This is a genomic window from Leptotrichia sp. HMT-225, from assembly GCF_030644325.1.
Taxonomy (GTDB): Bacteria; Fusobacteriota; Fusobacteriia; order Fusobacteriales; family Leptotrichiaceae; genus Leptotrichia; species Leptotrichia massiliensis.
The window spans coordinates 57,672-173,014 of record NZ_CP130323.1 but is presented as its reverse complement, the minus strand read 5'-3'; the positions used below and the strand labels follow the sequence as shown (position 1 = coordinate 173,014).

The following is a 115,343-nucleotide window of genomic DNA, read 5'->3' as shown; positions in this document are numbered from 1 at the left end:
TTGCGTTAACTACAAGAATTACTGGTATATCAAGTATTCTTGATACATGAGCTGTACTAAAATTATCCTTTTCATGCCCAATTCCATCATAAAGCCCCATAACTCCCTCAACTATAGCGATATTGCTTCCTTTCGCTCCTGTTTCAAATATATGCCTTAACGTACTTTCATCAAACATAAAAGCATCTAAATTACGAGATTTATTTCCCGTGAACAACTCATGATAGCCAGGGTCGATGTAGTCTGGACCAACTTTAAAAGGTGCCACATTTTCAAAAGCTGACATCAATATGCTGCTTACTGTAGTCTTTCCACCACCACTCATTGCTCCCGATATAAGTATTTTTTTCATAGCAAGTTTTTTTCCTCCAAAAATTTATAATAATCATTTTCATCAAGATTTTTATACTTGAGATAACTTTTTATTTTCAGTACATTTGGAATATTCAAATTTAATTTCTTCAAAAATTCAAAATCCTCAAAAACCTCGTCCCTGCTCCCTTGCCGTACAATTCTCCCTTTTTCAAGGACATAGATATAGTCAGCAAATTCATAGGCAAAATCTGTATCGTGCGTTGATACCACCATTGTTTTTCCTGCTTTGGAAAAATTATCTAGAATTTCTGATACTCTTTTTGTATTTTTAGAATCAAGCCATGCAGTTGGCTCATCTAGAATAAGAAGTTCTGGCTCCATTGCCGTAATTGCAGCTATTGAGACTCTTTTTTTCTGTCCATAGCTCAGATGATGACAAGGTCTATCTTTTAAATCTGTTATATTGATTTCTTTCATTGCCCTGTTTACATTTTTTTCTACTTCCTCTTTAGAATATCCAAGATTTTCAGGTCCGTAAGCTACTTCCTGAAATACTAAAGGTGCAAAAATCTGTATTTCAGGATCCTGAAAAATTATCCCGACTTTTTTTCTCAATTCTTCGAGATTTTTCTTTTTATGCTCTATTTTTTTCTCTTCAAAATAAATATTTCCCTTTTGTGCTTTCAAAAGTCCATTCATTATTAAAAATAATGTTGATTTTCCTGAGCCATTTTCCCCAAGAAATAATGTTTTTTTCCCTTTTTCAATATTCAAAGTCACATCTTTTAGAGCCTCTGTTTCTTCGTCGTATGAAAAAGTTATATTTTCAAGTCTAAGCATTGTATTTTACCACCAAATATAAATTTATTATAACTATTATTATTACGAATATTATTTCAAACCCAATTTTTTTATATTTTCTATGAGAAAAAATAAATTCCTTTCCCATTCTTGATTCCACAGCCTTTATAGAATTCAGATTATAGTAGTATGTTTTTTTTAATATAGCAACTACTAGCATTGGAAATGATTTCATCCCATTTTTAAAACTGCTGTATCCTAGTCTTACTTCCTGTGCATTATGTAATTTTTCCTTATTTTCAAATAATAAAAATATATATCTGTAAATTAGTAAAAACATTTCCCTAAATATTTTAGGAAATTTCAGCTTTGCAAATATATAGTCCAAATCTATAATTGGAGTAGAACAAATAAGGAAATAAACTACAGCTATCGAGGAAAATGAACGTAGCAAAAATGTCCATATATCCGCTTTTATAAACAGCAAGGAAATTACAGTTGTTAAAATAAATAAAGCCGGAATAAAGTTCAGCTTTAACAAGTCACCTATTTTCACTTTTACGACAAACAAAAGAAGTAAATTAAACAGTATAAAATTAAAAACAAATACTATTTTACTTCCAGTATAAAGTAAAAATACTAATGTCGTCATTGACAATATAAACTTTACTCCGGGGTTTATATTTTTTATGGGATTTGTGTAAGATACCTTATCTATTAGCATTTTTTCTTTCACCTTTGAAATAGCCTAATACATACCCTACAATTCCTGCACCTAATGCCGCCTGTAATGCAAACAGCAGACTTTCAGTTTCATCTCCTGGTAATTCTATTAAATTTTTAGCCCATGGCTCATAATCAGGTTTTATAGTTTTTATTACTTCTTCTCCCTTGTCATCAGATCCTCCAAATTCAGATTTTACGAGAAGCAAAGGAATAACACCTATTAAAATTATTGCAATTATTAAAATAATATTCTTTTTAAATACACTTTTGTTTTTATTTTCCGACATTAAGCTTCCACCTCTTTTACGCTATATTTTTCAAGTATATTCATCACCACGTTTGTAAGTAGCCCTTCGATAACTGCAAGAGGAACCTGAGTTACTGCAAATACCGCTCCAAATTTGATAAATGAAGCAACTACTCCACCTTGTGGAGATGGATATGCAAGTGCAAGCTGAATTGATGTTACCACATAAGTCGCAAGATCTCCTAACGCTGCTGCCAAAAATACCGCTAACGCCTTATTCTTTTTCTCAAATCCTTTATACACTAAATATGATACAATTGGTCCTGCAATTGCCATTGAAACAGCGTTTGCTCCCAAAGTTGTAAATCCTCCGTGTGCAAGCAATCCTGCTTGAAATATTAATACGATTGTTCCAAGAATGGAAGTTACAAAAGGTCCGTATAATATAGTAGATAGCCCTACTCCTGTAGGATGTGACGAACTTCCTGTAACTGATGGAATTTTTAGTGCAGACAATACAAATATAAATGCACCTGCTAATGCAAGCGTCATTTTTTCCCGCACGCTCCCTTTAGAAACAGATTGAAGCTTCTTTATTCCTATTATCCAAAACGGAATACACACTGCAAACCATACTATAACCCAATTTAAAGGTAAAAAACCTTCCATAATGTGCATTGAGTAACCATTTACACCTATTAACAGCATGCTGGTTAAAACCAAAAACAATAATGTTCTCTTTTTCATTTTCTCTCCTTCTCCAAATTTAATTTAACCTTCGGCAAGTTCCAAAAAAAAATCAGCCAAAGCTGAAGCCAATACACGTCAAAACTTCCACAACAATAACTATATCATCATCGCATAGTATATTTATGGAACAAATCACCGTTGATTTATTTTTACATTGATGTATATTAAATCTTCCCTTCCCAGAAAATTTTATATAAAAAATTATTAGGCAAGTCTCCTGACTAACTTCATCCTACTCATACCCTTCCCAAAATATCCAAAATATTTCAGTGGTTTTGTGTACTTTCGTCAGCTTCACAGTAGTGGGGGCTGTATCGGATTCTAACCGATTTCCTTATTAAGTTTGTAAAACACCTATAATTCTTTACTATTATTATACTCTCTTTCTTATATTTGTCAACCCTGTATAAAAAATTTTATTTTAATAATTTTTCCTGTATATTAAGTATATAAATATTCGTGTTTCAATATTATCTATTGATATATCTCGTTTATATTCCAAACATTGAAATTTATCAAACTTTATATTTTTAGGAATTAATAAATTATTATTTTTCTATTGAATCATATAATTTTATTCCTTTGGACTTGTATTTCATATTTCTACTTTTTCTGAAAAATTTTTTGTTACTATGTATTCACTTCCATTTGAAAATTACCCTCTCTTTTTTATTAATTCTTGCTTTCAGTCGTCTTCACAGTTTTTTCAATTTGCTCCTTCGCTTTCAAAAGCCTTGCTGTATTTTCTTCGCTATAAAAATAACTATTACTATCTGACTTAATTTTAATTGGTTCTCCACGTACAGGAAAAATTGCACTCAATAACGATTTCGTATATGGATGTTTTGCTTTTTCAGAAATTTGTCCACCCTCTATCGTTTCCACTACGTCTCCGTGATACATTACTACGATTCCATGTGCAAAAGATTCTATTAGTGCTATGTCGTGGCATATAAAAATCATTGTTATGTTTTTTTCTTTTTGCAGCTTTACAAGAAGTTCCACTATATTTTTTTGAATGGAAACATCAAGTGCGGAAGTTGCCTCGTCGCATATAAGTATCTCTGGCTCAAGCGAAATTGCTCTTGCGATTCCAAGCCTTTGTCTTTGCCCACCGCTCATATTTTGTGGATACTTTGTTACAAATTCTTCGTGCAAGTCAACCATTTTAAGAAGTTCTATAGCTTTTTGCTTTCTTTCTGATCTTTTTAATCTCCCGTAGTTCATTAATGGCTCTGTGAGGATTTGCATAACATTCATTTTTGGATTAAAAGCTGACCATGGATCTTGAAAGACTATCTGAATATTTTGTCGATTTTCCCAAACTTCCTGTTTTGTAAACTTGCTTATATCCCTTCCGTGATACAAAATCTCTCCAGAGGTTGGCTTTTCCAAGTCCATAAGCATATTTACAAGTGTTGTTTTTCCTGATCCTGATTCCCCAACAATTCCCAAAGTTTTTCCTTTATGAATTTTTAAATTCACTTTATTACAAGCCACTACTTTTTTATCATTTGATTTTTCATAAATTTTTGTAAGATTTTTTGTTTCAAGAATTACGTCATTAATATTAGACAAGCCTTTCACCTCCAATTTCAGGCACAGCTTCTAGCAATTTTTTAGTATATTCACTTTTTGGATTTTCTATAACTTCGTTTTTATTACCTGCATCAACAATTTTTCCATTTTGCATAACAATTATTTTATCTGAAATATATGCGGCAACTCCCAGATTGTGGGTTACCATTATGATAGAAGTGTCAAATTTTTTTCTGAGGTCCATTATTTCCTTCACTATTTGAGCCTGTGTTATAACATCTAATGCACTTGTAGGCTCATCTGCCAGAATAATTTTTGGATGGAAAGTTAGTGCCATTGCTATTCCTACACGCTGTTTCATTCCACCTGACAGTTGATGCGGATAGCTTTTCATAATGATTTCAGGATCTGGCAAGTTTACTTTGGAAAACATGTCTTTCGCTTTTTCTTCAGCTTCTTTTGTTGACATTTTGGAATGTGTCTGAATGTATTCGACAAATTGTTTTCCTATTTTTCTTATTGGATTAAGAGTTCCTCCTGAATCCTGTGAAATCATTGTTATTTCAGTTCCTCGCAGTTCCCTCCATTGATTAAGGCTTTTACTGAGCATTGAGTCTCCATTATAAATTATATCGCCTGAAATTATTTTCCCTCCATTTGGCAATAGTCCTAAAATAGAAGAAAGAACGGTAGATTTTCCACTACCGCTTTCCCCCACAATTGTTATTATTTCACCTTTTTTCAATGAAAGAGAAAAATTTTCAACTACTGGAGGTTTGTCTCCATACTGAATTGTCAAATCTTTTATCTCCAACATAAATTCTCCTTAATTAGCTTTTGCTACATCTTTTGTTATCCAGTAGTAATCCATTGGATACATTTTAAGCCCTGTTACCACTTTGTTACTGTAAAGGAATGTAGTTTCATATCCAAAGAATAATGTCGCCGCATCGTTCATTATTAGCTGCTGTATTTTTACAACAAGATCTTTTCTCTTAGCTTTGTCAAATTCTTTTGATAATTCATCAAGCATTTTGTCAACTTCAGGGTTTGAATAACCTGTTTTGTTTGTTTCTGCTTTGCTGTACCAGTTTTCATGCAAGTATTTTTCAGGATCTCCAGTATTTGCGGCAAGTACGTTCCAAATTAACATATCAAAGTTTGAATCATCTCTCATGCTCAAAACTGTTTCATAGCTTACAGGTTTTAACGTAACTTTTATACCAATTTCTTTCATGTCAGTTTGAAATGCCTGAGCATAAATTTGCAATTCTTCTCTACTTGTATAAATTACAAAGTTCAAGTCAATTTTTGATCCATCAGGACGTTCTACAAACCCATCTCCATCCACATCTTTATATCCTGCATCTGCTAATATTTTCTTAGCACTTTCACGGTTATAGGCATTTTCATCTTTTAATTCATTAAATCCGTAGTCCAATGTTGGAGGAACTGGTGCTTTTCCTGGAGTTGCTCCACCTTGTAATAAGTTTTGTGTATAGTTTTCTCTATTTGCACCTCTTATTATTGCTTCTCTCAATGCTTTGTCTTTCAATCCTTTTGTTTGATTCATAAACGCATAAGTTGATCTTAATGATTTCAATTCGTTTATTACAATATTTTTATCTCCTTCAAAATCAGCTTTATTAGTAACTTTCAAGTTGTATGCCACATCAATTTCTCCTGATTTTAGAGATAATGCTCTTGTATTTTGATCATTTATATCTTTAAATGTTACTTTTGCCAATTTTGCTTTTCCATTCCAGTAATTTTCATTTCTTACAACAACTGTCTGTTCACCAGGCTTAAATTCTTGTACAACAAATGGTCCTGTTGATATTGGCCCTTTTTGAGCAAATTCATCTGTATTAACTGACGTATCAACTATTAAGAACAACGGATCTGCCAATGATTCAGGCAATATTGCTACAGGCTCTTTTGTTTTTATTTTCAATTCTTGTCCACTAGCTTCTATTGAAGCATATTTAAAGAATGATTCTGCTCTTTTATTTTTAGCAAATACTCTTTCTATTGATTTTTTTACTGCCTCTGCTGTCAATGGATGTCCATTTGAGAAAGTTACTCCATCTCTTATCTTGAAAGTCCATTCTAATTTATCATCACTTAATTTCCAGTTTTCAGCAAGCAATGGCTGCAAGTTACCTTTTTCATCAAAAATTGTCAAGTTCTCTCCAACACCATAACGAGTTACAACCCAGCTAAAATACTGATCTGTAGGCTCAAGCGTATCTGCAAACGAAGTTACTCCAACTACAAGTTCATCTGGATTAGTTTTACTTTTTCCAGAACCACCTTTTCCACCACATGCTACAAGCAGCATCAACACTGCCAAAATTAAAATTAAAAATTTACTTTTACGATTTTTCAACATTCTTTTCTCCCTATTATATTTTATTTTTTGTTACTTTTTTATTTTTTTAAATTATTCACTTTTTACATCAACCAAATCTCTTACTGAATCTCCCAGCATATTGAATATAATTACAACAATTACTATTGCTAGCCCTGGATACATCATCATCCAAGGAGCTCTGCTAAGTGTTGTTCTACCTTCATTAAGCATTGCTCCCCATTCTGGTGTTGGAGGCTGTGCTCCAAATCCTAAGAATGAAAGTGCTGCTATTTCCAGCATTAATGTTCCCATATCTGAAACCGCTGTTACTATCATCGTTGTAATCATATTTGGAATTATATATTTAAATATTATTGAGTAATCCCTGCTTCCTGTTATTTTTGCTGCTTCTACATACAGTTCCTGTTTTATTTTGAGAACCATACTTCTTGCAAGCCTTGCATATTTTGTCCAAGTAACTGCCGCTATTGCTATAATTGAATTTTTCACGCTCGGATTCAAAAGCCCAGCTATCGCTATGGCAAGAATTAATCCTGGAAATGCAATCATCATATCTCCAAGTCTCATTATCACGGTATCAACAATTCCTCCAAAATATCCTGCAAGCACTCCCAGTATAGTTCCTACAGAAAAAATTATGAACATCAAAGTCAAAGTCATGAATATTGAGTATCTTGAACCATATATAACTCTTGAGAATAAATCCCTTCCAAGCTGATCCGTTCCAAAAATATACTGTTTTGATGGACGTTGCAAACTTGGTGCTAATTGTTTAAAAGGATCATTTGGCACTATAAATGGTGCAAAAATTGCAATTAGTACCACAATAATCGCAAGTGCCAGAAATATTTTCAGTTGTGTATTTTTTCCCATAAATTTCAATTTGTTCAAGTTTAAATTACCTCCTCAACTCTTGCATCTAGATATTTATACGAAATATCAACTGCGATATTTACGATCAGGTACAAGAACGCGATTATTAGCACATAAGACTGAATTAGCGGATAATCCTGAGCTGATATTGCTTTTACTGCCATTCTTCCCATTCCTGGCCAGTTATAAACTATCTCTACAACTGCAGTTCCTCCCAGAAGGCTTCCTAATGAAAGTCCTAGAAGCGTTATTATAGGCAGCATCGCATTAGGCAGTACATGTTTCCACAAAATATCACGTTCTTTTATTCCCCTCATTCTAGCCCCTGTCACATAACTTTTTCCAAGTTCTTCAAGAAATATGTGTCTTATTTGACGTATGTACTTAGCAGACATTGCTATCGCTATTGTTAGTGCAGGTAAGATCATTGAGCCAAAATCAGCATTTCCGCCTGAAACTGATACAAGTCCCAGCTGTACTCCAAATATGCTCAAAAATACTAGTCCTAACCAAAAACTTGGCACAGACATTCCCATGAATGTCAACATTCTTATTAAATAATCCTGCCATTTATTTTCTTTTACAGCCGCAAGTATTCCAGTCGGTATCGAAATTACACACATTAAAAACAGTGCCATAAATGAAAGTGACAATGTTGGAATAAATGCCTGTGCTATCTTTTGAATTACTGGAATTCTTAACGAATAGGACTTCCCAAAATTACCTTGCAGAACTCCAAACAGCCATTTCCAGTATTGGATATAAAAAGGCTTATCAAGTCCAAGTTCAGCTCTTGTCTGTGCTAAAAGCTCTGGTGTTGGAAGATGTCCACATTCTGTAAGCATAACTTGGGCAGGATCTCCTGGCGAAATATACATTAGACAGAATGTAAAAAAGCTTATTCCAAAAAGTACAACTAATATCTGTATAATGTATTTTATTATTTTTTTATTCTTTGCCATTACTTTATAAAATTTCCTCCCTTACAAAATTTATATTTTATACAAATTAAAAAATCCAACTCAGAAAGTTGAATCAAATTTTATATATTAAAACAGATGAAAAGTATCTATGTAAATTTCCAGCAGTCTTTATATATTAAATTTTTCCCTTCCCGAAAAATGTAACTTTATTATATAGGCAAGTCTCCTGACTAACTTCATCCTACTCGTACCCTTCCCAAAATATAATGATATTTTAGTGGTTTTCATACTTTCGTCAGTATCACAGTAGAGGTGGCTGTACCAGATTCCAACTGGTTTCCTTATTAAGTTTATGCAACACCTATAAAACTATAAATTTAAAATTATTCTTTTGCTATCTTAATAAACTTCTTCTAATTTATCCATAAACATTTTACGTATAAACTCGTATTCGCCCATTCCTTTTAATAAAGGCGTTACTTCATATCCTTCATTTTGAAGAATTGTTTTCCACGAATCTTCCTCATCAGAAGCCATATCATTTTTAGCGTGATCTCCAGCTACTATCATAAATGGCTTTAACAATATTTTGCTAAATCCTCTTCCTTTTAATTTTTGAATAACATCTTCAATTGTCACTTGCCCTTCAACAGTAGCTATGAAAATATTATCTTTCCCAGCTTTCAGATATTCCTCTTGAAGCCGTTGATATGTACTGTCTGCTGCACTTTCGGAACCATGTCCCATAAACACAATGGCATCATTGCCTTCTGTACTGTTAAACTCTTCGTCGTTTACAACTTTTTCAAAATCTTCATCATTTACTAAAAGTGGTTTTGAAATTTTTCCATATTTATCATTAAGTTTAGCATACTCAATTCCATCAAGAATATGCAATGACATAGTTATAATTTCATCATAACCTTTATTTTTCAAAGCTTCCAGTCCTTCATTCTGATCAAATATGTGAATTCCTTCCTTTCTTTCCACTATTCGTCTTATAACTCCCGATGTATAGGCTCTTTCCACTTTTTCGCTTCCATATTTAGCTCTTACTTCATTTTCAATCAAATCAAGGCATTTTTCTCTCGTATCCTTGTGTGATGTTCCAAAACTCGTTACTAAAACTGCTTTTTCCATAGACACTTCCTTTCATTCTTAAAGTTATAGATTTTTTACCTTCAATTTTCCATTTTATCTAAAACTAAATTTTTACCTCCTTTCTACAATATTATAACAATCCTACTAACCTACTAATGCTTCAATCTCTCAATTCTTTTGAACCCCATTAAGATTGACTAAATCCTAAAACTAATATAGTTGTATTAGTTTAAGTTTGGCAATCAAACTATTTCATCTTCATACCTACATTATAATAATTATTTGTTTTTTTTGCAACTGTTTTTTTACAGTCTTTTAATATTTTTAGATTTAGATATATAAATATAAATTTTTTAAATATCCCCTATTTATCAATAATATTGCTTTTTAATCTTTGTTTTTCATATTTTTATAATAAATTTATAATTAATAATTTTAAAATAACAATTATAAACACTATCTTGTAAATAATCTAATAACAAAGTATAATGTAAATATTATTGTATTTCTTAATCTGAAGGGAGAAAAATGGAGAAAAAATATGTGATTTTTTTGAATGGGGAATATAAATATTCGCAGGAATTTATGGATAAGTTAGTTTCGGAAAATGCAGTTTGCTTTTGTGCGGATGGTGGAGCAAATTTTGCTTTTAAATATGGGAAAATACCAGAAATGATTATTGGGGATCTGGATTCGATTGAGAAAAAAGTTTTGGAATATTATAAAAGTAAAAATATTTTAGTAAAAAAATTTCCAAAAGACAAGGATTTTACAGATTTTGAGCTGATTTTGAAAGAAATTAATAAAATTTCAGAAAATAAGAATTCTGTTGAGAAAATATTTGTTGTTGGTGGACTTGGGAAACGGATTGACATGACTTTGAGCAACCTATTCATAATGGAAAAATATAAAAATCTCGTTTTTTTGCAGGAAAATGAAGAAATTTTTTATACAGAAAAATCTTTTGTCCTAAAAAATAAAAAAGAATATGAATTTTCAATCATTCCAATTAGTGAAAAAGTTGAAAAATTAACCTTAAAGGGCTTTAAATTTGAAACAGATAAAATTGATGTGAAAAGGGAAAGTTCCAGACTTGTGAGCAATGTTATTCTTGAAAATGAGGCTAGCGTAGAATTTGAAAACGGGAAACTGATAATTATTTTGAAAAATAATAATAAAATATTTAATAATAGATTTATTTAGCAACTTATTTTTATTAATAAATATTTTTTCTATAATTAATATGTTTTTTTTACAGGATTGCTCATTGCCGCAAATCCTGTACCTATGGCTAGACTCCGACTTTTATTTGCTCAACTCCGAAACTCCTCCTTCCAGTCGTCAAACAGTCGTAGTTGAACAAATAAAAGCTCCGTCGGTTTATTAAAACGATAGATTGTATAATAAAATACAACAAATTTAAAATATAAGTTTAAAAAACGGTTTATCTAGATGATTAAAGTAAGAATTAAATATTTTAGAGCTTATTAAAAAAGCTAGATTATCAAATAATAATAAAAAATAAAAAAGGATGTGTATAAATAATGAAAAAATTTAGGATAGAAAAGGAACACCAGAGGATGAAAATCTCGCAGTATTTGCGGGAAGTGCAGAATTATTCGGGGAGAAGTTTGAGAAATGTAGAAGTTTTTTTGAATGGAAAGCAGGTAAGATTAACTAAGAAATTGCCGTCACACGGAAACTTGAGAGTTGTTGAGAAGAAAAAGGGGACGGACATTAAGCCTATTAAACTGCCACTTGATATTATTTTTGAAGATGAAGATATTTTGATTGTGAATAAAGAGCCATTTTTACTGACACATCCGACACAGAAAAAAGCTGATTTTACACTTGCAAACGGAATTGTAAATCATTTTTTGGAAAAATATGGTGAAGTTCGAGTGCCACGATTTTACAATAGGCTCGATATGAATACATCTGGGCTGATTATTATTGCCAAAAACAGTTTTGCACAGGCATTTTTACAAAATTTTTCGATTTTTGAGAAAAAATATCTGGCGATTGTGAATGGAATTATTGACGATAAGGAAATTACCAGAATCAATGAAGAACTTGCAAAAGATGGGGAAAAACATAAGATTCAGGATTTGGAAAAGGAAAATTTAAAGCCTGAAATTGAAAAAGTTAATTTTGGAGAAATGAAAAAATACGATGAAATGGAGAAAATAGAAAACAATTTAACTATTAAAAACGAAGATAGTAAAATTGGCAAAAGTGCAGATTTTGGAAACGAAAGTAAAGAAAATAATTTAAATTTAGAGAATCAAAGTAGTTTTGGAAAGGAAAGTCTGAAAGAAGACGAAAAGAAAATAGTTATTGAAAGACGGATTTTTCGGGATGGAGATAATTTGGAAAGAATAATTGATAAGCGGGGACAATACGCAAAAACAGCTATAAAAGTCTTAAAAACTTACCCTAAAAAAAATGCAACATTAGTAGAATGTGAACTGTTTACTGGGCGGACTCATCAAATTCGAGTTCACCTAAAATCCATCGGACACACAATCGTAGGAGACGAACTTTACGGAAATGGCTTAAACAAAGAACTTGGAATAAATAGACAATTTTTGCACGCTTATAAGGTAAAATTTACACATCCTGCAAGCAAAAAGGAAGTTGAACTGGAAATATCAATTTTTTCGGATATGAAGGAATTTTTGGAAAAATAGAAAAATTATATTTTTTCCAAAAAACTATTTTTAAAATAAGAATAAAAAACTTATGATTTAAAAAGCAAAAAGAAAGGACAGAAAATGAAAAAATTTAATTTTTCGGTTGATTTGATAAATGATAGTATTTTGAAGTCGCTTCTGATTTTTTCGATACCAATACTTGTGTCGAATATTTTTCAGCAGCTTTACAATATGGCGGATATTGCTATTGTGGGGCATACTTTGGGAGATAACTCGCTTGCGGCTATTGGGGCTTCGGCGGCTATTTTTGAACTGATTTTTGGATTTGCGTTAGGAATTGGAAATGGGCTTAGTATGGTTACGGCTAGAAATTATGGGGCAAATAACAAGAATCTTTTGAAAAAGTCTGTGGCTGGCTCGATTGTTATTGGAATTTGGATTACTGTGGGAGTAATGATTTTATCACGATTTATTCTTATGCCACTGCTAAAAATCTTGCATACACCTGAAAATATTATAAATGAAGCATTTGAATATATAAACATAATAACAATGTTTATTGGCGTAACTTTTTCCTATAACTTGTCATCAGGACTTTTACGTGCAATTGGAAACAGCTTTATGTCGCTCGTATTTTTGGTAATTGCCTCAATTTTAAACATTTTCCTTGATATTTATTTCATAACTTCCCTTAAAATGGGAATTGGAGGAGCTGCGGTTGCAACAGTTATTGCACAGGCAATTTCAGTTATCTTAAGTATTATCTACATTTACGTAAAAGAGCCGATTTTAATCCCTAGAAAAAAACATTTCAGATTTGATAAAAAATTGTACAAGGAACTACTTGGACAGGGACTTTCTATGGGATTTATGATTGCGATTGTTCTTATGGGAACGCTGATTTTACAGTATGCGATAAATGGGTTTGGATATTTGATTATCGCTGGACATACTTCGGCAAGAAAACTTATGGGATTTTGTAACATTCCGCTAACTACAATAGCACTCGCACTTGCAACTTTCGTTTCCCAAAATAAAGGTGCAAACAAAGTAGATAGAATCCGAAAGGGCGTATTTTACGCCAATATGATGGATATAATTTTTGCAATCGGAATCACAATTTTTGTATATTTATTTTCCAAAAACATGATTCACCTGATGTCAGGCTCCGAATCTGAAATCGTCCTCCACAACGGCTCAACCTACCTAAAAATCGCCTCCCCGTTTTTCACAATACTAGGAATCCTCTTTAACTTGCGATACACTTTACAGGCTCTTGGAGAGAAATTAATCCCTCTTGTTTCAAGTATAATCGAATTTTTTGGAAAAATAATCTTTGTAATTTTTGTCGTGCCAAAATTGGGTTATTTTGGAGTAATGATTTGCGAGCCGCTGATTTGGATTGTGATGGTGGGACAACTGGGAATTGCGTTTTATGGGAATGGGTATGTGAAAAATAATAGTAATAAAAAATAATATAATAAGATAGGAGTTATTTATGAAATTAAAAAAATTAATTATAAAAAATTTTAGGAATTTTAAAAATATAGAAATAGAGTTATCTAATAAAAATGTAATTTTTGGAATGAATGATACAGGAAAAACAAATTTACTTTATGCTTTACGATTTTTATTAGATAGAGATATACGAAAAAATGGATTCTTGAATACAGATTTTTATAAAAATGATACTAGTAAAAAAATAGAGATAATACTAGAAATTGATATTAGTGATAGAAATTTAGATGATGAAAGTAGTTTTTCAAAAAATTCAAAATTCTTAATTTCTAAAATAAAAGGAGCAAGAAATTCAGATGAAAATTTAGATAGTTTTTTTATAAAATTAGAAGCGAATTATGATGATAACAGTTTATTTGGAAATCCCGATATGTATTGGGGTTCAATTTTAGAAAATTTACAAAATATACCAAGAATTGGTGAAACGTATGAAATTGACAGGATTTTTAAAATGATGTATGTTAATCCAAATACAGATGATTTACAAAAAATATTTAAAAGAAATCGGAAATTGTTATTTGATGATAAAAATGATAATGAAAATGATATGGAATTAGAAAAAAGAATTGAAAGAAGTATTTCTGAAATAAACGAGAATGTAAGTCAATTAAGTACTATAAAAAATATTCAAAATTTATTAACAGAAAATTATAAAAAATATAAGTTAGAAGAGCTTTCGATAGAATTAAAATCAGAAATTGTAGTCAATGGATTTATGGATAATTTGGTACCTTATATAAAATGGAATGATGATGAAAATTATTATCCGACAAGTGGTGATGGAAGAAAAAAAATATTATCATATGCTTTAAATAAAATAATAACAGAAAAAAATTATGAAAATCAAATTGTAATTTATTTGATAGAAGAACCTGAAAATAGTTTACATAATTCAATGCAAATGATGCTTTCACAACAATTATTTTCACAGCCTGTTTATGATTATTTTTTTCTTACAACTCATTCTCCAAAAATATTATATGAAATGGATGAAACACAGTTAATTAGAATTACTGATAACTCTAATTCCAAGAGTTTTTCATATTTATATAAAGTACCTAAAGAATACAAAATATTAAAGAAAAAATTGAATAAAGGATTATCAGAATCACTATTTTATAATGAGGTACTTTTGGTTGAAGGACCTTCAGAATATGTACTTTTTGAAGCTGTTTTGGCAGAAGTTAATCCTAATTATGAAACATTAGGAAAATTTTTGTTACAAGTAGGTGGAATAAATTTTAAACCTTATACAGAACTTTATGAAAAATTACAAATAAAGTATTTTATAAAAACTGATAATGATTTGAAGAAAAAAAGAAAATCAAAGGAAAATAATCCAAATAAATATGATTTAATAGGTTTTAATAGATGTATTGATGTAATAAAAGAAAAGAAATTAAAAAGTATAGAGTTTACAGGAAATGAAGAAGAATTAAAAAATAAAAAAATAGAGATTTATGAAGAAAATACAGAATTAATAGATAAATTTATAGAAAATAATATTTATTTATCAAAAATTGATTTAGAAAATGATTTATATGGCATAATTCCAGAAGAATTAGATAAGCATACTGGAAAAAAAGATTCAGTAAAATGGTTACAAGAACATAAATTATATAATATGGTTGAATTTATAGAAAGTTGTATGAATGAAGGTTTAGCAAAAAAAATCAAGGAAAATACCCAAGTATTAAAGGAGTTTGTAGATAATGGAAGATAAAGAGATAAATCCAATTGATAAGGAAGAACGCGATAAAATTATAAAAACAGAAGGAAATATTTGTGTATTAGCAAGTGCAGGTTCTGGAAAAACCTCTATATTAGTAAAAAAATTAGAATTTGATATAGAAAAAGAAAAAAATCACTATAACTTTGTTGCAATAACTTTTACAAATAAAGCAGCTACAGAATTAAGAGATAAAATAGTGAAAAAAGAAAGAGTATTTATTGGAACAATTGATAGTTTTTTAGAAAAAGAAATAATAGATATTTTTATTAAAAGCATTGAAGATAATATTCCAGAAAAATTTTATTATTCTTATCAAAAAAAAGATAAATTTTGTAATTATAACGATGGCTTAAAAAAATTAAAAGAGTACAAAATTTTTGGAACATATGATAATGATATACAAAAATTAGGGAAGAATTTTAAATGCGAATTGGCATTAAAATTACTAAAAAAATCTGTAAGAGTACAAGAATATTTAAAATATAAGTACAAAAAGATTTTTATAGATGAATATCAAGATTCGGATCAAGGAATGCATGAGTTATTTTGCTATTTTGCTAAAGAATTAGGAATAAAATTGTTTATTGTAGGAGATGACAAACAATCAATTTATGGATGGAGAGGAGCTAAGGTTCAAAATTTTAAAAATATAGTAGAAAATAATATAGAAAAAATTAGTTTTAATATTTTTAGATTACATCATAATTTTAGAAGTCATATAAATATTACTTTATTTTCTCAAATATTATCAGAAAAAAATATAGAAAAAATTGAAAAAACAAATGAAAAAGTGATTTTCTATAAAAAAAGTACTGGAAATAAAAAAGAAGATATACAAGATATAATAAAAAGACAAAAGATAGATTTAAAAAAAAGTATATTAGTATTAATAGGAAATAATGAGGATATAAAAAGTATTTCATCTGAATTAATAGAAATAGACAGTGATTTTAAAGTAATAAAAAGAGATATTTTAAATGATTGTCCAAATTTCTTTTTATTGGAACAAATAGCAAAATATTATTTTGATAAAGATTATTCGGAATATGACTTTATGAATACTTTCTTATTTAGAGAATATACCCAAAAAGAAGTTTCAGAAATAGGAGAAAAATTAAGAAAATTATCTGAAAAATTAGATTTACAAATAATTCAAGAGATTTTTGAATATTTTGATATTGAAATACAAACAGTGGAAAACAATAAAAAAATTGTAAAAGAAAATGAAATTTTATTAGAAGTCTTATCAAATGATTCAAATAAAATATTTTATATTAAAGAATCCAAAAAACCAAAACATATAATGACAACACATTCATCTAAAGGATTAGAATATGATCAAGTTATAATATTTTGTGATTACTATATTAATCGCTATTCTAAAAAGTTAAAAATAGAAGAAAACTATGTTGGCATAACAAGAGCTAAAGAAAAATTATTCTTAATTGAAGAAGATAAAGCTAATACATATAAAAATATAGTAGAAAAAAAAATGCAAGAAAAAGAATATAAATTTGAAGATTTCATAGAATGTTTATAAAAATTTCAAACCTACAAAGAATCTACAATTAAAGCTGAAATCAAAAAAAGAAAGATTTTAGAAGTGCAAATTCAAAAGATAATGGAGTTTTTTGAAACTAATGATGAACTTACACGATCGGAATTAGAAAAACTTTTGAATATAAAAGAAAGCCGTGCGAGAGATTTGTTAAGATATTTGGTGAAAAATGATACATTACAAAAAATAGGGGCAACTAGAAATATCAGATATATAAAAACCGTCGGAAACAATGATATAAATAAATTACTTCAAATACTTAAAGATAGCGATTTTTGAGAAAATATTATTAAATTCGATTTGTAAAAAAACCGTCGGAAAAAACCAATCGTAAAACCGTCGGAAAAAAATTAAGCAACGAAAATCACTAAGAAATCGTTGCTTAAAAATTATTGATTATTTTTGTATTTGTGATAATTTAATTTATTGAAAGGTTACAAATTTTTTTGTTATCTGAAATACGGTTTATAGACATTTTAGGTCTATTTTTCTTGTCAAATGAATACGCTAACTTGTAATTAGAAAAAATTTTGGTTTTTTCATTCAAATTTGTAAAATAGATGGCGTTTTCATCTTCTTTTACTTCAAAATTTAATTCTGAAAGTTCAAGGGTAACTTTTCCTGTTTTTAAAGCTGCACGAGAATCTATTTGGCTAAAAGCAATATAAGGTTCATTTTCTTTAGTTAAGAATTTGACATAGATAAGTCCTCTAAGTGTATTGTCAAGACTGGAACAGTTCCAGACTTTGGAAGATAATATATTAATATCAGAATTAGAAAAACTTAAACTAAAAGTCAGTAAAAACAATGCAAATATAATTTTTTTCATAAAATCACTCCTAAATAATAAATTTTGCATATATTTTATAATATTTTTTTAGGAAAATCAATAATAAAAACTAATATTTAAAATTTCACATTATTTTTAGAACTAAATGCATTTTGAAAAAATCCATCAGATAAGTCAAATTCAAAAGTTTCACGGCTGATGTAACCGACAGTTTTGTCGCTTTCGTAAAGTTGAATGAGAAAATTTGCCATTTCTTCGGATGTATGATAGTTTGGATAAGATTTATCATAATCAAAATTAGTTTTACCAGTTGCGATATTTCCAAAGTTAGTTTTGGTTGCGGCGGGTGCTAGGACTTTTGCTTTTAATTGTGCGTTGTTTTGCTTTAATTCTAGTGCAAGTCCTTCTGTGAAGGCGTTTACGTAGAATTTTGTGGCACAGTAGACAATTGCGTTTGGGACGATTGTGTAGCCTCCTGCTGAGGAGATATAGATTAATTGAGAGCCTTTTTCGTTGTGGTAATCTTGGACGTATAAAGAAGATAGCAAAGTTAATGCTTCTACATTGAGATGAAGCATATCTGAAATTTTATTTAAAGACTGCTCTTTTACATCACCATACATTCCAAAACCAGCATTGTTTATGAATGTTTCAATGTGATAATTTTTTAATTTTGAATATAGTTCAGGGATTTTACCGACATCAGTTAAGTCAAAATCTATTACAAGAATGTCCAAATTAGGATTTTTCTTTAAAATTTCGCTTTTTAAGTCTTCTAGTGAATTCTTTCTTCGTGCAATCAGAATAAGATTTTTGTTTAATTCTGCAAATTTTAGAGCCACAGCTTTACCTATTCCCGAACTTGCTCCTGTTATAACAGTATATTTGGTTTTCATAGTTATTACCTCCATAAATTTGATAAATAAAGGATAGCAGTTAGAGTATAGTATAAGTCAATAACTTTTTTGAAAGGAGAAAATAAAATGAAAAAGAATGAACAAAAAATAATGCAAATAAAGGAATTTTCAGAAAAAACAGGCTTAACTCCATACACAATAAGGTTTTATGAAAAAAAGGAACTATTTCGTGTCAAAAGAGATGAGAAAAATAGAAGAATATACGATGAAACTGATATTGAATGGATAAAAATGTTAAAAAGATTAAAAGACATGGGAATGAAATTGAGTGAAATTAAGAAATATTCAGATTTACGATATGAAGGAAACGGAACGATAAAAGAAAGAATAAAAATTTTGACAAATCATAAAAAATATGTAAACATAGAAATTGAAAAGTGGCAAAAATATTTACAAAATCTTGATGATAAACTTGAGATTTATGAGAGTTTTTTAAAAAGTAATAGAGATTAGAAGGAGAAAAAAGATGGAAAAAAATGAAAATAAATTTATGTCAAAAGCAAAAAGCTTTTTAGCATTAGTTTTATTTACAGTGATTTACTTTTTCTTTCAGAAAACAATATATCCAGCATTGGCATTTTTGTTTTGGTTAATTTTTGGAATTTCGTTTAGTGCAATACTTTTTAATAGTTTGACACTTTTAAATCTTCCAGAATGGCTTACGATTTTTTTTAATATAAGTTTTTCTGTAATTGCTTTAATAATAGTACTTGGATTTATATTTTATTTAGGATATTTCTTATGTAGTGAATTTTTGAAAAAAATGAATAAAGCTGTATTAGGCAGTGTAATGATAGCAATTTTAATCTTTTTTTTGTATAAAATTTTTACAGAACCTAATGAAGATACAACAATGTTTGCACCAACACAGCGTCAAATCTATATTTTCTGTACAGCATCACATATTTTTTATACAATCGGAGTATTTTTTAGTGATAAAGTCAAAAAAATATTAGATAGAATAAAATTTAAAAGAAAAAATAAATAAAAGAAGGAGAAAAAATAAATGAAAAAAAATACAAATAAACTTGTGAGAAAACCGAATAATTTTTTAGGATTAATTTTATTTACGATAATTTATTTTTTAGTTCAGAATGTGATATATCCGCTATTAGGATTTTTATTCTGGTTTTCTTTCACGCTGATTTTTGGAGGAATAGCAGATGCTTTGGGAATTTTAAAAATAAAAGAAATTCAAGTTATTTTAACTTATCTATTTTATTGTGTTTGTTTGGTAATATTATCTGGATTTATGTGTTATTTAGGATATTTATGTAAAGATTTTTTAGGAAAAATGAATAAAATAGGATTAAATACCGCAATGATTGTAATATTGATTTATTTTTTGTACAAAGCTGCTGTTGGAGATCAAAATTCAATAATTGATGCTTTAGTAGATGAGAAAAAGTATATATTTTGTACTATATTTCATATTTCGTATATAATGGGAGCATTTCATAGCGATAAAGTAAAGAAAATATTAGACAGAATAAAATTCAAAAGAAAAAAATAAAAGAAGGAGAAGAAAAATGAAAAAAAATACAGACAAACTTATGACGAAACAGAATAATCCTTTAGGATTAATTTTATTTACAATAATTTATTTTTTAGTTCAGTCAGCAATATATCCAGTGTTGGCATATTTGTTTTGGTTTATTTTTACATTATTTTCTACTGGGGTTTTGTTGGAAGCTCCAGAGCAGATTTTGAAGATTTTTGTAATTGTATTTTCGTTGTTTTGCTTGATAATAATATTGGGAATTATGTACTTCTTAGGATATTTGTGCAAAAGATTTCTAAAAAAAATGAATAAAAAAGCATTAATTTTGGTGATGCTTGTAATATTTATTTATTTTGTGTTTAGGGCTATTTTTGAAGATGAATATAGTTCGATAATGTCTAGTTTGACAAATGGGAGAAAATATATATTTTGTATATTATCGCATGTTTCATTTATAATTGGAGTATTTTATAGCGATAAAGTCAAGAAAATATTAGACAAAATAAAATTCAAAAGAAAATAAATTTTTTTACAAATCCAATTTGCTTATGGCATTTTTATCTGTTATAATTATTTTAATGGGAATAAATAAATTTTTTAGATAAATTTAAAATAGGAGCAGAATTTATGGGAAGAAAACATAAAAATATAATGTTGCTGGGGACAGGTTCTAATGTGGGAAAAAGCATAATCAATGCAGGTTTCTGCAGAATATTTTATCAAGATGGATATAGTGTAGTGCCGTTTAAGTCACAGAATATGGCTTTAAATTCGTTTATTACGAAGGATGGAAAAGAGATGGGGAGAGCTCAGGTGGTGCAGGCTGAAGCGGCTAATATCGAGCCTCAGGCATTTATGAATCCGATATTATTAAAGCCTACAACAGACAGAAAATCACAGATTATTGTGAATGGGAAAGTTTATAAAAACATGGATGCAAGGGAATATTTTGCCTATAAGCATAATTTAAAAAAGGATATAATGGCAGCGTACAATCACATAAGGGATAACTTTGATATTTGCGTGCTGGAAGGGGCAGGAAGCCCTGCGGAAATTAACTTGAAGGAAGACGACATTGTAAATACAGGAATGGCGGAAATGGCTGATTCGCCTGTTATTTTGGTTGCTGATATTGACAGAGGCGGTGTTTTTGCGGCAATTTACGGGACAATTATGCTGCTTGAGGAAAGTGAGAAAAAACGTATAAAAGGTGTAATTATAAATAAATTTAGAGGAGATAAGAGCCTTTTGACTCCTGGAATTGAGATGATTGAAGAGTTGACAAATGTGCCTGTTCTGGGAGTAGTGCCGTTTGTGCCACTAGGAATTGAGGAAGAGGACAGTCTGGGAATCGACAAGTATAATGTGAAAAAAGAAGGGAAAATTCGGATTTCGGTTATTAAACTAAAACATATATCGAATTTTACAGACATTGATGCACTTAGCCATTATAACGATGTTTCCTTGAAATACGTTACAAAAAGCTCTGAACTTGGAGATGAGGACATTATTATTATTCCTGGCTCTAAAAATACTGTGGAAGACATGAAGGACTTGATTGATAAAAATATAAGCAGGGAAATTATAAGGCTTGCAAAAAGAGGAACGATAGTATTTGGAATTTGTGGCGGTTTTCAAATAATGGGACAAAAAATAATGGATCCTCAAAATATTGAGTCTAATCTAAAAGAAATTTCAGGCTTAGATTTATTAGACATAGAAACAGTTATGGAAACGGCAAAAACAACAACACAGTATGAAAATAAAATAAAAAAGGCAGATGGAATACTTGCTGGAATGGAAGGCATTGAAATAAAAGGCTATGAAATACATCAAGGCTACAGTTATCCTGTAAATGAGGAAAAAACCGAGATAAAATGTATCTTTGACGATGAAAAGCTAAAAGGTGCTGTAAAAGGCAATGTTGTCGGAACCTATATTCACGGAATATTTGACAATTCTGAATTTACAAATCATTTTCTGAACGAAGTAAGAAAACTTAAAGGGCTAGACAAAGTCGATGAAGATTTTAGTTTCAAAGAATATAAAAACAGGGAATACGATAAATTAGCACAAATTTTGCGAGAAAATGTGGATATTGATAAGGTTTATGAAATAATGGGGTAGGACAAGAAATCAAATAGATTAAAATGAAAACGTAATTTAACATTTATAGGAAAAGTTTGTAATGAATTCATTATCAAAATAGAGTTTAGTATAAATTCTCTTAATAAAAAAACTGCACCTCTTATATTATATATAATTTTGGGGGTGCAGTCTAGTCAATCTATGAATTAAATAATATCTTTTTTTATCTTAATTACGATAATATCCTTCTCCATCATATCCCATTACATCTGGCGTTGAACAACTGATTAAAGTCAATCCTAGTAAGCCTATAATTAATATTTTAAATATTTTGTTCATAAAAATCTCTCCTAACTATTATTTGGGGTAATTGTTTAATAATCTTCGTACGTACAGATTCTTCCCATTCCCCACATACCTGTATTTGATCCGCTACAACCTGTAAATCTTTTGTTTTCATAAGGTGTTTTACGGCACTCTTTCTTACGTCCATTGCTATCTAAAAGACAATGAGGTCTCTCAATTGTGGTTTCTCCTGTTCTGGTATCGTAATATCTACCTGTCAGAGTGTCGTCTTTTTTAAGTTCTGCCCACTCTCTTGGATCAAACAATTCACAGCTTGTAACTGTTAATGCTAGTAAAATTAAAGCTAAAATTTTAAATACTACTTTCATAGACATTCAACTCCTTTAATTTAATTTTTTTATTATTGTACTCTATGTTCTAAATATTGTGATTTAATTCTCATTTGTTTTTTCTGTTTTTTTTTTTTTTTTTGAACATAGTTTAATTTTAAAATTAAACGAATTGATACTATTTCCCATTAAAACAATGGAGTTTTTATAATTCCGTTTAGCAAGGGGTCAAGACCCCTTGTCAGAAAGTAAATAGGAAATCTCTTTTCTTTTTTTCAAATGGGGTTTAGTATGAGTCAGAATCTATAATCAAACACTTTATATCTTACCTATTAAAAAAATAAAATTACAATAAGTTTTTATATTTTTTAGTTTGTCGCAATATATTAGATGTGTTCGATAACCTAAGTTTTTTTATTTTCACAAGGGGTCAAGACCCCTTGCTTTAGAATATTTGTTTTATTAAATTCTAAATATATATATAATTATCGAACAGGTCTATTATACAATCTATGAACTAAACAAAAAAAATTATAAATATTTAAATATATATTTGATTTTAAAAGATTTTTAATGTAAAATAAGATGAGAGATTGTATAAAGACAATTTTCTTGAAATGGAGGGAGAAATGGATTTTCATGGTGGAAATATTTACAAAATATTTAGGGAAAAAAATATAACAGAAATACTGGATTACAGCTCAAATATCAATCCTTACGGAGTGCCAGAGAGTTTAAAGCAGAAGATTATCGAAAATATTGGGATTCTTGAGAGGTATCCTGACCCTGATTATGTGGAATTGCGTGAAAAATTGGCTCAACTGAATAAAGTTGAGCTGGAAAATATTGTGCTGGGGAATGGTGCAACAGAAGCTATATTTTTGTTCATAAAAGTAATAAAGCCCGAAAAAGTGCTGATTTTATCGCCTACTTTTGGGGAATATGAAAGGGCAGTAAGAGCGTGTAAAAATTCTGAAAGTCAAAAAATTGAAATTGAATATTTTGAACTGGAAGAAAAAGATGAGTTTAGGCTTAGTATTGGGAAATTAAAAAAGGAACTTGAGAAAAAATATGATTTGGTAATAATTTGCAATCCGAATAATCCAACTGGAAAATTTTTAAAAATGGCTGAAACAGAGGAAATTTTAAGAGAATGCAATAGATATGATACAAAGTTATTTATTGATGAGGCATTTATCGAATTTTTAGAGGATGGACTAAAGGAAAGTATTGTAAATAGTGGAGAAAATAAGAAAAATTTGTTTGTAACTCGTGCATTTACAAAATTTTTTGCTATTCCAGGATTACGATTGGGATATGGAATTTATTTTGTCAAAAATTTGGAAAAGAAAATCGCTGAAAAAAAAGAGCCGTGGAGTGTGAACAATATCGCTGAAATGGCTGGAATAACAGTGCTTGATGATACAGAATACATAGAAAAGACATTAAACTGGATAACAGAAGAAAAAAGATACATGTATAAAAGACTGAATGAAATTTCAGGAATAAAGCCTTATAAGAGCGAAGTAAACTTTATTTGCGTAAAAATAAAAGATGAGCTGATTTCTAAAGGACTGAATGTGAAAAAATTGCGGGAAAAAATGATGGAAGAAGGAATTTTGATAAGGGATGCGTCCAATTTCAAATTTTTAGATGAAAGATTTTTTAGGCTGGCAATTAAGGATAGAAAGAGCAATGATAGGGTTGTTAGGGCTTTGAGAGAAATTTTAGAATAAAAAATTTGAACTTATAGGATTTGATAATGATTCATATAGAAGAAATTCTGGCAACGAGGAAGAATTTGGTAGTAAAAGTTATAATTGGTGGAAATATGTTTATTAGTATTTTAAATGGGGATTCTTATGATTTATAAGATATTCCCTATTATTTTATACTAAACTTCATTTAAATAACGAATTTATTAAAAATTTTTCTAATTAAAGGATAAAATTTAATATTTTCAAATGGATTAAAACATAATTTTTATTTTTTAAACAGATTTTAGTATAAATTAATCCGTCGGAGCATTTTTCTGTGCTGACAAAACTGTCTGAGCATAGCGAGTTTTTTGGCAGTGCAGAAAAATGTCGTAGACTAGCCATAGGTTATTGCGTAGCAATCTTGCCACAATTTTAATTATTAGGACAAACCTTTACTGCAAGATTAGGTTTTGTGGCAATGAGCAATCCTACGAAAATAAAAAAGAAAAAACATAGTAATATGAAAAAATATTTATTAATAAAATATTCAAAAAATAATAAAAAATAATTTAGTTGAATGATTATGAATTAATTATCAAACAACTCTATTATAAAAATTTATTCCTATTTTAAAAAGGAGTTTAGTATTATAGTAAAACTGCTTTAAAACTAAACTCAAAAGGCTATGACTATTTTATTCAAAACCTAAATCTATAAATTTTTAGTAGTTTAATTTTAAATAGGTTTGAGTTATTATTATAAATTAAATTGACAAAAAATGGAAAAATTAATAGAATATAGGAAGAGAAAGAGTAAAAATAAAAAAAGTAAAATACTAAAATTTATACATCATTTCATATAACAAATAAATTTAGTAATATTTATTTTAGAGATAGAAATTAAAAGAAATTATTTTAAAAAATGATAAAATTATATAAAAAAGCGGAGAGAAAAAAATGAAGGAAAATTTAGTAAAAAATTTTTATATTCTAAGTTTTAGTTATAAAAATTTGAGTTTGGAGGAAAGGGAAAAGTTTGTAAAAGAGGGATATAGACATGTTTTGAGGGAGTATTTGGAAAAAAGGATTATAAAGGGGTATGTGGCTGTTGAAACTTGCCTTAGGATAGAGCTTTATTTGGATGTTAGCAAGGAATTTGAAATTGAGAGGTTAAAGAGAGATTTTAGGATTGAGAAGATGAAGGACTATAAAGGGGCTGAAGCCGTGAATTATTTGTTGCGGGTAATTTGTGGGCTGGATTCGATAATAAAGGGAGAAGATCAGATTCTTGTGCAGCTTAAAAAGGCATATTTTGACGCTCTTGACAAAAATGTTACGTCTTCATTTTTGAATATAATGTTTAATCAGGCGATAGAAACTGGGAAAAGATTTAGGGCGGAAAGCAAGATAAATGAAAAAAATATTTCACTTGATTCGATAGCTGTAAAATTTATAAGAACAAAATTTGAGAGCCTTGAAAATAAAAAAATATTTGTAATTGGAGTGGGAGATTTGAGCCAGTCGATTCTTGCACTTTTTCACAAAATGAACAATTGCCATTTGACAATGACAAATAGAAGTTTACGAAAGTCGATTGAATTGCAGAAAGTGTATCCAGACGTTCAGACAGCAGAATTTAATGAGAAATATAATGTTATAAAAAATATGGATATTGTAATAAGTGCCACTTCTGCACCACATTTGATTCTTGAAACAGCGAAAATTCAAAATATTTTGAATGATGGAAAAAAACGGTTTTTCCTTGATTTAGCAGTTCCGAGAGATATTGAAACAAGTATTGGGGAGTTTGAAAATGCTTCGCTTTATCATTTGGAGGATATTTGGGATGAATATAATAAAAATGTGGAAAAACGGGATGAAATTGTAGAAAAATATTCTTACATTATTGAGGAGCAGTTGAAAAAAATAGCAGAGAAACTTGAAAAAAGAAGAAAATATACAAATCAGAAAAATATTGAGATAGGTGAAAATGGATGAAATCGAATAAAATAATTATTGGAACGAGAGGAAGCATTTTGGCACTTGCACAAGCGGAAAAAGTGAAGGAAATGCTTATTAACAAATATGATGAATTAAGAGAGAATGAGAATTTTTGCGAAATTGAAGGGTTTGAGAAAAAAAATTCGCTGGAAATAGAACTGAAAGTTATAGTTACAAAGGGAGATAAAGACCTAAGGGACTTTACAAAAATAAAGGGAACTACGCAAAAGGACTTGTTTGTGAAAGAAATTGAAAAGGAAATGCTGGAAAATAAAATAGATTTGGCGGTACATTCGTTAAAGGATATGCCACAGAACACTCCAGAAGGACTTTTAAACGCATGCTTTCCAATGAGGGAAGATAACCGTGATGTGCTTGTTTCAAAAAACGGGAAAAAATTAAAAGAACTTGATGAAAATTCTGTAATTGGCACAGGAAGCATAAGACGGGAAAAGGAGCTTCTAAATTTGCGAAATGATGTAAAGATAAAAGCAATTCGTGGAAATATTCACACAAGGTTAAAAAAACTTGATGATGGGGAATATGATGCGATTGTGCTGGCTGCAGCTGGATTAAAAAGAGTTGGATTAGAAAACAGAATTACTGAATATTTTGATACAGATTCATTTATGCCAGCACCAGGACAAGGGATTTTGTGTATTCAATGCAGGGAAAATGATAATAAAATACGACACCTTCTGAAAATTATAAATGATGATGAAGTTACGATAATGTGCAAAGCTGAAAGAGAATTTTCAAAAATTTTTGATGGAGGATGCCATACTCCGATAGGCTGTTCATCGGTTATTGAAGGAAATACATTAAAATTAAAGGGAATGTTTAATGATAATAGAATCAGAATATTTAAAGAAGTTGAAGGAAATAGGGAAAATCCAAAGGAAACTGCACAAAAATTGGCTGAAGAAATAAAAGAAGAGGAGATGAAAAATGAGAAAAGGTAAAGTTTATATTGCAGGAGCAGGCTGTGGAGATGAGGCGCTTATAACTTTAAAATTGAAAAACGTGATAGAAAAAGCTGACTGTATTGTTTATGACAGGCTTGTAAATGAAAATATCTTACAATATGCAAAGTCTGATGTAGAAATGATTTATATGGGGAAAGAAAATACTGCTGGAGGAAAATTGCAGGCAGAAATAAATAATAAATTAGTTGAAAAAGGTAAAGAAGGACTTGAAGTTCTAAGACTAAAAGGAGGAGATCCTTTTGTATTTGGACGAGGAGGAGAGGAAATAGAGGCCTTGGTTGCTGAAGATATAGACTTTGAAGTGATTCCAGGGATAACTTCTTCAATCGCTGTGCCAGCTTATGCTGGAATCCCTGTTACTCACAGAGGAATTAATACTTCTTTTCATGTATTTACTGGACATACACAATTTAATGGAATAGAGCTTGATTTTCCAGTTATTGCAAAATTGGAAGGAACTTTGGTCTTTTTAATGGGATTAAGCAATCTTGAAAAAATAGCAGAAAATTTAATAAATAACGGAAAAAATCCAAAAACACCTGTCGCAATAATAAAAGATGGAACAACGACAAGACAGAAAACTTACACAGGAACATTGGAAACAATAGTAAATACAGTAAAAGAGCATAATGTAAAATCACCTGCCATCATTTTGATTGGCGAAGTGGTGAATTTACGGGAAAAAATGAAATGGTTTGAGAATAAGCCGTTATTTGGAAAAAATATTCTTGTTACAAGAAATAGGGAAAAACAAGGAAATATATCAAATAAAATAAATGAACTTGGCGGACAGGCTTTGAGCCTTCCATTTATTAATATAGAATATGTCGATTTTGAAATGCCTGATTTGAAGGAATACAGTACCCTTTTATTTAACAGTATAAATTCTGTTATTGGATTTATGAAAAAAGTAAAGGATATTCGTTATTTGGGAAATATTAAAATAGGTGTAGTGGGAGAAAAAACTGCTGAAGAAATTGAAAAATATAAAATAATTCCAGATTTTTATCCAGAAGAATACACTGTAGAAAGACTGGCAAGCGAAAGTGTGAATTTTACTAAGGAAGGAGAAAAAATACTGTTTATAGTATCTGACATTTCTCCAGTAAATGAAAAAAAATATTCAGATTTATACAATCGAAATTATGAAAAACTTGTAGTGTATAAAACTCAGAAAGTTGAAGTGGAAAAGGAAAAAGCAGAAAAATACATAAAAGAAAGCGACATCTTAATGTTTTTAAGCTCATCAACCTTTAATGCCTTTGCTGATAGCATAAACTTAAGTGAAAATGAGGAAATAAAAGAAATTCTGAAAAATAAAGTTATAGCATCTATTGGTCCTGTTACTACAAAAACTATTGAAAAATATGGATTAAAAGTAGGAATAGAGCCTAAAAAATACACTGAAGACGGATTATTTGATGAAATTTTAAAACAGACAGCAAGAGGATAGGAAATACCTTTTTATACTAGACAAAAGAAATATAAAGATGAAGTTTATCAGACAATGAAATAACTGTGAAATGCTATAAGTATCCTAGTGAAAATGTCTATTGTGAGGATAAGTACGAAAATTGAGTTTATTAATTTGTAAATTTAGTGAAATAAATTGCTGTGTTTGGAAGTGGAATTTTTGAGATTCTGCTTCTTTTTTTGAAAAAATTGAGAAACATTAAAATCCATTGTGTTGTTGTTGTTTTGTTTTGTTTTGGAAAGTAAATAATAAAACCCACTGGCTAGCAGATAAACCAGTGGGCATAAGGTAGAAAGGAGATTATCAAGTGCCGACTATCCTTGACGGCTAAAAATCAAAAATAGAACGATTATAACCAGCAAAATAGCCCAGTCTTGATTAATCATCGTTACCACCTCCAATCACGAGGATTTATCAATCAAGGTTGCGAATCTTGATTAACTTTAAAAGTTATATCACAAAAAAAAAATTCTAGTCAATAAAGATTAGAACTTTCTTCTCGCATTTTTTAAAAACCTCGTGATTGTTTTTTATATGAAACTATTATAGCATTTTTTTCAATTTTATTCAATGTCTATTTTCATTTTGGGAAATTTAAACTTTTTAATATATTTAAAGTGTGATATAATAAAAACATAAATTTTATAGTATAAAATATAGAAAAGTGAAGCAAACAGGAGGAAAAATGTTAGACAAATTGGCACACTTGAAAGAAGAAGTGTTAGCAAAACTTAAAGAGGTGCAAAATCTTGAGGAGCTGAATGACCTGAGAGTTAAAATATTGGGGAAAAAAGGGGAATTTACAGCTATTATGAAAGGAATGGCTGATATTGCGGCTGAAAAACGGGCTGAATTTGGAAAAGTTACGAATGAAATAAAAAATGTACTGCAAAATAGATTTGAAGAAGTAAATACTGACTTGAAGGAAATTGCAAAACAGCAAAGACTGAAAAATGAAACTATAGATGTGACTTTGCCAGGGAGAAAGGCTAACGTGGGTTCGCTTCATCCGCTTACAAAGACGGTTATGGAAATAAAGGATATCGTTTCTACAATGGGATTTGATATTGTGGATGGACCAGAAGTAGAATATGTAAAATACAATTTTGACGCATTAAACATTCCAAAAACACATCCTTCACGTGAAATTTCAGATACATTTTACATCGAAGAAGAAAATGTTGTGCTAAGAACACAAACTTCTGGTATGCAAATTAGATATATGGAAGACAGAAAACCGCCATTTAGAATGATTTCGATTGGGAAAGTTTACCGTCCAGACTACGATGTGTCACATACGCCAATGTTCCATCAGATGGAAGGGCTTATGGTAGGAGAAGATGTTTCTTTTGCTAATTTTAAGGCGATTTTGGAAAATATCGTGAAAAAAATATTTGGAGAAGACAGAAAAGTAAGATTCCGTCCGCACTTTTTCCCATTTACAGAGCCATCAGCTGAAATGGATGTAGAATGTGGAGTTTGTAAAGGAGCTGGATGTAGAGTTTGTAAAGGGACTGGGTGGCTTGAAATTTTAGGAAGCGGAATGGTAAATTCGAAAGTTCTGGAAGGTGTTGGAATTGATCCGAAAAAATATCAAGGTTTTGCATTTGGGCTAGGGCTTGAGAGAATTACAATGCTTAAATATGGAATTGATGATTTGAGGGCATTTTTTGAAAATGATGAGAGATTTTTGAATCAATTTTAGGATCTAATTAGTGTAATTCAGGAGAAAAATATGAAAATACGCAGATTTGAAGAAAAAGATGCTAAAAAAGTATCTGAATTGATTGTGGAAACATTACGGAAAACAAATATAAAAGATTATTCTGCTGATTCAATAGAAAATCACGTAAATAATTTCCAGACTGAAAATGTTCTTAAAAGAGCCTCGTGGACACATTTTTATGTTGCCGAAGAAAAGGGCAATATTATTGGATGTGGAGCAATTGCACCATATTGGGATAAAGTTGATGAAAGTTCTTTATTTACCATTTTTATCTCACCTGAATATCAAGGAAAAGGAATAGGACGAAAAATTATTGAAACATTGGAAAAAGATGAATATTTTTTAAGAGCCAAAAGAATCGAGATACCTGCGTCCATTACGGCTGTCCCGTTTTATAAGAAAATGGGATATAGTTACAAAAATGGAATAAACAAAGCAGATGAAGAAGGAATTGTAAGAATGGAAAAATTTAGATAATAAGTTACTAATTTAATTGGAAGGTTAAAAATGGAAAATGAATTAGAAATAAAAATTGATGATGAATTTGCAAAAAAAGTTTATGATGAAATTTGGGTTGAATATGAAAAAACTGCACAAACAAAGACTTTTGCAAAAATTACATTGACGGAAAATGAACTAAAAATAACAGATAGCAAAGTTATGGGATTGCCTTATATCCCTAAAGGAGCACAAATTCCCCAAACAGCTAATGGCGATAAAATGATGATGATTGCACAGATTAACTGTGACGATTTACAAGGGCTTGCAGATTTTCCAGAAAAAGGGATTTTACAATTTTTCGTTCTAAATGATGAGGATGGATTGTTAGGGCTTGATTTTGATAATCAGACTGTTCAAGATAGTTTTCGTGTGATTTATCATGAAAAAATTGAAGAGTTTTATGATGAAAATGAGTTAAAAAGTATTTATAATCCCTATAATTTTGAAGAAAGTTACATTACAAATGATAACGAAAGTTATAAAATGAACTTTGAATTGACAAGTGAAAAAGAAAGATTTGAAGATATGTTTTATCATATATTCAGAAAAATCTGCAAGGAAAAAGGATTAAAACAAACACAAGAAGACTGGCTTTATAGAAAATTATTGAACTTTATGCAATATTCAGAAAATTATTATTCACAATGCGATGGATTTGCCTTTTTTACTCAAGATGATCCTAGAGAATATAACGAAGAGTATAAAAAATTTGATACAGTATTATTTCAACTTAATAGCGAATTTGATGAAAATACTCGAAATTGGAAAGTTTGTATCGGAGATGCTGGCGTAATAAACTTTTTTATAAATCGTGAAAATTTGAAAAAGAAAGATTTTTCAGAAATTCTTTATAACTGGGATTGCAGTTAAAAACAAAAATAGGATAATTTGAGAAGATGAAGGAAAAAATATTAGGAAAAATAGTTGGAAAAGCTGGAATTTCACAAGTTATGATTATAAAAACTATATTTATTATTGCAATTTGCATTATTTTAGGATTTTTCCTTGTAATTTTGTCGCTTGTGAACTGGGGAAAAAATTATTTTGAGTTTTTATTCTGGATTGGAATATTTATTATATCGCTTGCACCAATTCAGTTTTTATGGCTGAAAATGGAAGAAAGTTCGGTTGGGAAATATATTTTTTATGAAACTGGCTTTGAAAATGTCTTGAAAAAGGAAAAAATATTTTTTGAAGATGTGAAAAATTATTTTTATTTAAATTTAAAAAATGGTTCTGATAATGTTGAATTTCTGGTTATTGAAGTCGAAAATAAAGAAAATTTAATAAATAATAATTTGGAAAAAATTACAATAAATTTGGAATTAAATAGGATGGCTTCAAGATTGTTTGTAAAAAATTATATTGAGTTTGTATTAAAGAATAAATTTAATGAAGATACTAAAAATAAGGATAATTTTGACTTTAAATTCGGAATTATTGAAAAAAATAATTTAATGAAAGACAAAATTTTTAGCTTAAATATGGATAAAAATTTGGAAAAAGTCAAAATTTCTGAATATATTTTTTTAGATAAAAATGAAATTAGAGTGGGAAATCAAAATGAAAAAATTTTAGAAAATTATTTTTGGAAGGAAATTGGAAAAATTACGGTTTTAGAAAATAAGAATAATAAAAATATACAAATTGAGAAGAAAACTGGAGAAGTAATTTTTTCAAAAAATATGAAATATATAGAAAAACCTGAATTATTTATAAAAATAATAAAAAATATTTTTATTTAATTTTATAGTATGAATATTGATTAATATATATCTTTTTATAAATTCTATGTTTTTTCTTTTTTTAAACGCAAGGGAAATCAATCGCCATTTCCCTTGCATCCCTGGCTCGTCTAAGAATTTTTTGAAAACAAAATTGAAACTCGCTATTGCTCAAACAATCAATTTTATTTCCAAAAAATCACGACATTTTAATCTAATTAGAAAAATTTATTTGATAACAACATATAACAAGCAAAATTTCGTTAGAAAAAAATAGCTGTTTGAGCTTTTGGAATAAATTTTAAATTATACAAAGTTATTCATATCAGAATAGTATAAATTCAAAAGCGAGTTCTATTTTTTTCTAAAAGAAAGTTTTGCGTCAAGCGGGAGTGCAGAGGTATGGCGTCTGATACCTCTGCGTTAAAAAAACTAATATAAATAAATAATAGAAAACAATTATTAATAAAATTAATCTAAAATAAAAATTGAAAAAACATAATTACAACTAAAAAATTTTAAATAAGGAGAAAAAAAGAATGCTGATTTCGTTGAACTGGTTAAAGCAGTATATAGATTTAGATGGAATAGAAATAAATGAAATGGAGAATGCCCTTACTATGATTGGGCAGGAAGTGGAAAAAATCGAGGTGCTGGGGGAAAACTTGGAAAATGTTGTAACGGCACATATTGTTGAAAAGGAGATGCATCCTGATTCGGATCATTTGACAATTTGTAAAGTGGATAATGGGAAGGAAATTTTGCAGGTTGTATGTGGTGCATCTAATCATAAGGCTGGGGATAAGGTTGTTTTAGCACAGGTTGGAGCAAAACTGGCTGAAGACTTTGTTATTAAAAAAGGGAAAATAAGAGGTGTGGAATCAAATGGAATGCTTTGTTCAGAAGAAGAACTGAATATTGGTAAGGATTCTGACGGGATTATGATTTTACCTCAAGATACACCTGCTGGAATACCAATGAAGGAATATTTGGGAATTAATGATACTGTGTTTGAGCTGGAAATTACGCCAAACCGTCCTGATTGTCTATCGCATATTGGGATTGCAAGAGAACTGGGGGCTTATTACGGGAAGGAAGTTAAATATCCTAGTTTTGTGATAAATACTGAAAGTAGCGAAAAAACTGCTGACAATATTTCGGTTGAAATTTCAGACAGCAATTTGGCAAAAAGATATGTGGCTAGAATTATTAAAAATGTAACGGTTAAGGAAAGTCCAAAATGGCTTAAGGAAAGAGTAGAATCTATTGGAATCAGAAGTATTAATAATATTGTAGATGCTTCAAATTTTGTTATGATGGAACTTAATCAGCCTAATCATACTTTTGACCTTGATAAAATTGAAGGTGGAAAGGTTGTTGTGAGAGCAGGGCTTGAAAATGAAAAACTGGTTACGCTTGATGAACAGGAAAGAGAATTAAATAGTGATGATATCGTAATTTCGGATGGAGTGAAAGCCGTAGCACTTGGTGGTGTAATGGGCGGAGAAAATTCACAAATTACTGAAAATACAAAAAATATCCTTCTAGAAGTGGCAAACTTTAACTCGCAAAATGTGAGAAAAACTTCAAGAAGATTGACTTTATCAAGTGATTCTTCATATAGATTTGAAAGAAGAGTGGACGAGGAAAATGCGATTAATGTGATAAATAGACTTGCAAATTTGATTCAGGAAGTAGCAGGTGGAGAAATATTGGCTGGAGCTGTTGACAATTATCCTGTCCCTTATGAGAAAAAATCTGCTGAACTTAATTTCGAAAGACTGAATCGTTTCGTTGGGAAAGTAATTCCTCGTGAAACTGTTATTGGAATTTTAACTAGACTTGAAATCGAAGTTGTGGATAATGGAGAAACTTTGACATTGACTGCACCAAGTTACCGTGACGATTTGGAAAATGAGCAGGACTACTTTGAAGAAATTATCAGAATGTATGGTTTTGACAATATCGAAAACATTTTACCGAAACTTGATATTAGTGAACAGCCAGTTATTGACACAACAAAACTTTCTACGCAGGTAAAACTGATTGCATCAAATGCAGGACTTAAGGAAGTTATCAACTACAGCTTTGTTCCAAAAGATGCGATGGAAAAAATAAAATATACAGTTGCACAGGAAAAACTGATTGACGTGCTAAAACCAATTACAGAGGATTTTGTAACATTGCGTCCGACATTGCTTTACAGCCTCATCAAAAACGCAAAGGACAACATTAACAGAAATGTCTCAAATATTAGATTCTTTGAAGTGAGCAGAACTTTCGAAAAAGCTGAAGAATTGGCAAAAGAAGAAGTGAAATTGGGAATAATTCTGGCTGGAGAAAGCGACAAGACATTGTGGAATCCAAAACCTGTTCCTTACGATTTTTACGATTTGAAGGGAATTGTAGAAGAAATCTTTACACAGCTTAAATTCAACAACTATATGATAAAACGTTCTGAGCAAAGCCAGTTCCACCCTGGACGTTCAGTTGATGTATTTGTGGGACGTGAATTAATCGGAAGTTTTGGAGAAATTCATCCAGATGTGCTGGAAAACTTTGACTTAGGGAAAACATCAGTTCTAGTTGGAGAATTTAACATTGACTTGATTCAGAAATATATCGGTAAAAAGGTAAATTATCAAGGTATTGTAAAATATCCAGCTGTGCCAAGAGATTTTGCATTCGTTATGAAGGAAGAAATCCTAGTTGGAGATGTATTAAAAACAATCCAGAAAGTTGACAAGAAAATAGAAAAAGTGGAACTATTTGATATTTATCAAGGTGTAGGAGTACTGCCAGGAATGAAGAGTGTGGCAATCAGTGTAGTTCTAAGAGATAAGAATAAAACACTGGAAGAAAAAGAAATTGTAGATATTTCCAACAAAATTGTGGCTAAGGTTGAGAAGGATTATGGTGCGGTGTTAAGACAATAGAAGTATCGAATTTAGAGGTGATTGCTATGAAAAATAAAAAGTTTGAAATAATAGTTTTATTAATTGTATGTGTTATTTTTACAGCATGTGGTAAATCACAAAATTCTAATAAAAATACTTATGAATATAAAACAAAATATGTGGGCGATAATTCTAAAGTAATAAATATTTTATCAAATTTAAAATATCCAAAGGAAACAAGCTATAATTCTGTACAAATTTTGTCAGAAAAAGAGCCTTATGGAATACTTGTGAAATTAAATATAAATTCTGGAAAAATTCCTGAAAAAAATGAGTTTCTTAAAAATTCAGCTGTGTTATTTGCTTTAATTGAAAATTTATCATTTGTGAAATATGAAGATGTTTCAAATAATAAAATTATAGCCGAATTTACTAGAGATGAAATTGATAATTACTTGAAGGCTGAAGTGAATAAAAATACTAAAGAAATTGGAAGCAGTGAAAAAGAATTTGTAAAATATTTGAACAAATAAAACTTATAAAGTTTAAATAAATAGGGGGGAAATTGAGGTGTTAAAAATAGTAACATTGCCATTTGATGATAAAATGGAGGAATTTGAGCAGGAAAAACTGGAAAGAGTATTAAAAGATGTTCAAATTGTAAAGTATCAGGCTGAATTGGTGAAAATTGAGGGGAAATATTATTGGACGGCTTTTGTTGAGTGTGAAAAAACAGATAAATTTAATAAAAATTCTGGAAAAGATAATTTTACACAAGATGTGAAAGAATTTAAAGAAACTAATAAAAATTATATGGAATATTTGACAGAAGATGAAATGGAACTATACAAGATATTAAAGGAATGGCGGGCAGGAGAAGCACAGCTGTTAGGCTATCCACCATATATTATTGCTTCAAACCAGCTTTTGGCGAATATTGCAAAAACTAATCCTAAAAATATGGAAGAACTTTCGCAATTAAAGGGAATGGGAAAACGGAAAATCAGGGATTATGGAGAAGAAATTTTGCTGATTTTGGAAAATTTTTATGATATGCTTAAACCACTTTGATGATATTTAGTAAAACCTTTTTAATAACAAGGGGGCTTACCCCCTTTGCTAAAAACTTTTAATTTGAATTTTATAATAAATCTTCTATTTAAAATAAATAGTATTAGATACTATACTAATTACAAGTTCCATTATGTAAACAAGCCACATATCTCTCTTCTTTACTTTCAATATTTAAGTTTTCATCTAAAATTACTAAAGTTTTATATTTTGTATCCCATCCAAAATACACAAGACCTCCTACATAATCAGAACCAAGATTTGTATAGTCGATAACCAAAGCACCATTTTTGTAAGGCTTAATTTGTAATAATGGAACATCTATATCCATCGCTGGATCTAGATCTTCTACATACCATTCATTTTTCTTTTTAACAATTTCCCAAAATCTACTATCCCAAGTACCTTTCAACTTTTCTAAATTTGTATTCCCATCACTATGGAACTTTTCTCCAAATACAAAAATGTTTAATAACAACATAACCATAATAACTAGTTTTTTCATTATTTTCTCCTTCTTCTAACTATAATTTAAATTAATTATAACAGTTTTTTTATATTATTTGAATATAAAAATTTAAGAAATTCAAATAAATTCTATTTTATACTCGAACCCGTTTAAAATTAAACTATTAAAAATTATATAAACTCAAGGTTTGAGTAAATAATCATAGTTTTTGAGTTCTGTTTTAAAACGGTTTTACTATAGACTTAATTTTAGATATTTTTTCTTGCTTTCAAAAGTTCATTTTTCAAATCTTCCAATTTTTCTGATAATTTCACTCTCCCAGATTTTAACTTCTCTCCGTATACTTTTCTCACAAGCATCAAATTACTGTCATAATACTCTTTTGCCTTTTTCAAGTCCAGCAATTCATAATTTTCTGCAATTTTTTCACCATCTGAAATATAATCAATTGTTAATTTTTTTATATTACCTGTATTTTCAAGCTTTTCGTCTTCTAGTGCTACAACATCGTAAAAATCATTATTTTCATAAACCCTATATAAATCCTTATTTTCTGGTAATGATGTTTTGCTACTTTCATCAGAAATTTTCATTACAGCGTTTTCATTTATTTTAGCCATTTTATAAACGGTACTTATTTCCTTTTTGGGTAATGCTATGGCATCTCCTACTCCAAATGTATCGACTTTTGCCTTATTTTTTATTAATGTTTCTATTTTTTCCTCATCAAGTCCGCTGGTTAATATGATTTTTGCCTTATAAAACCCATTTTTATCCAATATTTTCCTGCATTTTTGGGACAAATCTTCCAAATTGCCTGAATCTATTCTAATCCCATAACTTCCTTCATACTCATCATTTATTTTATTTGTCTTAAATGCTTTAACTGCACTATCTATACCGCTATTAAGCGTATCATAAGTATCTATTAACATTATTAAAGCCTGTTTTTTATCTCTATAAGTCTTTATAAACATATCAAACGCCTTATATTCGGCATCTTTTTCCATACCAAAACTTTGAATAAACCCATGTGTCATAGTTCCTACACTTTTCAAATCATAAAGATATTCCCCCATTAAATTGGAATGGGCTACACAGCCACCTAAATAAGCGGCTTTCGTTATTGACATTACTGCTTCAAAGCCTGCTGTTCTCCTGCTTCCAAAAAATAAGACATCCTTATCCTTTGCTGCCTGTACAATTTTAGAAGTGACAGTTGCCGCAAGTGTCTGATAATGCAAAATATTTAAAATAGGAGTTTCAAGAATTTTTCCTTGTATAAGTGGGGCTGTAATTGTAAGAACTGGTTCATTTGAAAAAACGATTTCTCCATCTCTTAATCCCTTTATTGAGCCTGTAAATTTCATATTGGCAATATATTCAATCAAATCTAAATTATCCAAAATTTTTGACAAATATTTTTTCTTTTTCTCATAAGAAGTATTAGAAAGGGCATCTATCAATTCCAGCACATCCGCTATCCCATATATAATCACATAATCATTTTCCTTTTCTGTACGTAAAAATACATCAAAAGTCGCTATTTGATTTTCCATATTATTTTTTAAATACACTTCGCTTTCTGCATACTGGTATCTGTCTGAATTTAAAAATTTAAAAAATTTCTCCATAATGAACCTCTTCTTTTCTATAATTTCTAATTTATTTTACAATAAAATCGCTTTAAAATCAAATTTATAATTATTCAAATCCTCATATTTATTTAATTTTATTAGTTAAAATTTAAACATATTTGAGTATATTATTCAATTCAATAAACACAAATACATTATCTCATATTTTTAATTTATTTAAAAGAATTTATTATATAAATTTTTAAAAATAAAAAATAAATATGTTGAAAAAATATATGAAATATGTTAAAATTATAATAAACTAATAATTATTATTTTTACAATAAAATATAAATACTAAACTTAATTTATTATGACTGATTTTAAAAATCGAAAGGTAGGAAAGTAAGTGAAATTCTTACACTGTCCCGCAACCGTGAAAAACCTCTATTTTTGATGTTCCAAGTCGGATAACTATCCATAATAATTATTCATTAATTAACTACGGCAGATGGTTAGATGAATTTTAAAACCCTGAAATTTTTTAAGTTAATCGTATTCTTTCAAAATTGAACTAAAAACTTTAAACATAATTAGAAGCCTAACAAAGTAGTCTTGACTTTTAATTTCAGTTTAAAATACATTACTGTGATTAGAATTTTAACCGTTTGCTTTATAAACGTTTTTTTTTTATGAGAAAAAGTTTAATTTGTTATTTTAAACATTTTGTAAAATAATAAAATTCAAATAAAATTAAGGAGAGAAAAGATGAGAAATTCATTCAAAACGATTATCATCATGTTGATGATGGGACTTATTTTTGCTTGCCAGCCAAAGCAAAAAGATGCAGACAAAGGAAAAACAGAAAAATCTGGTAAAATTACATTGGCATTTAATCAGGATCCTACTGGGAACTTAAATCCTCACGAATACTTACCAAGCCAGTTTATTACACAGGATATGGTTTATGACGGACTTGTATCTTATGGGGAAAATGGAGAAATTAAGCCAATGCTGGCAGAATCTTGGGATATTTCCAAAGATGGAAAAACTTACACTTTTAAATTGAGAAAAAATGTAAAATTCTCAGACGGTTCAGACTTTAATGCAAAAAATGTTGTAAAAAACTTTGACACTATCTTTTCTAAACAAAACAAATCAAATCACTCATGGTTTGCATTTACTAATCATTTAAAATCATACAGAGCAGTTGACGATTATACATTTGAAATAGTTCTAGATACAGCTTATACTGCAACACTCTATGACTTGGCAATGATACGTCCTATACGTTTTTTAGGAGATGCTGGTTTCCCTGAAAATGGAGATACTTCTAAAGGTATAAAAAAACCTATAGGGACAGGTGCTTGGGTGTTAAAAGAACATAAAAATAATGAATATGCAGTTTTCGTAAGAAATGAATATTACTGGGGAGAAAAACCTGCCGCTTCAGAAGTTATAATTAAAAATATTCCAGATAGCGAAACACTTGCTCTTCAATTTGAAGCTGGAGATATCGATTTAATTTATGGAAACAGTTTAATTAGCTTGGATAGATTTGAAACATACAGACAAGATAAAAAATACACTACTGCCACTTCTGAACCAATGTCTACAAGAATGATTCTTTTAAATACTACAAGCCCTATTTTAAAAGATCTTAAAGTAAGACAAGCATTGAGTCATGCTGTAGATAAACAAAGTATCGCAAAAAATATATTTGGTGGTGTTGAAAAACCTGCTGATACAATTTTTGCTCCAAATGTACCTCACACAAATATAGAACTTACAAAATATAACTTTGACTTGGCAAAAGCAGAGACATTGCTTGATGAGGCAGGATGGAAAAAAGGTGCTGACGGTATGAGAGAAAAAGATGGTAAAAAAATGATTCTATCTTTCCCTTACATCAGTTCTAAAGTTACAGATAAAAATGTAGGGGAATACATTCAAGGAGAATGGAAAAAAATTGGTATACAAGTTGACTTAAAGGCAATGGAAGAAAAAGCATACTGGGAAAATGCAACTGCAAAAAATTATGACTTAATGTCTGACTATTCATGGGGAGCTCCTTGGGATCCGCATGCTTACCTGACTGCAATGGCTGATGATTCGGTTAAAGGAACAAATCCTGGCTATGCTGCGCAACTAGGTTTACCAATGAAAGCTGAACTAGATAAAACTATCAAAGCTTTATTAATTGAACCTGATGAAACTAAATTAAATGAAATGTATAAATATGTATTAACTACTTTACAAGAGCAAGCTGTATATATTCCAATCAGCTATCAAGCTTTACTAAGTGTTTATAGAACTGGAGAGCTGGAAGGCGTGAAATTTATGCCAGAAGAAAATAGAATTCCTGTATGGACAACTGTAAAAGTAAAATAAATTAAAAATATCAAAATAGTGAAGCCTCTTCAAAATTGAATCTAGAAATTATGGATAATTTATTCAAATAATTTTTAAAAGTTGGGTTTTGGAGAGGTTTAAAATATTCAATTTTAAGGGATGATTTTGTGATAAAAAAATTAATATCATTATTTTCAATCTTTCTGGCAATATCAGTTATTACATTTTTCCTTGTAAAACTGTCGCCAGGAGATCCTGCCCAAAATTATTTAAGGGCATCTCATGTAAGCATAACTGCTGAAACATTAACAGCAGCTAGAAAAAATTTAGGATTAGACAAACCTTTATATATTCAATATTTTAACTGGCTCACAGATATATTAAAAGGCGATTTTGGAATATCATATACAAAAAAAGCTCCTGTTATAGAACTTGTAAATGAAGCTATTGTTCCAACTTTTCAGCTTGGAATTTTTTCATTTGTAATTTTAATTATATTATCTCCTTTATTAGGAGTCTTAAGTGCAATCAAGAAAAATACAATTTTTGACTATACAGTTCAAGCTTTATCATACGCAGGAGTATCTCTTCCTACTTTTTGGCTAGGCTATATACTAATTATTTTCTTTTCAGTTTCATTAAAAATCCTGCCTGTTTCAGGAAGAGGCGACTGGAAAAATTTTATCTTGCCTTGTATAACACTTGTACTGCCCTTAATTGCACAGACAACTTTTTTTATAAGAAAAAATATACTTGAAGAAATGGATAAAACTCATGTTGAAAATGCAATTATTCGAGGTGTTTCAAAAAAAAGAATAATTCTTAACCATTTACTGAGAAATACATCTATTCCAATTATTACTGTTCTAAGTTCAAATATTATGTATTTACTGACAGGAAGTGTGTTAATTGAAGAAATTTTTGCTTGGCCTGGTATTGGAAAATTATTTACTACAGCTGTAAAAACTGGAGATTTTCCATTAATTCAAATTTGTCTTTTGTTTTTTGGAATAATGTCTATTATTGTAAATGAATTTACTCAAGCACTTGTGAAATATATGGATCCAAGATTAAGAATAAAAGAAAAATCCAAAGCTGGAGGTGTATTGTAATTATGAAAAAAAGAAAATTATTTTATTTTTCAGTATCATTACTTGCTGTATTGATTTTCATTGCTATTTTTGCACCTTTACTTGCTCCTTATGATCCACAGTTTACTGATATTTCACAAAAACTTCAGCTTCCAAGCAAAATTCATAAGCTGGGAACAGATCATATGGGAAGGGATGTTCTTTCAAGGTTAATCTACGGAACAAGGCTGTCACTCATGATTTCAGGTCTAATTACAGTTGTTACATTATGTATAAGTTTTCCTATAGGAATTTTGGCAGGCTGGTTTGAAGGAAAGCTGGATAAAATATTTTTATGGATTGTAAATGTCTTTATGGCTTTTCCGAGTTTTCTTTTATCAATGGCATTTGTCGGTATTTTAGGACAAGGAATAGGAAATATTGTAATTGCTGTAAGTGCTATTGAATGGATTTACTATGCAAGAATTTTAAGAAATACAGTTTCTAGTGTCAAACAGCAGGAGTATGTTCAGGCAGCACGGGCAATCGGAGCTTCACCTTTTTTTATAATAAGAAGACATATTCTCCCTTTTGTTTTCAAGCCTGTTCTAATCGCAGCCCTAATGAATATTGGAAATATAATTTTAATGATTTCAGGATTTTCCTTTTTAGGAATAGGAGTACAGCCAAACATATCCGAATGGGGAATGATGCTAAACGACGCAAAACCTTACTTCAGACGAATTCCAGGGCTGGTACTGTATCCAGGACTTGCTATATTCATAACAGTTTTAACATTTAACCTGTTAGGAGAAACTTTTGATAATAAAGGAATTAAAAAATTATGGAAAAATTAGATATAAATGCACTAAAAGTCAGTATTGATAACAAAATAATACTAAATGACATTTCATTTACATTACCAAAGGGAGAAACTCTTATTATCATCGGTGAAAGCGGTTCAGGAAAAACAATGCTTTCCAGACTATTAATAGGAATAAAGCCTGATAATGCCAATATAAACGGGAATATATTTTTTGATAAAAAAGATTTATTAAAAATATCAGAAAAGGAATGGAATAAATACAGAGGTAAAAAAATTTCATATATTTCCCAAAATCCTATGGCTGTCTTTAATCCTTTTCAAAATGTCGAATCTCACGCTGTGGAGCTGTTTCAAAGCAGGCTTGGCTTATCAAAAAAAGAATGTATAAATAAAATGATTGAAGAAATGAAAAAATTAAATCTTCCAAATCCAGAAGCACTAATGAAAAAATATCCATTCCAGTTAAGTGGTGGAATGTTACAAAGAATCATGTTTTCCATGATGATTCAACTGGAACCTGAGCTGCTGATAGCCGACGAGCCTACTTCAGCCCTTGATTATTATAATACCGAAAAAGTTACTGAATTACTAAAAAATCTGCAATCCCAAAACACTTCACTTATAGTAATTACTCACGATTACAATCTCGCAAAAGAACTTGACGGAAAAATAATTATTATGAAAAATGGAAATTTGATTGAAAAAGGTAATACTTCTGATATGTTAAAAAATCCTCAAAGTGACTACGGGAAATCATTAATATTGAGAAAACGCTACACAAGATACAAAAAAGAAGGAATTTAATATGAAAAAATTAGTAATTGAAAATGTAAGCAAATACTATGATAAAAAAGCCATTTTGTCCAAAATAAATTTATCTGTTTCACAAAATGAATGTCTTGGTATTATGGGAGAAAGTGGTTCAGGAAAAAGTACATTAGCAAAACTGCTTGTAGGACTGGAATCTTTTGATGAAGGAAATATCATATTTAATGAAATATCATATAAAAATATCAATAAAAAGCAATTATCCTTAATTCATCGTAAAATTCAGTTAGTTTTTCAAAATGCTTTTGGGGCAGTAAATCCAAAATATACAGTAGAGGAAGTTTTGACTGAACCTTTAAAAATACATTATAAAAAAGAACTTTCATACGAGGAAATGAAAAAACGTGCAGAAAATTTTTTAGAAAAAGTAGGACTTAACCCTGAATTTATGTCACAAAAAGCCATTCAACTAAGCGGAGGACAGCTACAAAGAGTCTGTATCGCAAGAGCATTAATACTGGAACCTGAAATAATCATATTTGATGAATCTGTGAGCGGTCTTGATCCTATCATTCAGGAGCAAATACTTGAACTGCTCGGGTTACTAAAAGAAACTATGAATTTAACATACATTTTTATTTCTCATGATTTTGAAGCTTGCTATTACCTATGCGACAAAATAGCTATAATAGAAAATGGAGAAATAGCCGATATTATTGAAAATCTTGATTCTCCTGTCATAGTAAAAAATGAACGAATAAAACGTATTTTGGGAAAGGCTGTAAATTTTATAGAAACTATTCAATAAACTTATCTTTATTTCCCAGTTAAATAACACAAAAGGCTGTTATCACTTTTGCACAATGTAGTGATTAACAGCCTCTATTTTATTTAGGGGTATTTATTATCTTATTTACAAGTATCTTGCCAATTTGCAGGATAAATTACATATAAAAATCTTGCAAAGTTAGGAGCACTAAATTTTATTTTTGAACCTTTAGGGATTAAAATAGCATCTCCCCTGTTTCCTGTAACTTTACGTCCATCAACTATGATTTCTAATGTTCCATCTATTACATAGTCTATCTCATCATAGTTCAATTCCCAATCAAATGCAGATTCTTCCATTTCCATAACTCCACAACTCAATCTTCCACTTTCTTCTATTGTAAATACATCAGTTAAGAACACTTTGTCGTTAGGATTTCCAGTATCAAATCTTTCAGGTTTTACTGAAGGAATTTTAACAACTCCTACTCCACTTTTATCAATATGTTTTTCAAATCCTCCGACTTTTCTCTTTAATTCTTCTTGTACTACTTTTCTAAGTATTTTTTCTAATGTTTCTCTGTCTAAATTTTTTAAATCCATTGTTCTTCCTCCCAAATTACTATATTAATTTTCAGGAACGAATAATCCTGTTTGTTCGCTTCTTATTTGAATTAATGCTCTTGGATCTTTTGCTAAGTCGTCAAGTTTTCCTTTTCTTTTCATAAGAAGTAAAATTTTTGTACCTTTATATTCAGAAAGCATGTTAGCATCTCCTATACTGTCACCTGCAACTAAAATAGGATCTTTTCCACCATGTTTTGGTTTTAAGTATTTGTTTATTACTTCAACTTTTCCTTTAGTTTGTGTTTGTGGATAACCATGTTTGTATTCAGCTCTATATTTATTTCCATTCATTTCAAGACGCATTCCATAAACACTATCAGCACTCAAATTATACCCATAAGATTTATCATTTGCGAAAACTTTTACTATATCTTCAAGAGACGCTGAAACTATATACACTTTTATACCATTTTTCTCAAATTCATGAAATAAGTTAGCTGTTTCAGGCTGAGTTCTTAATCCACTCTTATATTCATATCTAACTTTTCCAGCTTCACCTGTCAACTTATCACTTGATTCAAGAACATATTTCCCAAGTTTATTTCCTATTCCAAAATCATTAGCTTCTTTTGCCAATTTTTGCACTTCTTCTACAGTCATATTGTCAAACAAGTAAAGAACCCATGGATAAGCAATATCATGAGAGAAACTTCCACCTATTGCTTCATAAAGAAATGCCAATTTCCCTCTAAAGTCTTTAAATTCTTCTGTCGCTTTTATTTTTTCCAAAGACATTTTTTTATCTTTTATATAATTATTATAAAGGAAAGTATATCTTTTATCTAAATCATTTGCTATTTTTGTAATATTAATAGCTTGCCCATTCACATTTGAATATTCCTTGTCAAAATTATCTAATGGAATATCTTTTCTAATTGCCTTTGAAAAGGCAGCAGGTGTCATTTCAAATTTCAAATTATCTATTTGGTATCTAAACAGATTTTCTTGAGTATCTTGATAAATTGATGTATAATCCCAGTCAAAAACTACATAATTTCCTTGATTTTTATTTTCATCAATAAGTTTTGATAAGGCTGCCCTATTTTTGGGAACCCATCTTAATTCATCTAAATTGGCAGCTGATAATGCCAATGCCATAACTAAAAATGCCAATAATCCAATTAATTTTTTCACATTAAATTTCATCTTTCATCTCCTTGGGTATATTTTTTATTTTGAAGATTCTTTTTTACAGAATAATATTTTTGCAACTAATATTGCTGTTACTCCTGCCACTAATTTTCCAACTATCATTGGGAAAATCATTTGAGTGTATTTTCCACCATCAAATCCAGCTGTAAATCCTAAGTGATCTCCGAAAACGAACGCAGCACTTACTGCAAAGGCAATATTCATAACTTTTCCATTTGCATCCATATCTTTTAAAATTCCAAACATAGGAATATTGTTAGCTAAAGTTGCAACTAATCCAGCAGCTCCAGCTTCGTTCATTCCAAGTCCTTTTCCTAATAATTCAAGTGGTTTTCCAAATACTTTTGTAATAAAATGCACTAACGGATATGCTCCAGCAAGTACTATTGCAATTGCACCAACTGTTCCTAATCCATCTGTTATTGGAGCCATTCCAGGAATTACTACAAATCCTGTTAATGCTTCAATTATTGAAGCTACTAGTCCTATTGTAATTATAATTACTACTGCTTGTCCAAAAACTGCAAATCCTTTTGTCATTTTTTCAGGTATAAAAATTAATCCTAAAATAATTAACGCCGCAACAATTATTATTGGTATCAAATTCACTAAAATTAGCCCTATTGGGAATCCAGCCACTATTCCACCTGCAAATACTCCTAATGGTATTGTAGTAATTCCAGCCAAAATTCCTTTTGCTAAGAACGGTTTATCATCTTTTTCAATTATTCCCAATGCTACTGGTATCGTAAACACAATAGTTGGTCCCATCATTGAACCTAAGATAAATGCTGCTAATCTACCTGCTTCAGGATTTTTAGCCATTCCTAATGCAAGTGGAGCTCCTCCCATATCATTTGCAAGAAGTGTTGTTGCAAACATAGCTGGGTCTGCTCCTAACGCTGAATAAATTGGTCCTACTATTGGTGTCAACAGATTTCCTAAAACTGGTGCTAAAGAAATAATCCCAACCATGGCAACCGCAAGTGAACCCATAGCCATTATTCCTTCTTCAAATTTTTCACCATACCCCAGTTTATTTCCAAATATTTTATCTATTCCACCTATTGCCATAAAAATAGTCATAATAATAATTATTATTTTATCTATTCCCATTTTATATTCCTCCCAAATTTCACTCAAATCTTCTATTTTAAGTGAAAATACTCAAAATTATATTATATTTTTGTTACTTCTTATAAAATATTTTTTATTTGATTTTTAAAACTACAAATAAAATTTATATTTTACTATAAGGATTTTCTCAAATATTTTAGAAAAATATAGAATTGCCTAATCAAAATAATTATTTATTTAATGGAAATAATGTTAAAAATTTACAAGGCAATTCTATTTTATAATAATGATTTACTCATTAATAATTTAATGGATTATCTGCCACAGATTTTACTGCTTCAGCGAAAGCATCGCACGCAGCTTTACATGCTGACTGACTTCCTGTTAAAAGTGCTCCACCAAAGTTTGTTTCTGAAGGCGGTCCAAAGAATGCAACTAAACTTACATCTGCTGCTTTTAATGCAACATCTAAAGCGTACATTGCTTCAAGTGGAGGTGCTATTAGGTATGCTAATGATTCCCCTTCTGCAATTCCTGCTGTTTTTGATAAATAACTTCCTGTTCTTGATACACAATGTGCATAATATGCAATGCTATCATCATCATTTGCACTTATGAATGCTCCTTCGTTTTCAATAAAGTCAACTGCTGCAGCTAGTCCACTTTTTACTTCTGCAGGAGTAGGCCCTGACAATATTCCTATTACTTCTCCTGCAAGTTTTGTATTCGCATTTGCAGCTCCACCATAGAATGATTTTCCGTAAACTACATCAACTACAGCTTTTTTTGTAGCTTCATCAAGTGCAGTATATGTAACATCATCACAATCTGCTGTTATAATTCCTATACTTCTATGTCCTTCAGGTAATTCCAGCTCTTTAGCCATATCATTATCTACATTTGGAATTAATCTTACAGCTAGTACATTTGCTTTTAATCTATCGCCTTTCATTGTTCCTCCTAAAGTTTTTTATTTTTATTTTTTATTAAGTTAATTTATAATTTTAAATCTTGTCCACTTGCTTTTGCATCAATTACTTTCTTAATTAATGTAGCAACGTGAGCTCCTGCTTCTGAAGATGGAGTTCCATCCTTATGAATATTTGAAACAACTGTTCTTTTTGCTTCAGAAATTCCAGGACGAGCCTTGTAAGTAATGTAGGCACTCATACTTTCTGCAGTTGTAAGTCCAGGACGTTCTCCTATTAATATACAAACTACATCAGCATTTAAAATTTCTCCAACGTGATCTCCTGCTCCAACTCTTCCATATTTGATAAAAAATGGTGTTCCTGTCTCAATTCCATATCCTTTAAGCCCATTTAACAATGCAGGAATTATGTTTTTTGCATTTGCTTCAACTGCAGTTGAACTTAATCCATCTGACAATAATATTTGAACTGTTGGATTTTTTTTGCATTTTTCTTCTATTGTCTTTATTCCTTCTTCAGAAATTCTTCTTCCTAAATCAGGACGTGTGATATATTGGTCTCTGCTTTCACATTCAGTAGTAACTTCAAACAATCCAAGCTCATCAAGAAATTCTGTAGGCACGTCATTGAACACGGCATCTTGCGCTGCAGCGTGGTCTGCTCTTAATCTTAACAGAACTTCTGTTCTCATTCTTGTTCCAGCTCTTCCAATTCCAAGTCTTGCAGATGTTTTTTGTTTTAACTTCATATATTCTTCTCTGTCTTCAGGGTTATCCACAAGCATTTGATCTTTTATGTTTATTTGTCCAATATCTCTTACTTCTCCGTTTACAATATGTGGATTTTCACGTGGCTCATCTCCACTTTCGATATAAACTGAGCTTGTACTGACAACTGGTGCTTTTTCTTCCACAGCTGTTACTGGTTCATTTACTTTTATTTCACCTATTATTTTTTCGATTACATCTTTTAGTTCTCTTTCTGATAACATTGATTTTTCCTCCCTATTTTAAGAAAATTGAAGCGTCTCCGGCTCTATCTGTAAGTTTTCCATCTTTCATTATTCCCATTTTTTCTAACCATTGTTCAAAAGGTTTTATAGGTCTTCTGTTACATAGTTCTCTTAATGTAGCATCATCATGATAAGAAGATGTTTGATAGTTAAGCATTATATCATCTCCTGCAGGAATAGCCATAAAGTAGTTACATCCTGCTACTGTTAATAATACTTTCAAGTTTTCAATATCGTTTTGATCCGCTTTCATGTGGTTAGTGTAGCAAGCGTCAACTCCCATTGAGATTCCAGTAAGTTTACCCATGAAATGATCTTCAAGCCCCGCTCTTATTACTTGTTTACTGTTATAAAGATATTCTGGTCCAATAAATCCAACAACCGTATTTACGATAAATGGATCAAATTTTTTGGCAAATCCGTAACATCTTGCTTCCATTGTAACTTGATCGCATCCATGGTGTGCGTCTGATGATAATTCTGAACCTTGTCCTGTTTCAAAGTACATTACGTTAGGTCCTGTTGCTGTTCCATGTTTTAATGCCAAATCTCTTGCTTCCTGAATCATATCTCCAGTTATACCAAATGCTTCATTTCCCTTTTCAGATCCTGCAATACTTTGGAAAATCAAGTCTGTAGGTGCTCCTCTTCTAACTGCTTCCATTTGTGTAGTTACGTGAGCCAATACACATATTTGTGTAGGAATTTCCCATTTAGTTTTTATTTCATGAAATCTGTGCAATACTCTCATAACACTGTCAACACTGTCATCAACTGGGTTTAATCCTAGCAATGCATCTCCTTGCCCAAAGCTAAGCCCTTCATAAGTTGAAAGCATAATTCCATCTGGATCATCAGTAGTGTGGTTAGGTTGTAATCTTGTCGCAAGTATTCCTTCTCCACCTATTTCAGTATTACAGAATTTTTTAATTCTTATTTTGCTTGCTCCTTGAATAAGATCCATATTACTCATAAGTTTGGCAACTGCTGCTACCATTTCACTTGTAAGACCTTTACTGATTCTCTTTATGTCGTCACCACTTGTATGAGAATCTAAAATCCATTCTCTTAATTCACTTACAGTCCAGTTTTTTATTTCTCCATAAATTTTTTCATTTACAGCATCCTGTATGATTCTTGTAACTTCATCTTCTTCATAAGGTACTGCAGGATTGTTTCTTAAATCTGCCAATGTCAATTCAGCCAATACAGCTTTAGCAGCCACTCTTTCTTCTGCTGTACTTGCACTTACTCCTGCAAGTTCGTCTCCTGATCTAAATTCGCTCGCTTTATTTTGTACATCTTTTACAGATTTAAATTCATAAGTATGTCCAAATAATTTAGTTTTTAATACCATTGTTACATGCCACCTCTCTAAATTTTTTATTTAATAACTGAATACCAATGTTTTTATTACAACAGGTAATACATTTCCATTTCCTAGTGGCGCTCCTATATCAATATAATCTCCATCTCTCACTTTTACACTGTCTATGCAAATTATATCGTAATCATCAAGCTCCAATTTCATACATTGTCCCAATACTTTTGCCATATCATTTTCAACTATAACGATTACAGGGTGAGTCTTGTCATGTTTCCTTTTTATAACATCTGAAATCACTGAAGATAGCTCCATTATGTCAGTATATGCCATATTGTGTTTACCTTTAAAGGCAAGTGCCACATTTTCAATTTCACTTTCAGAGTTAAACCAGTTTAGTTTACTTTCAATAATATTTCCTAGTTCATTAATTGGCAACTGCTCATCTGCCTCAGACATTTTCAGTACAGGAATATTTTTTATTGGAAAAATTCCTTCAGTATAAGTTATTGTACTTCCACTTATCTCTGTCGTATGGCTTCCTGCACCAACTACTGTCGCTCCAATTGTTTCACTTAATTTTAGAGGCTCTATATTTAACTCTTTTAGAACTTTTACCAGTTCTTCTCCAAGCACTACCCCTATATCGTTATATTTGTAAAAGTCTTTTTCAGTTTTTCCATAAACAAAATCTGCAACTCCTCCAGTAAATGAATAATGCTCAATGTTGCCATTATGTTTTCTGAAATCTTTATATGTTACTATTTTATGGTACAAATCTGTTTTTGGCAAAAGTTCAATACTTTCAAGAATAAGCTGTGCCATTCTTCTCGTTATTTTTCTCAAATCCTGTTCGCTTATTTTTCTGCCTAATTCCAATTTTACATTTACATCAGCAGCAATATCGTACATTTTTTTGAAAATATAACGTGTATTCCCATTTTCATCAAATTTTACAAGCCGTCCTCCAATGTCAAGACAGGTTGTATCTTCCACTTCTCCTCTGTTGAAAACTACAATGTTTGTAGTTCCTCCTCCAATATCAAAGTTTACGATACTTGTATTTTTCTCATCAGAATATCCGTAAGCTCCCGAACCTTTTCCAGCAATAATGCTCTCCAAATCAGGTCCTGCTGTCGCAACAACGAAATCTCCTGCCATTCCACTAAGAATTTGCAGTACTTCCTTGGCATTTTCCTTTCTTGCCGTATCTCCTGTTATTATTACAGCCCCTGTCGAAACATCTTTGTATTGAATATTGGCTTTTTTGTATTCAGATTCTATTATTTCCTTAACCTTTTTTGCATCTATTTTTGTTTCAGTTTCCAGCGGAGTAATATAAATGTCACTTCTATATATAACTTCTTTTCCTATTATTTTAAGCTGAGGCGCTGTAAATGCAGTTCCTCTGTTTTCTATATAAATTTTTGAGAAAATAAGCTGAGTAGTAGAAGTTCCAATGTCTATTCCTACACTTAATATTTCTTCTATCATTATACAAGACTCCTTTGTCTTCATTAATATTTAATATAAAGATAAATCAATTTTCAAACCCAAAACTGATTTCAGTTCCCTTACTACCAGTCTTTATATCCAGATTCCCATAAAGTTTTTCCTTTACAAGACTTTTCACTATCTGCAATCCGATACTCCCTTTTTCAAAGTTCTTTTCGTCCATTCCAATCCCATCATCACTTATGAAAATACGGGATTTCATCTCTCCACTTTTTACTTTAATTGTTATATGTCCTCTGCTACGCCCCTTAAAAGCGTGCTTTATACAATTTTCCACAAGTTCATTTACTATAAGTGCAATTGTTGTTGCCTTGTCCGAATTGATTTCAAAATTATCTCCGATTACATCTATTTTTAGTTTTAAATGTCCTTCCAAATTTTCTCTTACCGAATTTTTCAGAATTTTATTTATAACTTCCTTTATTTCCAATTCATCTAGTCCATTCTGAGCAAGTAATTCGTGAGTAACTGATATGCTTAATATTCTGTTTATACTATCACTAAATGCCGCTTTTACAGCTTTATCATCTGTTTTTCTTGCCTGTATCCGAAGCAAACTTGCAATGGTTTGTAAATTATTTTTTACTCTGTGATGAATTTCTTTAATTGCAACTGATTTTAAAATCAGTTCCTTTTCCTTGATTTTAATTTCTGTAATATCTTTTATAAATAAAACGACATTTTTAACATCTTTCGTTTCCTTTACCAGGATATATTCCAAACTCAAAACCATATTTGATATGTTTACATCTGATTTTTCACTTACTTTTCCACTTAGCACATCCTCAAATTCAACATCATCAATTACTATATTATCAAATTTTTCTCCAAGGAAAAAATCCTTATAGCCAATCTTTCTGTATACATATTTTGCTCTGGAATTAGCGTATATGCACAGACCTTCTTCATTAAAAATTATAATTCCATCATTGATGTAGTCGATTATTTTACGTTCCCGCAACATTCCAACAGAGCTCATAAGAATATCATCGGTTGCATTGTTAAGAAAACTCAGTTCTTTATTAATATTTTCCTCATTCATGCCCTCTTCGACTATAAGAACAGCTATTATTTCTCCAGATTCCTCATCACTTCTTATAGGCACTACATTCTGTGTTACGCTTTTATTTTCCTGTGTCAATGCCTTATAATCTCGTGATGGATGTCCAGTTTCCAGCGTTCTTAATACCGCAGGCTCATTTTTTCTATAGGCAAATTTCCCTACAACACTCTGAGTGTAGCTCGAACCTCTTCTTGGATTTGCCTCGGCAACTACAATCGCTGTATCTCTATTTTCAGTCATACAATCAATAAATACGTCTGCTTTTAATAACTTGCTCATAACTGGAAGCCCTTCACATATTTTCTCCAGCTTTTCAATATCTTTATTTGAAAGCTCCGTATATTGTTTACATATCGTTCTAAGCATCTTCATCTCCAGATAAAATTATAATATCGGCTATTTTTCCCATATCGCACCTTTTGTTCATACTAAGTGTTCTTATGTACTCATATGCTTCATTTTCAGTAAAATTCCTTGTTTTCATCAAAATACTTTTGGCTATATCAATTTTTTTTCTATCCTCCAGCTTTTGACTTGTTTTCAAATATTTTTTCTCCAGTTTTTCAAATTCTTCCTGTTTGTTAAATATAATCTCCAGGTTAGGAATAAAGGACTTTTCGTCGATGGGTTTCACTATATATCCTATTATTCCTATATTTTTTGCTTCCTCTATAAATTCTTTATTGGAATATGCTGTAAGTAAAACAATACCTCTAGACAATTTTTGTTCTCTTATTACTTTCGCTGCCTTTAATCCGTCCAGTATTGGCATCTTGACATCCATTATTACAAAATCAGGATTATATTTTTTGCTCTGTTCTATTGCATCAAATCCATCACCTGCCTCCGCAACTACATCATAATTGGCTTCTCTAAGTATTTCACAAATATCCATCCTTGTTATCGGCTCATCATCTACAACTATTATTTTTCTCATTTTTTTTCCTTTTCCTCGAATTTAATATAAATCTTTCAATAACTGCTTCATTTCAATTCTGTTAAATCGTCTAGGATTTTCCCCTGTACACAGATCATTTTCTATCTGATCAACGATACTTTCCATTTCAGAAGAATATTGTTCCTCCGGAATTCCTAGTTCTCTTAAATTATTTGGTATTCCCATTTTAGCCGCTCTCATTTTGATGGCTTTTGCTAGTATTTCCACACCTTCTGCATCTTCTTTAGGTGTAAATCCCAACTCTTCAGCAATTTCACGGTAATATCTTGCCGCATTCTTATTTTGTGCATTAAACTTTATAACTTTTGGCATTATTACTGCATTAAGCCGTCCATGCGGCTTATGAAATCTTGCCCCTAGCGAATGTGCTATGCTGTGATTTATTCCTAATCCTGCATTGCTGAATGCTACTCCTGCCATGCACGAAGCAATCTGTAAATCAATTCTTTCCCTTTCCAGCGCAGGATTTTCAAAATTGCTTACCAAATCAGCAAAAACAGTTTTTATTGCTCCTAGTGCAAGTGTATTTGTAAACAGATTTCTAGATCTTGAAACATATGCTTCTATGGCGTGTGTCAAAACATCCATTCCAGTGTCTGCAATTATTGATGGTGGAAGAGTTTTTATAAATTCTGGATTTAAGATTGCTATATCTGGCAGCATTTCACTGTCACTTAGTGGTATTTTTTTATCTTTTGTTGTAACAACTGCATAAGACGTTACTTCTGACCCTGTTCCGCTCGTTGTAGGGATTGCAATAAATTTTGGCTTTTTATTTTGTCCAATTGCTTTTTTTATCTGATTTGTAAAATAAATCATTGATTTGCAGGCATCTATTGGGGAACCTCCTCCAAGTGCTATTATGCAGTCAGGATTATATGCGCTTAATTCCAGCATTCCGTTTATAATTTCCTCATCAGTGGGATCAGGCTTTACATCCGAATATATTTTAGTTTCTATTTCCCGTGATTTTAAAATATTAACAACTTTATTTGTAACTTTTAGTTTTACCATATTTTCATCTGTAACTAAAAATACTTTTTCCATTTCCAGTGTTCTTAATATATCCAAAGAATTAGCACCATAATGAATATCCGGTTTTATTTGAAATAACCCCATTGAATCCACTTCCTTTCTTATCGTAATTCTTTTAATTTGGATAATATTTTTTGGACTGTTTCAAAATCTGTTATTTTATAATCTTTTACAAGTATTTCAATAACTTTTCTTTCTAAATCTTCACAGTCTTTTTTTATTTCATTTTTTACTTTGTTTTCTGATTCACAGTTTGATTCACAGAAAGATTTTTCATATCTTACTTCGACTCCCTGTTCCCTAATTATGTCCTTTGCCCCGGGAGTAATAATCATATCAGCCTGAACCACTAATTCCTTGTTTTGAACAAATTCAGAAAGATTTTTTACCGTAATCAATCTTTTTTTCATTTTTTTACTCCTTTTCCGACTCCAAACTGTCTATTATTCCTACAATAGTTGCATCCACAGGAGTTTCAGCGTCAAATATATGTCTTGCAGAACTTCCTGTAACAATTATTACCTTGTCACCTTGTCCAGATCCAATGTAATCTGCCGCTACCATTTTTCTACTTCCATGCCCTTCGCCAGTTCCTTCTACTTCAACTACCATAAGTTTTAATCCTTTTAGTTTTTCATCCTTCCTTGTTGCCCAGACATTATCCACAACTTTTCCAATTAACATACTATTGTCCTCTTTCATAGTATAATTCAATACTATTTTCTTTTATATAATCCATTGCAAGGGAAGTTACTTTAGATTTTGCATCAACTTCAAGCATCTGATTTTTTAATCCTAGCTTTCTAAGTCTGCTTTCTGTTATCAATCCCTTCAAATAAACCTTTTCTTTTGCACAAAAAATATTTTTAACTTCTGTTCTTTTCACAACCTTTATTCCAAATTCCTTTACTTTCTCAAGATATTCGTCGTAAAGATTAATTAACGCAGCAGGCTTAGTATATTTTTTATATTCCAAACCTTCTTCTACAAGAATAACTTGTGAATCATTAAAAAGAAACTCTGTCATAATACTTTTTCTACCTTGTGAAAGATCTATTAAATCATTTATTCCAAGAGTCGATACTACAAGTACTTTTTTATTTTCATTTTGTCTAACGTCTTCCCATGTGCTGTCTAGCTTTACATTATCCATAAAGGATGTTTCATTTTTAAGTTCATCCTTCAAAACCTCATCATTTCCCAAAAAAGCTGTTACTACAGATTTTTTAGAAATTACCTCATGATTTTCAGTTGATTTTTCATTTTCCCTTTTTGCAATCTCCTTTAACACTTCCCTTGCAAGCACTTCTATCAAATTTTGAGTATCCATTTTATCTCCTCATCATATTTTTTAGAGCTACTTTTCAATACTTCCAGTCACTCCTGAAATATATCCGCAAGAATTGGCTTCATCAAAGTCTATATGCATGCTCAGTCTAAAGCTGTCCCTTACTCTTATCAAAACATCATCAAATATTAACGGTCTGTCGCTGTGAATTTTTACTTTTACAGTTTCACCGTCTTTTACAGAAAATCTTTCTGCATCTTCTCTTGTCATATGAATATGTCTTTTGGCAACAATAACACCTTTATCCAGATGCACATATTTATCTCCTACACCTAGTAATATTCCGGGTGTTCCTTCGATTTTTCCACTTTCTCTTATTACTCCCTTGACTCCAATTTCACGGCAGTCAGTAAGTGATAATTCCACTTGAGAAAAATTTCTGCATGGTCCTAATATTGCAACATTGGAAAATTCGCCTTTTGGTCCGATTACCCTAACTCTTTCCTTAGCTGCAAATTGTCCTGGCTGTGATAAATCCTTTACAGGAGTCAATTCATAACCTTCTCCAAAAAGTGCTTCTACGTGTTCCTTTGTAAGATGTACATGTCGTCCCGAAGCCTCAACCATAAAGGTATCATCTTTTTCTGCACCCATTATTTCCTGTAATTTTTCTCTTATTATTCTCTCCAATTCATTTCTATCCATAATATCTCCCAATTCGGAGCTTATGATTTATAATCTCCGTTATTCGCTTTTAACATCATCAAGTACAATATACTGCTCAAACGATTTAATGCTTTTAGCATATCCAGCCTTTCCACTTTTCCTTCCTTGTAAAAAGCGTCTACTGCGGAAAGCTCACATTCCCTTGACAAAGCTCTCAAATAATTTATATCAATAACCGATTCATCAAAATCTATATTTATTTCAAACAAATGTCCTGTTTTATAATATTTTATTGTATTGTGAGTTATATCCTTTAATGTGTCAATATCGTATCCAAGAACATCTCTTTCCTGAAATGGTGTATCGGTCATTTCGCTTATAAATAAGTCCCGTACAAATCTATATGTCTGTGCAAAGTCGCTTTCCAGCTTCTTGTTTTTTTCATACTTTTTCCAATATTTTATTATTTCAGCTTGTAAAATATCAAATTTCCCTCTTAAAATGATTCTTTTATGATTTTTTACAACTAAATTATCCCCAAAAAGCTGAGTCATGAATTCAGGCTTTTTATCATAAATAGCCCCTGTCACATAATCTCTGTATTCTCTCTTTTTGACAACTTTTTCTTCAGAAGTATTAGCGGGAGAGTCTTTAACTTTGTTTACATCATCTGATCCATTATTTACAACTTGCTCCTGTGATTTTTTGATTCTAAAATCAATTTTTTTTACATTTAAAAACTCTCTTGCTGATGGTGTGAGAATGTCTTTTTCAGTTATTTGTACTTTTTCAAGCTGCCCTTCCTTATCTAATTTTCTAAGCATTCCTTCTGTTATAACAGGCATTTTTTATCACACCCTATCTATTTTTTTATAATTCCGTCCAATACTTTTCTTATGATATCTTCAATTTCGTTTTCATTTACTCGTGAATTATCAACCGAACATGTATTTACACATGAACCTTCTTCTTTCAATTCTTCCAGTTCTTTTGTACCATAAGCTACTCTTCTAATATTTATTAGATTTAAAGGTCCTATATTGTCAGAAGTTGCACTTCCTCCAACTGTTCCACATCCTAATGTGAATGCAGGTATAAGGTTAGTTGTTGCTCCAACTCCTCCAAGTGCCGCAGGTGTATTTACAAGTAATCTTGAAACTGGTTTTTTCAATGAAAATTCTCTTACGATATTTTCGTTGTTTGTATGCATTGACATTGTGTGCCCAATTCCTTCATTTTCAAGAATTTCTATACATTTTTCACATGCTTTTTCCCAAGTTTCTTCTGTATAAAATCCTAATACAGGACATAATTTTTCTCTTGAATATGGATTTAAATGAGAAACTTCTGTTTCTTCAGAAACAAGTACTTTTGTAGTTGTAGGAACTGTTATTCCAGCCATTGCAGCTATATACAAAGCTGTTTTCCCTACTATTTTCGGATTCATTGTGTTGTTAGCTCTCATTAGAATTTTTCCAACTTTTTCTCTTTCATCTTTATTCAAGAAATATGCACCTTGTCGTTTCAATTCATCAACAACTTGATGTTTTATTACTTCTTCTGTAACAATTGACTGTTCTGACGCACAGATTACCCCATTGTCAAAAGTCTTACTGTCTATTATTCGTTTAACTGCTTTTCTAATGTCTGCACTTCTTTCAATAAATGAAGGTCCATTTCCAGGTCCTACTCCTATAGCAGGCGTTCCAGAACTGTAAGCAGCTCTTACCATAGCTTCTCCACCTGTTGCCAAAATCAATGAAGTCTTTTTATGTTTCATAAGCTCTTGTGTTGCTTGTAATGTAGGAGTCTTTATAACTCCAATTAATCCTTTTGGAGCTCCTTTTCTTTCTGCAGCTCTTATTAAGTATTCCGCAGTTTTTATTATACAGTCCTTCGCATTTGGGTGTGGGCTTACAATTACTGCGTTTCCTGCTTTTAATGAAATCATTATTTTATATATTGTTGTTGAAGTTGGGTTTGTTGATGGAATTAAAGCCGCGATTATACCCATTGGAACTCCTATTTCAGTTATTCCATTTTCTTTGTCTTCACAAATTATTCCTTTTGTCTTCTGATCTTTCAAAGTTTCATATACACCAACTGATGCCAATCTGTTTTTTAGCACCTTATCTTCCCAACGTCCAAATCCTGTTTCTTCGTTAGCTAGTTTTGCCAGTTCCACTTCATGTTTTTGAGCTTCTTCAGCTATTTCCTTTACTATTTCATCAATTTGAGCTTGTGAGAACTGACTGTATTCTTCAAATGCTTTACTTGCACTATTTAATAAATCTCTTACTTCTTGTATTGATTGCAAATCTTTATCCATAGTTTGTCCTTTCTATAAATAATCACTGTTGTCTGATTACTTTAAGTTCTCTTATTCACCCTCAACTACTCTTGCTTTTGGCAATATAGCCTCAATTTCAGTATGAGGACGTGGAATTACATGAATTGAAATTAATTCTCCAACTCTTTCTGCTGCTGCAGCTCCTGCATCTGTTGCAGCCTTAACAGCTCCTACATCTCCTCTTACCAATACTGTTACTAATCCTCCACCTACGTGTTCTTTTCCAATTAATGTAACATTTGCAGCTTTTACCATTGCATCTGCAGCTTCTACTGCCGCTACTAATCCTTTAGTTTCAATCATTCCTAATGCATTTAATGTTGCCATCTCTATTCCTCCTGATTATTTTTTATCAAAATTTCTATTAATTTTTTCTTTGGCATTGTCTTTATCTGGTTCCAAGTGTACCCAAGTTTAAGACTGTTTACTTTTGTCTTTAAATCTGCCACCTTCATGTCCTGATAATGTTTTTTTGCCTTTTTTATCTCTTCTTTTGTTTCTTCATCTTTTTTTTTTAAAGTTTCTGTTACTGAAACTTCTTCATTTTCCTGAATAATATCGTTTTGTTGTTCTGCTTCTTCATTTTCTGTTATTTCCTGAATTACTTCTTCTGGTTTTTCTTCTGTTTCAATTTTTTCTGTAATATCTTCAGATTGCTCTTCAGTCACTTTATTTTCATTTTGAATATCTGAATTTTCATCTACTGCCTGCTCAACCACTTCTTCTGGAACTATTTCAACTTCGATTTTTTCATTTTCATTGTCTAATTCTTCAATAATTTTTTCATCATTTTGCACAGTGTCAGTTTGTTTATCAGATTTTTTCCCAATATCACTTATCAGAATTTTCTTTGTTTCAGAAGCCACTCTTGCAATAACGTTACTGCTCAGGAAATTTCCAAGCCTTTTGGCACTTTCACTTGCGGCATCCACAGCGGCATTTACAGCAGCTACATCTCCCATAACCTCAATGGTTACAATTCCACCTTTTACATAATAGCAGTTTGTAAGTGTTACATTAGCTGCCTTCAAGGCGGCATCTGCAGCTTCTATTGCCGTTACAAGCCCCCGTGTCTCCACATATCCGTATGAATCCATCTATCTATCACCTTCTTGTCTACTCGGAAGCATCTTCCAAATATTTTACAAGCTCCTCAATTCCTTCGTTTTCATAAGAACTTACAACAAAAACTTGTTCAGCTCCTGCATTTTCCAATATTTCACAAGCCTTTTTCACATCTCCGCCCAAATCAGATTTAGTTACAATTCCAATTACAGGCTTTGTAAAAGCTGTTGAAAATCCTGGCGGAAACACATTATGCTCTTCGTCACACGCTTGTACCATCCCTATAACATCACAATCATACGAGCTTACAATTAGTGCTTTGTAAAGCATTCTATTTTCCATATATTCGCCTGGAGTGTCAAGTATGTCGTTAGAATACGTTAACATCTGTGTTTTTTCATATTTTATATCCAGTCCATGTATTCTCTGAGTTAATGTTGTTTTACCGCACATGGATTTCCCTATTAAAAGTATTCTTTTCAATTTTATGACCTCGTTATTTGAGTTATGCTAAATTTTAATATATTTGCAAAGTAGGAAACTACCTCATTTACAGCAGCATCTACGCTACCTACATCTCCGCTTATTACAACGGATCCTGTAAATCTGTCAACAAATCCTATTTCAACTCCAGCACTTTTCGTAGCTAGATCTGCGGCAATTATTGCTGCTTCTCCTGGAGTTATTGTCAAAATTCCGATAGCATTTACCTTGTTTTCATGAAGTCCTATTTTTTTTGATAAATCTCTTTGGGGATTTGCAATTATATGAGCCAATGTTAGTTGCCTACCAGGCACATATTCCTGTATCATTCTCTGTTTTTTTTCTTCTTCCATTTAACAAATCCTTTCTAAAACTTATTTTATCTAGGCAAAATAGTTTCTACTTCCGCATGTGGACGTGGAATTACATGAATTGAAATCAATTCTCCAACTCTTTCTGCAGCAGCAGCTCCTGCATCTGTCGCAGCCTTAACAGCTCCCACATCTCCTCTTACAAGAACTGTTACTAATCCTCCACCTACATGTTCTTTACCAATTAATGTTACGTTTGCTGCTTTTACCATTGCATCCGCAGCTTCTATCGCAGCCACTAATCCTTTTGTTTCTATCATTCCTAGTGCATTTAATGTTGCCATAGTTATTACCTCCTAAATTTTTTTATAAATAGTTTTATTTTTTTATAAAATTATTTATACTATTCTCTTCCTTTTGGCAAAATAGTTTCTACTTCCGCATGTGGACGTGGAATTACATGAATTGAAATCAATTCTCCAACTCTCTCTGCAGCAGCAGCTCCTGCATCTGTAGCAGCCTTAACAGCTCCTACATCTCCTCTTACAAGTACTGTCACTAATCCTCCACCTACATGCTCTTTACCGATCAATGTAACATTTGCTGCTTTTACCATTGCATCTGCAGCTTCTATTGCAGCTACTAATCCTTTTGTTTCTATCATTCCTAATGCATTTAATGTTGCCATATCTTTCCTCCTAAAATTATTTTTTATTTGACAAATAATTTAATTTTGATTTCACCTCCTTCTCTAAAATTATATAATAAATTATTAAATTAGCAAAAATAAAAAAGGAACTAAAAAATCAAATAATTTTTCAAGCTCCTTTGCTCCAAAATATTATTGTACTCCATATTTTAATTTATAATTGCAATTTTGTTATTGTTACTATTTTGTTTATATTACTTCGTTGTAATATAAGCTCTATATTGAGTATACTATGATTTTTCATTTTGTCAATACTTTATAACAAAAAAAAATTTAAAATTATATTTAAGTTTATATAAGTAGATTTAAAAACAGCATATAATGAAAGGTTAAGATATTGCAAAATAAAATTATCAAAATTTGAATAAACCATTATAAACTTTTAGATATTTTTATAAATATTGACTTATAAATAAAAACGTTGTAGAATAAACATATAAATATGATAAATCAGAAAAATATATTTAATAAGGAGAATTATATAAGTATGAAATACAAAGGTAAAGAATTTGAATGTGGAACTGTTAAAGTAGGAGAAAGGGGGCAAATTGTAATCCCAAAATCTATTAGAGAAGAACTTAATATTAATTCTGGAGATAATTTGATTGTTTTAGGTAATAAGGAAGAAGGAATTCGTATAATAGTTGCAAACAGTTTAGAGGAATTAGCTCGAATTGTCTTGAATGATAAAAAGAAATAAATTACAAAATTATAAAAAAGGGAGAAATATAAAATGAAAGTTATTATAATAGGAGGCGTTGCAGGAGGAGCAAGTACAGCTACAAGGCTTAGAAGATTGGATGAAAATATAGAAATAAAAATTTTTGAAAAAAGTAATTATGTCAGTTTTGCTAACTGCGGTCTTCCTTACTACATAGGAAATGTTATAAAAGAAAGGCAAAATCTTATATTAGAGAGCCCTGCTACCTTTAAAAATAAATTTAATATTGAAGTAATAATAAACAGTGAAGTTATTTCAATAAACCGTGAAAAAAAAGAAATTACAGTCAAAGATTTGAAAAAAAACATTGAATATATTGAGAATTATGATAAACTTGTTATTTCTACAGGTGCCGAACCTTTTATCCCTAACATAAAAGGTTTAAATAAAGACAACTCTCTGACATTGAGAAATATAGAAGATATGGATTATATAAAAAATTATATTAAAAAAAATAATCCAAAAAATGTTGCTATTATAGGTGCTGGATTTATTGGAATTGAAATAGCTGAAAATCTTGTTAATATTGGATTAAATGTTACACTTATTGAAAAAGCAAAACAAGTTATGACTTCCGTTGATTTTGAAATTGCTTCATTTATTCATCAGGAATTAAAAAATAATAATATATCTCTATTTTTAGAAACTGATATTTTAGAAATTATAAAAGATGAAAATAATAAGATAACAATAAAAACTTCCTCAAAAGAAATTAAAACTGATATGCTTATTGTGTCTATTGGGGTTAGACCTCTTTCAAAACTTGCTTACGAATGCAATCTAAAACTTACAGATAAAGGATATATTTCCGTTAATGAGTATCTCCAAACAAGCGATAACGATATATTTGCCTTAGGTGATGTAGTTGAAATAAATATGTCTGTTTTAGATAAAATCCTTCCTGTTCCACTAGCCGCTCCTGCAAATAAACAGGGAAGAATTGTAGCAGGAAATATTCTTGGAAAAAAAGAATATTACAAAGGAACTGTCGGAACGACAATAGCTAAAATTTTTGATTTAACAGTTTCATCTACAGGAGTAAATGAAAAAATGTTATTAGCTGAAAAAATTAATTATAAAAATGTGACAATAATTAAAGGGAATCATGCTGGATATTATCCTGGTGCCGAAGATATTGTATTAAAAATTTTATTTCATCCTGAAACAGGAAAAATTTTTGGTGCCCAGGGAATTGGTAAAAATGGCGTGGATAAACGAATTGACATTATTTCAACTGCTATTTTTTCAAATTTGTCTATTTTTGAACTTGGAGATATTGATTTTGCCTATGCTCCAGCTTACAATTCTGCAAAAGATATTGTAAATTATGCTGGATTTATGGCTAAAAATATTGTATTTGATAAAATGGAGCAGGTGCAATGGAATGAACTACAGGGAAAAGAATTGCTAGATATAAGAACTCCTGAAGAATACGAGCTCAATCATATAAAAAATGCTAGAAATATTCCTTTAAATGAGTTACGAAATAGACTAAGCGAACTTGACAAAGAAAAAGAATATGTTGTCTATTGTAGAATAGGGCTAAGAGGCTATAATGCCCAGCGAATACTTACTTCATATGGCTTTAAAGTTTTTAACTTAAATGGGGGAACCACTATTTATTATTCAGCTACAAAAGAACAGGGCAATAAAATCTTTTTTAAATACAATGAAAATAAGATTCCTTATAAAATAGAAACAAATGATAAAGCAGAAATTATACTTGATACTTGCGGAACACAATGTCCTGGACCTATTTTGAAAGTCAAAAATGTAATTCAAGAAATGAAGGAAGGTGAGACTCTTTTAGTGAAGTCAAACGATTCAAGTTTTGAAAATGATATAAAAGCTTGGACGCAAAAAACTGGAAATATCCTTTTAAATACAATTAAAGAAAAAGGAATAACATCAGCTTTTATAAAAAAAGGTAAAAAAAATGATGGTTTTTTTTCAAAAAATAATTTTAATACTTTTGAGAATAATTCCAGTCCTTCTACAACTTTTTTAGAAAAAAAGAGTACATTAGTCATATTTAGTGGAGATTTTGACAAAATTTTTGCTTCTTTAATAATTGCCAATGGTTCTCTCGCAATGGGAAATAAAGTTTCAATGTTTTTTACATTCTGGGGATTAAATGCTCTTAAAAAAGAAAATTATAAAACAAAATATAAAAAAAATCTACTCGAGAAAATGTTTAATTTTATGCTTCCTAAAGGTCCTAAAAAATTGCCTGTATCAAAAATGAATTTTGGTGGAATTGGAAGAAAAATATTTGATTTTATAATGAAAAAGAAAAATATAGAAACACTGAATTCCTTACTTTCTGAATTTACAAAAAATGGTGGAAAAATAATTGCTTGTACAATGTCAATGGAGGTTATGGGAATAAAAAAAGATGAATTACTTGAAAATATTGAATATGGTGGAGTAGCTGCTTATATGGGAGAAGCTGACAATTCCAATCATAATTTATTTATATAAATTTATCAGTAAAATACCTTTAAATCAATATTTATAAAATATTTTATTATTGTTAATTTTTATTTGTATAAAAACATACTCCATAAAAAAAGACATAACCTTGATTTTACTCAATAATTATGTCTTTTCTTTATTCCAATTAAAGCCAATAACAGCTTATCTTATTTTAATATTTTTTGCTCAAACTTTTTACCACCATAATAAACCATATATTTTTTATCTTGTAATGCTCCTGGATTTACAAATATTATTCCACCTTTTTCTGCCATAAATTCTTTATGTGTATGTCCAAAAACGCAAATCTCAGCTTTTTCTAAATGAGCTTTTTTTTCTAATTCTTCAAGTGTCGTTTTTACACTATATAGATGTCCGTGTGTTAATAGCACCTTTTTTCCCATCAAATCAAATATTTTAGTTTCTCTAGACTCATAATCATCCATATCAGTATTACCTTTTACAATGGCAAAAAGTACATCTCTGTAGACCAACGACATATCAATTGCATCTGTACTGTGATCTCCTCCAAAAATTACAATTTCTGGTTGCTCCAGATCGATTACTTGTTGAAAATAATCAAGCCTTCCGTGACTATCGGAACAAATCAATACTTTCATTAAATCTCCTCTCTCCATATTCCTTTTTTGTTTATTTCTCCATTGAAAAAAACTTTTACATACTTAATTTTAAAATCAAACTTCGATAAACATACTCTAAAACGATAATATAAATATTTTAACATTACATTTTTGTCCTAAAGTTTATTCATCTTTAGTCCAATTTAAAGGAGTTTTTAGTATACAAATTTAGCAAAATATCCTAAACTCCAAATATTTTTAGTAATTAATTTATTATTTATTATAACACACTTTTTAATTTATTCCTAATTTTCTATATTATATATAAGAAACAACATTTACGTTAATGCCAGTTCTATTATAATCCAAAAGATTTTATAAAGTATATTATTTTTATTATAATTTTCTTTATTTTTAAGAATTTCTAAAAAATCTAAATTATAATTACTACATAAAAATACTATTTTACCTTTTATTTAGGCGTGTTTTGCTTGTGAAATATAGCACAATTAATTATATTAATTTTATAACTATTTTAAATTACAACTTATTTTGTTCTAAAAATGAAATGATTATAGAAAATTTTTTGTTTAAAAAAATAATATACTCAAATATTTTTTTTATATGATTTTTTATCCCAAAATTTTTAACCAATATAGCTTTTTATATATTCTAACTATATTTTTATAATTAAAAAATAAGTTATGATGTTTTTGGTATAGTTTTTTAAAAAAAAATTGCAAAAACAAATGCTTTACAAAGAAAATCACAAAAATATATTAGTATAACTAATATATATTTACTCAAACAGAAATTATATTTGTATTTATAAAAACTGTTTGAGTAATATAATCATAACTTTGAGTTTGGGTCTAAAATGGTTTTACTATACTATAAAAATCGGTTTTTGAAGATTTTCTAGTATTCTAACTCCTAGCTTACCAGTAATTCTTTCCACCATTACTGTGTATCTCAAATCACCCATTAAGACTAGGTCATAGTTTTGAGCTTCATTCATAATTGTCTTGAATGTATCTCCTTTTTTGTGAATAAGGTTGTAATTGTCCCCAAAACGTTCAGCTAGGCTATTTTCATCATCTTCTTCGACATTTACACGTAATACATCCACTTTTTGCTCCCCAAATATATGGAAGAAAGTAAATAATGTTTTATTTGCATTATAAGCTCCATCATCAAGCAGCATTAAATTGTCCAATTTGAAATCTTCCACATTTGGTAAAATAATTAGTGGTTTGAAAATACTTCTTAAAATTTCCTTTAGCACTGAAGTTACTTTTTCATTTTTTACAAGAACAAGCAAATCATATTTTTTTAACTCTTCCAGTACAATTTCAGATGTCTCACCATCTTTTGTATAAAAATTTGAAATATCAGAAGTCATTTTTTCTTTTAATTTTTTTACAGTTTTTTCCTCAAGTTCCCTGTATTCCTTAAAAGCGTAATTTGCTCCAATATTTAGTCCCATTCCTTCTATGCTAACAGGAAATACCTCATATTTCAGGACATCCTTAATGTAAATAACGTCAACATCAGCGTTATATTTTTGCTTGAAAACTTTTGCAAAATTAACCAATGGCTGTATTTCGTTTTCCGCCGTAACTAAAAATAATGCTTTTTTTTGTAACATTTTAACCACTTCCTTCTATATGATAATTTTTTTTATCCTATTTATTGTTCATCTTCAATCAATTCAGGCTCTTCTGTAATTTTTACCACTGAAGCAATTTTTTCATTATTTCTAACTTTCATTATTCGTACACCAGATGCCGAACGCCCTATTACCGACACGTTATTAACGCTCGTTCTAATCAATGTTCCTTCTGACGTAATAAGCATAATTTCATCATTTTCTGTAACAATTTTTACATCTACGATTTTCCCAGTTTTATCATTAAGTTTTGCATTGATAATCCCTTTTCCGCCTCTAGATGTAAGTCTATATTCTGATAACTTAGTACGTTTTCCATATCCTTCCTCAGTAATTGTAAGAATTCTCATTTCATCATTATTCATTTCTGAATTAATAATTGCGGCTCCTACAATTTTGTCCTTATCCCTAAGAGTTATACCTTTTACTCCTGCTGCTCCAGTTCCCATACTTCTTACATCTTTTTCAGAGAATCTAATCGCAATACCGTTTCTTGTAGCGGCAAATACTTCGTCCTCACCAGTTCCGCTTGTAAGCCCAATATACATAACTTCATCATCATCATTTAACTTAATTGCACGTTTTCCAGCTTTTTTAATGTTGTCAAACAATGTCAGTTCAGATTTTTTAACAACTCCGTTTCGTGTTACAAAGAATAAGTTTTTATTTTTTTCAAATTCCCGAACTCTTATTATTGTGCTGACTTTTTCATCAGTATCTAGATTTATAATGTTTCCAATCAGTTTTCCACGTGCCTGTTTTCCAGTTTCAGGGATTTCATACACTTTTATGCTGAATACTTTTCCTTTCGTTGTGAAAATAAGTAATGTATCAAGAGTTTTTGCTATGTACATATCTTTTACAACATCGTCTTCTATTGTATTTGTAGCATTTACTCCGATTCCACCACGTTTTTGAGAACGGTAAGTGTCGATTGCTACACGTTTTACGTAACCTTTTTCTGTAAGTGTTACAACAACTTCTTCGTCCTTAATTAAGTCTTCTATGCTGATTTCGGCTCTTGCATTTCTGATTTCAGTTCTACGTTCATCACCAAAATCTTCTTTTAATTTAAGTGCCTCCTCTTTAATTATACCATATATTTTTGAATCGTCAGATAAAATTCCAGTTAATTCTTCAATTAATAGCATAAGTTCGTTATATTCCTGATTAATTTTATCTCTTTCAAGTCCAGTAAGCCTTTGCAATCTCATATCCAGAATTGCTTTTGCCTGAATTTCTGAGAATCCAAATTTTGCAATTAATTCAGTCCGTGCAACATTTGCATCCTTTGAAGCACGTATAATTCTAATTACTTCCTCAATGTTATCAAGTGCAATTTTGAACCCTTCCAAGATGTGAGCTCTATTTTTAGCCTTTTTCAACTCAAATTCAGTTCTTCTTGTAATTACTTCAAATCTATGTTCCAGATATTTCTGAAGAACCTGCTTTAAATTCAACACTCTTGGTGCATTATCCACAAGTGCAAGCATAATTACACCAAATGTATTTTGTAAATCAGTAAATTTATAAAGGCTGTTCAGAATCAATTCACTTTCTTCACCTTTTTTCAGCTCAATTACAATTCTGATACCATCCCTGTCAGTTTCATCCCGCAAGTCAGATATTCCAGTAATTTTCTTCTGTCTTACCAAATCAGCAATTTTTTCAATAAGTCTGGCTTTATTTACCTGATATGGTAATTCTGTAACAATAATCGACTCTTTCCCAGTTTTTGAAGTTTCAACTTCCACACGTCCTGCAACTCTTAGCTTTCCACGTCCAGTTCTATACGCATCATAAATCCCCTGTTTTCCGTTAATTATACCTCCAGTTGGAAAATCTGGACCTTTTATATACGTAATCAGTTCATCAATCGAAATTTCAGGATTATCAATCAATGCGACAATTCCATCAACGACTTCTCCTAGATTATGTGGCGGAATATTTGTAGCCATTCCAACGGCAATCCCGTTTGCTCCATTTAGCAATAAATTTGGAAGTTTAGCAGGCAATACAACCGGCTCATCCAAACTTTCATCAAAGTTCTTTCTGTAATCAATCGTATCTTTTCCAATATCCGCAAGTAATTCTTCAGTAATTTTAGCCATTCTAGCTTCTGTATACCGCATTGCCGCCGCTTCATCCCCATCAATCGAACCAAAGTTCCCATGTCCGTCAATAAGTTCATATCTCATATTAAAGTCCTGTGCCATTCTAACCATTGCACCATAAACTGAAGAATCTCCGTGTGGATGGTATTTCCCCAGTACATCCCCGACAATCCTTGCTGATTTTTTAAACGGAGTCTTATGGCTCATTCCCATTTCACTCATGGAAAACAAAATTCTTCTATGCACAGGCTTTAATCCATCACGTACATCAGGCAACGCACGGCTAACAATTACACTCATCGAATAATCCAAATAAGCCGCCTTTATCTCATCCTCAATATAAACATTAGATTCATTTGATAAATCCGTAGCCTTAGGCAATCCTTCCACAATGATTTCCCTATCATCGTTCTCATCCATTTCCGTTATCTCTTCTTCTCTTTCATCGTCATCTCTAAAATCGTCTGACATCCTGCACCTCTTTTCTTTTCTTTTACTTTACAATCCACCTTCTCAAAATTCCACAACCTAACTTGTATATTTATCTATTAAACATCTTTTATAAAATAAATTTTTGCTAACAAATGTTATTCCTATAATTTCTATATCTTCTTCTTTTTTTAAGCAAGGGAAATCAATCGCCATTTCCCTTGCATCCCTGGCTCGTCTAAGCATTTTTTGAAAATAAAAATTAAACTCGCTTTGCTCAAACAGAAATTTTTATTTCCAAAAAATCACGACAATTTTAATCTAATTACAACAGTTGATTTAACTAAATCAAAATCAAACAAAATTTCGTTAGAAGAAAAATAGCTAAACACGAATGTGTTTCTTTCACCATAATTTTTACATTAAATACCATTTATTTGAATCATTTTAACTTTTTATTGTGAAAGTGAGCTTTTGGAATCTATTTATGAGTTAAGTAACTTCTATTTTTCTTTTATAAGAAAGTTTTGCGTCAAGCGGGTGTGCAGAGGTATGGCGTCTGATACCTCTGTGTTAAAAAAATTAATATAAATAAAATAAGAAAAAATAATCATTAACCAAAATATCTTAAAATAAAAAATAAATTATATATCCAGATTTCTTACGTAGTTTGCATTATCCTCAATAAACTTCCTTCTCGGCTCAACTTTATCCCCCATCAGAATATTAAACATTTTATCGGCATAAGAAGCGTCTTCCATTGATACTTTTAATAACGTTCTTACTTCTGGATCAAGAGTTGTTTCCCAAAGCTGTTCTGGGTTCATTTCTCCAAGCCCTTTGTAACGCTGGATTGTATATTTTCGTCCTTCTCCTTCCAGTACTCTTGTCACTTGTTTCATCTGATCGTCTGAATAGGCGTATCTGATTGCTTTTCCAGCCTGAATTTTATATAAAGGCGGCTGTGCGATATAGATGTAGCCTTCATTTATTAATTCTCTTAGATGTCTGTAGAAGAAAGTTAGCATTAATGTTCTGATGTGAGCTCCGTCAACATCAGCATCTGTCATAATTACGATTTTATGGTATCTTAGTTTTTTTAAGTCCATTTCTTCGCCAAATCCAGCTCCAAAGGCTGTAATCATTGCTCTAATTTCTGCATTTTCAAGAGCCTTGTGCACTCCTGATTTTTCTACATTCAAGATTTTTCCACGAAGAGGCAATATTGCCTGAAATCTTCTATCTCTTCCTTGTTTTGCAGAACCTCCTGCTGAGTTTCCTTCGACTATGAAAATTTCTGATTCAGCTGGATCTTTTGAAGAGCAGTCTGCCAACTTTCCAGGAAGTGATCCTACTTCCAACGTATTTTTTCTAAGTACAAGTTCTCTTGCTTTTTTCGCAGCTTCTCTTGCTCTTTTTGACATTGCCATTTTCTCAATAACTCTTTCAGCATCTTTGGGATGATCTTCAAGATAAAATTTCAGGTTGCTTCCAACAATATTTGAGACAATTCCTGTAACTTCACTATTTCCAAGTTTTGTTTTTGTCTGCCCTTCAAATTGAGGCTCAGGTATCTTTACACTTATTACACAGACAAGACCTTCTCTTACATCTGTTCCTTGAAATGTCCCATTTTTATCTTTAATTAAGTTCATCTGCTTTGCAATATCATTTATTGTTCTTGTAAGTGCTGTTCTAAATCCGCTAACGTGAGTCCCACCTTCGTGAGTATTTATATTATTTACAAATGAATAAACTGTTTCTCTTTGTGAAGTTGTGTAATTCATCGCAATTTCCACTTCCACAAATTTTGCACTTCGCTGTTTTATCACTGGGTTTCCGTTTTCATCCTCAGCTTCCACTTCCTTCGCTTCCTCAATTTGCATCGTATCAGCCATATAAATTACATCATCAATTATTTTTTCCTCATCTATAATTTCATTTAAAAAATCCTTTATTCCACCCTCAAATAAAAATTCTTCAGCTTTTACATTTTCAGCATTTCTTTCATCAGCCAGTTCAATTTTTAAGCCTTTATTCAAATATGCCAATTCTTTTAGACGTGATTCCAATACAGAATAATCGTAAACTGTTGTTTCAAATATTTCATCATCAGCTTTAAATCTTACTACAGTCCCATGTGCACCATCGTCTGCCACGCCAATTTCCTCCACAGGCGAAGTTGGAACACCACGCTGATATGTCTGTCTAAAAATCTTTCCATCACGTGTTACAGTTGCCTCAAGCCATTCTGACAAAGCATTTACGACAGATACCCCAACTCCGTGAAGTCCACCTGACACTTTATAATTATCATTGTCAAATTTCCCTCCGGCGTGAAGTACAGTAAGTACAACTTCTAAAGTTGATTTTCCAGTTTTGTGCATTCCTACAGGGATTCCACGTCCATTATCAGATACTTCGATAATATTTCCTTCAAGTATCTTTACAGTAATTTTATCACAAATTCCAGCAAGTGCCTCATCCACACTGTTATCTACAATTTCCCATACTAGATGGTGAAGCCCACGTGCTGAAGTTGATCCAATATACATTCCTGGACGTTTTCTAACTGCTTCCAGCCCTTCCAGAACAGTAATCGCCTCTGCTCCATAATTATTATCCATTATTTATTTCCTCCATTTTATCCAAAACTTTTCATATTTTTTATAAAATATGATAAAATCTATTTTCCAACACAAAAATTCCCAAATACATGATCTAAAATATCCTCAGACGATATTTCCCCAGTAATTTCCGAAAGCGAGTCTAACGCTTCTTTCAAATCCACAGAAATCAAGTCCATCGGAAGACCCATATCTATTGTTTCAAAAATATTTCTTATTGCGTCTTTTGTTTTTTCAAGTGCTGTTTTGTGACGAATATTTGTAATTATTAGTTTTTCTGATGAGTTTTCCACATCTTCTTCCACAATGTATGAATAGATTTTTTCCTGCATATCTTCAATTCCAATATTGTCTTTTGCAGAAATTTCAACAATATTTTCCAAGTTATGCCCTTCAAGATTAATTTTTTTATTTAAATCAATCTTATTTAATAATACTATAACTTTCTTTTTATTTTCTTTTATCTGATTTATAACTTCTATATCCTCATTTTCCAGCTCCTTTGAAGCATCCAGTACAAGAAGCACCAAATCAGCCTTTTCAATAAACTGTTTAGATTTTTCCACACCAATATTTTCAACAATGTCATCAGTTTTTCTAATTCCTGCTGTATCCACCAGAACTAATGGAATTCCTTTTATATTGATTATTTCCTCAATAACATCTCTTGTAGTTCCAGCAATATGCGTTACAATAGCACGTTCTTCACGAAGCAAAGCATTTAGCAATGTAGATTTTCCGACATTTGGTTTTCCCACAATAACAGTCTTTATTCCCTCTTTTATTTTTTTTCCTGTGTCATACGAGTCAATTAACCGATTTGCTTCTTCATATACTTTTTCCAGATTATCTCTAAGTTCTACTGGCAACGGATCGTCAATTCCTTCTTCAGGATAATCCAGCACTACATTTACATGTGCTGTAATATCTAGCAAAGCCTTCTTAAATTCATTAACTTTATCACGCAAGTCCCCTCTTAACTGATCGAGCGACAGTGATACGCTCTTTTCTGTTTTTCCCTGAATAATATCCATAACCGCCTCAGCCTGTGACAAGTCTATACGTCCATTCATAAATGCTCGCTTTGTAAATTCACCACTTTCAGCATGTCTTGCTCCATTTCTTAACACAAGTTCAAGCACTTTTTCCGAAACAAGCGTTCCACCGTGGCAATTTATTTCCACAATATCTTCACAAGTATAGCTTTTGGGAGCTTTTAGCCTTACAGCCATTACTTCATCTACTATTTTTTCTCCATCCTTGATAAATCCATAATTTAATTTATAAAAACCCAAATCAGCATTTGGGTTTTTTTTAATAAATATTTTGTCCAGTATTTCAAATGATTTATCGCCGGATATTCTTATTATGGCAATCCCGCCTTCACCTTTTGGAGTGGAAATCGCCGCAATTGTATCAAACAACATTTTATCCCTCTATTTTCTAAAATCATTTTATTTTTATTTTATATTACACTAAACTGTTTAAAAAATCTTTTTTCAAACAATCTAACTCAATTTTTTAAAATTTTTCATCTAATTTTTTAATAACCAAATATCTTTTTGGCTCTTCCCCAACACTTTCAGTTTGTAATCCCTTCATAAAGGAAACTTCCTCATGAATGATTTTACGTTCACGTGCTGACATTGGATTTAATTTTATGGCGTTTCCTGTTGAAAGAACTGCTTTTCCTTTTTTTCTTGCCAAATCTCTTAATGATTTTTCACGTTTTTCCTTATAGTTATTGGAATCCACAACTATTTTTATATTTTTAAACTGTCTTGTTGTGCTTAACAAGTATTCAAAGCTGTTTAATGTGTTTCCTTTTTCGCCAATTAAAAATCTCATATCTTTTCCATCAAGAATAACCAAGTATTTGTTGTTGTTTTCTTTTTTTATATTAACAATTCGTATATCCATTTTTATATTTACAATAAACTCTTTAAAAAATGCCCTGATTTTGTCTATATTTGTATCAGGTTGATTTGTAACAGATTTTTCTTTACTTTCTGAATTTTCGTTTTTGTAATTTTTTTTATTGTTATTTTTTGGATAATTATTTCCATTTTCTTTTTTTGTCTCTTTTTTTACATTATTATTTTCACTTTGTGTTTTTGTTTTCTCTACTTTTGTTTTATTTTCATTGGTTTTTAACTCTGATTTTTTTACAATCTTAACTTCATATTCGCCTTTTATATTGATAAACAATATTTTTTTAGGATGTTTTAAAACTTTTACCTGATAAGTCTCATCTTCCTTTAGCGTCAAGGAACGGCTTACCATATTTTTAAGTTCTTCCTCATTTTGTGCCTTTAATACTATCTTTTCCATCATCACTTCTTCCTTTCAAAATGAAATACTGCTGAACTAGTGACAAAGCTCCTGAAACTAAGTAATACAATGTTACCCCAGATGGCATATTGTAAAATATGAATAACATCATAATTGGCATCATGTATAACATCGTCTGCATCTGCTGATTACTTTCTTGTCCACTAGTTGCACTTGCCATGATTTTTTGCTGAATATATGTAACTCCCACATTTAAAATAGGTAGTAAATTAAATGCGAAATTTCCCATCATAAATAATCTGTCAGGCTGTTTTAGTGTAAACCATAAAAATTTAGCATCTGCTGGAATTGCATTTCCGCTAAAAGCCCAATATAGTGCCACAAATATTGGCATTTGAATTAATAGTGGCAAACATCCTCCTAATGGATTTACCCCATTTTCTCTGTACAGTTCAGCCGTTTTTTGTTGATATTCTTGTGGACTATCTTTGTATTTTTCTTTTATTTTATCAAGTTCTGGTTGTAAATCTCTCATTTTTTTCATTGACTTTTCTTGCTTTAATGTCAATGGAAACACAATTATTCTCATTAAAATTGTAACAATAATTATTGCTACACCATAATTTCCTACAACACCATATATTGCGTTTAGTACATGTACGACAAAATCAACAAGTGCCTGTATTTTAAACATATATTATTTCCTCCACTTTTTTATTTTAACGGATCGTATCCTCCCTTATGAAAAGGATGACATTTTAATATTCTTTTGATTGCCAGATAACTCCCTTTTACTGCTCCATATTTTATTATTGCCTGTTTTGAGTATTCTGAGCATGTTGGGTAAAATCTGCATCGTCTTCCTAAATATGGAGAAATACCCTTTTGATAAATTTTTATTAAAAATAATAATATTTTTTTCATTATTTTATTACCTTGTTTATATCTTTTTCAATATCTTTATATTTTAATTTTTTTATTTTTTCTTTTAAGACAGATTTGCCTACAAATATATAATCTGTATTTTTTTTAAATTTATCTTTATGTATTTTTACAAATTCTTTAAATATTCTTTTGATTCTATTTCGTTGAACTGCATTTCCAGTTTTTTTACTTGCTACAAAGCCAAATCGTTGTTCGTTATTTAGATTTTCCTTTATAAAAATAATAGCATACTTTGTATGCATTTTTTGTGATTTGTTATATATTAATGAAAAATCCTTTGATTTTTTTATTTTGTTAATAGACATATTTCTCTTCTTTTTGTTAAAATGAGTGAGAGCTTAATATATTAAACTTCTTTAAAATTAGACAAAAAAATCAACTAAACATGTATTTATGGATAGTTTTAACTTTTGTGTCCAGTTTTAAAGAGGTTTTAGGTATAAGAAAGCTCTCTTAATATTTAGATTAATGCTTTTAAAAACCCAGTGTTGAATTTAACACCGGGTTATGCTGATAATTTAGCTCTTCCTTTAGCTCTTCTTCTTTTCAAAACATTTCTTCCGCTTTTATTTTGCATTCTTTTTCTAAATCCATGATCTTTTTTTCTTTTTCTTTTATTTGGTTGATATGTTCTTTTTGTCATTCTTTTTCCTTTCTATCTTAGTTTTAAAAAATTATTGTCTTTTATAGACATTATATACAATATTCAAAAAAAAGTCAAGTTCAATGCTTTATTCAAAAAGTAAATTTTATTTAATTTATTTGTTATAAAATTTTATACAGAATTTTTTATCCACAATTCTATAATATATAATAGTATATATATAATTAAATATATTATTATTATACATTGTGGAAATGTGGGAACATTGATAAATAAAGGGATTGACAGATAAAAGTCTGTGGAAAACTTTTACCAAATTTGTGGAAAAATATTATCAACAAAATTGTAAACATAATTACCAACAGAATTTGTGGATAAATTAAAAGTATGTGGATAATGTGTGGAAAGATACTGAAAATGGATGTAATTAATTTTTGTGGATAAAAATTTAAAAAGGAAAATTTTTTGATAAACAGCAGAAAAATATTATATTTTTTATGTGGAAAAGTCTGTGGAAAACTTTTGTTTAAAATCTTGATTATTTATTTTATTTATGTTATAGTAAAATTAAATAAAAGTACAAATTTAAAGGGAAAATTAATAAACGAGTTTACTAAACAAAATGCGAGAAAATTAAAAATTTTTATTCATAATTAAAATTAACTAAAAAGGAGAGAAAAGTAAATGGATATTGAGAAATTGTGGGAAAAAATAAAAAAAATAATGAAAAAAAGGGTAAACGAGGCAGAATTTGAGGCATTTTTTAACAATGTGGAAGTAGGAAAGCTGGAAGATGGAAAACTTACACTTGTATGCAATTCAAAGCTGATACAGCAGAATATGGAAAAGCATAAAAGCCAGATGGAAGATATTGTGGAAATTGTAACAGATGAGGAAGTTACTATAAACTTTGAAGTAAAACAGCAGGATGTAATGACATATAAGGCTGAAACACATAGTTTTTCAAAAGATACAAAGGAAAAAATCCAAGTTTTCCACACAGGTTTAAACCCGAAACATAGACTAGACAACTTTGTTGTAGGGGAAAATAGTAAACTTGCATATAACGCCTGTCTTGCAGTTGTCAACAATCCAACGCCAGTTTATAACCCGCTTTTTATCTATGGAAGTTCAGGACTTGGTAAAACCCATTTGATGCAAGCTGTGGGAAATGCAATATTGGAAAATAATCCAAGCAAGCGTGTATATTACTCAACTTCAGAAGAATTCGCAAATGAATTTTTTAAAGTTTTAAACAGCGGACGTATTCAGAATTTTCGTGATACTTTCCGTGCTTTGGATGTGCTTCTTTTAGATGATATACAGTTTTTTGAGAAGGTGTTTGGACGTGGTGAAGGAACTGTGGAAGAAGAGTTTTTTCACACATTTAATAAACTTCAGGAACTTGGAAAACAGATAATAATGATAAGTGACAAGTCGCCAAAGGAAATAAAAAATCTGTCAAAACGTCTCGAATCAAGATTTTTATCAGGTTTGACAGTAGAAATTCAAAGCCCAGGTTACGAAACTCGTATGATGATTTTGAAAAATATGGCAAAGACACAAGGAATTGAAATAGACGACAGCATTCTTGAATACATATCAGATTCTCTTGATACAAATGTAAGAGAATTGGAAGGAACATTAACAAACTTAAACGCACGTGCAAAACTTTTAAACGAACAGATAACAATGCAGCTGGTACAAGAAATGCTTATGCACAACGTAAAACGTGAACAGTCTAAAGTAACAGCCAAAAAAGTAATAGAAATGATTTCTACACAATATGGTGTCAGCGTAACTGACATGAAATCTAAAAAACGTCAGAAAAAAATAGTAGAAACAAGACAAATTGCAATGTATCTTTTAAAAAATAACGATGAACTGGATCTAAGCTTAACAGCAATTGGTGGACTTTTTGGCGGAAAAGATCATAGTACAGTTATAAGTAGTATCAGAAAAATTGATAAAAAAACGAAGGAAGATGTTGTGTTCAAAAAAGAAATTGAAGCTTTGAACAAGAAGATTTTTAGAGCTTAAAAAAATTGTGGAAAATGTGGAAAGAATGTTGAAAATTTTGTGGAAAAAAAATGATAATATTTTAAAAATTATCCACAGTTGAAAAAGTTTTCTACATAGATTATTTTTATAAAAAAATTTTAGCAAAAAAATTAAATTATATTTAATAAAATAAATTGTAAAATTGTAATGTGTAAAAACAAAAATTAATTTCCACTATATGTTGAAAATTTATACACAAAAATTGTGGAAAAATTTAATCAAAAATATAGTATTAAAACAAGTTTTGTGGAAAAATAAAATTTTATTGTGTAAAACTAAAATTTAGATATCCACAATAATAAACAAAATTTTCCACATTTGTGGATAAATCAAAAAAAATTAATTTTAAATTAAAGAAAAATTGTGATAGAATAATAAAAATAAAAACATATAAATTTTCTCCACATATGAAAAAATTAATTCCACAATTTAAGAAGAAAAAAAATTCACAAAGGAATTCTTTAAAAATAAGAATATATTATAACTGTGGAAAAGATGTGGAAATATTTGTGGGAAAAGTTTTACACGGATAAATAAAGTTTTCCACAGTAAAATTAAGCATTAGTTTGGTTAATGGTTGAGAGTAATATTAGTTCAAATTTACTAAAAAAATATGAATATAAATTATGGAGGAAAATTAATGAAAAATATAAATAATGAAATTGAAGAAGTTGTTATAAATACTGAATTTATAAAATTGGATCAGCTTTTGAAGTGGGCAAACTTTACAGGTTCTGGAGTGGAAGCGAAAATGTTTATTTTGAATGGAGAAGTGAAAGTAAATGATGCTGTGGAAACTAGACGTGGAAAAAAAATTTATGATGGGGATGTTGTGGAGTTTGCTGGAGAAAAAGTTGTTGTGAGGGCAACGCATTAAATAGTTTGCTGATTTATCCAGTTTATTGGGGCAGGAGGAAATTTGGGAACTTCTTTTATTTAGCGGATATTTAACTATTGATGAAAAAATTGGGGAAGACTATGAGGATGTGTATTCCTTGAGACTGCCTAATAGGGAGGTAAGGGAGTTTTTTAGGAAGAAATTTATTGATGTAAATTTTGGGGAAAGTGGTAAAAGTTAGTTACAGATAGTTACAGTGTGAAAGGGAAGAAATAGCGATGTATTTGGATCAGATTAGTTTTAATAACTTTCGGTGTCTTGTGGATGGGAAGTTGAAGTTTGATAGGTATTTTAATTTAATATATGGGAAGAATGGACAGGGAAAAACATCACTTATTGAGGCTGTCCATTTTTTGGCTACGGGGAAGAGTTTTAGGACTAAGAAAGTGAAAGAGATTCGCAAATATAACTTGAACAGGCTGATTGTGTTTGGGAAGTACAGACATAAGGATTTGTCGGAAAATACTATTGCTATTGATGTTAATGAGGATAAGAAGGACTTTTATATTGACAGGGAAAAAAATAAATATATAAATTATGTGGGGCTACTTAACATTATTTCATTTATTCCTGAGGATATTGAGCTGATTATTGGGAATCCTGGCGTTAGGAGAAATTTTTTTAATTATGAAATTTCACAGGCAAAAAAGGAGTATTTACAGTCGATTGTGAATTTTGAGAAAATATTGAAGGTGCGGAACAAACTTATAAAGGAAAAAAAGACTGGCGAGGAAATTTATAAAATCTATAATGAAAAATTTATTGAGGAAGGGCTGAATATCGTTTTAAACAGGCGGGAATTTATAAAAAAACTTTCAATTCTTTTAACCTTGAATTATCGTAAATTATTTGATGAAAATTCGGAGCTGAAATTAAAATATGACTGTTTTCTTGGGGATGTGGAAAAGAAAACTAGGGAAGAACTGAAGGAAAAATTTGAAATGTTATGCAAAAGGAAAAGCGAGAGAGAAAAATTTCTTGGATACAGCCTGCTTGGACCTCAAAAAGACGATTTTGTCTTTGAGCTGAATGGGAAAAATGCAAAGGCGTATTCTTCACAAGGGGAGAAAAAATCTATAATATTTTCGCTAAAAATTTCAGAAATTGATATTTTAATAAAGGAAAAAAAGGAGTATCCAATATTTATAATGGATGACATCGCTTCGTATTTTGATAAAGTCAGAAAAAAAAGTATTTTAAGTTATTTTGTAAATAAAAAAATTCAATGTTTTATAACTTCAACAGAAGATCTGGGCATAGAAGGAAAAAAATTTATTGTGGAAAAGGGGAAGATTATTAATGAGTAAAAAGGGGTTGCAAAATGGACGGAATTAAGGATTTAAAAAACTTGGCACTAAAAGCGATTGAGAAAAGAAGCTCACTTTTAAAGAATGAAAAATATATTTTGTGGAAAATTAAGAAAAACTGGACACAGATTGTGAACGGTCCTATTGGCGAAAAAACTTATCCAAAGAGCTTGTTTAACGGAAATCTAGTTGTAGTGATTAATGATGGAATTATTTATCATACGATGATAATGTATGCGGAAAATATAAAGGAAAAAATAAACACATTTTTGAATGGGAAATTTTTGGAAAGTATCGAATTTTCGAAGGTAAATTACAAAATAAAGCGAGATTTGCTGGATGAACTTATTGAAAATGAGGAAAAAAGAGGGACAATTCGGGTTGGTGAAATCCCTAGAGGAAATGTTAGGGAAAGTAGGATAGATGTTGAGTCTGAAAATAAAATCACAGAAAAAGTGAAGGATATTGTGCTTTCTACGGAAGAAATTAAAGAAATTCACGAGAATATTGATAAAATTGATAAAAAATATGAAGATATTGCCAGAAGACTGGAAAAAATTGCGATAAAGCTGAAAAAGAGGGAAAAATATTTAAAAAATAATGGATATATTGAATGTGAAAACTGTAAAATTTTATTCTTGCAGGAAAGTAACGAGAAAATGTGTTTTGAATGCAGAATGAATGAAAAAAATCGCAAATTTCAAAAAATGACAGATTTGATAAGGAATAAACCGTATATATCTGAAAAACAGGCAGTCCGAATGACAAGTACCGACAAATCTACATATTATAAAGCAAGAGATATATTGGCACAGCAGACTTACAATGATATGCTTTATTACTGCCTTGAAAAAAACAGAGAAATTTCTTTAAATGAGGATTATGAATTTGAAATTCGGAGTGAATCTAGGGAAGATGTGGAAAAATTTATAAAAAATTATGTGGATTACAAAATTGGGAGCGATAATGAGGAAGTTTTTAAGGTTGAGAGAAAGTGGGCTTTGAGAAGGTTAAGAAAGGATATGAAATTTAGGCTTGAGAATAATAGGAGATATTGAAAGTAGCAGAGTTTATATCTCATAATTTTAAGTAAAAAATTTTATTTATGGTTTTGGTTCAAAATATGGTAAAATAATATTTATAAAATTTGAGATAAACTTCAAATATCTCTAATATATAGTAATTTTGTAAATAATTTAAACTTAAAAAGTATAATTATTTTATTTAGATTAAAAATTTTGATAGTTTTATGAGTTGATTTAAAAAGAGTTGGAATATAAATGGAGAAAAGATGTATATAGAAGAATTATTAAAAGAAGCGGATAAATCAATGGAAAATTATAAGTATGAGGATGCACTTATGTATTTGAAGTCGGTACTTGAAATTGATGAGAGTAACTATTCGGCACTTATGACACTTTCTAAGATTTATTCAGACTTTGGAATGTTTGAACAAGCGAAGGAATATGCAGAAAAATTGCAGAAAAAGTATCCTGACAGCAAGGATACGCTTTTTACATTGGGATTTGTCTATCAGTCGCTTGGAAGGTTAAAAAAAGCGATTTCACTTTATAAAAAATTTTTGGAAATGGAAAAAAATTATTTTGTATATTTGAATATGGGAATGTCTTATGCTTTGTTAAAGTATTATAGAAAGGCGATAGAAAATATTGACAAGGCGATAGAAATGGAGCCTGAAAGTTCTGAAGCGTATGTTGAGAAAGGCGACTGTCTTACAATGATGGGGAAATATGATGAGGCAATTTGTGAATATACAAGACTTTTAAATGCAAAATTTAACGAGGTGGAGGAATTTTCGCTTTACGCACGGATGGGCGACACAATGGCTTATTCAAACAATATAAAAGAAGTTGTGAAATATTATAATATCGCCATAAATTGTGAAAATGTGGAAGATTATGTATTTGAGGATTATTTTGAAATATTGTTCAGAGCAGAGGAGTTTGAGGAAATAAAACTTCTGCTTTTAAATTATGAAAATGCAACGAATGAGAATAAAGGACTTTCAAGAATAAAAATGTTGAATTTGCAAGGAAGATTTTTTGTGAAAACCAAAGATTATGAAAATGCACAGAAGGTTTGCGATAAAATGATTATTTTAGAACCTGAAAATATTCGCCATTATGTGAATTTGGTATACGTGCTGGAATTACAGCATAAATATGACAAAGCGCTCGAATATGTAGCTAAAATGGCTAAATTTAAAGAAGATAAGGACTTTTTGAAGGAATTGAAAAAGAGATTGAGAAAAAATAAGAGAAAATTTGAAAAGGAAAATGAGAAAAGTTTAGAAAATAAAGAAAAGTAAAAAAAATTAGAAATTATGAGGATTTTAAATGGAAGAAAAAAATTATGAAGTTAATAAGAAATATGATGAAAAAATATTAATAAATGTACTGAAAAATTTTGATAAAACTGGGGAATATGTTGTAGAACCGGGAAGAAATGAAATAAAAAAGTTTGAGATATATATTGAAAATAATTTGAAAAAAGAGAATGAAAAAAAGAAAAAAAATAATAACATTGAAAAGACTGCAACAAAAAAAATAGTAAATGTAAAAAAATTTAAACAAAAAGATTTCATTACAAACTTTTTCTATAAATTTAAAGGCTCAAAAGCAAAACGTTCTTATGAATATGCAAAAAAATTATTAGAATATAAAATAAAAACTCCAGAACCAATTGCATATTTTGATGATTTTTTAAACGAAAATAATAAAAAAAACAGTTATTATATAAGCGAGGAATTAAAATATGATTTTACCTGCCGTGAAGTTTTCTGGCCTGAGGATATCGAGCGGGACAAGGCTGAACAGGGGGAAAATTACAAGATAAGTGAAGAAACGGAAAGAATGCTTGCAAAAGTGGAAAAGAATCGTGAAAAAATTATAAGGCAGTTCGCAAAATTTTCATTTGACTTGCACGAAAGTGGTGTAGAATTTGAAGACTATTCACCAGGAAATGTGCTGATTAAGGATAAAAGTGGGAATTACGAGTTTTATCTGGTTGACTTAAATAGAATGAAATTCGGAGTGAAACTGAATTTGGATAAAAGAATGAAAAATGTTTCACGTATGATGGAAGATGAAAAAATAGCCAGAATTTTTGCAAATGAATATGCGAAGTATTGCAAACAGAGAGAAGAACTGGTTTTTAGATATTTAAGGTATTATATTAGAAAACACAAAAGTTATGTTTATTTTAAGGATATTACTCGTCCGGTAAGGAATGTTTTTAAAAAGAAGAAGTAAATTTGTTTAATAATTTTAAAAAGTAAAATATTTTATATTTAAAGTTTATCATAAAGCATTTTTATAAATGATTTTTTATTATAGATGTATTTTTTTATAATTATTTTTTACTTCATTTTTATGTTTTTTCTATTTTTATAAAGCAAAGGGGAACATCGCCATCCCCTTTGCAAACCCGGCTCGTCTAAGCATTTTTTTGAAATATTCCCAAATTTTATTTGGGAAAGTAGTCTAAACATTTATTATTTGGATAAACCTGGATTACTACGAAATTGAAACTCGCTTTTTAACAAAAGTTATCATCAACTCTTTAAATTAATTAAAATTTGAAGAGTTTGAAAAAGCTCAGACAGTCAATTTCATTCCAAAAAAATCACGACAATTTTAGTTTAATTATAATAGATTATTTGATTAAAATAAATATCAAGCAAAATTTCGTTAAAGAAAAAATTACTAATAGAATTAATAAATAAAAATTTAAGATTATAAAAAAGCCTTTTAGAATTAGAATAAGTTTATCAAAAAAAAATAATAAGTTGAAAGGAAAATTTTAAAAATGAAAAATTATGACATAATTGTTGTTGGAGCGGGACATGCTGGGGTGGAAGCGGCACTTGCTGCGGCAAGGCATGGACTGAAAACAGCGTTATTTACAATATATCTTGACAATATTGCGATGATGTCGTGTAATCCGTCAGTTGGGGGTCCTGGAAAAAGCCATCTGGTGTCGGAACTTGGAATGCTTGGCGGGGAAATGGCAAGACATATTGACAATTATAACTTGCAGTTAAAGAACTTGAATCATACAAAGGGGCTGGCTTCTCGGATTACAAGGGCTCAAGCCGATAAATACTGGTACAGGGTTAAGATGAGGAAAATTATCGAAAAGCAGGAAAATCTCGATTTGGTGCAGGGAATTGTTGTAGATTTGATTGTGGAAAATAAAAAGGTTATGGGAGTTGAAGACAATCTTGGGATAAAATATGGGGCAAAGGCTGTTGTTTTATGTACAGGAACGTTCTTAGGCGGAGAATATGTGATGGGAGATGTAAAATATTCGTCAGGGCGGCAAGGAGAGCCTGCAAGTGTAGATTTGCCTGATAGACTAGTGGAATATGGCTTTGAGCTGGATAGATACCAGACAGCCACTCCTCCGAGAATTGCCAAATCTTCAATCGATTTTTCTAAAATGGAAGAATTAAAAGGAGAAGATAAGCCACGATATTTTTCTTACGAAACAAAAAAAGAATATAATTCAACTTTACCAACTTGGCTTACGTTCACAACACCCGAAACAATAAGAGTGGGACAGGAAATGCTTAAATATTCACCTATTGTTACTGGAATTGTAAGTACGAAGGGGCCACGACATTGTCCTTCACTTGATAGAAAGATTATGAACTTTCCAGAAAAAACAAATCATCAGATATTTCTGGAGCAGGAATCTGTAGAATCGGATGAAATCTACATAAACGGATTTACAACAGCAATGCCTCCATTTGCACAGGAAGCAATGTTAAAAACGATTAGTGGACTAGAAAATGCTAAAATTGTGCGTTATGGGTATGCTGTGGAATATAACTTTGTACCTGCGTATCAGTTAAAATTAACTCTTGAAACAAAAGTTTTGGATGGACTTTACACAGCGGGAACTATTAATGGAACGAGTGGATATGAAGAAGCAGCCTGTCAAGGATTTATAGCGGGAGTGAATGCTGCGAGAAAAATTTTAGGGAAAAAGGAAATTGTGATTGACAGAAGTGAAGGATATATTGGGGTTTTGATTGATGATATAATAAATAAAAAAACACCAGAGCCTTATCGTGTATTGCCTTCAAGAGCTGAATACAGACTGACTTTGCGTCAAGACAACATTTTTATAAGACTTTTGGGAAAAGCGAAGGAAATAGGGTTATTAAATGCTGAAAAATTGACAGAACTTGAAAATACGTGTCAGGAAATTGAAAATGAAATCGAAAGACTGAAGAGCATTACAGTTTATCCAACTAAGGAAAATAATGAAAAATTACTTGAAATTGTAGAAAAACAAAATCAATCTGAAAGTGAGGAAATTGAAAAAAATAGTAAAAATAGTATGAACAGCCCTGTTTCAGCCTTTGAATTTCTTGCGAGAAAAGAAATCAACTATGATAATTTAAGTGAATTTGTGGAAACTGTGAAATTGTCGGATTTAGCTAAGGAGCAAGTGGAAATAAATGCGAAATATAACGTATTTATTGAAAGGGAAAAGGCACAGATTGAGAAATTTAAAAAGCTGGAAAAAATGATAATTCCAAAGGATTTTGACTATGAAAGCGTAAAAGGACTTAGCAATATTGCTATTTCTGGACTTATATATGGACAGCCTGAAACGATTGGGCAGGCTAGCAGAATCAGCGGAGTTACTTATAATGATATTTCGCTTTTAATTGCGATTTTGAAGAATTGATAAAATTAAATAATACTGGGGTCTAGAAAGTATAGTTATAGTTTTTGAGTTCAGTTTTAATCAATTTTATTGAAATGTTTGAAAATTTAGGAAGGAAAAAGAATGGAAGAAAGTATAAAGATAAAAAACAGCTTGGTAGATAACAAAAAAATGAGATTTGGGACGGAATCAATTCCAAAATTGCTAGTTTCGCTTGCAGTACCAGCAATTATTGCTAATCTTGTAAATGCACTTTATAATATTGTGGATCAGATTTTTATTGGACAGAAAATTGGATTTCTAGGAAATGCAGCTACGAATGTGGCTTTTCCGCTTACGACAATTTGTCTTGCGATTGGACTTATGACGGGAGTGGGGGCTGCAACGAACTTTAATCTGGAATTAGGTAGAAAGCGTCCAAAAAGAGCAAAAAGTGTAGCAGGAACAGCAGTAACAATGCTTCTTTTAGGTGGAATTATATTATGCATATTGATTAATATATTTTTAAAACCTATGTTAACAGCATTCGGTGCGACAAATCAGATTTTTGACTATGCTATTGAATATACTCGAATTACATCTTTAGGGATACCATTTTTATTATTTTCAATAGGGGCGAACCCTTTGGTAAGAGCTGATGGAAATGCTTTTTATTCTATGCTCGCAATAGTTGTTGGATCGCTTGTAAATACTATATTAGATCCGTTATTTATGTTTGGATTTGATATGGGAATGGATGGTGCGGCTTGGGCAACTGTAATTGGGCAGTTTGTATCAGCAGTTATGCTAGCTTTGTATTTTTTCAGGTTTAAAAGCGTAAAATTTGAGTTAAGGGATTTTAAGATAAGAATACGGGAAATAGGGATTTTATTTGCATTGGGGACATCGCCTTTTATTTTTCAATGTTCTGCTTTAGTTATTCAAATTGTAACAAATAATCTGCTAAAGATATACGGGGCAAAATCCATTTATGGAAGTGAAATTCCAATTGCTGTTGCTGGAATTGTTATGAAAATAAATGTTGTATTTATAGCGATTGTATTGGGACTGACACAGGGGGCACAGCCTATTGCAGGATACAACTATGGAGCAAGGAAATATACGAGAGTTCGTGAAATATTAAGTTTGACATTAAAAGCCGCTTTTGTTATTTCGATAGTAGCATTTGCGATATTCCAAATTTTCCCGGTACAGATAATTTCTGTATTTGGAAGTGGAAGCGAACTTTACTTTAAATACGGAACAAAATATATGAGAATATTTTTATTTTTCATATTTTTAAATGGTATTCAAGGTGCAATTACATTGTTCTTAACATCAATTGGGAGGGCATTCCAAGGGGCTGTCCTATCGCTTGTAAGACAGATTATATCATTATTGCCACTACTTATAATTTTACCGTACTTTATGGGAGTTGATGGAATTATGTTCGCTTTTCCAATAGCGGATCTGGTGGCATTTATTGTATCGGTAATCATTTTGAAAAAGGAAATGAAAAGAATTCCAAAAAAAGATGAAGATGATTAAATAGTTTGAAATAAAGGAGAAAAGAATTTAATGAAATTAATAGTGGGACTTGGAAATCCTGGAGAACAGTATAAATTAACAAGGCATAATATTGGGTTTATATTTATTGACGAATATTTGAAGGAAAATAATATAAATGATGTAAGAGAAAAGTTTAAATCATTGTTTGTGCAGACTAATTACAATGGAGACAAGGTTTTTTATCAGAAGCCAACTACGTTTATGAATTTGAGTGGAGAAGCAGTTGGAGAAGCTGTCAGATTTTTTAAGATTGATCCGAAAACGGAACTTTTTGTAATTTACGACGATATGGATATGCAGTTTGGAAAGCTGAAAATTAAGCAAAATGGAAGTTCAGGCGGACACAATGGAATAAAATCCATTATTTCCCATATTGGAAATGAATTTGTGCGAATAAAATTTGGAATTGGAAAACCAAAAACGAAGGAAGAAACATTGGGATTTGTACTGGGGAAATTTTCGCCTGAGGAAAAGGAAGTTGTAAAAGATTCAAGAGAGAAAATATTTAATTTGATTGACGATATAAAAGACGATATGACGATTTCAAAATTAATGAATAAATATAACACTAAATAAAAATGGAAAGGAATGGTTTAATGGGTAACGTTATTTTAAAATGTACTAATCTATCCAAAACTTATGATTTTGATAATGCATTAAATAATGTAAATTTATCAATAGAAACTGGTAAAATTATTGGATTATTAGGACCAAATGGAAGTGGGAAAACAACTTTTATAAAGCTGTTAAATGGACTATTAAAGCCAACAGAAGGTGAAATTCTTATAAATGGACAAAATCCAGGTGTTGAAACAAAAAAAATTGTCTCATATTTGCCTGATAAGAATTATTTGGATAATTCTAAGACTGTAAACGCAATTTTGCAATTATTTGCTGATTTTTATGATGATTTTGACCGTGAAAAAGCACAAAATATGTTAAAGGATTTGGGAATTGATACAACAAGAAGATTTAAGCTGCTTTCAAAGGGAATGAAGGAAAAAGTTCAATTAATACTTGTTATGTGCAGACGTGCTAAGTTATATTTGTTGGACGAGCCGATAGCTGGAGTTGATCCTGCGGCAAGAGATTATATTTTAAATACTGTTATAAAAAATTATAACAGGGAAGCAACAGTTATAATTTCTACACATTTAATAGCGGATGTGGAAAAGGTGCTGGACGAGGCAATTTTCATAAGTAAAGGTGAAATTTTGCTTTATCAGGATGTGAAAAGTATAATAAATGAAAATAATAAAACAGTTGATGAATACTTTAGGGAGGTGTTTAAATATTGAAAAATTTAGGGAAATTAATCAAATATGATTTTATGGATGTAAGTAAATTGATGCTTCCATTTTACATTGGAATGGGAGTAATGGGAATCGTAATAAGATTATTCTGGTTTGTTTTATTAAATGAAAAACTTGACGAAAGTGTAAGAATTTCTACGGGTATTTTTCAGTTTATGTCGTATTTTGGCTATGTAATCGCAATTATTGGACTAATTTTGATGACTTATTATGCGGTAATAATCCGTTATTATCGTTCTATTTATGCGAATGAGGGATATTTGACAAATACTTTGCCTATTGAGACATATGAAATAATTTTAGCAAAATTAATAACATTTTTCGGCTGGTTTGTTGTAAATGGAATTATAATATTTTTTACTTTTTGGTTTGTTATTCCTTTGGAAGAAGTAATTAAAGCAAATATATTTAGACCTGAAGTTTTTCGTGAAATAGAGATGTTTTTACGGCACTCTGTAAGTACTACTTTAATAATCAGTATTATTTCTATGTTAGTTATGACGATTGAAAAAATATTATTTTTATTTTTGTGCATAAGTATTGCAAATATGGTAAAATCTTACAGAGTTTTGACTGGAGTCGGTACATATATGATTCTTGGGGCAGTTATAAACTTGATAAAAAGGTTTATATTAACTATGACGTATTTTTTGGACTTTAAGAATTACAGTAATAGCTATAATGATTCAGATGTGGAAGCCTTGAAAACATTTGAGTACCTTTTTAATACCAATTTGGGACTACTTTTTACAAGTATAATATTTTCGGTTATAATATTTTTTGTAGTAAATTATTTATTAAAAAATAAATTGAATTTGGAATAATTTAAGTAAGATAGATTTTATAATAAAATACAACAAATTTAAAATAAAACTCTAAAGAAAACTAATGTGTAGTTCAATTTAGAGTTTTTTCTATTTTTTTTATAGTGTACTCAGAAATTATCTGTTTAAAATTTTTTCAGTTTGCCTTAAATCTTTTTCTCTTGAAACAACGCCGTATTTTTTCTTAATTTCTTCTAATCTATCAATAACCTTTTGATTTTCTTCCTTTGAAAAGTTTTTTACCGATAAAAAGAATTTCATTGACCCCTCAAAACTTCTGATAGATTTTGTTAAAAAAAGACGTTTTCTAAAAAAAGGAGGTTTTCTTACAATGTCATCAAAATCAATAAAAGCAATTTTTTCACTATTTTTATCTATAAAAAAGTTTCCAAGACTGAAATCCATATGATAATATTCTTTTTCAAAAAATTTTGTTTCAAAATCAAGCCACAAATCAAGTGTTTTATAAGTAAGCTCGAAATCATTTTTTTCAACTAAATAATTATAATATGATATAAAATTTCCAGTAAATGTTTGGTTTATATTTTCTGAAACAGTTTCTATTTTTATATGAAAAGGAGTATATTTTATAACCTTGTATTCTATAATTTTCATGAAATTTAGTTCTGGAAAATCTTTTTCCAGATGTTTCGCAATCTCAAAAGAATTTCTTCCTTTTTCCCTTGTAAACCCCAAAAATATTTTTAGTGCTTTCAAATTTCGATATTCATAAGTTTTATAAAAAAGTTTTTTTTCTTTATCTATATTCAAATTTTTATTTTCTTGCATTTTTATCCTTTTTCCTTTATTTTCATTCTTGTTAAATTTTAACATATTCTATTTTTTATTTCAATAAATAAAAATTAAAGCAGCAGAGTAAAAAAAATTCTATCCAAAATCTATTGACTTTTTACACTTAATAGGCGTAAAATATTAAAATAAAGGGATAAGAATGGAGAAAACTAAAATGAAGAAAAATATAAAATTATATAAATTTAACGAAATTGATTCAACGAATGAATATTTGCGAAAAAATCATAAAAGCTATGAGGAATTTGATGTTATTTCTGCTAGAGTTCAGACGCATGGAAAGGCACGTAGGCAGAATGACTGGATTTCGTTGGATGGGATGGCACTTTTTAGTTTCTTTTTAAAGGAAAGAGATAACTGGGAAATTGAGGATTATTTGAAATTGCCATTGATTGCTGGAATTGCAGTTATAAAGGGACTTAAAAAAATTGAAAATTTAGAATATAAATTCAAATGGACTAATGATGTTTATGTGGAAAATATGAAATTATGTGGTATTCTAATAGAAAAAACTGAAGATGTTTATATTACGGGAATTGGGATAAATGTAAATAATATGTTGCCAGAAAACTTAAAAAGTAAAGCCATTTCATTGACTCAAATAAGAAATAAAAAATATGAAATTGATGAAGTTATAAAAAATATTGTTTTAGAATTTCAAACATTGTGTGAAAATTTAGAAAATGGATTCTGGAAGGATATTTTAAAGGAAATTAATCAGATAAATTATTTGAAAGGTAAAAAAATTGAATTAAAATTTGGCAATGAAGTTATTTCAGGAGTTGCTCAGAATATTGATGAAAATGGGGAGCTTCAAATTTTGATGGAAAAAACAGATAATCGAAAGCCTGAAGTTAGGAGTTTTTCAGTTGGGGAAGTTTTTGAAAAGATAGTTTATTCTTCATAATTTTTTTTAGATTTTTGTTAAAAAATTGTAAAATCAATATAGTTTAAAAGTAGTCTAAATTTTGGGATATTTAGTAAATTAAAAAAGAGGCACAGGCCTCTTTTATTATTGTTTTTTTCTCAACTCTTCATTATCTTTTTTAGCATCTTTAATTGTACCGCCTTTTCCACTATGTCCACTCCAATATTTGCTCATAGGATTTTTTCTGCTTGTTGTTGGAATATATGCCACTGTTGCTCCTTTTCTAGCTTTAATCTGTGCTATATAGTCTTGCGACTGTTTTTCAATTTTTTCAAATTCAGTTTTATACAGTGCCTTTATTTTCTCTCTTCTCTCTTCGCTGAGCGCTTTAAGTTTTTTAGATATTTTTCCGTTAAATTCATATAATCCTGCAAATTTAGGATCATTTGAATAGCTTTTTGACCCATACATTATAAGAGAGCTCATATTATTTTTTTCTCCCAGAGATCTTTCTATAAGAAATTTGTTCATTGACAATGTCAAATTATGAGATGCTATTATTCTGTTTATCATATAGTCATTTAAAGGTTCCCATTTATAGTCAGAAAAAGCTATTTCATGTATTCTTTGCAGTTCTTCTGTCAATTTAGCGGCATCATTTGCTGAAGAATAATAACCGTTTGCAGCATTTGCAATTTCTTTCAGCACTTTATTCTGATTGGCATCCACATTAAACCCTATTATTCCTAAAACTATATCTGTATTTTCATTTTTAAATTTTTTTGCAGTTTCAACAGGATTGCCGTCGCATGTTTCGATTCCGTCCGTAATGATATACAGGATATTTAATGTTTTTTCACCTTTTAATGCTTTCAAGTCATTTGCTCCGTTTTCAATCGATTTTGCTATGGAAGTCCATCCTGTAGGCTGAATAGGAGCTAAAGAGCTTTTCAGCTTATCTTTATTTAAAGTTTCAATCGGTGAAATCAGTTCATTGGCGGAACATGATTCCTGTTTTTTACTTGCCGTATTGTCGCCCTTATGGCCAAAAACCCTCAGTCCTACTTTTGTGTTTGCAGGCATTTCGGAAATAACTTTCTCTATAGATTCCTTTGCGATTTCCATCATTGTTTTATCGCCTATTTTCTGTTTCATTGAACCGCTGGCATCTAAAATGATTTCAAGATTGACATTCATATTTTCTTCAATTTTTTGTTTTGTAAAAGGATTTACCATGTCGTCCTTGAAGATTACATATGAAAATCTGTCAAGAGTTTCAATCGGCTCATAATCATAGCCTGCTATGTATAAGAATTTCTTGAAGAGACGTTCGATTTCTTCATCAGAAGCATCTTCACCTAAGGCAGGTTTAATTTTTTTAAGTTCATTTTGAACATTTTCTCTCCAGATATCTGATTTTTTTACTATATTTTCTTCATAAGTATCAGGAAACTGGTAGATTCCAGGTGCCGCATCTACTATTCCCTCATATGTGTAAACAATATCAGGCAAATCCCCGTTAACGCCTTTCCCTTTTTGGAGTTCTTCTTCTGAAAGCTGTTTTTCTGATTCCTTTTTCTTGTCTTCCTTTTTGTCTATATCTTCTTTTTTATTGAAGCAGGCTGTTAAGACTAAAAGTGCAATACTTAAAATTAATAATTTTTTCCATTTGTTTCTTTTCATGAAAACCTCCTAAAAATTATAGATTTTTAATTTATTTATTATAAGTATACCACAAAAAATATAGAATTGACTATGCAAATAACAAATGCTATAATAAGGCAGATTTATTTATATTATTTAGGAGGTATTATGAGAAAAAATATTTTAAGAAGTTTGTTATTGCTTGCAATTTTGTTATTTGCAGTTAGTTGTGGTAAAAAGAATGATACAATTAAAATTGTATTTTTACCTAATGAAACTAATGATTCGTTGAAAAAGTCAAGAGAAGAATTTGCACGGGTTGTACAAGAAGCGACTGGGAAAAAGGTTGAAATTGTAACAACTACAGATTACAATATTACGGTTGAAAATATTATTTCTGGTCAGTCACAAATAGCTTATATTGGAGCTGAAGCGTATTTGAATGCTAGACAGAGAACTAAGGATATTGAGGCAGTGCTTACAAATGCAGGAGAAAGTGGAACATTGGAAGATGCACGTTATTACAGCTTTATTGCAGTAAGAGAAGAAGATGCTAATCAATACCGTTCTGGAGATGGATTTGACTTGAAAAAATTAAAAGGTAAGTCTATGGGATTTGTTACAAACAGCTCTACATCAGGATTTAAAATACCTGCTAATTATATTGTAAAAGAGTTTGGGCTAAAAAATACAGATGAAGTGCTTGGAAATAAAGTATTTTCAAAAGTTATGTTTGGAAATTCACATCCAGGAGCACAAGTTTTATTATTTAAAGGAGATGTTGACGTTGCAACATTTGCTATTCCAAAATCATTTACAATTTATGAGCTGACTGCTGGAAAAGATTTTAATTCAGGAGCTACATATAAAGTGAAAAAAGGAGCAGTTGCACCATTTGGGGATTATGCTGGAAAAAGCTTTACAGTTATAAAATCAATACCTGTTTACAATGGGCCAATCGTATTTAATACAAAAACTTTAGCAAAAGAAGATCAGGAAAAAATCAAAAAGGCGCTTTTAGCTAAATCAACAACTGACAATCCACACATTTTCAGTGATAAGAAAAGTAAAATAAGAGGACTTTTCTTAAAAGAAAACCCAAATGTTGGATTTGTAGAAACAAATACAGCTTGGTATGAAGGAATGAAAGATATAAAATAATAAAAATCGAGGGAAAAATGCGTTTAGATAAATTTTTAAAAGTAACAAGAATTATAAAAAGAAGAACAGTGGCAAAAGAGCTGGCTGACAATGGAAATATCATTGTAAACGGAGATATAAAAAAATCTTCATACGATGTGAAAAAAGGCGATATTTTTGAAATAAAGTATTTTAACAAGAACATAAAAGTAAAAGTACTGGATCTGCCGCCTGAAAGTCTAAAAAAGGAATTTATTGATGAATATATCCAAATAATTGACTAATTATTTTTCGTTTTTGTAATAAAAAAATAGTAATTTTGGTATTAGATCTTCAAACTAAACTTAAAGATTTTAATTATTTTACTTAAATTTTAAATAATTTTATTATCAAAAAGTTTGATTATGAATTAGCTTTATAAGCTACATAAAAATACAGTAAATATTGTATTTTTATTGATGTCTTCACTTGTTTTTTTTAACAAATGAGGTATAATTATAATGGAAAATATAAATTACAAAACAAGGAGAAGACTTATGAAAGTTACTGATATTCGTATTAGAATTGGAAAACAAACGGAAAACAATGAAAGATTACGGGCGTATGCTGACATCACATTTGATGAAAGTTTTGTGATTCATGGATTGAAAATAATTGACGGGCAGAATGGACTTTTTGTAGCAATGCCTTCAAGAAGAATGCCAAATGGAGAATTTAAGGATATTGTTCATCCTATAAAACCTGAATTAAGAGCCGAAATAACACAAGTTATTTTAGAAAAATTTGAAGAGGAAAGTGCTGCTCAACCTGACGCAGAATAAAAAATTGAAAAAATTAAAAGTACACCTAAAAATACTAAAATTATATATACATTAATACTAATATCAGTGGTGTACTTTTTTCTTGCCTATTTATTTTTCAAAAACGATTCTATTATTTAACATTTCTACCGCAATTTTATCTTTTATTTCTTTGTATAACTGGCAAATATAGCAAAAATTGTAAAAATATCATTGTAAGAATAAGAACAATGTCATATAGCCAAATTGGATTTATAAACTTTACTTGTGGGATAATGTGGCTTTTTAAAAACATTGCATTTATCTCTTTAAATATCCAGTTATAAATGAATGCGTAAAGGAATATTAGCAGCAGTGTAATTATTGACTGAAAAAATCCTTTTTTTGTAGGCTTGTCATTTAGATATCTATAACCAAAAAAAGCTGTAAAAACAATAAGAGCGTGCATTATCATAAAAAGATAAACATAATAATTATCGTGATAGTATATTATTCCTGGTAAAATTAATGCTAATATTGGTCCAAAAGTTAAATAGTATACGGCATTATACAAAAATTTTGTTTTAAAAATCAAATATAGCCCTGCAAAAATTGCTGCAAAATTACAAAGATGTACAGGTGTTACATTAGTTATCGGCTCATTTTGATACATTAACCTGTAAATCGAGTCAACTAACTTAAATATTAATAAGAAATATCCTAAAAAAGTTGAGTACTTATTTATATCCAAATTTTTGAAAAATTTAGGAATATAAAATAAAAATATACAAAATAAAATAGATACAATAAAAGTTTCTATATGAATAGGACTAAAATAACTAAAAGTCAAAAGTTTCTCCTTTCTAAATTTCCATTTGTGAAATTAATTATTGGTTATTTTCTACATTTAAGAAAATTATACTTGCCAGGATTTTTTTATAAATTTCAAATATTCCAACTAAAATTCTAGAGACAATAAGAATAATTATTACTGTCATAGCTGCATTTGGTGATTTTAATACAGTTACTGAAGCAGATGCCATCAAAAAAGATGATATTATAGCTGAAATTATATTTATTAAAAATAAAGGAAGAATAATGCTAACTCTATTGTTTTCTAGTAGTTTTAGATTTCTTTCAAATGCAGTTGTCAGGTTTATATTTCTTGATAAATATATTTGTCTAAAAAATGCTGCAAAGTATGCAATTAAAAATATAACTGCTATACCTATCGGTCCTAAAGATTTTGTAAGATTACCTATAAATGTCATTGCTATAGCTAAAATTATAGACCTTAGTAATATATCCTTTCTTGTCAATTCGTTTTTTTTGTCAATTCTATTAATAACGTCATTTTGGAATAAATTCAAAGCATATTCTATTATTATTAGAATTAAAAGGTTCATCAACACCTCCATTGTTGGTAATTTTGGAACTTGTTGAGTATGTACAGCTTTTATCGTAGTAACAAATGAATTATGCATTATATAACCATTAAGTGTAAATAATGCTATAATTGAAGGTAGATATTTTCTATCTGTACTTAACAATTTCTTAAAAACTTCAAAAGATTTAAGATAATAATCTTTTTGTGTTAAATCTTTATTTTTTAATGATTCAGTTATTTCTTTCATTTTTACCTCATTTCTATTTTTATAATGATTTTTTAACCAAACTTAACTATGTAAGTGCCTTTACCAATTATTAGGTTAATAAAATTAGTTATTTTTTAATATATCTCTTAACTAGTTCACTTTTTATTTCTTACGTTCAAAGTTTTATTTAAAACTTTGTAATGTTGATTATTGCTTTGCTTGTGAAAATATCCAGTCTTTTATCCCAGAAATACTGTAAGCAATTTTCCAAGTTCCTGAATGTTCTGATCCAGAATTAGCATCTTTTGACAAATATGGGTTTGTTCCTTTTTCAAGTGTTGTATATTTGATATTTGATTTTTGAGCTATAACTTTTCTTGCACCTTCTAAAAATTGTTCATTTGTGTAGTCGGCTTTCCAAGTATCTCTTGCCACAGTTGCTCCTCTTTTAATAAGTTCACTTGTAATAGTATTCATACCTGGATAAGCTTTTTCATCTCCAGTTGAAACCATTATCCAAAGATTATTTTTTGCCATAGGAGTTACTTCCTTTTCATTCCATTGGCAAGCTACTAAATATGAAGCAGCAAATAGATCAGGATATTTAAAGTTCATAACAATTGCCATCATTCCTCCCATTGATTGCCCTGTTGCATATAATTTTTTTTCATCAATACTATATTTTGAAAGCAAATGATCTTTTACAAGATTGACAGTTGCATCTAAATCGCTTGTAATATCGCCATTATCATTCACAACTTGTCTTGAATATTGTGGAGCCAGTACAAATGCCTCGTGTTTTGCTTGTTCCTCAGGAGTAGCAAATGAAATAGCACCATTTCCCTGTAATAAAGTAGCTTTTGTATCTTCACTTAGAACACCCATATCATGCATAAACAGTACAAGTGGATATTTTTTATTTTTGTCATAATTTTTTGGAATGTACAAATTATATTTTACTAATGTTCCTGTTTTTGGATCTTTGTATTCAAATTGTTTAAAATTTTCGACAACTAAATTTTTTGTTTTATTATTTTCAAGTATTGCAATGCTTTTTTCCAATTTTTTACTATTTGTAAATAAAATATCTTCCTTTTGTGTAATACTCGATGTCGCTTTTTTCATTTGAAACCCAGTTCCTGGTCCTCCTTCAATACGAAGAGAAGCTCCTGCATCCTTAGGATTTAATTCAATAATTACATATTTTCCGTCTTTTACGATATTAGTTCTTTCAGGACGTGTGTTTGAATATACATTTTCCACATTTCGCCCAGCTACTGTGAAAGTATTTTTAGTCAATTGAGAATTTACAACTTTTTCGTTAAATTCCACAATAATATGTGTAACTTGTTGTCCTGTTCCAAATACTTCTGTTACAGATGTTACATTTCTAATACCTTTAGGATATTTTATTTTTTCCATTTTAAATGTTGTAGTTTCTGCCGAAAAGCTCACCATAGATAATAACATCCCAAATATTGTCAAAAATAATAATATTCTTTTCATAGATACTCTCCTTTTCTGTTTTTTATTATTTTATGCTGCTTAAAAATTAAAACCTTTTATAAATTTTACCACACTTTTTTGTATTTTTCTACTGTCCGAAATGTTGCTTTTTAAATAATGCTATTTCACAATATTTAAAAAATCTTTCTTGTTTACTTTCATTACAACAAGATTATCAGCAGTATCTTTCTCGTTATTTTTCCCTTTCGGACTTACTGTATCAATAGTTCTTACTACTTTTTTCATTTCAATTCTTTCATTTAATTCATTTTGCTCTGCTTGTGCATTTTCCAAAAAGTACAGTTCAAAATGATTTCTTGTTTCGAGAATTCTCTGAATTTTATATTTTTCAGCAAATAATTTTAATTTAATGCTTAAAATAAATTTTTTCATCTGCTCTGGAATTTTTCCAAACCTATCTCTAATTTCATCAAGCAAATCAGTTAATTCGCTGTCTGTTTCCAGCATTGCAAAACGTTTATAGATATTTAGCCTTTCATCCTTTTCAATATATGTTTCCGGAATAAATCCTCTTTCATTTAATATAATTTCCACATTTTCAATTTTTTCGACAAACTCGCCCTTTTGCCTACGAATTTCCTCATTTAGCATTTTTATATATAAATCATATCCAAAAGTTTCAATCGTTCCATGCTGCTTATCTCCCAAAATTTCCCCAGCACCACGTATTTTCAAGTCTTCCATCGAAATTTGAAAACCTCCTGATTTTATTCCTTCCACTTTTAGCATGCTTTCTTCCTTTTGACGTCCCTGCTTTGTAATATTTCTAGTTTTTAATAAATAACAGTATCCTTGTCTATTGCTACGTCCTACACGCCCTTTCAGCTGATACACCTGCGATAAGCCTAAACCAGTAAAGTTTTCAATCAAAATAGTGTTGGCATTTCCCACATCAATTCCATTTTCAATAATTGTTGAAGCAATAAGAATGTCAAACTGCCCATTTTCAAAACGCAATAACTTATCCTTAATTTCCTTTGGCGGAAGCTGTCCATTTATAAATTCGATTTTTACAAAGTCTGGAAGCATTTCCTTCAGTTCCTTCAATTTTTCCTTCATATTTTTTACATCGTTGTAAATATAGAAAACCTGCCCATCACGTGACAGTTCACGCAGTATCGCCATTTTTATTGTTTCCTCATCCCAATCGAGAATTTCTGTTATAATGGGAAGTCTGTTTGTTGGAGGTGTGTCAATTATGGAAATCTCCCTAATTCCAAGCATCGCAAGATTTAATGTACGTGGAATCGGAGTCGCAGTTAATGTCAGCACATCCAGTTTTTCCCTTTGAGATTTTAACTTTTCTTTAGCCTTAACGCCAAATTTTTGCTCCTCATCAATAATTAAAAGCCCTAGGTTCTTAAACTGCACGTCATCGCTTAGAAGCCTGTGAGTTCCAATAACTAAGTCAATAATTCCGTTTTTTAGATTTTTTAAAATGTCCTTGGATTTACTTTTCGTAAGCCGTGATAAATTCTCAATCGTAATCGGATAATTTTCAAATCTTCTTTTAAACCGTTCAAAATGCTGTTCTGCAAGCACCGTAGTTGGAGCTACCATAACAACCTGCTTTCCATTGTCAATCGCTTTGAATGCAGCTCTCATCGCAACTTCCGTTTTCCCATATCCGACATCTCCACACACAATTCTGTCCATTATTTGCGGACTTTCCATATCCTTTTTCACATCATTTATGGCATTTCTCTGATCTTCTGTTTCTTCAAATGGAAAATTCGCCTCAAATTCCTCCTGCCACACAGTATCCTTTTGATACACAAAACCATTCTGGCTTTGCCGTCGTGCCTGTATTTTGATAAGTTCTGCCGCAAATTTCTGAATATCTTCTTCGAGTTTTTTCCTTTTTCGCTTAAATCCACGTGTTCCAAGCCTGAATAACTGCGGTTCTGTATCATTTGACACATATTTTTCAAGTCTATCCAGTTTTTCCACAGGAATATACAAAATGTCCTCATCAGCATACTTGATTTTCAAATAATCCCGCTCTTCCATTGTCTGAATTCCTTTATAAATTCCAACACCATATTGAACATGAATTACATAATCGCCTTCGATTATCTGATTAACCTTTTTATATTTTATAGCTTTTGCCGTTTTTTTCTTTCGCTCGTAAATATATCCGTCAAGCTCCCTGTCTGTAAGCACAATAAAATTATTTTTTCTATTTTTATTATCTGGATTTTCTGAATTATCATTAAAGATAAATCCTTCAAACAGCTCATATTTTTCAATTTCCAGATTGTTTTCTTTTTCAGTCAGAATTTGTCCAAATTCAGCCATTTTCTTCTCATAGTTATTCGTAAAAATATAAATATCTTCAATTTTTGACAATTTTTCAAGCCTATTTTTATCCCTGAAAGTCTCAATCTGTTCCTGCGAGAAATTTTTAGTTTGAACAAAAATGCTTTTTTTCTTCAGATTTTCATACCTTTTTCGATAAGTTTCCTCACGGCTTCTGTCAAGCAAAATAAACTCTTCCATTTTATAGTCCAGCAATTCCTCATTTTCAATAACAATCGTTACATCTTCCGCCCTTAATTCGTCAATAAGTTCTATCAATTCATAATTATTTCCAGAAAGTAAATTTCCAAAAACCTTTATTTCTTCCATCTTTTCCACAGAAATCTGGCTATCAATATCAAAAACTCTTATACTTTCCAGTTCATCACCAAAAAACTCGAGTCTAACAGGATGTTCCAAGTCTGGTGGGAAAATATCAAGAATATCCCCACGTCTGCTGTACTGCCCCTTTTTTTCAATCAAATATGAATTTTCATATCCATTTTCCACAAGAAATTCCACAATTTTTGAAAAACTGTATTCTTTCCCAGTTTCAAAAGGAAAAAACTTAACTTTTTCAAAAAATATATCCAAAGTAATCTGTAAATTTACAAATAAAATAAATTTTTCCTGATTTTTTAAAATATCCAGCAGTCTTATATTTATTCCTGTAATATCTTCCTTATTTTGTGAGATATTTTCAAAAATATCAATTATTTTTTCATCTTCCAGTTTCTTTTTACTTTCTTTAATATTTTTTTTACTAGTTTTAGATTTTTTCATTAAAATATCTTGTTGTTTTTCTGACATTTCATAATAATTTTCAAGCATTGCATGATAATTTTCCAAATTTCTGTTGGATGTGGAAATATAAATTATTTTTTTCTTTTCTGAACATAATAAAAACCACGGAATTGAACCGCGGTAAAAATTATTTTCAGATTGTAAAATATCTATTTTTTTATTTTTTAATTTTTCTATTTTATTTAAAAAACTTAAATTAAAGTTCATAAAAAGCCTTTCCTATTTTTATCTGTTGTTGTACAATCGCCATATTCCATAAACTACATAAATATAAACAATATATGGCACAAATCCAAACTTATGTAAATATGAAACAGCGAAAGCAAGTAAAACTATAATAATCGCAAAACCAAGCCCCTGTATAATTTCTGCAAACGAAACTGCTTCATCACCAAAAACATTTGGTTTAAATATCGTGTTTATTGGTCTTGTGAAAGGATTTAAAATTAATACGGAATAAATAATTGCTTCAGTTTGAATTCCTAAAAACCAGAATATGATTGTAGAAAGCCCAGCTAAAAATCCGAAAAATACTTTTCCAAGTCCATGTCTAGGAGTAGTGAAAGTATCTGTCAGAACGAAAATACCCATAAAGATAATTTCTCCCAAAGTAGTTACAACATTAACATTATTGCTTGAAGTAATATAATATCCAAAGAAAATAGTAACAAAAAACGATACTGGTATATGCCAAGTCATTTTTGTTCGATAGATTAAATAAATCGCTCCAATAACCATTGCAGCTATGGAAAGTTCTCCTATTATTCCTCTATTTATCAATACTAATGAAGCTAATCCTGAAACGTTATCGCTGGCGATTCTCATACCTTCTGCATCAGTCCAGGCTGGAGAATTTGGTGCAAGAACAGCTGGAAAGAATGTAAATACAAATAATTTTCCTAAAATCACCGGATTAAAAATCTTTTTATCAGTTCCTCTATATATAATTTTTCCAAATATTGTTGCCATTGCTCCTGCAAATGCTGCCACATAAAGTGGTGTAAATGGTGCAAGCACAAACCCTGTCAAGGCTCCTATTGTAATTCCAGAAAGTTCTTTCAAAGAATCTCTATTTTTTTGTATGAAAAATGAAAATATTATTTCTGCTAGTTCAGCTGTAATCACAGATGATAAAATCACTAAAATAGGGGTTATTTCATAGACAAAAAATGCTACAAGTAACATTGGAATTAGAGATATTAAAATATCTATATTTATTTTTGTCATATTTTCTTGTAACTCTTTTTTCTTACTTCTAAACATATTAAATTTTCACTACCTTTCTTATCTGTATTATATGTTTTACCTAGTTTTGTAAATGTATACTTAACTTTTTAGATTAATTATTAATTCAAATTATATTGAGATACTTATTCCGATGAACTTGAATCTCCTCCACCTGACGAAGATGATCCTGAACTGCTGCTTCCACTACTACTTCCATTAGAACTTCCACTTCCTGATGATTTTGGAGCAGAATCTTGAGATTTAGATGTTTTTTCTTGTCCAGCAGATGAAGAAGAAGTATCTTTTAGACGGCTGTGTTTTGGTGCTTTAGCTATATTTTTGTTATTTCTTCTGTTTTTTCTATTTTCTTTTTTACCATTTTCTTTACCACCATCATTAAGTGCAAATGCTGGATTTGTTGTATCCGAAGAAGCTACTTGTGTAGGTTGTGTTGGTGTATTAGGTGTAGGTTGTACAACAGTTGGCTGAGTTTGAGTCGGATTTGCTGCAACTGTTGGTTGTTGTGAAGTTGGTTGCTGTACTGCTTGTTTTTGTTCATTCTTTTTAGTTTCAATTTTTGCAGTTTTTTCTTCTTTTATGTCTTTTATTCTATCGCCAACTTTTTTTGTTTCGTCTTCAAGCTGTTTTACCAAATTTTTAGAATTTTTTGAATCTTGGCTTCCAAATGCTACTAATACTATTGACATTAAAAATAAAATAATTCCTTTTATCTGTTTCATTTTTCTTCTCCTTCTTTTTAATTTTTTTAGCAAAATATAATTTTAAATCTACTAGTAACCCAATTTTATTAATTTTTTTTAGATATATCAAAATTTTTATTATATAATGCTTTGTAAATTCCATTTTTGCTTAATAATTCATTATGGTTTCCTATTTCTTTTATTTCACCTTTTTGTATTACTACTATTTTATTACTATTTTCGATTGTTGTCAACCTATGAGCTATAACAAATGTAGTTTTTCCTTTCATAAGTTTTTCAAGTGCATCTTGAACCAGTTTTTCAGATTCATTATCAAGTGCTGATGTAGCTTCATCTAAAATTAAGATTTGAGGATTTTCCAAAATTGCACGTGCAATCGCAATTCTTTGTTTTTGTCCACCAGATAATTTGACACCACGTTCCCCAATTTCAGTATCATATCCCTCAGAGAGATTTTCAATAAATTCATGTGCGTTAGCTTGTTTAGCAGCTTCCACAACTTCCTCGAAAGTAGCATCTTGACGGCTATATTTTATGTTACTAAGTATAGTTCCTGAAAAAAGGAAAGTTTCCTGTGGTACAATCCCTATTGCTTTTCGTAAACTTTTAACATCATAGTCTCTAATATCAGTTCCATCAATTTTTAAAGAACCACGAGATACATCAAAAAATCTTGGAATCAAATTTACGAGTGTAGATTTTCCGCCACCAGAATTTCCCACAAATGCAACAGTTTCACCTTTCTTGACGGTTAAGTTGATATCCTTTAATATTTTTTCAGGATTGTCTTTATATTTAAAATCAACATTTTCAAAATTTATATCATTTGAAAAATTTTCAAATTTTACGCAATTTGGATGATTTATGATAGACGGAACTTCTTCCAGAATTTCAGAAACCCTTGTAATTGAGGATAAATTTACACTTATTGCGTTAAATCGAGTTATAGCACGTCTTGCAGGCGTATACATTGATGAAATTGCACCTACTATTGTGATAAAATCTCCTGCAGTAAAGTTATGAGCCCTTAAAACACGATAACCTCCAAATAATAACAGCAATGCTACAATTATATAATTCAAGGCTTCCATTATTGAATTGGCTTTTGCATTATATCGGGCAGTTCTGATAGCAATTCTCTTTAGATTTATATTTTTTTTGTTAAAATCCTTTATTTCAGACTTTTCTGTTGCAAATGCCCTTATAATACGTATTCCAGCCAATGTTTCCTGTAATTTTGAATTTAAGCTGTCGATTGCTTCCTGTCTGTCCTTACCGGAACGTTTCAGTTTTTTTGCATATCTTCTGACGGTTATTATTAAAATGGGAGTTACAATCATTACCCCAAGTGTCAAGTCAAAATCTACGTAAAATGCTATACCCATACAGACTATTACTTTTATAACTTCGGGTATCATATTGAAAACTTCCAGTATAATGGAATTTATATTACTGGGATCTGTCATTACCCGTGTCATCATATCCCCTATTTTTTTCCCTGCAAAATATTCCATATCCAAAGTTTGTATTTTATTGTAAATATCAGTAACAATATCTTTATAAATAGATGACGATATTACCGTTGAGAAAATAGTATTCCAGTACATCAGTATCGCACCAATTATAGCGAGCATTATCATTGCTCCAGCCGCATAAAGAATATCCTTTTCATTTTTTCCTGCAATCCCCTTGTCAAACAGCCTTTGTATAAGCATTATTGGAGCGGATGAAACAAGAGATGACATTGTTGCCAACAGAATATTCAGTATAATTAATATATAGTATTTTTTTATATATTTTTTCAGTTTTTGAATTCCTCCAAAATCTAATTTTATATTTTTCATATGTTTAATTTGCCTTTCGTTCTTTACTTGTATGTAAAATTATTTTAAAAGTGAACTTACATTTTACGTCAAGTTATGATTTATTATTCTTTAAGTTAGTTCAATCTTTTTAGACTTGAATAAATTTTAAATCATTTTTTATTTATTTTCAGATTAATGTTTTTTTACAAAAATATTTCGTAATTTTCTGTAATATGCACCGCTACCATCAGTCAATTCCCTTTTAAACTCATCAAAACTCTCAAAGTCATCTCCGCTTACACGGTAAATCCAATTTTTATTAAGTTTTAAGGAATTTACGCCTTTTCTAGTAGTAATAAACACATCGACACCTAGTTTTCTTATATCTTCACGGTTTCCTTTGTATCGGTGTCCCCAAGGATAAGCCAGACAATCTGGAGTTTTTCCAAGTTTTTCTTGAATAATCCTTTTATTTTCCAGAATTTCAAATTCTACATTTTTTCTAAATTCTTCTTCACTAATTTTGTCAAAAAATTCATTTTGCTTTTCTTTAAACAATTTATTCAAAAATTCCTTTTTTTCGTTTTCAGATTTATTATTTTCCTGAAGTTGTGCAATATTTCGATATTTTTGTACAAAATCCTTCTTTGGTCTGTATCCAGGAATTGAAATTTTACTTCTTAATTTGAATACAGGAAGTCCATTTAACTTTTCCATATCTTTTTTTTCATCATAATTTCCTTCAAAAAATAAACTATGACTTTCTCTTTTAAAATATGGCGAACTTTCATTATCATAAAAAGCAAGTACTTCAATATCCTTTATTGTTAATTGATGCGAATGTGTATGAAGCTGAAAATCAATCAATCCGCTTTGATACATTTCCTTAATCTCGTCCCAATTGAGATAAGCCTCATCTTCTCCAATAAATTTTGTATTTAAAAATATTGTTGCTTTCATATTGTATTTTTTTAAAATCGGAAAAGCCAAAGTGTAATTATTTTTATATCCATCATCAAAAGTTATTAATATTGAATTTTGTGGCAATGTATAATTTAAATTCTTTAATTCTTCCATTTTAAAAGTTTTTTTATCTTTTATCCATTTTATATGTTCTTGAAATTCATCTACAAAAATTCCACCTTTCCCTTTTTCATTGTCAACACTGTGATACATAAGGCACAAAACGAAATTTTTTCTAGTTTTGTTGTAAATAATAAATACTAAAAATATTAGACCTATTATTAAAAATAAATATATATATAACATTTTTTCCTTCCTTTTCTATTAGGAATTATGATTATTTTACTAAAAATTATCTTGATTTAACAAAAATTATAAAAAAACCATTTGATTTAACCATTATAAAAATTAAATTATAAATAAAACTAAAATATTAGAAGTTTAAATAAAATAATCTTAACTTTATATTTAATTTATTACAATTTTTTTCACCTATATTTTATACGAAATATAAAAAAATAACAACTAAAAATTGAAAAAATATTTGTTGAAAAATGATTAAATTTTTCCTTTGAATTTCAAAATTTTAGCTCGTATTTTTTTTATTAGCCTATCAATTTTAAAGCTAAGTACAGTATTTTTTCTATTTTTACTAAAATGGACATGCCTTTTATTTCCAATATGAGTTACATATGGCTCTTTAAAAAATATTGCCTTAAATCCATGCTCCTTATAAAAATTTGATAAAACTTCTTCGTATCTCTGGTTTTCTAATTTTTCATGTAGTCCAAATAAATCCATATCTTTTTTTCTTCTCAAAGCTGGATTATAAGTAAAAATTTCTCCTTTTACATTGTAATATGTTTCACCAGTTTTTGAAATATAATCTTCATCATAGAAAAAATCCTTTGCGAAATCTGCTTTATCCCGTAATCCTATAACTAAAATTTTTTCATCTTCTTCCAAAAGATTGATTGATTTTTCAATAAATCCCTTTTTTAAGAATCTCCAGTCATCTTCACAGTGAAAGATGTATTCAGTATCAATTTCACGGTAAGCTTTGTCAATGGACTTTAACTGTCCTAGTCGTGCTTCATTTACTATTAACTTAAAATTTTGATTTTTATTATTGTATTTGGAAATTAGCTTTTCTAGCTTTTTACCTTCTGTGCTGTCCTCAGTTATTATAATTTTTTTGATTGGATAAGTATTGTATTCAAAAAAACTATCAAGTGTTTCCTCCAGCAAGTCGAATCTTCCGCAGCTAGTTATTACCAGCGTTACTTCCTTCATATCTATCAAGCCCTTTCTTAGCTTTCGTTTTTTTACTTTCTATTGCATTTGCCAAGTATTCGTCATTTTTTTTGAGTCTACTTCTATCATTTTCATTATGATATAAATGGCAAGTCAAAGCCTCAAATTTTAGCTTTTTCTTTTTACATCCTATATTAAATAGCCTTACAGCAAGTTCACTATCCTCTCTTCCCCATCCTTCGATTTCTTCTTCAAAGCCATTTACTCGAATTAAGTCTTCTTTAAAGAAAGACATATTGCAAGAACGGATTCCTCGTAAGTTTTTATCTACCTTTGTAAAAATTTTAGAAAGAAATTTGCTTCTCACCATATTCATATTGTTTTTTAGACCTTTAGTAAAAAGGTTTATTTTTTTGCCTTCCATCATTTGTTTTGCAACAGTTGGCGAAGTTATAACTCTTGAACCTTGAATAAAGCATTCTTTTTGCATATTTTTTATATGATCTTCAACAAAATGTCTATTCAATACCAAGTCTCCATCTATTATTATTATATAATTTCCTGTTGCCTTGTTTATTGCTCTATTTCTTGACATTCCAGCTCGGAATCCCTTATCTTCTTGCCAAGAATGAATAATATTATTTTTCGGATAGCTTTGCTGAAATCTTTTTACCAAATCGATAGTTTCCTGTTTTGAACCATCATCGGCAATGATTATTTCTTTCGGAGAAACAGTTTGGTTTAATGCACTGTTTAGGCACATTTCTAGAGCCTTTGGCCAGTTGTATGTAGTAATAACAAGGGATGTGTCATTTCCTAAATGATTATAATATTCTTCGCGTAATTTAGTATATTTTGTCATTGTATAAATCGAACTGTATTTAGCGAGTAAATACCCTTCATAACCATCTAGAAAGCCCAGTTGTAAAATATACATCTTTATAAATCTAAAGAGCATTTTAGAATATATTTTTATAAAACTTGGATTTTTTCCTTTTTTTATATATTCTTTTGCACTTTGTGAAGTATACCGGTTCAATTTTTCCAAAAATTCTTCGATGCTGTCGTATGTATAATGTATTATCATTTCGTGTATTTTTCCTACTTTACTGTCAGTTTGGTACTGTTCATGAACTTCTCTATCACTTATTTTAACTTTACCATTTTTCCACAACCTGATTACATAATCATCCCAACCCCCAAATCTTATTTCTTTCTTGAATGCAATGTTTCGTAATTTTATTTTGTAAACTTCATTTGATGGATTGTCACTATTTATAATAGATTTTATTTTTTCTTTTAATTGTTGCGAAATTACTTCATCAGCGTCTATTAACAAAATCCATTCGCCTTTACATTTTTCAAGTACAGAATTTTTTTGAGATCCGTAACCTTTCCATTTTTCAGAAAATACTTTTGCACCTTTTGAAAGAGCAATTTCTACGGTTTTATCAGTACTTTCACTATCAACAACTATTATTTCATCAGCTATTTCCCTTACCGAATCTAGAGTTTTTCCAATTCTATTTTCTTCATTAAAAGTTATTATTCCTACCGATAATTTCATCAGCATTTCTCCTATTTCGTATTTTTTATTCTTTAAATAACAGGCAAGCTAATCTGATTATATAAATCATCAAACAGTTTTTCAAAATTCACATCATTAATTCGATTTTCAGGATAATCAATTAATACATTATTTTCTTCTTTTATACGCCATTTATTTTTATTGATTTTAGGTCCGTAAAAAGCCATTATTTTTTTATCTAGCCCTTCAGCAATATGTAAAATTGAAGTATCTAGTGAAACTACCCAATCACATTTTTTTATTATTGATATTGAATCAAGAATTGTTTTTGATTTTTCAAAAAATAATACATTTTTATTATCAGTTCTTGCAAGTATATTATAAATTGTTTCTCTGTCGTTTGGAGAGTCGAGTATTATAATTTTATACCCTTTGTACATTTCAGTTAATCTTTTTATTATAATGAGAGCATTTTCAGCGTTTATTTTTCTGCCTCTTGAAGCCCCAAAAAAGTTTAAAGCAATTAATTTTTCCTTTGAATCATTTTCTTTTAAAAAGGTTTCGACATTTTTTTCAGATTCTTCAGAAATCGGTATATTATAGTTTGTATTTTTTATCTCAATATTTATACTTTTTACCATTTGTTTATAGATTTCTATCATTTTTAAAGTATTGTTTTGCTTTATGTTTTTGTTGTATATTTTATAGCCATTCTTATTGTACCCGACATTAACAGTTGCGTTTACCCTATTCAAAAGATAAACTTGCTTATATTTAAGTCCCTCTGTTGAATCAAATAGAACATCATATTTGTTTTTTCTTAATATTTTTACAACATCTCTCCATTCGTGCATTTTTTTTCTATCAAGAATGTAATATTTGTCTATATTTTTACTTAATTTCAACAAATTTTCCAAAGATTTATCAGCAACAACATCAATTTTTATATTAGGGTACTGCTTTTTAATTTCTCGAAAAATAAATGAACTTATTATATAATCACCAATTTTTCCATCTGTTCTTAAAAATAAAATTCGATTTATTTTTTCAGGCACTAAATTGATATCTTTTTTGTTTTTATCAAATATATGACTTAACATTTCATTTTTTTTATCAATCAGTTTATCTCTATAAGGCCTATAAAATTTCCAGTTTATTTTTTTCATTATATTATTATTCCTTGTATTGATACGTTTATTTACGTTAGTTTGAGGATAACGTATAATCCTTTGTTATAGTTAGTTTTTTAATATTTCTTCTATTTTATTATTTAACCATTTTATTGGTTCAGACAGTGAAAAATTATATGTCTGATTGTGGTTTCCACTGGTTTTTGAGATTACTTGTAGGCTATCAGTCGTTGTTTTAGGAGACCATCTGCATAAATTGTATTTATTGTTTGCGTAAAAGCTCAAAAGAGGTTTATTTAGTGAAGAAGCTATGTGAACTGCCCCTCCATCGACTCCGATTACTAAGTCAGCTGTCGCCATAAATAAAACATATTCTTTAATGTTAAATTTGTTGGATAAGGAAATGTCCAAATCTTTATTTATATAACTGATTAGTTTTTTATAATATTCTTTGCTTCCATCAGTTTTACCCATAATAATTTTAACATTTTTTATTTTATCATTTTCAATATTATTTAATATCTCAGCAATTTCTTCTGGCTTCATTTCTCTGTCGCTTCCTTGCGGAACTAATAAAATTTTTACTTTTTTATTATTATCTTCAACTTTTTGAGAATCATATTTCCAAAATTTTTCCATTTTTACAATATCTTTTTCCAAAAGTTTAATATGCGGTTTTTGTTTTTCTATTTCAAAATATTTAGAAAATTCAGAATTTATCAAATAATCTATAATATGCGTTTCAACAGGCGGAGTACAGTCAAAATCATAATTTTTTACATTTTTTCTGTTATAATAATGTCCTTCGTCACTTTCTCCAAAAATCATTGTAATTTTGGGACTTAATACTTTTTTCCAAATCATCCGCTTGGTATTTTCCTTACTCAAAAAATCCAAGAACAGATCCCACTTCTTACGATTTTTAATTACATCTTTACGTTTTACAATCCTGTCTATTATTTTTTCATTTTCATTGCATAATTTTGTAAATTCCATATTCCTATCGGTCACTACCATTCCTAATTTTGCATTAGGATACATTTTTTTCAATTGCCTTGCATAAGAAAAAGACATTAAAGTATCTCCAATGGAATCCTTTGGATTAAGCAATATAGTATTTACTCTCTTTAAATCAATGTCTTTATACTTTTTTTTCGTACCAAACAGCCATATTATTATCTTAGATTTTATACTGTTTACTATATCCATATATAACCTTTCCTTATATTAGAATCAATCACTTAAATTTTAATTTTTTAAAGCATTTTAACTGTGCCATTTAAATTGTAGAATATTAAAAGTTTTATTTAATATTTTCTATTAATGCTTGTAATTTTGCTTTGTTATTCTGTAATGAAAAGTCATCAGCTCTAACTAATGATATTTTTCTATAATTTTCATATTTTTCATCATTTTTCATTAATTCGTAAACCTCTTTCACGAATGTATCTTTATCGTTTAATGGAATCAATTTTCCATATTCACTATTTTGTCCCAATATATCCTTTGGTCCTGTAGGGCAGTCATACGCCACAACAGGTGTTCCCAAAGTAAGGCTTTCCAGCAGTACAGTTGGCAAACCTTCATATTTTGCAGTATGAACAAATAATTTTGCGTTTTTAAAAAAAGGATATGGATTTTCAATTTGTCCCAATAATACAACATCATTTTCCAAATTATATTCTCTAATTTTTTGTTTAATTAATTCGATTTTTTCACCATTTCCAATGAAATAAAGTTTTTCTTTTATGCCTTGCTGCTTTAACTTATAATAAATGTCAACAAGATGTTCAGGCTGCTTTTGTTCTGTCAGACGTGAAACTTGCAAGAAATAGTCCTGCTTTAAATAATTTTCATACTTTTTATCAATAGTTTCAGCTTTTTTACGAATAGCTTCTAAATCTATTGGATTGTAGACAAGTTCTACTTTATTTTTTTCCATTCCTAAAATTTCTACAAATTCATCTCTCATTGTATCACAGATTGCCAGTATCTTATCATATTTTTTATATTGTTTTTTATATTTTTCTATTTTGTCTGCACTTAGTTTCTCTCCAAAAGTAAGCGAAAAATGAATCCAGGCAAATACTGGCATTTTTATATCAAAATTATTATATTTCAATAAATTTGAAGAATAATCTATAACAACATCATATTTTTTTTCTTTTATTATTTTTTCGACCTTTTTCAAATAAGTTGCCTTTGCCCTTATTCGATAAATTTCTTTAATAAGTTTATTTTTACCATTATAGTTATCAAATAAGAATTTATAATTTACCTTTTTAGGAATTTCATTTTCAAATAAGTTATTTTCCCCATGATTCCAAGTTATAAGTAAATCAACATCGTAATTCAGTTCAACCAGATTTTTTAAAACGCTAAGTAAAACTCTTTCTTCGCCACCCATACTAAGATGTCCGTGCAGTACTAATACTTTCATTTTTTCCCCATTCTTAATTATATTAAATCCTTTTTATTTTATTTCATACATTTTTTTAAAATGTTCCAGAAAACTTCCTGCTGTATCCCGTTTTCCAGCGTCAATTTTATATGTAAGTTTGTGAATATTGATTCTTTTAGTTATTTCATCCAGCTTTTCCTGTGAAAATTTATCAAACCAAACTCTTATCATTTTGTGTGTTAATGTATCTGAGACAACTTTACATTTTTTATTCTTGTAATAATTTTCGATTAACTCAGTATACAGCACTTGAAAGAAAAAGTAATTTGGAGCTAAATCGTTATGTTTCCAGAAGATTAGCAGCATATCTAGTAACACCTTCAACATTTCATTATTTTTCTTTGCAAAAATTACGCTATTTAATACTCTGACTTTCATTTCATCATTCCACGAAAAATAAAAGTCATCATAATCTTCCCAGTCCTTTTTCTCTTCTAAACTAAGGCTGTCATCCCTTTGGAACATAAAATAGTCCATTTCAAAATATTCCAGCGGCAAATAGTCTGTAAGCAAGATTGTCGCATCAATCCACACTCCACCATAGTTAATTAGTAAAGCGAGTCTTATTATATCTGTAAAATGTGCAAAATTTATTTTTTTAGCTTCCAGCTTTTGTAAAATATATTCTGGTATTTCAAGATAATCGTTTATATTATTCATATCCAAGTGTATTACTGTGTAGTCCTTTTTATATTTTTGTACAGATTTATAGCTTATCTTCACTACATCAGGCAATTTTTCAAAATCCCATCCTTGTCCCCAGAACTGCCATATAATTTTTTCATTCTCAAATGATTTTTTAGGCTTAATTTGCTCTGCTTTGATACCTTTTGTAAAATATTCATTTAAAAGCTCATTCCAGTCTTCTCCAACCATTTTTTGAGTTATAAAGTAAACTCTGTTTTGGATTTTATTAAATAATTTTTTTGGCATCATTTCCTTGTATATGTATTTATATGGTTTTTGCCTTAATTTTTTGTTAAGTCTATCAAGTTTTGAAATATTAAATTTATAATTATTCATCTTCTATTTTCCTTTTCTAAATATCTTTTTCTAGTCTTATTTTTTTCATCCATAAATGATTTAGTACAAATATCAATATCGCTGCAGTAATAACCATATATTTGTTATTCAGGTTAATATCAGTAATTCCTTGTATTGCCCAAGCTGCTAAGGCAGTTTTTGTTCCAATTTCAAGTGCAATTAGTCTAGAATCGTAATTTTCACTATCTTTTGAAAAACTTATGCCGATTGCTTTTATAAGTATACTTATAAAGAAGATTACTAAAAAAGTAAATCCTATAATTCCAAAATCTAAAATGAATTGTAAATATGTACTATGGGTATGAACATAATAAATTTCCCATTCACTTAAATTATCAAGAAAATTTTTATACACATAATCTTTAACACCTATTTTTTCATAATATTCAAGGTTAAATACTTTTCTATCTTCTGCTTGCCAGCCAAATATGGGTTTTTGCTTAAATGCTTCTGCTCCAGTCTTCCAAAAAATGACTCTTAAATTACTAGATGGATCATTTTTATAGTTTACTATGTATTGTAATCTGTTTGAGATTGAACTTGGTAATACAAAATAACCTCCAAAACATATTAAAATTCCTATTAAAATATATCTTTTTCTTATTTTGTACAAAATGTAAAAAATTGTTGGTATTAGGCAAATATAAACCATTTTAGATCTATTTACAATAACCAAAAATAGTAACAGTACTGATAAAATACCTAGGGAAATTTTAATTATTATATTCTTCTTATTATCATTGTTTTTATAAAAAAATAAGAATGAGAGCAAAAATAAAAGTACCAAACACATAATGTTAGCAAAATCCTGAACAGTTAAAATAGCAGTAACTCTTGGATAAGAAAATCCTACTGGATGAGCCCATTCATCATAGTTTTTTATAAAATTAATGGTAGCTAAAATTGAAATTATTGTTCCACCAAATAAACATGCCTTCAAAAGATTCAAAACTTTTTTGGTGCTGCTTAAAAAATAAGCAAATGGAAAAAATAATAAAAATCTTAAAATATAATTATCCAATCGAGTGTTGATTCCACCATCAAAATGTGCTATTACAAATGGCATGAACACAAATAATAATAATATTATTGAAAATTTTATATCTATATTTTCCAAA

Annotated in this window: 111 protein-coding genes, 1 pseudogene and 3 riboswitches (2 of these 115 cut by a window edge); of the genes and pseudogenes, 46 read left to right on the top strand and 66 right to left on the bottom strand. The window is 29.9% G+C overall.

Features of this window, described 5'->3' with window-relative positions:
• From QU666_RS00805 to QU666_RS00755, 11 genes are all read right to left on the bottom strand, one after another.
• Positions 1-352: the 5' end (the start) of a cobyrinate a,c-diamide synthase gene (locus QU666_RS00805; RefSeq protein ID WP_021768518.1), read on the bottom strand. It extends 992 nt beyond the left edge of the window; 352 of the gene's 1,344 nt are visible here — the first part of the coding sequence; the start codon lies at positions 350-352; the stop codon falls past the left edge of the window.
• Entirely contained in the window at positions 349-1,155 is an 807-nt protein-coding gene (locus QU666_RS00800; protein ID WP_012806219.1) for an energy-coupling factor ABC transporter ATP-binding protein, read from the bottom strand. Before QU666_RS00800 ends, QU666_RS00805 begins: the two co-directional genes overlap by 4 nt.
• Positions 1,148-1,840, bottom strand: a complete 693-nt coding sequence (locus QU666_RS00795; protein WP_012806218.1) for a CbiQ family ECF transporter T component — start codon at positions 1,838-1,840, stop codon at positions 1,148-1,150. The genes QU666_RS00800 and QU666_RS00795 overlap by 8 nt, the downstream gene beginning before the upstream one ends.
• Positions 1,827-2,129 (bottom strand): energy-coupling factor ABC transporter substrate-binding protein, encoded by a 303-nt coding sequence (locus QU666_RS00790; RefSeq protein WP_006805277.1) that lies wholly within the window; start codon positions 2,127-2,129, stop codon positions 1,827-1,829. Before QU666_RS00790 ends, QU666_RS00795 begins: the two co-directional genes overlap by 14 nt.
• The gene (locus QU666_RS00785; protein WP_036070035.1) at positions 2,129-2,836 is read right to left on the bottom strand and encodes an energy-coupling factor ABC transporter permease; all 708 of its coding nucleotides are present in this window, start codon (positions 2,834-2,836) and stop codon (positions 2,129-2,131) included. The genes QU666_RS00790 and QU666_RS00785 overlap by 1 nt, the downstream gene beginning before the upstream one ends.
• Before the next feature lie 192 nt (positions 2,837-3,028).
• Positions 3,029-3,212, bottom strand: a riboswitch (cobalamin riboswitch).
• A 299-nt stretch (positions 3,213-3,511) separates the two neighbouring features.
• Positions 3,512-4,417, bottom strand: coding sequence for an ABC transporter ATP-binding protein (locus tag QU666_RS00780; protein ID WP_369750582.1), 906 nt, complete (start codon positions 4,415-4,417; stop codon positions 3,512-3,514).
• Entirely contained in the window at positions 4,410-5,195 is a 786-nt protein-coding gene (locus tag QU666_RS00775; protein ID WP_021768515.1) for an ABC transporter ATP-binding protein, read from the bottom strand. Before QU666_RS00775 ends, QU666_RS00780 begins: the two co-directional genes overlap by 8 nt.
• Positions 5,196-5,204: 9 nt before the next feature.
• Positions 5,205-6,770 (bottom strand): ABC transporter substrate-binding protein, encoded by a 1,566-nt coding sequence (locus QU666_RS00770; RefSeq protein WP_021768514.1) that lies wholly within the window; start codon positions 6,768-6,770, stop codon positions 5,205-5,207.
• 51 nt (positions 6,771-6,821) lie between these two features.
• Positions 6,822-7,643 carry a nickel transporter permease gene (gene nikC / locus QU666_RS00765; RefSeq protein WP_084410113.1) on the bottom strand — a complete coding sequence of 274 codons (822 nt, stop codon included), beginning with the start codon at positions 7,641-7,643 and terminating at the stop codon, positions 6,822-6,824.
• A 2-nt stretch (positions 7,644-7,645) separates the two neighbouring features.
• The gene (gene nikB / locus QU666_RS00760) at positions 7,646-8,587 is read right to left on the bottom strand and encodes a nickel ABC transporter permease (RefSeq protein WP_021768512.1); all 942 of its coding nucleotides are present in this window, start codon (positions 8,585-8,587) and stop codon (positions 7,646-7,648) included.
• A gap of 159 nt (positions 8,588-8,746) precedes the next feature.
• A riboswitch (cobalamin riboswitch) is annotated at positions 8,747-8,928 on the bottom strand.
• Positions 8,929-8,947: 19 nt separating this feature from the next.
• Positions 8,948-9,688: a sirohydrochlorin cobaltochelatase gene (locus QU666_RS00755; protein WP_021768511.1), complete on the bottom strand. Its 741-nt coding sequence runs from the start codon at positions 9,686-9,688 to the stop codon at positions 8,948-8,950.
• 489 nt (positions 9,689-10,177) lie between these two features.
• Here QU666_RS00755 and QU666_RS00750 point away from each other — a divergent pair, with 489 nt between their 5' ends.
• From QU666_RS00750 to QU666_RS00725, 6 genes are all read left to right on the top strand, one after another.
• The gene (locus tag QU666_RS00750; RefSeq protein ID WP_021768510.1) at positions 10,178-10,852 is read left to right on the top strand and encodes a thiamine diphosphokinase; all 675 of its coding nucleotides are present in this window, start codon (positions 10,178-10,180) and stop codon (positions 10,850-10,852) included.
• A 341-nt stretch (positions 10,853-11,193) separates the two neighbouring features.
• Entirely contained in the window at positions 11,194-12,339 is a 1,146-nt protein-coding gene (locus tag QU666_RS00745; RefSeq protein ID WP_021768509.1) for an RluA family pseudouridine synthase, read from the top strand.
• A gap of 84 nt (positions 12,340-12,423) precedes the next feature.
• Positions 12,424-13,779: an MATE family efflux transporter gene (locus QU666_RS00740; RefSeq protein ID WP_021768508.1), complete on the top strand. Its 1,356-nt coding sequence runs from the start codon at positions 12,424-12,426 to the stop codon at positions 13,777-13,779.
• 22 nt (positions 13,780-13,801) lie between these two features.
• Entirely contained in the window at positions 13,802-15,544 is a 1,743-nt protein-coding gene (locus QU666_RS00735) for an ATP-dependent endonuclease (protein ID WP_021768507.1), read from the top strand.
• The gene (locus tag QU666_RS00730) at positions 15,534-17,093 is read left to right on the top strand and encodes an ATP-dependent helicase (RefSeq protein WP_304984852.1); all 1,560 of its coding nucleotides are present in this window, start codon (positions 15,534-15,536) and stop codon (positions 17,091-17,093) included. Before QU666_RS00735 ends, QU666_RS00730 begins: the two co-directional genes overlap by 11 nt.
• 81 nt (positions 17,094-17,174) lie before the next feature.
• The gene (locus QU666_RS00725) at positions 17,175-17,390 is read left to right on the top strand and encodes a hypothetical protein (protein WP_304984851.1); all 216 of its coding nucleotides are present in this window, start codon (positions 17,175-17,177) and stop codon (positions 17,388-17,390) included.
• Positions 17,391-17,529: 139 nt separating this feature from the next.
• Here the strand turns inward: QU666_RS00725 and QU666_RS00720 are convergent, their stop codons facing one another.
• On the bottom strand, positions 17,530-17,940 hold the full coding sequence (locus tag QU666_RS00720) for a hypothetical protein (RefSeq protein WP_036070677.1): 411 nt from the start codon (positions 17,938-17,940) through the stop codon (positions 17,530-17,532).
• 77 nt (positions 17,941-18,017) lie between these two features.
• Positions 18,018-18,797 (bottom strand): SDR family oxidoreductase, encoded by a 780-nt coding sequence (locus QU666_RS00715; protein WP_036070674.1) that lies wholly within the window; start codon positions 18,795-18,797, stop codon positions 18,018-18,020.
• Positions 18,798-18,884: 87 nt separating this feature from the next.
• Between QU666_RS00715 and QU666_RS00710 the strand changes: the two genes are divergently transcribed.
• The 5 genes from QU666_RS00710 to QU666_RS00690 all read left to right on the top strand — a co-directional run bounded on the left by QU666_RS00710 (position 18,885) and on the right by QU666_RS00690 (position 22,446).
• A complete protein-coding gene (locus tag QU666_RS00710; protein ID WP_036070670.1) occupies positions 18,885-19,271 on the top strand; it encodes a MerR family transcriptional regulator in 387 nt (128 codons plus the stop codon).
• A 13-nt stretch (positions 19,272-19,284) separates the two neighbouring features.
• Entirely contained in the window at positions 19,285-19,806 is a 522-nt protein-coding gene (locus QU666_RS00705; RefSeq protein ID WP_021769063.1) for a hypothetical protein, read from the top strand.
• Positions 19,807-19,824: 18 nt separating this feature from the next.
• Positions 19,825-20,331: a hypothetical protein gene (locus QU666_RS00700; protein ID WP_021769062.1), complete on the top strand. Its 507-nt coding sequence runs from the start codon at positions 19,825-19,827 to the stop codon at positions 20,329-20,331.
• A 16-nt stretch (positions 20,332-20,347) separates the two neighbouring features.
• Positions 20,348-20,842, top strand: coding sequence for a hypothetical protein (locus tag QU666_RS00695; protein ID WP_021769061.1), 495 nt, complete (start codon positions 20,348-20,350; stop codon positions 20,840-20,842).
• Between the two features lie 104 nt (positions 20,843-20,946).
• The gene (locus tag QU666_RS00690) at positions 20,947-22,446 is read left to right on the top strand and encodes a cobyric acid synthase (protein WP_021769060.1); all 1,500 of its coding nucleotides are present in this window, start codon (positions 20,947-20,949) and stop codon (positions 22,444-22,446) included.
• A gap of 335 nt (positions 22,447-22,781) precedes the next feature.
• Here the strand turns inward: QU666_RS00690 and QU666_RS00685 are convergent, their stop codons facing one another.
• Positions 22,782-23,081, bottom strand: a complete 300-nt coding sequence (locus tag QU666_RS00685; protein WP_036070666.1) for a hypothetical protein — start codon at positions 23,079-23,081, stop codon at positions 22,782-22,784.
• Between the two features lie 590 nt (positions 23,082-23,671).
• Here QU666_RS00685 and QU666_RS00680 point away from each other — a divergent pair.
• The 11 genes from QU666_RS00680 to QU666_RS00630 all read left to right on the top strand — a co-directional run bounded on the left by QU666_RS00680 (position 23,672) and on the right by QU666_RS00630 (position 37,121).
• Positions 23,672-24,778: a histidinol-phosphate transaminase gene (locus QU666_RS00680; RefSeq protein ID WP_036070664.1), complete on the top strand. Its 1,107-nt coding sequence runs from the start codon at positions 23,672-23,674 to the stop codon at positions 24,776-24,778.
• 920 nt (positions 24,779-25,698) lie between these two features.
• Positions 25,699-26,739 carry a glutamyl-tRNA reductase gene (gene hemA, locus QU666_RS00675; protein WP_021769756.1) on the top strand — a complete coding sequence of 347 codons (1,041 nt, stop codon included), beginning with the start codon at positions 25,699-25,701 and terminating at the stop codon, positions 26,737-26,739.
• Positions 26,736-27,704: a hydroxymethylbilane synthase gene (gene hemC / locus QU666_RS00670; RefSeq protein ID WP_021769755.1), complete on the top strand. Its 969-nt coding sequence runs from the start codon at positions 26,736-26,738 to the stop codon at positions 27,702-27,704. The genes hemA and hemC overlap by 4 nt, the downstream gene beginning before the upstream one ends.
• Positions 27,691-29,181, top strand: a complete 1,491-nt coding sequence (gene cobA / locus QU666_RS00665; protein ID WP_021769754.1) for a uroporphyrinogen-III C-methyltransferase — start codon at positions 27,691-27,693, stop codon at positions 29,179-29,181. Before hemC ends, cobA begins: the two co-directional genes overlap by 14 nt.
• Positions 29,182-29,887: 706 nt before the next feature.
• Entirely contained in the window at positions 29,888-30,907 is a 1,020-nt protein-coding gene (gene pheS / locus QU666_RS00660) for a phenylalanine--tRNA ligase subunit alpha (protein ID WP_036071446.1), read from the top strand.
• 30 nt (positions 30,908-30,937) lie between these two features.
• Entirely contained in the window at positions 30,938-31,405 is a 468-nt protein-coding gene (locus tag QU666_RS00655) for a GNAT family N-acetyltransferase (RefSeq protein ID WP_021769751.1), read from the top strand.
• 30 nt (positions 31,406-31,435) lie between these two features.
• Positions 31,436-32,299 carry a YwqG family protein gene (locus QU666_RS00650; RefSeq protein ID WP_021769750.1) on the top strand — a complete coding sequence of 288 codons (864 nt, stop codon included), beginning with the start codon at positions 31,436-31,438 and terminating at the stop codon, positions 32,297-32,299.
• A 26-nt stretch (positions 32,300-32,325) separates the two neighbouring features.
• A complete protein-coding gene (locus QU666_RS00645; RefSeq protein ID WP_021769749.1) occupies positions 32,326-33,174 on the top strand; it encodes a hypothetical protein in 849 nt (282 codons plus the stop codon).
• A gap of 518 nt (positions 33,175-33,692) precedes the next feature.
• On the top strand, positions 33,693-36,089 hold the full coding sequence (gene pheT / locus QU666_RS00640; protein ID WP_021769748.1) for a phenylalanine--tRNA ligase subunit beta: 2,397 nt from the start codon (positions 33,693-33,695) through the stop codon (positions 36,087-36,089).
• A gap of 26 nt (positions 36,090-36,115) precedes the next feature.
• Positions 36,116-36,583: a DUF4825 domain-containing protein gene (locus tag QU666_RS00635; protein ID WP_036071443.1), complete on the top strand. Its 468-nt coding sequence runs from the start codon at positions 36,116-36,118 to the stop codon at positions 36,581-36,583.
• Between the two features lie 37 nt (positions 36,584-36,620).
• Positions 36,621-37,121 (top strand): HRDC domain-containing protein, encoded by a 501-nt coding sequence (locus QU666_RS00630; RefSeq protein WP_021769746.1) that lies wholly within the window; start codon positions 36,621-36,623, stop codon positions 37,119-37,121.
• Positions 37,122-37,236: 115 nt separating this feature from the next.
• On the opposite strand, the gene QU666_RS00625 is transcribed toward QU666_RS00630, so the two are convergent.
• Both QU666_RS00625 and pncB read right to left on the bottom strand, forming a co-directional pair.
• Positions 37,237-37,626, bottom strand: a complete 390-nt coding sequence (locus QU666_RS00625) for a hypothetical protein (RefSeq protein ID WP_021769745.1) — start codon at positions 37,624-37,626, stop codon at positions 37,237-37,239.
• A gap of 212 nt (positions 37,627-37,838) precedes the next feature.
• On the bottom strand, positions 37,839-39,224 hold the full coding sequence (gene pncB, locus QU666_RS00620; protein ID WP_021768726.1) for a nicotinate phosphoribosyltransferase: 1,386 nt from the start codon (positions 39,222-39,224) through the stop codon (positions 37,839-37,841).
• A gap of 300 nt (positions 39,225-39,524) precedes the next feature.
• Positions 39,525-39,665: riboswitch (cobalamin riboswitch) on the top strand.
• Positions 39,666-39,935: 270 nt separating this feature from the next.
• On the opposite strand from pncB, the gene nikA reads away from it, so the two are divergent.
• From nikA to QU666_RS00595, 5 genes are all read left to right on the top strand, one after another.
• Complete coding sequence (nikA, locus tag QU666_RS00615) at positions 39,936-41,558, top strand: nickel ABC transporter substrate-binding protein (protein ID WP_036070074.1); 1,623 nt, start codon at positions 39,936-39,938, stop codon at positions 41,556-41,558.
• A 128-nt stretch (positions 41,559-41,686) separates the two neighbouring features.
• A complete protein-coding gene (locus QU666_RS00610) occupies positions 41,687-42,631 on the top strand; it encodes an ABC transporter permease (protein ID WP_021768556.1) in 945 nt (314 codons plus the stop codon).
• Positions 42,632-42,633: 2 nt separating this feature from the next.
• On the top strand, positions 42,634-43,446 hold the full coding sequence (locus tag QU666_RS00605; RefSeq protein ID WP_021768557.1) for an ABC transporter permease: 813 nt from the start codon (positions 42,634-42,636) through the stop codon (positions 43,444-43,446).
• Positions 43,434-44,219 (top strand): ABC transporter ATP-binding protein, encoded by a 786-nt coding sequence (locus QU666_RS00600; RefSeq protein WP_021768558.1) that lies wholly within the window; start codon positions 43,434-43,436, stop codon positions 44,217-44,219. Before QU666_RS00605 ends, QU666_RS00600 begins: the two co-directional genes overlap by 13 nt.
• A gap of 1 nt (position 44,220) precedes the next feature.
• Complete coding sequence (locus QU666_RS00595) at positions 44,221-44,991, top strand: ABC transporter ATP-binding protein (protein WP_021768559.1); 771 nt, start codon at positions 44,221-44,223, stop codon at positions 44,989-44,991.
• A 101-nt stretch (positions 44,992-45,092) separates the two neighbouring features.
• Here the strand turns inward: QU666_RS00595 and QU666_RS00590 are convergent, their stop codons facing one another.
• From QU666_RS00590 to QU666_RS00485, 22 genes are all read right to left on the bottom strand, one after another.
• On the bottom strand, positions 45,093-45,554 hold the full coding sequence (locus QU666_RS00590; RefSeq protein WP_021768560.1) for a cupin domain-containing protein: 462 nt from the start codon (positions 45,552-45,554) through the stop codon (positions 45,093-45,095).
• A gap of 24 nt (positions 45,555-45,578) precedes the next feature.
• Complete coding sequence (locus tag QU666_RS00585) at positions 45,579-46,676, bottom strand: HAD family hydrolase (protein ID WP_036070084.1); 1,098 nt, start codon at positions 46,674-46,676, stop codon at positions 45,579-45,581.
• Between the two features lie 72 nt (positions 46,677-46,748).
• Positions 46,749-47,846, bottom strand: coding sequence for an ethanolamine utilization protein EutH (gene eutH, locus QU666_RS00580; RefSeq protein WP_036070076.1), 1,098 nt, complete (start codon positions 47,844-47,846; stop codon positions 46,749-46,751).
• 259 nt (positions 47,847-48,105) lie between these two features.
• Positions 48,106-48,759, bottom strand: a complete 654-nt coding sequence (gene eutL, locus QU666_RS00575; protein ID WP_006805299.1) for an ethanolamine utilization microcompartment protein EutL — start codon at positions 48,757-48,759, stop codon at positions 48,106-48,108.
• Between the two features lie 44 nt (positions 48,760-48,803).
• A complete protein-coding gene (gene eutC / locus QU666_RS00570; RefSeq protein ID WP_021768563.1) occupies positions 48,804-49,730 on the bottom strand; it encodes an ethanolamine ammonia-lyase subunit EutC in 927 nt (308 codons plus the stop codon).
• Between the two features lie 13 nt (positions 49,731-49,743).
• Complete coding sequence (locus QU666_RS00565; protein WP_021768564.1) at positions 49,744-51,108, bottom strand: ethanolamine ammonia-lyase subunit EutB; 1,365 nt, start codon at positions 51,106-51,108, stop codon at positions 49,744-49,746.
• Positions 51,109-51,138: 30 nt separating this feature from the next.
• On the bottom strand, positions 51,139-52,569 hold the full coding sequence (eutA, locus tag QU666_RS00560; RefSeq protein ID WP_036070079.1) for an ethanolamine ammonia-lyase reactivating factor EutA: 1,431 nt from the start codon (positions 52,567-52,569) through the stop codon (positions 51,139-51,141).
• 46 nt (positions 52,570-52,615) lie between these two features.
• A complete protein-coding gene (locus tag QU666_RS00555) occupies positions 52,616-54,019 on the bottom strand; it encodes a sensor histidine kinase (protein WP_036070081.1) in 1,404 nt (467 codons plus the stop codon).
• Positions 54,012-54,590, bottom strand: coding sequence for an ANTAR domain-containing response regulator (locus QU666_RS00550; protein WP_021768567.1), 579 nt, complete (start codon positions 54,588-54,590; stop codon positions 54,012-54,014). Before QU666_RS00550 ends, QU666_RS00555 begins: the two co-directional genes overlap by 8 nt.
• A 21-nt stretch (positions 54,591-54,611) precedes the next feature.
• Positions 54,612-55,730 (bottom strand): 1-propanol dehydrogenase PduQ, encoded by a 1,119-nt coding sequence (locus tag QU666_RS00545; protein WP_021768568.1) that lies wholly within the window; start codon positions 55,728-55,730, stop codon positions 54,612-54,614.
• Positions 55,731-55,747: 17 nt separating this feature from the next.
• Positions 55,748-56,056, bottom strand: coding sequence for a hypothetical protein (locus QU666_RS00540; protein WP_021768569.1), 309 nt, complete (start codon positions 56,054-56,056; stop codon positions 55,748-55,750).
• 4 nt (positions 56,057-56,060) lie between these two features.
• Entirely contained in the window at positions 56,061-56,330 is a 270-nt protein-coding gene (locus QU666_RS00535) for a EutN/CcmL family microcompartment protein (RefSeq protein WP_026745886.1), read from the bottom strand.
• Between the two features lies 1 nt (position 56,331).
• The gene (locus QU666_RS00530; protein ID WP_021768570.1) at positions 56,332-56,976 is read right to left on the bottom strand and encodes an ethanolamine utilization protein; all 645 of its coding nucleotides are present in this window, start codon (positions 56,974-56,976) and stop codon (positions 56,332-56,334) included.
• Between the two features lie 27 nt (positions 56,977-57,003).
• The gene (eutD, locus tag QU666_RS00525; protein WP_021768571.1) at positions 57,004-57,639 is read right to left on the bottom strand and encodes an ethanolamine utilization phosphate acetyltransferase EutD; all 636 of its coding nucleotides are present in this window, start codon (positions 57,637-57,639) and stop codon (positions 57,004-57,006) included.
• A gap of 20 nt (positions 57,640-57,659) precedes the next feature.
• Positions 57,660-58,445 carry an ATP--cob(I)alamin adenosyltransferase gene (locus tag QU666_RS00520; protein ID WP_021768572.1) on the bottom strand — a complete coding sequence of 262 codons (786 nt, stop codon included), beginning with the start codon at positions 58,443-58,445 and terminating at the stop codon, positions 57,660-57,662.
• A gap of 17 nt (positions 58,446-58,462) precedes the next feature.
• Positions 58,463-59,929: an acetaldehyde dehydrogenase (acetylating) gene (locus tag QU666_RS00515; protein WP_021768573.1), complete on the bottom strand. Its 1,467-nt coding sequence runs from the start codon at positions 59,927-59,929 to the stop codon at positions 58,463-58,465.
• 51 nt (positions 59,930-59,980) lie between these two features.
• Entirely contained in the window at positions 59,981-60,277 is a 297-nt protein-coding gene (locus tag QU666_RS00510; protein ID WP_299573832.1) for a BMC domain-containing protein, read from the bottom strand.
• A gap of 2 nt (positions 60,278-60,279) precedes the next feature.
• Entirely contained in the window at positions 60,280-61,047 is a 768-nt protein-coding gene (locus QU666_RS00505; protein WP_021768724.1) for a BMC domain-containing protein, read from the bottom strand.
• Between the two features lie 19 nt (positions 61,048-61,066).
• Positions 61,067-61,498 carry a EutP/PduV family microcompartment system protein gene (locus tag QU666_RS00500; RefSeq protein WP_026745881.1) on the bottom strand — a complete coding sequence of 144 codons (432 nt, stop codon included), beginning with the start codon at positions 61,496-61,498 and terminating at the stop codon, positions 61,067-61,069.
• 2 nt (positions 61,499-61,500) lie between these two features.
• Complete coding sequence (gene eutS / locus QU666_RS00495) at positions 61,501-61,851, bottom strand: ethanolamine utilization microcompartment protein EutS (RefSeq protein ID WP_021768725.1); 351 nt, start codon at positions 61,849-61,851, stop codon at positions 61,501-61,503.
• 26 nt (positions 61,852-61,877) lie between these two features.
• The gene (locus QU666_RS00490; protein WP_006805317.1) at positions 61,878-62,153 is read right to left on the bottom strand and encodes a BMC domain-containing protein; all 276 of its coding nucleotides are present in this window, start codon (positions 62,151-62,153) and stop codon (positions 61,878-61,880) included.
• A 59-nt stretch (positions 62,154-62,212) separates the two neighbouring features.
• Positions 62,213-62,497, bottom strand: coding sequence for a BMC domain-containing protein (locus QU666_RS00485; protein WP_021770241.1), 285 nt, complete (start codon positions 62,495-62,497; stop codon positions 62,213-62,215).
• A gap of 508 nt (positions 62,498-63,005) precedes the next feature.
• On the opposite strand from QU666_RS00485, the gene QU666_RS00480 reads away from it, so the two are divergent.
• Both QU666_RS00480 and QU666_RS00475 read left to right on the top strand, forming a co-directional pair.
• Positions 63,006-63,218, top strand: coding sequence for an AbrB/MazE/SpoVT family DNA-binding domain-containing protein (locus tag QU666_RS00480; RefSeq protein ID WP_036071990.1), 213 nt, complete (start codon positions 63,006-63,008; stop codon positions 63,216-63,218).
• 33 nt (positions 63,219-63,251) lie between these two features.
• Positions 63,252-65,720: a CoA-disulfide reductase gene (locus QU666_RS00475; protein WP_021770243.1), complete on the top strand. Its 2,469-nt coding sequence runs from the start codon at positions 63,252-63,254 to the stop codon at positions 65,718-65,720.
• Between the two features lie 161 nt (positions 65,721-65,881).
• On the opposite strand, the gene QU666_RS00470 is transcribed toward QU666_RS00475, so the two are convergent.
• The 11 genes from QU666_RS00470 to rpmH form a co-directional block, all read right to left on the bottom strand.
• Positions 65,882-66,334: a YfcE family phosphodiesterase gene (locus QU666_RS00470; protein ID WP_036071994.1), complete on the bottom strand. Its 453-nt coding sequence runs from the start codon at positions 66,332-66,334 to the stop codon at positions 65,882-65,884.
• A gap of 847 nt (positions 66,335-67,181) precedes the next feature.
• Positions 67,182-67,943, bottom strand: coding sequence for a GntR family transcriptional regulator (locus QU666_RS00465; protein ID WP_036071780.1), 762 nt, complete (start codon positions 67,941-67,943; stop codon positions 67,182-67,184).
• Between the two features lie 41 nt (positions 67,944-67,984).
• Positions 67,985-70,549: a DNA gyrase subunit A gene (gene gyrA / locus QU666_RS00460; RefSeq protein ID WP_021770046.1), complete on the bottom strand. Its 2,565-nt coding sequence runs from the start codon at positions 70,547-70,549 to the stop codon at positions 67,985-67,987.
• Between the two features lie 57 nt (positions 70,550-70,606).
• Entirely contained in the window at positions 70,607-70,753 is a 147-nt protein-coding gene (locus tag QU666_RS00455) for a hypothetical protein (protein WP_304984850.1), read from the bottom strand.
• A gap of 398 nt (positions 70,754-71,151) precedes the next feature.
• Complete coding sequence (gyrB, locus tag QU666_RS00450; RefSeq protein WP_021769809.1) at positions 71,152-73,134, bottom strand: DNA topoisomerase (ATP-hydrolyzing) subunit B; 1,983 nt, start codon at positions 73,132-73,134, stop codon at positions 71,152-71,154.
• Between the two features lie 59 nt (positions 73,135-73,193).
• Positions 73,194-74,561 carry a tRNA uridine-5-carboxymethylaminomethyl(34) synthesis GTPase MnmE gene (mnmE, locus tag QU666_RS00445; protein WP_021769810.1) on the bottom strand — a complete coding sequence of 456 codons (1,368 nt, stop codon included), beginning with the start codon at positions 74,559-74,561 and terminating at the stop codon, positions 73,194-73,196.
• 94 nt (positions 74,562-74,655) lie between these two features.
• Positions 74,656-75,465 (bottom strand): R3H domain-containing nucleic acid-binding protein, encoded by an 810-nt coding sequence (locus QU666_RS00440; RefSeq protein ID WP_036071512.1) that lies wholly within the window; start codon positions 75,463-75,465, stop codon positions 74,656-74,658.
• Positions 75,434-76,120, bottom strand: coding sequence for a YidC/Oxa1 family membrane protein insertase (locus QU666_RS00435; protein WP_021769812.1), 687 nt, complete (start codon positions 76,118-76,120; stop codon positions 75,434-75,436). The genes QU666_RS00440 and QU666_RS00435 overlap by 32 nt, the downstream gene beginning before the upstream one ends.
• Positions 76,121-76,140: 20 nt before the next feature.
• Complete coding sequence (gene yidD / locus QU666_RS00430; RefSeq protein ID WP_021769813.1) at positions 76,141-76,350, bottom strand: membrane protein insertion efficiency factor YidD; 210 nt, start codon at positions 76,348-76,350, stop codon at positions 76,141-76,143.
• Positions 76,350-76,676 carry a ribonuclease P protein component gene (gene rnpA / locus QU666_RS00425; RefSeq protein ID WP_021769814.1) on the bottom strand — a complete coding sequence of 109 codons (327 nt, stop codon included), beginning with the start codon at positions 76,674-76,676 and terminating at the stop codon, positions 76,350-76,352. Before rnpA ends, yidD begins: the two co-directional genes overlap by 1 nt.
• 200 nt (positions 76,677-76,876) lie before the next feature.
• Entirely contained in the window at positions 76,877-77,014 is a 138-nt protein-coding gene (rpmH, locus tag QU666_RS00420) for a 50S ribosomal protein L34 (protein ID WP_006805377.1), read from the bottom strand.
• Between the two features lie 645 nt (positions 77,015-77,659).
• Between rpmH and dnaA the strand changes: the two genes are divergently transcribed.
• The 13 genes and pseudogenes from dnaA to QU666_RS00355 all read left to right on the top strand — a co-directional run bounded on the left by dnaA (position 77,660) and on the right by QU666_RS00355 (position 90,626).
• Positions 77,660-79,015 carry a chromosomal replication initiator protein DnaA gene (dnaA, locus tag QU666_RS00415; protein WP_021769816.1) on the top strand — a complete coding sequence of 452 codons (1,356 nt, stop codon included), beginning with the start codon at positions 77,660-77,662 and terminating at the stop codon, positions 79,013-79,015.
• A gap of 428 nt (positions 79,016-79,443) precedes the next feature.
• Positions 79,444-79,569 carry a hypothetical protein gene (locus tag QU666_RS00410; protein WP_304984849.1) on the top strand — a complete coding sequence of 42 codons (126 nt, stop codon included), beginning with the start codon at positions 79,444-79,446 and terminating at the stop codon, positions 79,567-79,569.
• A 107-nt stretch (positions 79,570-79,676) separates the two neighbouring features.
• Complete coding sequence (yaaA, locus tag QU666_RS00405) at positions 79,677-79,913, top strand: S4 domain-containing protein YaaA (protein ID WP_198012140.1); 237 nt, start codon at positions 79,677-79,679, stop codon at positions 79,911-79,913.
• A gap of 7 nt (positions 79,914-79,920) precedes the next feature.
• A pseudogene (locus QU666_RS00400) lies at positions 79,921-80,103 on the top strand (hypothetical protein); the annotation flags it as partial.
• A gap of 49 nt (positions 80,104-80,152) precedes the next feature.
• Positions 80,153-81,241, top strand: coding sequence for a DNA replication/repair protein RecF (locus QU666_RS00395; protein ID WP_021769820.1), 1,089 nt, complete (start codon positions 80,153-80,155; stop codon positions 81,239-81,241).
• A gap of 14 nt (positions 81,242-81,255) precedes the next feature.
• Positions 81,256-82,299, top strand: a complete 1,044-nt coding sequence (locus tag QU666_RS00390) for a DciA family protein (RefSeq protein WP_021769821.1) — start codon at positions 81,256-81,258, stop codon at positions 82,297-82,299.
• A gap of 233 nt (positions 82,300-82,532) precedes the next feature.
• The gene (locus QU666_RS00385; RefSeq protein ID WP_021769822.1) at positions 82,533-83,570 is read left to right on the top strand and encodes a tetratricopeptide repeat protein; all 1,038 of its coding nucleotides are present in this window, start codon (positions 82,533-82,535) and stop codon (positions 83,568-83,570) included.
• Positions 83,571-83,598: 28 nt separating this feature from the next.
• Positions 83,599-84,513 (top strand): hypothetical protein, encoded by a 915-nt coding sequence (locus tag QU666_RS00380; RefSeq protein WP_021769823.1) that lies wholly within the window; start codon positions 83,599-83,601, stop codon positions 84,511-84,513.
• Positions 84,514-85,069: 556 nt separating this feature from the next.
• Positions 85,070-86,962, top strand: a complete 1,893-nt coding sequence (mnmG, locus tag QU666_RS00375; RefSeq protein WP_021769825.1) for a tRNA uridine-5-carboxymethylaminomethyl(34) synthesis enzyme MnmG — start codon at positions 85,070-85,072, stop codon at positions 86,960-86,962.
• 102 nt (positions 86,963-87,064) lie between these two features.
• A complete protein-coding gene (locus tag QU666_RS00370; RefSeq protein WP_021769826.1) occupies positions 87,065-88,468 on the top strand; it encodes an MATE family efflux transporter in 1,404 nt (467 codons plus the stop codon).
• Between the two features lie 30 nt (positions 88,469-88,498).
• Positions 88,499-89,065, top strand: coding sequence for an aminoacyl-tRNA hydrolase (gene pth, locus QU666_RS00365; protein ID WP_021769827.1), 567 nt, complete (start codon positions 88,499-88,501; stop codon positions 89,063-89,065).
• Positions 89,066-89,067: 2 nt separating this feature from the next.
• On the top strand, positions 89,068-89,787 hold the full coding sequence (locus QU666_RS00360) for an ABC transporter ATP-binding protein (RefSeq protein ID WP_021769828.1): 720 nt from the start codon (positions 89,068-89,070) through the stop codon (positions 89,785-89,787).
• Positions 89,784-90,626: a hypothetical protein gene (locus tag QU666_RS00355; RefSeq protein WP_021769829.1), complete on the top strand. Its 843-nt coding sequence runs from the start codon at positions 89,784-89,786 to the stop codon at positions 90,624-90,626. Before QU666_RS00360 ends, QU666_RS00355 begins: the two co-directional genes overlap by 4 nt.
• A 117-nt stretch (positions 90,627-90,743) precedes the next feature.
• Here the strand turns inward: QU666_RS00355 and QU666_RS00350 are convergent, their stop codons facing one another.
• On the bottom strand, positions 90,744-91,415 hold the full coding sequence (locus tag QU666_RS00350; protein ID WP_036071520.1) for a hypothetical protein: 672 nt from the start codon (positions 91,413-91,415) through the stop codon (positions 90,744-90,746).
• Positions 91,416-91,593: 178 nt separating this feature from the next.
• Here QU666_RS00350 and QU666_RS00345 point away from each other — a divergent pair, with 178 nt between their 5' ends.
• Positions 91,594-92,343: a biotin--[acetyl-CoA-carboxylase] ligase gene (locus tag QU666_RS00345; protein WP_051285853.1), complete on the top strand. Its 750-nt coding sequence runs from the start codon at positions 91,594-91,596 to the stop codon at positions 92,341-92,343.
• Positions 92,344-92,448: 105 nt separating this feature from the next.
• Here the strand turns inward: QU666_RS00345 and QU666_RS00340 are convergent, their stop codons facing one another.
• Complete coding sequence (locus QU666_RS00340) at positions 92,449-93,987, bottom strand: VWA domain-containing protein (RefSeq protein ID WP_021769832.1); 1,539 nt, start codon at positions 93,985-93,987, stop codon at positions 92,449-92,451.
• A gap of 129 nt (positions 93,988-94,116) precedes the next feature.
• Between QU666_RS00340 and QU666_RS00335 the strand changes: the two genes are divergently transcribed.
• The 3 genes from QU666_RS00335 to spoVG all read left to right on the top strand — a co-directional run bounded on the left by QU666_RS00335 (position 94,117) and on the right by spoVG (position 95,909).
• The gene (locus QU666_RS00335; RefSeq protein WP_036071521.1) at positions 94,117-95,109 is read left to right on the top strand and encodes a phosphate/phosphite/phosphonate ABC transporter substrate-binding protein; all 993 of its coding nucleotides are present in this window, start codon (positions 94,117-94,119) and stop codon (positions 95,107-95,109) included.
• 17 nt (positions 95,110-95,126) lie between these two features.
• Entirely contained in the window at positions 95,127-95,372 is a 246-nt protein-coding gene (locus QU666_RS00330; RefSeq protein WP_021769834.1) for an RNA-binding S4 domain-containing protein, read from the top strand.
• A 252-nt stretch (positions 95,373-95,624) separates the two neighbouring features.
• A complete protein-coding gene (spoVG, locus tag QU666_RS00325; RefSeq protein ID WP_036071523.1) occupies positions 95,625-95,909 on the top strand; it encodes a septation regulator SpoVG in 285 nt (94 codons plus the stop codon).
• Positions 95,910-96,045: 136 nt separating this feature from the next.
• Here spoVG and QU666_RS00320 read toward each other — a convergent pair whose 3' ends face one another.
• The 15 genes from QU666_RS00320 to QU666_RS00250 all read right to left on the bottom strand — a co-directional run.
• Positions 96,046-96,717 (bottom strand): TIGR02206 family membrane protein, encoded by a 672-nt coding sequence (locus tag QU666_RS00320; RefSeq protein WP_036071526.1) that lies wholly within the window; start codon positions 96,715-96,717, stop codon positions 96,046-96,048.
• Between the two features lie 37 nt (positions 96,718-96,754).
• The gene (locus QU666_RS00315) at positions 96,755-97,501 is read right to left on the bottom strand and encodes a hypothetical protein (protein WP_021769837.1); all 747 of its coding nucleotides are present in this window, start codon (positions 97,499-97,501) and stop codon (positions 96,755-96,757) included.
• A gap of 168 nt (positions 97,502-97,669) precedes the next feature.
• A complete protein-coding gene (locus tag QU666_RS00310; protein ID WP_021769838.1) occupies positions 97,670-98,968 on the bottom strand; it encodes a PHB depolymerase family esterase in 1,299 nt (432 codons plus the stop codon).
• A gap of 120 nt (positions 98,969-99,088) precedes the next feature.
• Positions 99,089-102,298 carry a transcription-repair coupling factor gene (gene mfd / locus QU666_RS00305; protein WP_021769839.1) on the bottom strand — a complete coding sequence of 1,070 codons (3,210 nt, stop codon included), beginning with the start codon at positions 102,296-102,298 and terminating at the stop codon, positions 99,089-99,091.
• 18 nt (positions 102,299-102,316) lie between these two features.
• Positions 102,317-103,318 (bottom strand): RnfABCDGE type electron transport complex subunit D, encoded by a 1,002-nt coding sequence (locus tag QU666_RS00300; protein WP_232218463.1) that lies wholly within the window; start codon positions 103,316-103,318, stop codon positions 102,317-102,319.
• A gap of 143 nt (positions 103,319-103,461) precedes the next feature.
• Complete coding sequence (locus QU666_RS00295; protein ID WP_021769841.1) at positions 103,462-104,058, bottom strand: hypothetical protein; 597 nt, start codon at positions 104,056-104,058, stop codon at positions 103,462-103,464.
• Positions 104,059-104,126: 68 nt separating this feature from the next.
• Entirely contained in the window at positions 104,127-105,884 is a 1,758-nt protein-coding gene (locus tag QU666_RS00290; protein WP_021769842.1) for an ABC transporter ATP-binding protein, read from the bottom strand.
• 153 nt (positions 105,885-106,037) lie between these two features.
• Entirely contained in the window at positions 106,038-107,021 is a 984-nt protein-coding gene (locus QU666_RS00285) for a polysaccharide deacetylase family protein (protein ID WP_021769843.1), read from the bottom strand.
• Positions 107,022-107,366: 345 nt separating this feature from the next.
• A complete protein-coding gene (locus QU666_RS00280; protein ID WP_021769844.1) occupies positions 107,367-108,101 on the bottom strand; it encodes a glycosyltransferase in 735 nt (244 codons plus the stop codon).
• Complete coding sequence (locus QU666_RS00275; protein ID WP_036071533.1) at positions 108,073-109,629, bottom strand: glycosyltransferase; 1,557 nt, start codon at positions 109,627-109,629, stop codon at positions 108,073-108,075. The genes QU666_RS00280 and QU666_RS00275 overlap by 29 nt, the downstream gene beginning before the upstream one ends.
• A 32-nt stretch (positions 109,630-109,661) precedes the next feature.
• Positions 109,662-110,756, bottom strand: coding sequence for a glycosyltransferase family 9 protein (locus QU666_RS00270; protein ID WP_021769846.1), 1,095 nt, complete (start codon positions 110,754-110,756; stop codon positions 109,662-109,664).
• A 72-nt stretch (positions 110,757-110,828) separates the two neighbouring features.
• Positions 110,829-111,929 (bottom strand): glycosyltransferase family 9 protein, encoded by a 1,101-nt coding sequence (locus tag QU666_RS00265; RefSeq protein ID WP_021769847.1) that lies wholly within the window; start codon positions 111,927-111,929, stop codon positions 110,829-110,831.
• Between the two features lie 94 nt (positions 111,930-112,023).
• Complete coding sequence (locus QU666_RS00260; protein WP_021769848.1) at positions 112,024-113,160, bottom strand: glycosyltransferase; 1,137 nt, start codon at positions 113,158-113,160, stop codon at positions 112,024-112,026.
• A 33-nt stretch (positions 113,161-113,193) separates the two neighbouring features.
• On the bottom strand, positions 113,194-114,204 hold the full coding sequence (locus tag QU666_RS00255) for a capsular polysaccharide synthesis protein (protein WP_021769849.1): 1,011 nt from the start codon (positions 114,202-114,204) through the stop codon (positions 113,194-113,196).
• A 16-nt stretch (positions 114,205-114,220) separates the two neighbouring features.
• Positions 114,221-115,343 carry the 3' portion of an O-antigen ligase gene (locus tag QU666_RS00250; protein WP_021769850.1) on the bottom strand. Its footprint extends 167 nt past the window's final position, so the window shows 1,123 of its 1,290 coding nt (coding positions 168-1,290); its start codon lies beyond the right edge, outside the window; its stop codon occupies positions 114,221-114,223.

Excerpts from the sequence above, each read along its gene's own strand:
- QU666_RS00800 (WP_012806219.1), bottom strand. The coding sequence starts at position 1,155 with ATGCTTAGACTTGAAAATATAACTTTTTCATACGACGAAGAAACAGAG.
- QU666_RS00795 (WP_012806218.1), bottom strand. The coding sequence starts at position 1,840 with ATGCTAATAGATAAGGTATCTTACACAAATCCCATAAAAAATATAAAC.
- QU666_RS00790 (WP_006805277.1), bottom strand. The coding sequence starts at position 2,129 with ATGTCGGAAAATAAAAACAAAAGTGTATTTAAAAAGAATATTATTTTA.
- QU666_RS00785 (WP_036070035.1), bottom strand. The coding sequence starts at position 2,836 with ATGAAAAAGAGAACATTATTGTTTTTGGTTTTAACCAGCATGCTGTTA.
- QU666_RS00775 (WP_021768515.1), bottom strand. The coding sequence starts at position 5,195 with ATGTTGGAGATAAAAGATTTGACAATTCAGTATGGAGACAAACCTCCA.
- QU666_RS00770 (WP_021768514.1), bottom strand. The coding sequence starts at position 6,770 with ATGTTGAAAAATCGTAAAAGTAAATTTTTAATTTTAATTTTGGCAGTG.
- nikB (WP_021768512.1), bottom strand. The coding sequence starts at position 8,587 with ATGGCAAAGAATAAAAAAATAATAAAATACATTATACAGATATTAGTT.
- QU666_RS00755 (WP_021768511.1), bottom strand. The coding sequence starts at position 9,688 with ATGGAAAAAGCAGTTTTAGTAACGAGTTTTGGAACATCACACAAGGAT.
- QU666_RS00750 (WP_021768510.1), top strand. The coding sequence starts at position 10,178 with ATGGAGAAAAAATATGTGATTTTTTTGAATGGGGAATATAAATATTCG.
- QU666_RS00745 (WP_021768509.1), top strand. The coding sequence starts at position 11,194 with ATGAAAAAATTTAGGATAGAAAAGGAACACCAGAGGATGAAAATCTCG.
- QU666_RS00740 (WP_021768508.1), top strand. The coding sequence starts at position 12,424 with ATGAAAAAATTTAATTTTTCGGTTGATTTGATAAATGATAGTATTTTG.
- QU666_RS00735 (WP_021768507.1), top strand. The coding sequence starts at position 13,802 with ATGAAATTAAAAAAATTAATTATAAAAAATTTTAGGAATTTTAAAAAT.
- QU666_RS00730 (WP_304984852.1), top strand. The coding sequence starts at position 15,534 with ATGGAAGATAAAGAGATAAATCCAATTGATAAGGAAGAACGCGATAAA.
- QU666_RS00725 (WP_304984851.1), top strand. The coding sequence starts at position 17,175 with ATGGAGTTTTTTGAAACTAATGATGAACTTACACGATCGGAATTAGAA.
- QU666_RS00720 (WP_036070677.1), bottom strand. The coding sequence starts at position 17,940 with ATGAAAAAAATTATATTTGCATTGTTTTTACTGACTTTTAGTTTAAGT.
- QU666_RS00715 (WP_036070674.1), bottom strand. The coding sequence starts at position 18,797 with ATGAAAACCAAATATACTGTTATAACAGGAGCAAGTTCGGGAATAGGT.
- QU666_RS00710 (WP_036070670.1), top strand. The coding sequence starts at position 18,885 with ATGAAAAAGAATGAACAAAAAATAATGCAAATAAAGGAATTTTCAGAA.
- QU666_RS00705 (WP_021769063.1), top strand. The coding sequence starts at position 19,285 with ATGGAAAAAAATGAAAATAAATTTATGTCAAAAGCAAAAAGCTTTTTA.
- QU666_RS00700 (WP_021769062.1), top strand. The coding sequence starts at position 19,825 with ATGAAAAAAAATACAAATAAACTTGTGAGAAAACCGAATAATTTTTTA.
- QU666_RS00695 (WP_021769061.1), top strand. The coding sequence starts at position 20,348 with ATGAAAAAAAATACAGACAAACTTATGACGAAACAGAATAATCCTTTA.
- QU666_RS00690 (WP_021769060.1), top strand. The coding sequence starts at position 20,947 with ATGGGAAGAAAACATAAAAATATAATGTTGCTGGGGACAGGTTCTAAT.
- QU666_RS00685 (WP_036070666.1), bottom strand. The coding sequence starts at position 23,081 with ATGAAAGTAGTATTTAAAATTTTAGCTTTAATTTTACTAGCATTAACA.
- QU666_RS00680 (WP_036070664.1), top strand. The coding sequence starts at position 23,672 with ATGGATTTTCATGGTGGAAATATTTACAAAATATTTAGGGAAAAAAAT.
- hemA (WP_021769756.1), top strand. The coding sequence starts at position 25,699 with ATGAAGGAAAATTTAGTAAAAAATTTTTATATTCTAAGTTTTAGTTAT.
- hemC (WP_021769755.1), top strand. The coding sequence starts at position 26,736 with ATGAAATCGAATAAAATAATTATTGGAACGAGAGGAAGCATTTTGGCA.
- cobA (WP_021769754.1), top strand. The coding sequence starts at position 27,691 with ATGAGAAAAGGTAAAGTTTATATTGCAGGAGCAGGCTGTGGAGATGAG.
- pheS (WP_036071446.1), top strand. The coding sequence starts at position 29,888 with ATGTTAGACAAATTGGCACACTTGAAAGAAGAAGTGTTAGCAAAACTT.
- QU666_RS00655 (WP_021769751.1), top strand. The coding sequence starts at position 30,938 with ATGAAAATACGCAGATTTGAAGAAAAAGATGCTAAAAAAGTATCTGAA.
- QU666_RS00650 (WP_021769750.1), top strand. The coding sequence starts at position 31,436 with ATGGAAAATGAATTAGAAATAAAAATTGATGATGAATTTGCAAAAAAA.
- QU666_RS00645 (WP_021769749.1), top strand. The coding sequence starts at position 32,326 with ATGAAGGAAAAAATATTAGGAAAAATAGTTGGAAAAGCTGGAATTTCA.
- pheT (WP_021769748.1), top strand. The coding sequence starts at position 33,693 with ATGCTGATTTCGTTGAACTGGTTAAAGCAGTATATAGATTTAGATGGA.
- QU666_RS00635 (WP_036071443.1), top strand. The coding sequence starts at position 36,116 with ATGAAAAATAAAAAGTTTGAAATAATAGTTTTATTAATTGTATGTGTT.
- QU666_RS00625 (WP_021769745.1), bottom strand. The coding sequence starts at position 37,626 with ATGAAAAAACTAGTTATTATGGTTATGTTGTTATTAAACATTTTTGTA.
- pncB (WP_021768726.1), bottom strand. The coding sequence starts at position 39,224 with ATGGAGAAATTTTTTAAATTTTTAAATTCAGACAGATACCAGTATGCA.
- nikA (WP_036070074.1), top strand. The coding sequence starts at position 39,936 with ATGAGAAATTCATTCAAAACGATTATCATCATGTTGATGATGGGACTT.
- QU666_RS00605 (WP_021768557.1), top strand. The coding sequence starts at position 42,634 with ATGAAAAAAAGAAAATTATTTTATTTTTCAGTATCATTACTTGCTGTA.
- QU666_RS00600 (WP_021768558.1), top strand. The coding sequence starts at position 43,434 with ATGGAAAAATTAGATATAAATGCACTAAAAGTCAGTATTGATAACAAA.
- QU666_RS00595 (WP_021768559.1), top strand. The coding sequence starts at position 44,221 with ATGAAAAAATTAGTAATTGAAAATGTAAGCAAATACTATGATAAAAAA.
- QU666_RS00590 (WP_021768560.1), bottom strand. The coding sequence starts at position 45,554 with ATGGATTTAAAAAATTTAGACAGAGAAACATTAGAAAAAATACTTAGA.
- QU666_RS00585 (WP_036070084.1), bottom strand. The coding sequence starts at position 46,676 with ATGGCATTGGCATTATCAGCTGCCAATTTAGATGAATTAAGATGGGTT.
- eutH (WP_036070076.1), bottom strand. The coding sequence starts at position 47,846 with ATGGGAATAGATAAAATAATAATTATTATTATGACTATTTTTATGGCA.
- eutL (WP_006805299.1), bottom strand. The coding sequence starts at position 48,759 with ATGAAAGGCGATAGATTAAAAGCAAATGTACTAGCTGTAAGATTAATT.
- eutC (WP_021768563.1), bottom strand. The coding sequence starts at position 49,730 with ATGTTATCAGAAAGAGAACTAAAAGATGTAATCGAAAAAATAATAGGT.
- QU666_RS00565 (WP_021768564.1), bottom strand. The coding sequence starts at position 51,108 with ATGGTATTAAAAACTAAATTATTTGGACATACTTATGAATTTAAATCT.
- eutA (WP_036070079.1), bottom strand. The coding sequence starts at position 52,569 with ATGATAGAAGAAATATTAAGTGTAGGAATAGACATTGGAACTTCTACT.
- QU666_RS00555 (WP_036070081.1), bottom strand. The coding sequence starts at position 54,019 with ATGCTTAGAACGATATGTAAACAATATACGGAGCTTTCAAATAAAGAT.
- QU666_RS00550 (WP_021768567.1), bottom strand. The coding sequence starts at position 54,590 with ATGAGAAAAATAATAGTTGTAGATGATGAGCCGATAACAAGGATGGAT.
- QU666_RS00545 (WP_021768568.1), bottom strand. The coding sequence starts at position 55,730 with ATGGGGTTATTTCAAATAAAACCGGATATTCATTATGGTGCTAATTCT.
- QU666_RS00540 (WP_021768569.1), bottom strand. The coding sequence starts at position 56,056 with ATGAAAAAAAGATTGATTACGGTAAAAAATCTTTCTGAATTTGTTCAA.
- QU666_RS00535 (WP_026745886.1), bottom strand. The coding sequence starts at position 56,330 with ATGTTAATTGGAAAAGTTGTGGATAATGTCTGGGCAACAAGGAAGGAT.
- QU666_RS00530 (WP_021768570.1), bottom strand. The coding sequence starts at position 56,976 with ATGGATACTCAAAATTTGATAGAAGTGCTTGCAAGGGAAGTGTTAAAG.
- eutD (WP_021768571.1), bottom strand. The coding sequence starts at position 57,639 with ATGGATAGAAATGAATTGGAGAGAATAATAAGAGAAAAATTACAGGAA.
- QU666_RS00520 (WP_021768572.1), bottom strand. The coding sequence starts at position 58,445 with ATGCCTGTTATAACAGAAGGAATGCTTAGAAAATTAGATAAGGAAGGG.
- QU666_RS00515 (WP_021768573.1), bottom strand. The coding sequence starts at position 59,929 with ATGGATAAAGATTTGCAATCAATACAAGAAGTAAGAGATTTATTAAAT.
- QU666_RS00510 (WP_299573832.1), bottom strand. The coding sequence starts at position 60,277 with ATGGCAACATTAAATGCATTAGGAATGATTGAAACTAAAGGATTAGTA.
- QU666_RS00505 (WP_021768724.1), bottom strand. The coding sequence starts at position 61,047 with ATGGATTCATACGGATATGTGGAGACACGGGGGCTTGTAACGGCAATA.
- eutS (WP_021768725.1), bottom strand. The coding sequence starts at position 61,851 with ATGGAAGAAGAAAAAAAACAGAGAATGATACAGGAATATGTGCCTGGT.
- QU666_RS00490 (WP_006805317.1), bottom strand. The coding sequence starts at position 62,153 with ATGGCAACATTAAATGCACTAGGAATGATAGAAACAAAAGGATTAGTG.
- QU666_RS00485 (WP_021770241.1), bottom strand. The coding sequence starts at position 62,497 with ATGGCAACATTAAATGCATTAGGAATGATAGAAACAAAAGGATTAGTA.
- QU666_RS00480 (WP_036071990.1), top strand. The coding sequence starts at position 63,006 with ATGAAATACAAAGGTAAAGAATTTGAATGTGGAACTGTTAAAGTAGGA.
- QU666_RS00475 (WP_021770243.1), top strand. The coding sequence starts at position 63,252 with ATGAAAGTTATTATAATAGGAGGCGTTGCAGGAGGAGCAAGTACAGCT.
- QU666_RS00470 (WP_036071994.1), bottom strand. The coding sequence starts at position 66,334 with ATGAAAGTATTGATTTGTTCCGATAGTCACGGAAGGCTTGATTATTTT.
- QU666_RS00465 (WP_036071780.1), bottom strand. The coding sequence starts at position 67,943 with ATGTTACAAAAAAAAGCATTATTTTTAGTTACGGCGGAAAACGAAATA.
- gyrA (WP_021770046.1), bottom strand. The coding sequence starts at position 70,549 with ATGTCAGACGATTTTAGAGATGACGATGAAAGAGAAGAAGAGATAACG.
- QU666_RS00455 (WP_304984850.1), bottom strand. The coding sequence starts at position 70,753 with ATGCTTAGACGAGCCAGGGATGCAAGGGAAATGGCGATTGATTTCCCT.
- gyrB (WP_021769809.1), bottom strand. The coding sequence starts at position 73,134 with ATGGATAATAATTATGGAGCAGAGGCGATTACTGTTCTGGAAGGGCTG.
- mnmE (WP_021769810.1), bottom strand. The coding sequence starts at position 74,561 with ATGTTGTTTGATACAATTGCGGCGATTTCCACTCCAAAAGGTGAAGGC.
- QU666_RS00440 (WP_036071512.1), bottom strand. The coding sequence starts at position 75,465 with ATGGAAAAGATAGTATTAAAGGCACAAAATGAGGAAGAACTTAAAAAT.
- QU666_RS00435 (WP_021769812.1), bottom strand. The coding sequence starts at position 76,120 with ATGTTTAAAATACAGGCACTTGTTGATTTTGTCGTACATGTACTAAAC.
- yidD (WP_021769813.1), bottom strand. The coding sequence starts at position 76,350 with ATGAAAAAAATATTATTATTTTTAATAAAAATTTATCAAAAGGGTATT.
- rnpA (WP_021769814.1), bottom strand. The coding sequence starts at position 76,676 with ATGTCTATTAACAAAATAAAAAAATCAAAGGATTTTTCATTAATATAT.
- rpmH (WP_006805377.1), bottom strand. The coding sequence starts at position 77,014 with ATGACAAAAAGAACATATCAACCAAATAAAAGAAAAAGAAAAAAAGAT.
- dnaA (WP_021769816.1), top strand. The coding sequence starts at position 77,660 with ATGGATATTGAGAAATTGTGGGAAAAAATAAAAAAAATAATGAAAAAA.
- QU666_RS00410 (WP_304984849.1), top strand. The coding sequence starts at position 79,444 with ATGAAAAAATTAATTCCACAATTTAAGAAGAAAAAAAATTCACAAAGG.
- yaaA (WP_198012140.1), top strand. The coding sequence starts at position 79,677 with ATGAAAAATATAAATAATGAAATTGAAGAAGTTGTTATAAATACTGAA.
- QU666_RS00395 (WP_021769820.1), top strand. The coding sequence starts at position 80,153 with ATGTATTTGGATCAGATTAGTTTTAATAACTTTCGGTGTCTTGTGGAT.
- QU666_RS00390 (WP_021769821.1), top strand. The coding sequence starts at position 81,256 with ATGGACGGAATTAAGGATTTAAAAAACTTGGCACTAAAAGCGATTGAG.
- QU666_RS00385 (WP_021769822.1), top strand. The coding sequence starts at position 82,533 with ATGTATATAGAAGAATTATTAAAAGAAGCGGATAAATCAATGGAAAAT.
- QU666_RS00380 (WP_021769823.1), top strand. The coding sequence starts at position 83,599 with ATGGAAGAAAAAAATTATGAAGTTAATAAGAAATATGATGAAAAAATA.
- mnmG (WP_021769825.1), top strand. The coding sequence starts at position 85,070 with ATGAAAAATTATGACATAATTGTTGTTGGAGCGGGACATGCTGGGGTG.
- QU666_RS00370 (WP_021769826.1), top strand. The coding sequence starts at position 87,065 with ATGGAAGAAAGTATAAAGATAAAAAACAGCTTGGTAGATAACAAAAAA.
- pth (WP_021769827.1), top strand. The coding sequence starts at position 88,499 with ATGAAATTAATAGTGGGACTTGGAAATCCTGGAGAACAGTATAAATTA.
- QU666_RS00360 (WP_021769828.1), top strand. The coding sequence starts at position 89,068 with ATGGAAAGGAATGGTTTAATGGGTAACGTTATTTTAAAATGTACTAAT.
- QU666_RS00350 (WP_036071520.1), bottom strand. The coding sequence starts at position 91,415 with ATGCAAGAAAATAAAAATTTGAATATAGATAAAGAAAAAAAACTTTTT.
- QU666_RS00345 (WP_051285853.1), top strand. The coding sequence starts at position 91,594 with ATGAAGAAAAATATAAAATTATATAAATTTAACGAAATTGATTCAACG.
- QU666_RS00340 (WP_021769832.1), bottom strand. The coding sequence starts at position 93,987 with ATGAAAAGAAACAAATGGAAAAAATTATTAATTTTAAGTATTGCACTT.
- QU666_RS00335 (WP_036071521.1), top strand. The coding sequence starts at position 94,117 with ATGAGAAAAAATATTTTAAGAAGTTTGTTATTGCTTGCAATTTTGTTA.
- QU666_RS00330 (WP_021769834.1), top strand. The coding sequence starts at position 95,127 with ATGCGTTTAGATAAATTTTTAAAAGTAACAAGAATTATAAAAAGAAGA.
- spoVG (WP_036071523.1), top strand. The coding sequence starts at position 95,625 with ATGAAAGTTACTGATATTCGTATTAGAATTGGAAAACAAACGGAAAAC.
- QU666_RS00315 (WP_021769837.1), bottom strand. The coding sequence starts at position 97,501 with ATGAAAGAAATAACTGAATCATTAAAAAATAAAGATTTAACACAAAAA.
- QU666_RS00310 (WP_021769838.1), bottom strand. The coding sequence starts at position 98,968 with ATGAAAAGAATATTATTATTTTTGACAATATTTGGGATGTTATTATCT.
- mfd (WP_021769839.1), bottom strand. The coding sequence starts at position 102,298 with ATGAACTTTAATTTAAGTTTTTTAAATAAAATAGAAAAATTAAAAAAT.
- QU666_RS00300 (WP_232218463.1), bottom strand. The coding sequence starts at position 103,318 with ATGACAAAAATAAATATAGATATTTTAATATCTCTAATTCCAATGTTA.
- QU666_RS00295 (WP_021769841.1), bottom strand. The coding sequence starts at position 104,058 with ATGAAACAGATAAAAGGAATTATTTTATTTTTAATGTCAATAGTATTA.
- QU666_RS00290 (WP_021769842.1), bottom strand. The coding sequence starts at position 105,884 with ATGAAAAATATAAAATTAGATTTTGGAGGAATTCAAAAACTGAAAAAA.
- QU666_RS00285 (WP_021769843.1), bottom strand. The coding sequence starts at position 107,021 with ATGTATCACAGTGTTGACAATGAAAAAGGGAAAGGTGGAATTTTTGTA.
- QU666_RS00280 (WP_021769844.1), bottom strand. The coding sequence starts at position 108,101 with ATGAAGGAAGTAACGCTGGTAATAACTAGCTGCGGAAGATTCGACTTG.
- QU666_RS00275 (WP_036071533.1), bottom strand. The coding sequence starts at position 109,629 with ATGAAATTATCGGTAGGAATAATAACTTTTAATGAAGAAAATAGAATT.
- QU666_RS00270 (WP_021769846.1), bottom strand. The coding sequence starts at position 110,756 with ATGAAAAAAATAAACTGGAAATTTTATAGGCCTTATAGAGATAAACTG.
- QU666_RS00265 (WP_021769847.1), bottom strand. The coding sequence starts at position 111,929 with ATGGATATAGTAAACAGTATAAAATCTAAGATAATAATATGGCTGTTT.
- QU666_RS00260 (WP_021769848.1), bottom strand. The coding sequence starts at position 113,160 with ATGAAAGTATTAGTACTGCACGGACATCTTAGTATGGGTGGCGAAGAA.
- QU666_RS00255 (WP_021769849.1), bottom strand. The coding sequence starts at position 114,204 with ATGAATAATTATAAATTTAATATTTCAAAACTTGATAGACTTAACAAA.